The organism is Streptomyces carminius, from assembly GCF_002794255.1.
Lineage (GTDB): Bacteria > Actinomycetota > Actinomycetes > Streptomycetales > Streptomycetaceae > Streptomyces > Streptomyces carminius.
The window spans coordinates 1-112,694 of sequence record NZ_PGGW01000039.1 but is presented as its reverse complement, the minus strand read 5'-3'; the positions used below and the strand labels follow the sequence as shown (position 1 = coordinate 112,694).

General features: G+C 74.3%; 106 protein-coding genes (1 of these 106 running past the window's edge). 65 read left to right on the top strand and 41 right to left on the bottom strand.

Going from position 1 to position 112,694, the window contains the following annotated elements:
• Positions 1–226, top strand: the final stretch of a protein-coding gene (locus CUT44_RS11000; RefSeq protein WP_408646731.1) for a flavin-containing monooxygenase. Its footprint begins 923 nt before the window's first position; only the last 226 of its 1,149 coding nucleotides appear in the window; the start codon falls outside the window, past its left edge; it ends in the stop codon at positions 224–226.
• Positions 227–255: 29 nt separating this feature from the next.
• On the opposite strand, the gene CUT44_RS10995 is transcribed toward CUT44_RS11000, so the two are convergent.
• Positions 256–780: an ATP-binding protein gene (locus tag CUT44_RS10995; protein ID WP_199185671.1), complete on the bottom strand. Its 525-nt coding sequence runs from the start codon at positions 778–780 to the stop codon at positions 256–258.
• Positions 781–1,007: 227 nt separating this feature from the next.
• Here CUT44_RS10995 and CUT44_RS10990 point away from each other — a divergent pair, with 227 nt between their 5' ends.
• Positions 1,008–1,532 carry a hypothetical protein gene (locus tag CUT44_RS10990; RefSeq protein WP_199185670.1) on the top strand — a complete coding sequence of 175 codons (525 nt, stop codon included), beginning with the start codon at positions 1,008–1,010 and terminating at the stop codon, positions 1,530–1,532.
• A gap of 37 nt (positions 1,533–1,569) precedes the next feature.
• Here CUT44_RS10990 and CUT44_RS10985 read toward each other — a convergent pair whose 3' ends face one another.
• Positions 1,570–1,944, bottom strand: coding sequence for an STAS domain-containing protein (locus CUT44_RS10985; RefSeq protein WP_100201749.1), 375 nt, complete (start codon positions 1,942–1,944; stop codon positions 1,570–1,572).
• A gap of 350 nt (positions 1,945–2,294) precedes the next feature.
• Here CUT44_RS10985 and CUT44_RS10980 point away from each other — a divergent pair, with 350 nt between their 5' ends.
• Together CUT44_RS10980 and CUT44_RS10975 are read left to right on the top strand one after the other, a co-directional pair.
• Positions 2,295–2,870: an RNA polymerase sigma factor gene (locus CUT44_RS10980; RefSeq protein ID WP_100201748.1), complete on the top strand. Its 576-nt coding sequence runs from the start codon at positions 2,295–2,297 to the stop codon at positions 2,868–2,870.
• Positions 2,867–4,105 (top strand): zf-HC2 domain-containing protein, encoded by a 1,239-nt coding sequence (locus tag CUT44_RS10975; protein WP_100201747.1) that lies wholly within the window; start codon positions 2,867–2,869, stop codon positions 4,103–4,105. The genes CUT44_RS10980 and CUT44_RS10975 overlap by 4 nt, the downstream gene beginning before the upstream one ends.
• 146 nt (positions 4,106–4,251) lie before the next feature.
• Here CUT44_RS10975 and purU read toward each other — a convergent pair whose 3' ends face one another.
• The gene (gene purU, locus CUT44_RS10970) at positions 4,252–5,154 is read right to left on the bottom strand and encodes a formyltetrahydrofolate deformylase (RefSeq protein ID WP_100201746.1); all 903 of its coding nucleotides are present in this window, start codon (positions 5,152–5,154) and stop codon (positions 4,252–4,254) included.
• Positions 5,155–5,184: 30 nt separating this feature from the next.
• Positions 5,185–5,631: an SCO4402 family protein gene (locus tag CUT44_RS10965; RefSeq protein WP_233221353.1), complete on the bottom strand. Its 447-nt coding sequence runs from the start codon at positions 5,629–5,631 to the stop codon at positions 5,185–5,187.
• 229 nt (positions 5,632–5,860) lie between these two features.
• On the opposite strand from CUT44_RS10965, the gene CUT44_RS10960 reads away from it, so the two are divergent.
• The gene (locus tag CUT44_RS10960) at positions 5,861–7,096 is read left to right on the top strand and encodes an ABC transporter substrate-binding protein (protein ID WP_233221338.1); all 1,236 of its coding nucleotides are present in this window, start codon (positions 5,861–5,863) and stop codon (positions 7,094–7,096) included.
• 9 nt (positions 7,097–7,105) lie between these two features.
• On the opposite strand, the gene CUT44_RS10955 is transcribed toward CUT44_RS10960, so the two are convergent.
• Both CUT44_RS10955 and CUT44_RS10950 read right to left on the bottom strand, forming a co-directional pair.
• Entirely contained in the window at positions 7,106–8,434 is a 1,329-nt protein-coding gene (locus CUT44_RS10955) for a hypothetical protein (RefSeq protein WP_100201743.1), read from the bottom strand.
• 417 nt (positions 8,435–8,851) lie between these two features.
• The gene (locus CUT44_RS10950; protein WP_100201742.1) at positions 8,852–10,237 is read right to left on the bottom strand and encodes a transcriptional regulator; all 1,386 of its coding nucleotides are present in this window, start codon (positions 10,235–10,237) and stop codon (positions 8,852–8,854) included.
• Positions 10,238–10,528: 291 nt separating this feature from the next.
• On the opposite strand from CUT44_RS10950, the gene CUT44_RS10945 reads away from it, so the two are divergent.
• Positions 10,529–11,263, top strand: coding sequence for a bifunctional DNA primase/polymerase (locus CUT44_RS10945; RefSeq protein ID WP_100201741.1), 735 nt, complete (start codon positions 10,529–10,531; stop codon positions 11,261–11,263).
• A 142-nt stretch (positions 11,264–11,405) separates the two neighbouring features.
• Here CUT44_RS10945 and CUT44_RS10940 read toward each other — a convergent pair whose 3' ends face one another.
• Both CUT44_RS10940 and CUT44_RS10935 read right to left on the bottom strand, forming a co-directional pair.
• Positions 11,406–12,275 (bottom strand): alpha/beta fold hydrolase, encoded by an 870-nt coding sequence (locus tag CUT44_RS10940; RefSeq protein ID WP_100201740.1) that lies wholly within the window; start codon positions 12,273–12,275, stop codon positions 11,406–11,408.
• A 570-nt stretch (positions 12,276–12,845) separates the two neighbouring features.
• Positions 12,846–13,541 carry a metal-dependent transcriptional regulator gene (locus tag CUT44_RS10935; RefSeq protein ID WP_100201739.1) on the bottom strand — a complete coding sequence of 232 codons (696 nt, stop codon included), beginning with the start codon at positions 13,539–13,541 and terminating at the stop codon, positions 12,846–12,848.
• A 227-nt stretch (positions 13,542–13,768) separates the two neighbouring features.
• On the opposite strand from CUT44_RS10935, the gene CUT44_RS10930 reads away from it, so the two are divergent.
• A complete protein-coding gene (locus tag CUT44_RS10930) occupies positions 13,769–14,524 on the top strand; it encodes an SIS domain-containing protein (protein ID WP_100201738.1) in 756 nt (251 codons plus the stop codon).
• A gap of 36 nt (positions 14,525–14,560) precedes the next feature.
• On the opposite strand, the gene CUT44_RS10925 is transcribed toward CUT44_RS10930, so the two are convergent.
• Positions 14,561–16,129 carry a PAS domain-containing protein gene (locus tag CUT44_RS10925; RefSeq protein WP_100201737.1) on the bottom strand — a complete coding sequence of 523 codons (1,569 nt, stop codon included), beginning with the start codon at positions 16,127–16,129 and terminating at the stop codon, positions 14,561–14,563.
• Between the two features lie 517 nt (positions 16,130–16,646).
• Complete coding sequence (pdxH, locus tag CUT44_RS10920; protein ID WP_100201895.1) at positions 16,647–17,273, bottom strand: pyridoxamine 5'-phosphate oxidase; 627 nt, start codon at positions 17,271–17,273, stop codon at positions 16,647–16,649.
• 433 nt (positions 17,274–17,706) lie between these two features.
• Between pdxH and CUT44_RS10915 the strand changes: the two genes are divergently transcribed.
• A complete protein-coding gene (locus CUT44_RS10915; RefSeq protein WP_100201736.1) occupies positions 17,707–18,807 on the top strand; it encodes a citrate synthase 2 in 1,101 nt (366 codons plus the stop codon).
• Positions 18,808–18,922: 115 nt separating this feature from the next.
• On the opposite strand, the gene CUT44_RS10910 is transcribed toward CUT44_RS10915, so the two are convergent.
• The 3 genes from CUT44_RS10910 to CUT44_RS10900 all read right to left on the bottom strand — a co-directional run bounded on the left by CUT44_RS10910 (position 18,923) and on the right by CUT44_RS10900 (position 24,200).
• The gene (locus tag CUT44_RS10910) at positions 18,923–20,083 is read right to left on the bottom strand and encodes a phospholipase D-like domain-containing protein (RefSeq protein WP_100201735.1); all 1,161 of its coding nucleotides are present in this window, start codon (positions 20,081–20,083) and stop codon (positions 18,923–18,925) included.
• A gap of 45 nt (positions 20,084–20,128) precedes the next feature.
• Complete coding sequence (locus CUT44_RS10905; protein WP_158239590.1) at positions 20,129–20,872, bottom strand: S1 family peptidase; 744 nt, start codon at positions 20,870–20,872, stop codon at positions 20,129–20,131.
• 310 nt (positions 20,873–21,182) lie between these two features.
• A complete protein-coding gene (locus tag CUT44_RS10900; protein ID WP_100201733.1) occupies positions 21,183–24,200 on the bottom strand; it encodes an FAD-binding and (Fe-S)-binding domain-containing protein in 3,018 nt (1,005 codons plus the stop codon).
• Positions 24,201–24,327: 127 nt separating this feature from the next.
• On the opposite strand from CUT44_RS10900, the gene serC reads away from it, so the two are divergent.
• Positions 24,328–25,446 (top strand): phosphoserine transaminase, encoded by a 1,119-nt coding sequence (serC, locus tag CUT44_RS10895; protein ID WP_100201732.1) that lies wholly within the window; start codon positions 24,328–24,330, stop codon positions 25,444–25,446.
• A 169-nt stretch (positions 25,447–25,615) separates the two neighbouring features.
• Here serC and CUT44_RS10890 read toward each other — a convergent pair whose 3' ends face one another.
• Complete coding sequence (locus tag CUT44_RS10890) at positions 25,616–26,887, bottom strand: ImmA/IrrE family metallo-endopeptidase (protein WP_146252196.1); 1,272 nt, start codon at positions 26,885–26,887, stop codon at positions 25,616–25,618.
• 698 nt (positions 26,888–27,585) lie between these two features.
• Here CUT44_RS10890 and CUT44_RS10880 point away from each other — a divergent pair.
• Positions 27,586–27,972, top strand: coding sequence for a PNPOx family protein (locus tag CUT44_RS10880; RefSeq protein ID WP_100201730.1), 387 nt, complete (start codon positions 27,586–27,588; stop codon positions 27,970–27,972).
• A gap of 61 nt (positions 27,973–28,033) precedes the next feature.
• Here CUT44_RS10880 and CUT44_RS10875 read toward each other — a convergent pair whose 3' ends face one another.
• The 3 genes from CUT44_RS10875 to CUT44_RS10865 form a co-directional block, all read right to left on the bottom strand.
• Positions 28,034–29,053 (bottom strand): SDR family oxidoreductase, encoded by a 1,020-nt coding sequence (locus tag CUT44_RS10875; RefSeq protein WP_100201729.1) that lies wholly within the window; start codon positions 29,051–29,053, stop codon positions 28,034–28,036.
• Positions 29,054–29,217: 164 nt separating this feature from the next.
• Positions 29,218–30,081 carry an ABC transporter permease gene (locus tag CUT44_RS10870; protein ID WP_100201728.1) on the bottom strand — a complete coding sequence of 288 codons (864 nt, stop codon included), beginning with the start codon at positions 30,079–30,081 and terminating at the stop codon, positions 29,218–29,220.
• A complete protein-coding gene (locus CUT44_RS10865; protein ID WP_100201727.1) occupies positions 30,078–31,130 on the bottom strand; it encodes an ATP-binding cassette domain-containing protein in 1,053 nt (350 codons plus the stop codon). Before CUT44_RS10865 ends, CUT44_RS10870 begins: the two co-directional genes overlap by 4 nt.
• A gap of 108 nt (positions 31,131–31,238) precedes the next feature.
• Here CUT44_RS10865 and CUT44_RS10860 point away from each other — a divergent pair, with 108 nt between their 5' ends.
• Positions 31,239–32,102 (top strand): TetR/AcrR family transcriptional regulator, encoded by an 864-nt coding sequence (locus tag CUT44_RS10860; protein ID WP_100201726.1) that lies wholly within the window; start codon positions 31,239–31,241, stop codon positions 32,100–32,102.
• A 126-nt stretch (positions 32,103–32,228) separates the two neighbouring features.
• Here CUT44_RS10860 and CUT44_RS10855 read toward each other — a convergent pair whose 3' ends face one another.
• From CUT44_RS10855 to CUT44_RS10845, 3 genes are all read right to left on the bottom strand, one after another.
• Positions 32,229–33,266: a hypothetical protein gene (locus tag CUT44_RS10855; protein ID WP_100201725.1), complete on the bottom strand. Its 1,038-nt coding sequence runs from the start codon at positions 33,264–33,266 to the stop codon at positions 32,229–32,231.
• A gap of 66 nt (positions 33,267–33,332) precedes the next feature.
• Positions 33,333–34,097, bottom strand: coding sequence for an ABC transporter permease (locus CUT44_RS10850; RefSeq protein ID WP_100201724.1), 765 nt, complete (start codon positions 34,095–34,097; stop codon positions 33,333–33,335).
• Positions 34,094–35,047, bottom strand: a complete 954-nt coding sequence (locus tag CUT44_RS10845) for an ABC transporter ATP-binding protein (protein WP_100201723.1) — start codon at positions 35,045–35,047, stop codon at positions 34,094–34,096. The genes CUT44_RS10850 and CUT44_RS10845 overlap by 4 nt, the downstream gene beginning before the upstream one ends.
• A gap of 421 nt (positions 35,048–35,468) precedes the next feature.
• Here CUT44_RS10845 and CUT44_RS10840 point away from each other — a divergent pair, with 421 nt between their 5' ends.
• The 14 genes from CUT44_RS10840 (at position 35,469) to CUT44_RS10785 (ending at position 46,483) form a co-directional block, all read left to right on the top strand.
• Positions 35,469–35,936 carry an RNA polymerase sigma factor gene (locus CUT44_RS10840; RefSeq protein WP_158239589.1) on the top strand — a complete coding sequence of 156 codons (468 nt, stop codon included), beginning with the start codon at positions 35,469–35,471 and terminating at the stop codon, positions 35,934–35,936.
• A 430-nt stretch (positions 35,937–36,366) separates the two neighbouring features.
• Positions 36,367–36,567 carry a hypothetical protein gene (locus tag CUT44_RS10835; protein WP_100201721.1) on the top strand — a complete coding sequence of 67 codons (201 nt, stop codon included), beginning with the start codon at positions 36,367–36,369 and terminating at the stop codon, positions 36,565–36,567.
• Between the two features lie 172 nt (positions 36,568–36,739).
• On the top strand, positions 36,740–36,922 hold the full coding sequence (locus tag CUT44_RS10830; RefSeq protein ID WP_100201720.1) for a hypothetical protein: 183 nt from the start codon (positions 36,740–36,742) through the stop codon (positions 36,920–36,922).
• A 161-nt stretch (positions 36,923–37,083) separates the two neighbouring features.
• On the top strand, positions 37,084–37,920 hold the full coding sequence (locus CUT44_RS10825) for a hypothetical protein (protein WP_100201719.1): 837 nt from the start codon (positions 37,084–37,086) through the stop codon (positions 37,918–37,920).
• Positions 37,917–38,990: an alpha/beta fold hydrolase gene (locus CUT44_RS10820; protein WP_100201718.1), complete on the top strand. Its 1,074-nt coding sequence runs from the start codon at positions 37,917–37,919 to the stop codon at positions 38,988–38,990. The genes CUT44_RS10825 and CUT44_RS10820 overlap by 4 nt, the downstream gene beginning before the upstream one ends.
• Positions 38,987–39,529, top strand: a complete 543-nt coding sequence (locus tag CUT44_RS10815) for a hypothetical protein (protein ID WP_146252195.1) — start codon at positions 38,987–38,989, stop codon at positions 39,527–39,529. The genes CUT44_RS10820 and CUT44_RS10815 overlap by 4 nt, the downstream gene beginning before the upstream one ends.
• The gene (locus tag CUT44_RS10810; RefSeq protein ID WP_100201716.1) at positions 39,526–40,317 is read left to right on the top strand and encodes a class I SAM-dependent methyltransferase; all 792 of its coding nucleotides are present in this window, start codon (positions 39,526–39,528) and stop codon (positions 40,315–40,317) included. Before CUT44_RS10815 ends, CUT44_RS10810 begins: the two co-directional genes overlap by 4 nt.
• 29 nt (positions 40,318–40,346) lie before the next feature.
• Positions 40,347–40,523, top strand: coding sequence for a hypothetical protein (locus tag CUT44_RS33045; protein ID WP_158239588.1), 177 nt, complete (start codon positions 40,347–40,349; stop codon positions 40,521–40,523).
• Between the two features lie 64 nt (positions 40,524–40,587).
• Entirely contained in the window at positions 40,588–42,402 is a 1,815-nt protein-coding gene (locus CUT44_RS10805) for an ABC transporter ATP-binding protein (protein ID WP_100201715.1), read from the top strand.
• Positions 42,399–43,916: a phytoene desaturase family protein gene (locus tag CUT44_RS10800; RefSeq protein WP_100201714.1), complete on the top strand. Its 1,518-nt coding sequence runs from the start codon at positions 42,399–42,401 to the stop codon at positions 43,914–43,916. The genes CUT44_RS10805 and CUT44_RS10800 overlap by 4 nt, the downstream gene beginning before the upstream one ends.
• Entirely contained in the window at positions 43,916–44,365 is a 450-nt protein-coding gene (locus CUT44_RS10795) for a hypothetical protein (protein ID WP_100201713.1), read from the top strand. Before CUT44_RS10800 ends, CUT44_RS10795 begins: the two co-directional genes overlap by 1 nt.
• Before the next feature lie 69 nt (positions 44,366–44,434).
• Positions 44,435–44,602: a hypothetical protein gene (locus CUT44_RS33040; protein ID WP_158239587.1), complete on the top strand. Its 168-nt coding sequence runs from the start codon at positions 44,435–44,437 to the stop codon at positions 44,600–44,602.
• Between the two features lie 107 nt (positions 44,603–44,709).
• Entirely contained in the window at positions 44,710–45,411 is a 702-nt protein-coding gene (locus CUT44_RS10790) for a GDSL-type esterase/lipase family protein (protein ID WP_100201894.1), read from the top strand.
• Positions 45,412–45,496: 85 nt separating this feature from the next.
• Positions 45,497–46,483: an aldo/keto reductase gene (locus tag CUT44_RS10785; RefSeq protein WP_100201712.1), complete on the top strand. Its 987-nt coding sequence runs from the start codon at positions 45,497–45,499 to the stop codon at positions 46,481–46,483.
• A gap of 346 nt (positions 46,484–46,829) precedes the next feature.
• Here the strand turns inward: CUT44_RS10785 and thpR are convergent, their stop codons facing one another.
• The 4 genes from thpR to CUT44_RS10765 form a co-directional block, all read right to left on the bottom strand.
• A complete protein-coding gene (gene thpR, locus CUT44_RS10780) occupies positions 46,830–47,396 on the bottom strand; it encodes an RNA 2',3'-cyclic phosphodiesterase (RefSeq protein ID WP_100201711.1) in 567 nt (188 codons plus the stop codon).
• Positions 47,393–48,922: an MFS transporter gene (locus tag CUT44_RS10775; protein WP_100201710.1), complete on the bottom strand. Its 1,530-nt coding sequence runs from the start codon at positions 48,920–48,922 to the stop codon at positions 47,393–47,395. The genes thpR and CUT44_RS10775 overlap by 4 nt, the downstream gene beginning before the upstream one ends.
• 45 nt (positions 48,923–48,967) lie before the next feature.
• Positions 48,968–49,405, bottom strand: coding sequence for a MarR family winged helix-turn-helix transcriptional regulator (locus CUT44_RS10770; protein ID WP_100201893.1), 438 nt, complete (start codon positions 49,403–49,405; stop codon positions 48,968–48,970).
• Between the two features lie 287 nt (positions 49,406–49,692).
• Positions 49,693–51,174, bottom strand: coding sequence for an NCS2 family permease (locus CUT44_RS10765; RefSeq protein WP_100201709.1), 1,482 nt, complete (start codon positions 51,172–51,174; stop codon positions 49,693–49,695).
• Positions 51,175–51,478: 304 nt separating this feature from the next.
• On the opposite strand from CUT44_RS10765, the gene CUT44_RS10760 reads away from it, so the two are divergent.
• The 8 genes from CUT44_RS10760 to CUT44_RS10725 all read left to right on the top strand — a co-directional run bounded on the left by CUT44_RS10760 (position 51,479) and on the right by CUT44_RS10725 (position 61,217).
• Positions 51,479–51,802, top strand: coding sequence for a DUF2530 domain-containing protein (locus tag CUT44_RS10760; RefSeq protein WP_233221337.1), 324 nt, complete (start codon positions 51,479–51,481; stop codon positions 51,800–51,802).
• A 157-nt stretch (positions 51,803–51,959) separates the two neighbouring features.
• Positions 51,960–52,298, top strand: a complete 339-nt coding sequence (locus CUT44_RS10755; RefSeq protein ID WP_100201708.1) for a hypothetical protein — start codon at positions 51,960–51,962, stop codon at positions 52,296–52,298.
• A 37-nt stretch (positions 52,299–52,335) separates the two neighbouring features.
• Positions 52,336–52,944, top strand: coding sequence for a hypothetical protein (locus CUT44_RS10750; protein ID WP_100201707.1), 609 nt, complete (start codon positions 52,336–52,338; stop codon positions 52,942–52,944).
• A gap of 144 nt (positions 52,945–53,088) precedes the next feature.
• Positions 53,089–55,590, top strand: coding sequence for an HAD-IC family P-type ATPase (locus CUT44_RS10745; RefSeq protein ID WP_100201706.1), 2,502 nt, complete (start codon positions 53,089–53,091; stop codon positions 55,588–55,590).
• An 82-nt stretch (positions 55,591–55,672) separates the two neighbouring features.
• The gene (locus CUT44_RS10740; RefSeq protein WP_100201705.1) at positions 55,673–56,212 is read left to right on the top strand and encodes an NUDIX domain-containing protein; all 540 of its coding nucleotides are present in this window, start codon (positions 55,673–55,675) and stop codon (positions 56,210–56,212) included.
• A gap of 376 nt (positions 56,213–56,588) precedes the next feature.
• Positions 56,589–57,146: an HXXEE domain-containing protein gene (locus tag CUT44_RS10735; RefSeq protein ID WP_100201704.1), complete on the top strand. Its 558-nt coding sequence runs from the start codon at positions 56,589–56,591 to the stop codon at positions 57,144–57,146.
• Positions 57,147–57,653: 507 nt separating this feature from the next.
• Entirely contained in the window at positions 57,654–59,297 is a 1,644-nt protein-coding gene (locus tag CUT44_RS10730) for a pyranose oxidase (protein ID WP_100201703.1), read from the top strand.
• 39 nt (positions 59,298–59,336) lie between these two features.
• Positions 59,337–61,217, top strand: a complete 1,881-nt coding sequence (locus CUT44_RS10725) for a glycoside hydrolase family 15 protein (protein ID WP_100201702.1) — start codon at positions 59,337–59,339, stop codon at positions 61,215–61,217.
• Between the two features lie 335 nt (positions 61,218–61,552).
• On the opposite strand, the gene CUT44_RS10720 is transcribed toward CUT44_RS10725, so the two are convergent.
• Positions 61,553–64,750, bottom strand: coding sequence for a sacsin N-terminal ATP-binding-like domain-containing protein (locus CUT44_RS10720; protein WP_199185669.1), 3,198 nt, complete (start codon positions 64,748–64,750; stop codon positions 61,553–61,555).
• A gap of 410 nt (positions 64,751–65,160) precedes the next feature.
• On the opposite strand from CUT44_RS10720, the gene CUT44_RS10715 reads away from it, so the two are divergent.
• Positions 65,161–65,601, top strand: coding sequence for a type II toxin-antitoxin system HicB family antitoxin (locus CUT44_RS10715; protein ID WP_146252194.1), 441 nt, complete (start codon positions 65,161–65,163; stop codon positions 65,599–65,601).
• A 31-nt stretch (positions 65,602–65,632) separates the two neighbouring features.
• Here the strand turns inward: CUT44_RS10715 and CUT44_RS10710 are convergent, their stop codons facing one another.
• Complete coding sequence (locus tag CUT44_RS10710) at positions 65,633–66,250, bottom strand: sugar O-acetyltransferase (RefSeq protein ID WP_199185668.1); 618 nt, start codon at positions 66,248–66,250, stop codon at positions 65,633–65,635.
• Positions 66,251–66,879: 629 nt separating this feature from the next.
• Here CUT44_RS10710 and CUT44_RS10705 point away from each other — a divergent pair.
• The gene (locus CUT44_RS10705) at positions 66,880–67,752 is read left to right on the top strand and encodes an endo alpha-1,4 polygalactosaminidase (RefSeq protein WP_233221336.1); all 873 of its coding nucleotides are present in this window, start codon (positions 66,880–66,882) and stop codon (positions 67,750–67,752) included.
• A 129-nt stretch (positions 67,753–67,881) separates the two neighbouring features.
• Here the strand turns inward: CUT44_RS10705 and CUT44_RS10700 are convergent, their stop codons facing one another.
• The 3 genes from CUT44_RS10700 to CUT44_RS10690 all read right to left on the bottom strand — a co-directional run bounded on the left by CUT44_RS10700 (position 67,882) and on the right by CUT44_RS10690 (position 68,940).
• Entirely contained in the window at positions 67,882–68,130 is a 249-nt protein-coding gene (locus tag CUT44_RS10700) for a hypothetical protein (protein ID WP_100201700.1), read from the bottom strand.
• Positions 68,131–68,148: 18 nt separating this feature from the next.
• The gene (locus CUT44_RS10695; protein WP_100201699.1) at positions 68,149–68,436 is read right to left on the bottom strand and encodes a hypothetical protein; all 288 of its coding nucleotides are present in this window, start codon (positions 68,434–68,436) and stop codon (positions 68,149–68,151) included.
• Positions 68,437–68,589: 153 nt separating this feature from the next.
• Complete coding sequence (locus CUT44_RS10690; protein ID WP_100201698.1) at positions 68,590–68,940, bottom strand: hypothetical protein; 351 nt, start codon at positions 68,938–68,940, stop codon at positions 68,590–68,592.
• Between the two features lie 166 nt (positions 68,941–69,106).
• On the opposite strand from CUT44_RS10690, the gene CUT44_RS10685 reads away from it, so the two are divergent.
• Positions 69,107–70,291, top strand: a complete 1,185-nt coding sequence (locus CUT44_RS10685) for an acyl-CoA dehydrogenase family protein (RefSeq protein WP_100201697.1) — start codon at positions 69,107–69,109, stop codon at positions 70,289–70,291.
• Between the two features lie 33 nt (positions 70,292–70,324).
• On the opposite strand, the gene CUT44_RS10680 is transcribed toward CUT44_RS10685, so the two are convergent.
• From CUT44_RS10680 to CUT44_RS10670, 3 genes are all read right to left on the bottom strand, one after another.
• Entirely contained in the window at positions 70,325–70,570 is a 246-nt protein-coding gene (locus tag CUT44_RS10680; RefSeq protein WP_100201696.1) for a type II toxin-antitoxin system RelE family toxin, read from the bottom strand.
• Entirely contained in the window at positions 70,567–70,827 is a 261-nt protein-coding gene (locus tag CUT44_RS10675; RefSeq protein WP_100201888.1) for a type II toxin-antitoxin system Phd/YefM family antitoxin, read from the bottom strand. Before CUT44_RS10675 ends, CUT44_RS10680 begins: the two co-directional genes overlap by 4 nt.
• Positions 70,828–70,976: 149 nt before the next feature.
• A complete protein-coding gene (locus CUT44_RS10670; RefSeq protein ID WP_100201695.1) occupies positions 70,977–71,840 on the bottom strand; it encodes an SDR family oxidoreductase in 864 nt (287 codons plus the stop codon).
• 178 nt (positions 71,841–72,018) lie between these two features.
• On the opposite strand from CUT44_RS10670, the gene CUT44_RS10665 reads away from it, so the two are divergent.
• The 5 genes from CUT44_RS10665 to CUT44_RS10645 all read left to right on the top strand — a co-directional run bounded on the left by CUT44_RS10665 (position 72,019) and on the right by CUT44_RS10645 (position 75,614).
• Positions 72,019–72,951: a helix-turn-helix transcriptional regulator gene (locus tag CUT44_RS10665; RefSeq protein ID WP_100201694.1), complete on the top strand. Its 933-nt coding sequence runs from the start codon at positions 72,019–72,021 to the stop codon at positions 72,949–72,951.
• Positions 72,952–73,108: 157 nt separating this feature from the next.
• On the top strand, positions 73,109–74,413 hold the full coding sequence (locus CUT44_RS10660) for a VanZ family protein (RefSeq protein WP_100201693.1): 1,305 nt from the start codon (positions 73,109–73,111) through the stop codon (positions 74,411–74,413).
• Positions 74,410–74,853 carry a DUF5753 domain-containing protein gene (locus CUT44_RS10655; RefSeq protein ID WP_100201692.1) on the top strand — a complete coding sequence of 148 codons (444 nt, stop codon included), beginning with the start codon at positions 74,410–74,412 and terminating at the stop codon, positions 74,851–74,853. The genes CUT44_RS10660 and CUT44_RS10655 overlap by 4 nt, the downstream gene beginning before the upstream one ends.
• A gap of 7 nt (positions 74,854–74,860) precedes the next feature.
• Positions 74,861–75,085 (top strand): DUF397 domain-containing protein, encoded by a 225-nt coding sequence (locus CUT44_RS10650; protein ID WP_100201691.1) that lies wholly within the window; start codon positions 74,861–74,863, stop codon positions 75,083–75,085.
• A gap of 175 nt (positions 75,086–75,260) precedes the next feature.
• Entirely contained in the window at positions 75,261–75,614 is a 354-nt protein-coding gene (locus tag CUT44_RS10645; protein ID WP_100201690.1) for a hypothetical protein, read from the top strand.
• 105 nt (positions 75,615–75,719) lie between these two features.
• Here CUT44_RS10645 and CUT44_RS10640 read toward each other — a convergent pair whose 3' ends face one another.
• Complete coding sequence (locus tag CUT44_RS10640; RefSeq protein ID WP_100201689.1) at positions 75,720–76,643, bottom strand: DUF3027 domain-containing protein; 924 nt, start codon at positions 76,641–76,643, stop codon at positions 75,720–75,722.
• 245 nt (positions 76,644–76,888) lie between these two features.
• Between CUT44_RS10640 and CUT44_RS10635 the strand changes: the two genes are divergently transcribed.
• The 4 genes from CUT44_RS10635 (at position 76,889) to CUT44_RS10620 (ending at position 80,571) form a co-directional block, all read left to right on the top strand.
• Positions 76,889–78,382 (top strand): MFS transporter, encoded by a 1,494-nt coding sequence (locus tag CUT44_RS10635; protein ID WP_408646730.1) that lies wholly within the window; start codon positions 76,889–76,891, stop codon positions 78,380–78,382.
• A gap of 27 nt (positions 78,383–78,409) precedes the next feature.
• Positions 78,410–78,910 carry a DUF2771 domain-containing protein gene (locus CUT44_RS10630; RefSeq protein ID WP_100201687.1) on the top strand — a complete coding sequence of 167 codons (501 nt, stop codon included), beginning with the start codon at positions 78,410–78,412 and terminating at the stop codon, positions 78,908–78,910.
• Positions 78,911–78,941: 31 nt separating this feature from the next.
• The gene (locus CUT44_RS10625) at positions 78,942–79,652 is read left to right on the top strand and encodes a futalosine hydrolase (RefSeq protein ID WP_100201686.1); all 711 of its coding nucleotides are present in this window, start codon (positions 78,942–78,944) and stop codon (positions 79,650–79,652) included.
• Between the two features lie 76 nt (positions 79,653–79,728).
• The gene (locus CUT44_RS10620; protein ID WP_100201887.1) at positions 79,729–80,571 is read left to right on the top strand and encodes a 1,4-dihydroxy-6-naphthoate synthase; all 843 of its coding nucleotides are present in this window, start codon (positions 79,729–79,731) and stop codon (positions 80,569–80,571) included.
• A gap of 51 nt (positions 80,572–80,622) precedes the next feature.
• Here CUT44_RS10620 and CUT44_RS34490 read toward each other — a convergent pair whose 3' ends face one another.
• On the bottom strand, positions 80,623–81,006 hold the full coding sequence (locus CUT44_RS34490; RefSeq protein ID WP_100201685.1) for a cold-shock protein: 384 nt from the start codon (positions 81,004–81,006) through the stop codon (positions 80,623–80,625).
• Positions 81,007–81,201: 195 nt separating this feature from the next.
• Here CUT44_RS34490 and CUT44_RS10610 point away from each other — a divergent pair, with 195 nt between their 5' ends.
• On the top strand, positions 81,202–81,444 hold the full coding sequence (locus tag CUT44_RS10610) for a hypothetical protein (protein ID WP_100201684.1): 243 nt from the start codon (positions 81,202–81,204) through the stop codon (positions 81,442–81,444).
• A 28-nt stretch (positions 81,445–81,472) separates the two neighbouring features.
• On the opposite strand, the gene CUT44_RS10605 is transcribed toward CUT44_RS10610, so the two are convergent.
• Positions 81,473–82,105 carry an HAD family hydrolase gene (locus CUT44_RS10605; RefSeq protein WP_100201683.1) on the bottom strand — a complete coding sequence of 211 codons (633 nt, stop codon included), beginning with the start codon at positions 82,103–82,105 and terminating at the stop codon, positions 81,473–81,475.
• Between the two features lie 144 nt (positions 82,106–82,249).
• Here CUT44_RS10605 and CUT44_RS10600 point away from each other — a divergent pair, with 144 nt between their 5' ends.
• The 5 genes from CUT44_RS10600 (at position 82,250) to CUT44_RS10580 (ending at position 89,875) form a co-directional block, all read left to right on the top strand.
• Positions 82,250–83,320 carry a FecCD family ABC transporter permease gene (locus CUT44_RS10600; RefSeq protein WP_100201682.1) on the top strand — a complete coding sequence of 357 codons (1,071 nt, stop codon included), beginning with the start codon at positions 82,250–82,252 and terminating at the stop codon, positions 83,318–83,320.
• Positions 83,317–84,429, top strand: a complete 1,113-nt coding sequence (locus CUT44_RS10595) for a FecCD family ABC transporter permease (protein WP_100201681.1) — start codon at positions 83,317–83,319, stop codon at positions 84,427–84,429. Before CUT44_RS10600 ends, CUT44_RS10595 begins: the two co-directional genes overlap by 4 nt.
• Positions 84,426–85,337, top strand: coding sequence for an ABC transporter ATP-binding protein (locus tag CUT44_RS10590; RefSeq protein WP_100201680.1), 912 nt, complete (start codon positions 84,426–84,428; stop codon positions 85,335–85,337). Before CUT44_RS10595 ends, CUT44_RS10590 begins: the two co-directional genes overlap by 4 nt.
• Entirely contained in the window at positions 85,334–86,323 is a 990-nt protein-coding gene (locus CUT44_RS10585; protein WP_100201679.1) for an ABC transporter substrate-binding protein, read from the top strand. Before CUT44_RS10590 ends, CUT44_RS10585 begins: the two co-directional genes overlap by 4 nt.
• Positions 86,324–86,971: 648 nt before the next feature.
• The gene (locus CUT44_RS10580; RefSeq protein ID WP_100201678.1) at positions 86,972–89,875 is read left to right on the top strand and encodes an ABC transporter substrate-binding protein; all 2,904 of its coding nucleotides are present in this window, start codon (positions 86,972–86,974) and stop codon (positions 89,873–89,875) included.
• A gap of 22 nt (positions 89,876–89,897) precedes the next feature.
• Here CUT44_RS10580 and CUT44_RS10575 read toward each other — a convergent pair whose 3' ends face one another.
• Positions 89,898–91,067: a hypothetical protein gene (locus tag CUT44_RS10575; RefSeq protein WP_100201677.1), complete on the bottom strand. Its 1,170-nt coding sequence runs from the start codon at positions 91,065–91,067 to the stop codon at positions 89,898–89,900.
• A 107-nt stretch (positions 91,068–91,174) separates the two neighbouring features.
• On the opposite strand from CUT44_RS10575, the gene CUT44_RS10570 reads away from it, so the two are divergent.
• From CUT44_RS10570 to pip, 3 genes are all read left to right on the top strand, one after another.
• Positions 91,175–93,664 (top strand): helicase-associated domain-containing protein, encoded by a 2,490-nt coding sequence (locus tag CUT44_RS10570; protein ID WP_100201676.1) that lies wholly within the window; start codon positions 91,175–91,177, stop codon positions 93,662–93,664.
• A 151-nt stretch (positions 93,665–93,815) separates the two neighbouring features.
• A complete protein-coding gene (locus CUT44_RS10565) occupies positions 93,816–95,480 on the top strand; it encodes a DNA repair helicase XPB (protein ID WP_100201675.1) in 1,665 nt (554 codons plus the stop codon).
• A gap of 41 nt (positions 95,481–95,521) precedes the next feature.
• Positions 95,522–96,508 (top strand): prolyl aminopeptidase, encoded by a 987-nt coding sequence (gene pip, locus CUT44_RS10560; protein ID WP_100201674.1) that lies wholly within the window; start codon positions 95,522–95,524, stop codon positions 96,506–96,508.
• 257 nt (positions 96,509–96,765) lie between these two features.
• On the opposite strand, the gene CUT44_RS34860 is transcribed toward pip, so the two are convergent.
• Positions 96,766–97,134 carry a hypothetical protein gene (locus tag CUT44_RS34860; protein ID WP_408646729.1) on the bottom strand — a complete coding sequence of 123 codons (369 nt, stop codon included), beginning with the start codon at positions 97,132–97,134 and terminating at the stop codon, positions 96,766–96,768.
• 409 nt (positions 97,135–97,543) lie between these two features.
• Between CUT44_RS34860 and CUT44_RS10550 the strand changes: the two genes are divergently transcribed.
• The 6 genes from CUT44_RS10550 (at position 97,544) to CUT44_RS33035 (ending at position 104,831) form a co-directional block, all read left to right on the top strand.
• Complete coding sequence (locus CUT44_RS10550; protein WP_233221335.1) at positions 97,544–99,628, top strand: HelD family protein; 2,085 nt, start codon at positions 97,544–97,546, stop codon at positions 99,626–99,628.
• Between the two features lie 105 nt (positions 99,629–99,733).
• On the top strand, positions 99,734–100,282 hold the full coding sequence (locus CUT44_RS10545; protein WP_100201673.1) for a GNAT family N-acetyltransferase: 549 nt from the start codon (positions 99,734–99,736) through the stop codon (positions 100,280–100,282).
• Positions 100,283–100,582: 300 nt separating this feature from the next.
• Positions 100,583–101,050, top strand: a complete 468-nt coding sequence (locus CUT44_RS10540) for a hypothetical protein (RefSeq protein ID WP_100201672.1) — start codon at positions 100,583–100,585, stop codon at positions 101,048–101,050.
• A 49-nt stretch (positions 101,051–101,099) separates the two neighbouring features.
• Positions 101,100–101,585, top strand: a complete 486-nt coding sequence (locus CUT44_RS10535) for a GNAT family N-acetyltransferase (RefSeq protein WP_100201671.1) — start codon at positions 101,100–101,102, stop codon at positions 101,583–101,585.
• A 329-nt stretch (positions 101,586–101,914) separates the two neighbouring features.
• Positions 101,915–104,113: a HEAT repeat domain-containing protein gene (locus CUT44_RS10530; RefSeq protein WP_100201670.1), complete on the top strand. Its 2,199-nt coding sequence runs from the start codon at positions 101,915–101,917 to the stop codon at positions 104,111–104,113.
• Positions 104,114–104,213: 100 nt separating this feature from the next.
• Positions 104,214–104,831 carry a calcium-binding protein gene (locus CUT44_RS33035; protein WP_158239586.1) on the top strand — a complete coding sequence of 206 codons (618 nt, stop codon included), beginning with the start codon at positions 104,214–104,216 and terminating at the stop codon, positions 104,829–104,831.
• A gap of 6 nt (positions 104,832–104,837) precedes the next feature.
• On the opposite strand, the gene CUT44_RS10515 is transcribed toward CUT44_RS33035, so the two are convergent.
• Positions 104,838–105,542 (bottom strand): copper homeostasis protein CutC, encoded by a 705-nt coding sequence (locus CUT44_RS10515; protein WP_100201668.1) that lies wholly within the window; start codon positions 105,540–105,542, stop codon positions 104,838–104,840.
• A 71-nt stretch (positions 105,543–105,613) separates the two neighbouring features.
• Here CUT44_RS10515 and CUT44_RS10510 point away from each other — a divergent pair, with 71 nt between their 5' ends.
• Positions 105,614–106,333 (top strand): HD domain-containing protein, encoded by a 720-nt coding sequence (locus tag CUT44_RS10510; RefSeq protein WP_233221334.1) that lies wholly within the window; start codon positions 105,614–105,616, stop codon positions 106,331–106,333.
• A gap of 214 nt (positions 106,334–106,547) precedes the next feature.
• Here CUT44_RS10510 and CUT44_RS10505 read toward each other — a convergent pair whose 3' ends face one another.
• Positions 106,548–107,444 (bottom strand): NAD(P)-dependent oxidoreductase, encoded by an 897-nt coding sequence (locus tag CUT44_RS10505; RefSeq protein ID WP_100201667.1) that lies wholly within the window; start codon positions 107,442–107,444, stop codon positions 106,548–106,550.
• A gap of 149 nt (positions 107,445–107,593) precedes the next feature.
• Here CUT44_RS10505 and CUT44_RS10500 point away from each other — a divergent pair, with 149 nt between their 5' ends.
• The 4 genes from CUT44_RS10500 (at position 107,594) to CUT44_RS10485 (ending at position 111,770) form a co-directional block, all read left to right on the top strand.
• A complete protein-coding gene (locus CUT44_RS10500) occupies positions 107,594–108,184 on the top strand; it encodes a TetR/AcrR family transcriptional regulator (protein ID WP_100201666.1) in 591 nt (196 codons plus the stop codon).
• A 93-nt stretch (positions 108,185–108,277) separates the two neighbouring features.
• Positions 108,278–109,534 carry a Cmx/CmrA family chloramphenicol efflux MFS transporter gene (locus tag CUT44_RS10495; RefSeq protein WP_233221333.1) on the top strand — a complete coding sequence of 419 codons (1,257 nt, stop codon included), beginning with the start codon at positions 108,278–108,280 and terminating at the stop codon, positions 109,532–109,534.
• A gap of 107 nt (positions 109,535–109,641) precedes the next feature.
• Positions 109,642–110,442, top strand: coding sequence for an alpha/beta fold hydrolase (locus CUT44_RS10490; RefSeq protein ID WP_100201665.1), 801 nt, complete (start codon positions 109,642–109,644; stop codon positions 110,440–110,442).
• On the top strand, positions 110,442–111,770 hold the full coding sequence (locus CUT44_RS10485; protein WP_100201664.1) for a SpoIIE family protein phosphatase: 1,329 nt from the start codon (positions 110,442–110,444) through the stop codon (positions 111,768–111,770). Before CUT44_RS10490 ends, CUT44_RS10485 begins: the two co-directional genes overlap by 1 nt.
• A 268-nt stretch (positions 111,771–112,038) precedes the next feature.
• On the opposite strand, the gene CUT44_RS10480 is transcribed toward CUT44_RS10485, so the two are convergent.
• The gene (locus CUT44_RS10480; RefSeq protein WP_100201663.1) at positions 112,039–112,326 is read right to left on the bottom strand and encodes a hypothetical protein; all 288 of its coding nucleotides are present in this window, start codon (positions 112,324–112,326) and stop codon (positions 112,039–112,041) included.
• A gap of 8 nt (positions 112,327–112,334) precedes the next feature.
• On the bottom strand, positions 112,335–112,694 hold a 360-nt coding region (locus CUT44_RS10475), incomplete at its 5' end, for an ATP-binding protein (protein WP_233221332.1).

Below are 112,694 nucleotides of genomic sequence, written 5' to 3'. Positions count from 1 at the left end.
CGTCATAGCCGCCACCGGCTACCGCCGCGGACTGGAGGAGCTGGTCGGCCACCTCGGGGTGCTGGACGAGCGCGGCCGGCCCCGCGCCCGGGGCCACCGCACCCTGCCCACCGCCGCGGGCCTGTACTTCACCGGCTACACCAATCCCATCAGCGGCATGCTCCGCGAACTGGGCATCGAGGCGCGGAAGACGGCCCGGGCCGTCGCCCGCACGACGAGCGACTGACGTCCGCCCGGCCGGGACGTGACCGGGCGTCAGCCGCCGGGCGTCCGGACACCCGGCCGGCTCCGCGTCCTCGCCAGAACCGTTTCACCGGGCACGGCCCCCGCCGCCGGGGAACTGCCGCCGCCCGCGGGGTCCGTACCCGCCGCGGCGGCGTCCCGGTCCAGCTCGCACCAGATGCGCTTGCCGCTCTCCTCCGGCCGCCAGCCCCAGCGGTCGGCGAGCGCGCCGACCAGTTCCAGGCCGCGGCCGCCGGTGTCGTCGTCCTCGGCCCGGCGCCGCAGCGGCGGGCAGGCGCAGGTGTCGGCGACCTCGATCCGCACGGTGCCCCGGCCCGCGGCGAGGCGGTCGGAGAGCAGCACGCGGAGCCGGGCGGGGCGGCCGGTGTGGACCACGGCGTTGGTGACCAGTTCGGAGACCAGCAGGACCAGCGTCTCCACCAGGGGCTCGTCCGCCGCGAGCCCCGACCGGGCCAGCCGCGACCGGGCCCAGCCGCGGGCTCTGCCCACCTCCTTGGGATCGGTTCCGACCTCCAGCTGCATCTGACGCATCCGCACCCTTCACCATCCCTGACCGGGAGCACCTGGCCGCGTGGCCGTACGGGCACACGACCGCTGTCCTTTCCCCCGGTGCGGCACAGCCTGCTGGACCCGGGGTCCCGACAACAAGCGCTTCAGGCATATTCCGGCGCAAAGGAGTAGGCGTATCGCATACTGTGCGATGCCCGGACCCGGGACTCGAACACCCGCCCCCACAGGGCGACTTCTGTGATCGACTGGGAGCCATGGAAGCGGTAGCCGCACTCATCGCCGTTCTCGGCACCCTGCTGGGTTCCGGGATCACCTACGTCTTCCAGCGCCGCACCACCGCCTACGGTGAGGAACTGGCCCGCCGGGAACGGCTGCGGCAGGAACGGATCGACGCGTACTGCATGTACGCAGGGGCGCTGCACAACTACCGGCGCATGCTGGTGCACCGGTGGTTCGCGGAGCACGAACGGCCCGGCGAGGAGGACATGCCGGCCCTGCTGCGGGACGTCTACCGGCTGCGCTCGGAGGCGCACGAGGCGCTGTTCCGGATGCGGCTGCTCACCCGCGACCCGGCGCTGGAGGAGGTCGCGCGGTCCGCGCTGGAGTCGGTGACCGGGCTGCACGGCAGGGGACTGGACCGCGCGGGACTGGACGCCCGGCGGACGTCCTCGAAACGGGCCGTCGAGGACTTCGTCACCACGGCGGCCCAGTACCTGGACGAGCCGCGGGACACGGCCGGCGCCCGCCCGCGGTCCCTCGGCCGGCAGGCGGCACGCTGACGCGCCCCCGGCGCCCCGGGTCCGGAGCCGTGCGCCGTCAGGCGCTCAGCGGGTCGGCGGCGTCGTCCGTGGCCGCGTCGAGGTCCGGGTAGCAGTCGAACAGCCGCCGGACACCGAGCGCGGCGAGGACGCGGTTGACGTGCGAGCCGTCCACCGCCCCCCGGGCCGGGAGGATCAGCCGCAGCCGGCCCGCGCACGAGCGCATCAGCCGGCGCGAGGCGATGAGGACGCCGACACCGCTGGAGTCGCAGAACAGCACCCGGGACAGGTCGAGCACCAGGTCCCGGCGGCCGTCGGCCACGGCGTCGTGCACGTGCTGGCGGATCAGCGCGGCGGTGACGAGGTCCAGTTCACCCGACACCAGCAGGACGGCCCACTCTCCCCGGTCCTCCTCGACCACCTTCAACGACACCTGTCCGAAGTCCCTTCGTCTCGTCCGCCGGCGTCCGCCGGAACGGCCCCGCTCCCCCGCTCCCCCTCCTCCGCACCGGCCGTCCCCTCCGGGCCACCCGGAGTCACCGCGGACCACGACCCTATGCCGCCCGAGGTCTCCGCCTCCCACCACTTCCGGTCACACCCCCATAACGCACCACCGGATCCGGGCAGGACCGAACCGGTCCTTCACCGAGGGTCGCCGCGATGTGACGAGTCCTCGACCACACATGGTCATAATCGGTCACTTCGGGCCGGACATTGCCCAAAGACGGGCATGTTGTCAGTTCCTGCCACTACATTCGGGGTGAGCAGAGGCCGGGGGTGGGAATGACCGCGCAGGCGCCGAACGGCACACAGCCCCGCTGGGACCACGGGTTGCGGGGACGGCTGGCGCGGGGCGAGGAGTCCGCCCTGGCCGAGCTGTACGACCGGTACGCACCACTGGTGCACGCCCTGGCCCACCGGTTCCTGGCCGACGAGGAGGACGCGGGCCACGTCATGACCGAGGTCTTCGCCGAGCTGTGGCAGACCCCGGGGGCGTACGGGCCCGGGCGGGGCCCGCTCCGGCCGTGGCTCCGGGAGCTCACCCACCGGCACGCCGTGCGGCTGCTGCGCGAGCGCGCCCGCGCGGACGTCCGCGAGGAGTTCCGCGCACGGACCGAGGAGCGGCTCCGCGCCGCCGAGGCGGCCGCCCGCGCGGACCGCGTGGTCACCACCCTGCCCGCCGGGCTGCGCGCGGTGCTGGAGCTGGCGTACGTCCGGCACCGGGACTACCGCGAGGCCGCCGCCGAGCTGGGCATGAGCGAGGAGGAGGCGCGCCGGCGGCTGCGGCTCGGGCTGCGGCTGCTGTCCGCGGCCGTACCGTCCACCACCGCGGGGCCCGGGGCCGGGAGCGCCTCATGAGCCGTTCCGCGGACGGGACGCCCGGTGGAGACGGCCCCGAGGAGCCGGACCGGAACGGACCCCGCATACCGGCACCGCGCCCGCCCGCCGACGACCTGCCGGCCCCGGACGGCGGCACCCCGGACGGCGGCCGGCGGGACGGCCGGGGCGACCACGACCACCCCACCCTCAGATCACTGCTCGGCGCGTGGGCGCTGGCGGTCTGCTCCCCCGGGGAGACCGCCGCCGTCGAGGCGCATCTGCCCGACTGCCCGCCCTGCGCCGGCGAGGCGCGGCGGCTCCGGGACGCCGTGGGCCTGATACGGCGCGAGGACCCGCTGGACCCCGGCCCGGGGCTGCGCTCCGGGACGCTGGAGGAGTGCCTGCGCCGCCGTCCGGCGGCCGTTCCCCTGCCGCGGTGGGCGGCCCCGTACGACGCGGAGACCGCCCGGCTGGACGCGCTGCTGCGCGACATGGGCGACACCGAGTGGGCCACCCCGGTACGGCTGCGCTGGGCGGGCGGCGAGCGCGTCCTGACCCTGTGCGGGGTGCTCGCCCACCTCGGCTGCGCGGACGGCCTGGTGGCCGTCCGGCTCGGACTGGCGGACCCGCTCGGCCCCGGCGCCCCGCACACCGTGGCGGACCGCACGGAGGCGGCGATCGAGCACTGCCGGCGGCACGAGGCGCCGTTCGTACGGGACAGGTGGCGCACCCAGACCCGGAGCATCGTGCGCACGGCGGCCCGGGAGGCGGCGGCCGTGGCCGACCTGCCGGTGGACTTCACCGAGTTCCGGCGGCCGGTGCGCGACGCGCTGGTCGGCCGGGCGTTCGCGTGCTGGATCCACGCCGACGACATCGCGGCGGCGGTCGACTACCCCTACGAGCCGCCCGCGTCCGGGCATCTGGCCGGCATGGTCGAGCTGGCCGTACGGCGCGTCCCCGGAGCCCTCGCGGACCGCCGCCGCGCCGGACTGGCCGCCCCGGCCCGCTCCCTGACGGCGGCGGGCGCCCCGGGCCGCACCCTCCTCCTGGAGATCGAGGGCCGCGGCGGCGGCGAGTGGTACCTGCCGCTGGACTCCCCGGCCGCCCTCGCCACCCCGGAGCGGACGGTCGCCCGGCTGGTGCTGGAGGACGTGGAGTTCTGCCGGCTGGCGGCGGGCCACGTGTCACCCCGGGACGCGGCGGCGGGCCAGGAGGGCGACCGCGAGGCGACCGGCGACACCCTGCGGGCCGTGGCCTCCCTCTCCCGCCTGTAGGGGCTCATCTCCACCCGCCCGCCCCGGCCGTGCCCCTGCCCCCACCGCGCGACCGCAGGCGTCCGGGGCCGCCCGCCCGCGTCCGCCGGACGCGCGGACGGACGCGCCTCGGACGCGGTGCGGCCCCCGTGCGAGCGACGGTGCCGTCAGGCGAAGACCACCGTGCGGCGGCCGTTGAGCAGGACGCGGTGCTCGCTGTGCCACTTCACCGCGCGGGCCAGCGCCTGGCACTCCACGTCGCGGCCGACCGCCACGAGCTGCTCGGGCGTGACCTCGTGCCCCACCCGCTCCACCTCCTGCTCGATGATCGGGCCCTCGTCCAGCTCGGTGGTGACGTAGTGGGCCGTGGCGCCGATCAGCTTCACACCGCGGGCATGTGCCTGGTGGTAGGGCCGGGCGCCCTTGAAGCTGGGCAGGAAGGAGTGGTGGATGTTGATGATGCGGCCCGACAGCTCCTTGCACAGGTCGTCGGAGAGGACCTGCATGTAGCGGGCCAGCACCACCAGTTCCACGCCCTCGTCCCGGACGAGCTCCAGCAGCCGCGCCTCCGCCTCCGGCTTGGTGTCCTTCGTCACCGGGATGTGGTGGAAGGGGACGCCGTAGGAACCGACCAGCTCCTCGAAGTCCGTGTGGTTGGAGACCACGGCCGCGATCTCGACGGGCAGCGCGCCGATACGGGTGCGGAACAGCAGGTCGTTCAGACAGTGGCCGAATTTGCTGACCATCAGGACCACGCGCATCCGCTCGCCCATGCGGTGGATCCGCCAGTCCATCCGGAAGGAGTCGCCCACCGCCGCGAAGCTCGCCCGCAGCTTCTCCAGGGTCACCGGGGCGCCGGCGCTGAAGTGCACCCGCATGAAGAACAGCCCGGTGTCGTGGTCACCGAACTGCTGGCTGTCCTCGATGTTGCAGCCGGTCATGAAGAGATAACTGGAGACGGCATGCACGATGCCCTGCTTGTCCGGGCACGACAGCGTCAGGACGTACTGTTCGCGCTCCCCGGGCCGGTCGGACTGCGGGGCTGCGGGGGCGGGCTGCGGCTGGCTCATGGGCCAAGACTGGCACATCCCGCGGACCGCTCAGGCGGCCTTCAGCATGACCGACAGCACATCCAGCGAACAGGGCGGCCCGTCCGGATCCTCGCCGTCGTTCCCGGACAGCAGGACATGGGCGTCGCGGGCCGCGCGGACGGCCTCCGGCCAGCCGTGGTGGGCCAGGTACGCCGACACCGGGGCGTCCGCCCCGACCTGGTGCATGATCCGCAGGACGCGCAGCACCGCGACGTCGACGAGCGCGGCCTCCTGGGCGTCCCGGAAGATCGTGCCGATGTACTTGTCCGCGGACCAGTTGTCCAGCCAGGTGTCCTCGACCAGGCGGTAGACGGCGTCCGTGACGTCGCCGTATCCCGGGCGGCCCGGCAGCCAGCACTCCTGCTGGAAGGCGGGGTCGGAGAGCATGTGCAGCGCCGAGCGCACATTGGTGCGCCAGCGCCACCACGGCATGTCTTTGCACGGCATGCCGTCCATGGTGCTGGAACGACCGCCGTGGCGGGAAGACCTCTCCGACTGGTGCACGGTCAACGATCGTACGTCCCACCCCGGCGGTGATCACCCGGACCCCCGGTGTTCACCTTCCGGTCACTTGGCGTTGCCTGCTCATCACTCACACGTTACAGCCGGGGCGGGAGGGTGTCGGACCATGACCGCATGGCGCCGCAAACATTCCGCAAGGACTCCGACCACCCTTGCCGCCACCATGGGAGTCTGCGCGTCGCTCCTCACCGGCTGTGGTGTGCTGCCCGGTGACGCGAGGGCCGACGAGGGGGACGAGGGCACCGTCACCGTGATGACATGGGCCCCGCAGAACACGCAGGCAACCAATATGCCGGGGATGCCCGGCATGGCGGAGGCATATGCACGCTGGGTCGACGCGACCGGGGGGATCAACGGAAGGAAACTCCGGGTTCTCACCTGCAACGACGAGAACACCGCCGAGGGCGTCGGCCGCTGCGCCGACCGGGCCCGCGCCGAGGACGCGGTGGCGGTGGTCGGCTCCTACAGTCAGCACGGCAGTACGTTCATGACGGCCCTGGAGTCGGCGGGCATCCCCTACATCGGCGGATACGGCCTCACGGACGAGGAGTTCACCAGCCCGTTCTCGTATCCCGTCAACGGCGGCCAGGCCACCCTGATCGCCGGGAACGGCCACCAGCTCGCCGACCGGTGCGAGCGGGTCTCCCTCGTCCGCCTCGACACCGTCGCCGGCGACCAGCTGCCCCGGCTGCTGAACGCCGGGCTGGCCGTGGGCGGCCGCGGCCCGGCCACCGACATCCGCGCGCCGGAGGACGCCTCCGACTACACCCCGCAGGCCCGGCAGGCGCTGGCCGGCGTGACCCCGAAGGACGACGGGAACCCCGACAGCGCCTGTGTCACGGCCGTGCTCGGCGGCCGTACGGACACCTTCTTCGACTCCTTCCGGCGGCTGAGCGAGGACGGCGGGCCGGTGCGGATCGCCTCGGTGGTCGGCAGCGTGCAGCAGTCGCTGGTGGACGCCACGGGCGGGCCGGACAGCCAGTGGGAGGGCGCGTACGCCACCGGCTGGTACCCGGTGGCCACCGACCCGCGCTGGGGCACGATGCGGGACGTCATCCGCGAGCACGCCTTCGGCGACAACCGGATCGACCCGGCCGACCCGGGCGTGCAGACCACCTGGATCGCGTACACGGTGCTGCGGGCCGCCCTGGAACACGCGGACGGCCCGGTCACCGCGCGGTCCGTGCAGCGCGCCCTGGAGGACATGCCGCCGGTGGAGACCGAGGGGCTGACACCGGAGCTGAGCTGGGGCTACGACGACCTGCTGGCCGTCCGCGACCATCCCCGGCTGGTCAACTCGATGGTGACCTTCCAGCAGGTGAAGGACGGCAGGCTGGTCCCGGTCAGCGAGGGGTTCGCCGACATGCGGGAGACCCTGGAAGCCGCACCGGTCGGCTGACCCGCCCGGTCACAACTCGCTGAACTGACGCTCGGGCAGCCCGTACTTCCGGGCGGTCGGATTCCACAGTCCGGCCGCCTCCTTCTTGGCGGCGGTCGCCTCGCCGCTGGCCCGGTTGCCCTGGGCGGTCCGGCCGGTGCCGCGGGCCTTGCCCTTGCGGCAGCCCTTCTTGCCCGCGACCTGGTCGGCCCACGCCGCGTAGTGGTCGTCCGCCTCGGCCGACGCCCGCCACGCCTCGGTGAGCGCGTCGGCCAGCGCCCGGTGGTCGGGCAGTCCGTCGATCTCGAGTTCGTCCAGCCTGGTCACCAGGCCGTTGCGCTGGCGGGCGGCGTCGCGCAGATCCGCGGCGGCCTGCTTCAGCTTCTCGCACTTGCGGATGTTCTCGACCGACCGGATGACCGCGCTGCGGCTGGCGCCGCTGTCCGCGAGCAGTTCGTCCAGCGCCTCCGCCTGCGCCTTGGCCGGATCGGCGGTGGGGGACGCCGGCGCCGACTCCGCCCCCTTGGCGGGGGCCGAGGCCTTCGTCTGCGGCCGTGCCTCGGCGGGATCGTCGTCACCGCCGCCCAGCGCCGCCCCGGCGGCCAGGCCGGCCGCCACCAGCCCCGCGACGACGAGTCCGACGAGCGCGGCACGCGGCAGCCCGCGCCGCCCGCCACCGGGAACGGCGTTCCCGAGGGGGTCGTGACCACCGCCGTACCCACCGGACCGGCCGCCCGCCCCACCGTACGGCGGGGCCGCGGCCGGGGAGACGGGCGGCAGCACCTGGGTGGCGTCGGCCGACCGGTCCCCCGGCTGCGGACCGGACCGGAACAGGCCGTCGAAGTCCGCGGGGGTGGGCCGGTCCCCGGGAACACGCGGAGCCCCGGCGGGCCGCTGCGGCGCCGCGCCGGCGGGGGCGCCACCAGGCGCCCGAAGCCTGCGGAGCACCGTGGTGCTCTCCACGTCCCGCTCGGCGTCCCGCCCGACGGCCCGGATGCGCCGGGTGTCGTCGGCCCCGCCGCTCCCCCCGGCCGGGTGCGCGGGCCGGGCAGGCCCCGCCACCGGGTCCCCGGCGGGAAACGGCGGCAGGACCTGAGTCTCGTCGGCGGGCCCGGGCACGGCACCCACGGCCGGAGGAACCTCCGGAGGCGGAGGCGGCTGCTGCTGGAATCCCGGCTGCGGTGGCTGCCCGGTCTGCGCCTGCGGTCCCCACGGCCGGTCCCAGGGCTGCCCCGCCGACGGACCCGGCTGCCGGCCCTCCTGGGGCTCGTCGCGGCCGGGGAACCACGGCTCACCGCCGTTCGACGGCAGGACAACACCCTCACGCGGCTCGTCGTCCTGTCGGCTGTGCCTCGTCACCGGGACTCCTCGTTCGCCTGACTGCCACAATCGTCGGCTCACGCTACCGGTTGGCACACACTCTCGACCACGCACCCGGAAGGGCCGTGCATTCTCCCCGCTCCCGGCCGCGGCGAAACCCCGGCCGCCCCGCGTGTGCGGGTGAACGGGTGCGGGGCCGCAGCCACGACGGCGGTGCACCCGGCGACGGCGGGGAGGGGACGGGGAGGGGCGGGTGCTCCGGACACTCAAGTACGATTTGCGGCCAATGAGAGGGCGACAGAACGTGTCACGGTCACGGCCGTAAATCGTACCGTCCGGAGTACCCGCCCCGGACCGGCCCCGACCCCCGCACCCACCCCGCCCGCACACCCGGCACCGCACCCGCACCCGCACCCGCACCCGCACCCACCGCACCCGGCAAGCACCCACCCCCCGCTACGCCGCCACCCGCAACTGCTCGCCGAACTCCCTGACCACGGGCTCCTCCCGATACGGTTCGAGCCGTCCCCGGAAGTCGTCCAGGTACTCCGAACCCCGGTCCGAGCGCAGGTCGTTCAGCAGCTCGGCCGCCTGCGCGGCCGTGTGGCAGGCGTGCTCCAGCTCACGCTGCTGCAGCCGCGCCGTGGCGAGCAGCAGCAGATCGATGGCGCGCCGCCGCGCCCGCCGCTCCGGAAGGCCCTCCAGAGCCTCCTCGGCACGGCGCTGGGTGGGGGTGGGCTGGTTCAGGTCCCGGTGGCAGTGGGCGAGTTCGTCGGCCAGGTAGGCCGCGTCGAAGTGGGCGATCCACTCCGGGTCGTCGCCCGCGTCCGTCGCCGCCCGGGCCCGGTCGAACGCCGCCAGGGCCCGCCCGGCGGCGAGCTGGCAGGCGCGGGCATCGCCCAGCAGCGCGTGGCCGCGCGCCTCCGCCGCGTGGAACATCGCCTGCACCCGGGGGGTCACCCGCCCCCGGGTGCCCTCCTGGGCGGCGCGGGCGAGCTGGGCTATCTCCCGCGGGGTGCCGAGCGTGGCGGCGAGGTGGCTCATGCCCGCGGCCAGCACGTAGCCCCCGTACGCCCGGTCGTCCGCGGCCTGGGCCAGCCGGAGCGCCTGGATGTAGTACCGCTGCGCCAGACCGGGCTGGCCGGTGTCCACGGCGGTGTAGCCGGCCAGCTCGGTGAGCCGGGCGACCGCGCCGAACAGCTCGCGCCCCACCGCCTCGGCGTAGGAGCCCGTCAGCAGCCCGGAGACCACGCTGTTGAGGTAGTGGACCACCACCGGCCGCACATGGCCGCTGCCGTAGCGGTGGTCCAGCTCCGCCAGGGCCGCCGTGGTGTCCCGTACGGCCGCCACGTCCGAGGCGCCCACCCGCGGTCCGGAGGACCGCGCCACCTGCGGGTCCGGGCCGGTGATGAGCCAGTCCCGGCTGGGCTCGACCAGCGCCGAGAACGCCGCCGGCTGGGCGGTGAGCAGATCGCGGCGCCCCACGTCGCTGCGCCACAGCTCGCACGCCTGCTCCACCGCGCCGGACACGGTGGCGGCGAACTGGAGGCCGACCCCGGCCGCCATGTGCCGGCCACCGCCCATGCCGATCTCCTCGGCCGTGACGGTCCGGCCGAGCTTGCGGCCGAGTGCCTCGGCGATGACGGCCGGGGCCCGGCCGCGCGGCTGCTGGCCGCGCAGCCAGCGGGCCACCGAGGTCTTGTCGTAGCGCAGGTCGAGCCCCTGCTCGGCGCCGCACATGTTGACGCGGCGGGCCAGTCCGGCGTTGGAGCAGCCCGCCTCCTGGATGAGTGCCTGCAGCCGCTCGTTCGGCTGCCGTGCGACCAACGGCCTCGCGGCCATACGGTCCCCCTCCTCGGTGTGGCCGGCCGTGCCGGGCGCCGGGCGGCGCCCGGCACGGCCGGGATTCCTGGACGACCGGACGGCCGGGGGCACCCCCGCACGCCCCTGCCGGCCCGGTCGGGCGCATATGCCAAGATTTCCGGCAGTGCGCCGCACAGGGAACTACCCACCCGAAGCCGCCGGTTCATACACGCGCCCCCACAAGTGCACCCATGCGCCCTTCGTGCCGGAACGATGCTCCTCCATGAATCCATGACCAAGCCGTAACCCTTGGTCATTACAGAAGTTGTGATGATCGTGGAAGAGGAGGCCATGGACATCACGACACCGACACTGATGACGACACCGGCGCCGGCGCCGCCCGTCGGCACCGGCCCGGCGGCCGGGGCGGCCGCAAAGAGCGAAGTCACCGACCTGACCGAGTACGCGGCGCGCTACGCGGGAGAACGGCACTGGGACGTGTTCCCGGGCACCTGGCTGGAGATCGACAAGGGCGTGCCCCGTTGCTCCTGCGGAGCGGCGAACTGCGACGCGCCCGGCGCACACCCCGTGCGCCCCGGCTGGGCGGCAGAGGCGGCCGGCAGCGCGACGGCGGCACGCCGTATGTGGGCGGAACGGCCGCAGGCTTCCGTACTGCTGCCGACCGGGCGCACCTTCGACGCCGTCGAGGTGTCCGAGACCGCCGGCTGTCTGGCGCTGGCCCGGATGGAGCGTCAGGGGCTGCGGCCCGGCCCGGTCATCGGCGCACCGGGCGGGCGGATGACGTTCCTCGTGCTGCCGGGGGCCGCTGCCAGGATCCCGGACCTGGTGCGGAGGCTGGGCCTGCCGCCGGGCGCCGTCGGACTGACCGCGCTGGGCGAGGGCTCCTGGGTGGCCGCTCCGCCGACCCGGCTGGGCACTCGCGGCCCGGTGCTGTGGGTGCGGGAGCCCACGGACGCCAACCGCCTGCTTCCCGACGCCGGGGAGATCGTCCCCGCACTGGCGTACGCCTGCGGCCGGGACCTCACCGCGGCACCCCGGCGCTGATCCCCGCCCTCCGGCACACCGTCCTCCGGACGACCGACAACCGGTCCCCGGACGACCCGGGACCGAACCCCACCCAACCACCGGCCACCGGACCACCGGAGAAACGTCGCTCCCGGCCCGGGCGCCCCCGCTCCCGGGGCGCTCAGGCCGGGAGCGCCTCCCGCAGGAAGGGCTCGATGACCTCCTGCCACCGCTCCGGCTGGTCGTAGTGGACCAGATGCCCCGCCTCGTCCACCTCCGCGTAGGCACCCCGGGGCAGGACGCGCACCATCTCCTGCGCCTCGGCCCGGCCCAGCTCACCGTCGAGGCCGCGGACCACCAGGGCCGGGCACTCCACCTGCGTCAGCTCCTCCCAGTGCGCGTCATGGACCCAGGTCTCACGGATCATCAGCATCTGACGGCGCGAGAACACCGGCCGCCAGCCGTCCATCCGCTCGGCCATCACCTCGGCGAAGAACTCGCCGCGCGCCGGGTTGGGCCGCTCCAGGGCCGGGTCCTCCTCACCGAACCACCTGCGGACGTCCGCCAGCGTGGCGAACGGCACCGGCCAGGTCGCGAACCACTGCTCCCACTCGCGCTGGGAGCGGGTGCCCAGTGCCGAGGCCCGCATGTCGCAGATCACCAGGGCGCGGACGAGGTCGGGGCGCTTGGCGGCCAGCTGCCAGGCGGTGAGGGCGCCCATGGCATGACCGATCACCGCCACGGGGGCGAGGCCGAGCTGCTCGATCGCGGCCTCGGCGTCGGCGACGTAGGTGTCGCGGTCGAACGGTCCGTCGGTGGGCTTGTCGCTGCGGCCGTGGCCGCGCTGGTCCAGCCCGACGGCACGGTAACGCCCGGAGAGCCGGCGGGCGGTGGCCGCCCAGTGCGAGGCACGGCCCATCAGGCCGTGCAGCAACAGCACGCCCGGCGCCTGCCCCTCGGCTCCCGCCTGCCCACCCTTGGGCGGGTCGGCGAACTCCCAGGCCGCGAGCCGCAGACCACCCGCTCCCGTGACGTTGATACGTCGAACCATGCGTCCTGGCACCCCCATTCCTCCTGTCCGCTCCGTCCGCTTGCCGCTGCCACGCTATCGAACTTCTATTCGAACAAGCCCATCTGACGTGCAACACCCCTCTTTTGAGTGACGATCAGCGAGTGTCGTCCGGCCGGAGCGAGGGGAGACAGCTACCGGGAGGCGGGCCACTCGGGGACAACGGCCCGCGGGGAGCGGCCCCGGGAGTTCGGGGCTCGGGGTCGCACCAGGGGGAAGCGGGCGGGGGGACCACGGGGAGGCGGGGTCCCGGCGGACGGCAGCGCCGGGACCCTGACGGTCCGACAGTCCCATGGACGGCTCCCCTTCCGCCTCGGCGTTCAAGTGCGGCGTTCCGCTTCGATGTTCACCTCTGTCCGACGCGTCCCGGCCTCAGGTGCGCGCGACCCCGAAAGACTGCCATGCCACCGCGCCCACCGCTCGCGTTCCGGCCAACTCCGGCCACCCCGGCGGCCCCGGCGGCCTCCACCGCTCCGTCAGGTGCCCGCCGGATCCCCACCGGGTCCCCGCGACCGCGGGCGGGACGTCCGGGCGGGCGGGCAGCCGGCCCGCTCAGCGCCTGGCGACGAACACGTGCGCGGCCACGTCGGGGGTCAGCTCGGCGGCCTCCCCGCTGCTGCCGACCTGCACACCGCCCCCCGCGCCGGCCGTCACGCTGACCACCGCGCCCGGCTGCACACCGGCCCTGCGCAGCGTGTACATGAGCTGGGCGTCCGTCTGGATGGGCTCGCCGATCCGGCGCACGACGACCGTCTTGCCGTCGGAGCCCGCGTCCAGCTCCGACAGGCTCACCATGTCGTCGCTCAGGAACGGCGCCGCCTCGGACGTCTCGCCCAGCTCCGCCAGCCCCGGGATCGGGTTGCCGTACGGCGACTCCGTGGGGTGCCGCAGCAGTTCGAGCACCCGGCGCTCGACCGCCTCGCTCATCACGTGCTCCCAGCGGCACGCCTCCGCGTGCACCTGCTCCCACTCCAGCCCGATCACGTCGACGAGCAGGCACTCGGCCAGCCGGTGCTTGCGCATCACCCGGGTGGCCAGTCGCCGGCCCTCCTCGGTCAGCTCCAGATGCCGGTCGCCGGCCACCGTGAGCAGCCCGTCACGCTGCATGCGCGCCACCGTCTGGCTGACCGTCGGGCCGCTCTGGTCGAGCCGCTCGGCGATACGGGCACGCATGGGCACCACACCCTCCTCCTCCAGCTCGAGGATGGTGCGGAGATACATCTCCGTGGTGTCGATGAGTCCGGACATGCATGCCCCTCGTCGGTTCGTGCGGTGCTCCGGCCTCAATTCTGACGCATGAGGACGGCAACCGTGCCCGGCCGGGCGGACCCCGTCGGCGGCCGCATTGACAGCGCAGTGGTCCAGACCTCACCGTGAGCCGGTGCGCCCGGACCGGCGACGGCGCGCGGACCGTGCCCGGCCGGCCGCCGGAGAGCACCCGGAGAGCACCCGGAGAGAGCGGAGAGAGACCGAGGATGAGCGAGGACACCCTGGCCGAGCGGTTCTTCGACGCGGCCGTCGGCCTGCTGGAGCGGGTGCGGGCGGAGGAGGCCGGCACCATCGCGGCGGCCGGGAGGCTGATCGCCGACGCCTTCAGCGCCGGCGGCCGGATCTTCGCCTTCGGCGCGGGGCACTCCTCGCTGCCCGCCCAGGACGTGGTCTACCGGGCCGGCGGCCTGGCCGTGCTGAACCTGCTGCCCGTGCCCGGCGCCACCGGCGTCGACGTGGTGCCCGCCACCCTGGGCAGCGCGCTGGAGCGGGTGGCGGGGCTGGCGTCCGCCGTGCTGGACACCGGGCCGGTGCGGGCCGGTGACGTCCTGGTGGTGATCTCCCTGTCCGGCCGCAACACCCTGCCCGTGGAGATGGCCTCCCATGCCCGGGAGCTCGGTCTGCGGGTGATCGGGGTCACCTCGGTCGCGTACGCGGCGACCACCGCACCGCGCAACGCCTCGGGCACGTTCCTGAAGGACCACTGCGACGTCGTCGTGGACAGCAAGATCGCGGTGGGGGACGCGGAGCTGACCGCGGACGGGATCGACGCGCCCTTCGCCCCGGCCTCGACGGTGGTCACGAGCGCGATCATGCAGGCGGTCACCGCCTCGGCGGCGGGCGAGCTGGCCGCCCGCGGCACCGTGCCGCCCCTGCTGCGCTCGGGGAACGTGGACGGCGGCCACGAGTGGAACGACCGGGTGATGACCGAGTACGCGGACCGCATCCTCTACCGCCGCTGACCGGCCCGGCCGCCCGGGCCGCGGGACCCGGCCGGCTCAGGCCAGGGCGCGGGCCAGGTCGACCGCGGCGGCGACGCGGTCCGCGACGCTCTCCGCGTAGGCGGCGTCCGAACGGTCGAAGCCGCGCCGGCTCGCCCCCCGCAGGAACGTGAGCACCCCCAGCGAGCGGCCGCGGCTGCGCAGCACCACGCACAGGCCGTGCACCGTGCCCTCCGGCCACCTGCGGGCCCGCGCCCAGCCCTCCGCCGCCGGACCGCCCGCACTCGCGCGGACCGGGCCGCAGCGCTCGTACGCCTGGAACGCCGGGTGGCCCTCCGGATAGCGGACCGGGACGCCCGTCGCCGCCGAGCCGAGGGCCGGCGCCTCGGCGGTGCGGACCAGCCGGACCGCCGAGGCGCCGTCGGCACCGCCCGGTCCTCCCGGCCCGTCCGGCCCGCCCGCCACCAGGTCGAGCAGGGCGTGGTCGGCGAAGCCCGCCAGGGCGAAGTCCAGATGGACCGTCGCCGACTCCATCGGGTCCTCGCACTCGGCCGCCGCCCGGGCCGCCCGGTGGAGCTGGTTGCCCCGGAAGCGGAACCGGGCCGCGTCCTGCTCGGCCCGCCTGGCCTCGGTGACGTCCTGGAAGAACCACGCCACCCCCAGCGGCACCGGCGTCTCCTCCGCCATCGGCGACACCAGCCGCAGGAAGCCGCTGCGCCAGCAGCGGCGCAGGTCCCGGCCCGGGTCGCCACCGGAATCGCGGCCCGCCCGGTCCGTCCGGCCCCCCTTGTCCCCCCTGGTCTCCCTGCCGGCATCGTCCGTCTTGTTCGCCTTGCCCGCCTTGCCGGGTTCCGCGCGCAGTGTCACCCACAGCTCCGCCGGTCCGGGCTGCGGGCCCTCCGCCAGCACCTGCTGCAGCGCGCTCTCCAGCTCCTCCACGCCCTGGTCCACCAGCTCGCCCAGCGGCCGGCCGAGCAGCGCCGTGCGGCCGACCCGCAGCGCGCGGGCGGCATGGACGTTGGCGATGGCCGGCCGCAGATCGGCGTCGACCAGGACCACGCCCCAGCCGGCGTCCTCGAACAGCGCCTCGCTCAGGGCGATCGACCGCTCCAGGCCGATCTGGGTGTGCACCTCGCTGAACGCGCAGTACACCCCGGCCGGCCGCCCGTCCGGACCGCGCACCCCGGAGGACTGCATGCGCACCAGCACCCGCCCGCCGTCCTTGCGCAGCAGCGCGACCTCGTGGACCTGGCGGCCGGGCGCCTTCATCGCGCCGAGCAGCCGCGCCCGGACGTCCTCGGCGTCGGCCGCGCGGACCGCCCAGCCGGTCAGCCACCGGCGGCCGACGGCCTCCTCCTGGGTCCAGCCCAGGATGCGCTCGGCCTCGCGGTTCCAGTGGGTCACGGCGCCGTCCGCGTCGAACGCGAACAGCGCCGCGTCCATGCCCTCCAGCAGCGCGGCGAGGAGCTGCTCGTCCCCGCAGTCGGCGAGCCGCGGCGGGACGGGCCCGGCGGCGGTGCCGATCTCTCTCCCGTCACCGGCGCCGTGTTCGGAGTGGGTCTCGGACTGAGCGGTCACCTGGCACCCCCGGCTGGACGCTGCGCGCAACTGCACTCCCCCGATCATTCAACTCGAACGTGACCGGGCGCACACGGAGTTCCGGAAAATCGTTGTTCCCCCGAAATTCGCTTGCCCGTCCCGGGGCGCGGCGCATAACGTGCGAGGTACACGAGAAGGGAGGTGGTTCGGACTAATGAGTGAATACCGGACGCGTGAGGTGACTGCGGCCTAGGGGCCGACGTCACAGCGTGATGCCGGCCACCGCCGGCCAATCCCGAGCAGTCACCCGACCCGCGGGCTGTCGGTACGTCCGACCGACCCCCTTCGCGTCTCACGCGACCGGGGCCAGGCCCGCGGGTCGCCTGCGTCTCCGGCCCCCGGCCTACGGGACCGGCAACTCCGCGCGCGGACCCGCGCACCACCGGGACGGAAGCGGCGGGCGATCCCGCAGAGCCCCACGGTCCCGCCCTCCCCGAGGGCACGGACCAGGACCGCCGGGGCCCCGGACCCGCACCCCGGACCGGGCAGCCCGCCCCGGTACCAGCGGCCCGGAACACACCACCGCGCCCCGGCAGGGCTCCCCTCAGGGACAGAGCCGCTCGACCGTCCAGGACGACGGGCCCGTCCTGACGTAGCGCAGCCGGTCGTGGAGACGGTTGAGACGGCCCTGCCAGAACTCCACCGTCTCCGGCCGCACCCGGTAGCCGCCCCAGCGCGGCGGCACGGGGACACCCTCGGTCTCGGGATAGCGGGCCGCCAGGTCCGCGTAGGTGCGGTCCAGCTCCTCGCGCGAGGCCACCGCCGCGGACTGCTCGCTGGCCCACGCGCCGAGCTGCGAGCCGTGCGGGCGGGTGCGGAAGTAGGCCGCCGTCTCGTCCCGGCCGGTGCGCCCGGCCGTACCGCTGATGATCACCTGGCGGGCGACGGCGTGCCAGGGGAAGAGCAGCGAGACGTACGGGTTCGCCTCGATGTCGCGCCCCTTGCGGGAGCCGTAGTTGGTGTAGAAGACGAAGCCGCGCCGGTCGAACTGCTTGAGCAGCACCGTGCGGGAGCTGGGCCGCCCCCGCCCGTCCGCCGTCGACAGCACCATCGCGTTCGGCTCGTGCAGACCGCCGGTCACCGCGTCCTCGAACCAGCGCAGGAACTGCTCGTACGGGTCGGCGGCGAGATCGGCCTCCCCCAGGCCCTCCGCCCGGTACTGGGCCCGCATCTCGGCGGGGTCGAGATGCGGGCGGTGGGCGAGGGCCGCACGGGCTGCGTCGTCGGTTTCGGGCACATGTTCATCTTGCCGCACGACCGCCGCTCACCCGGGATCGCGGTGGGCCAGTCTGCCCTTTCCCCACTTTCCCCACACCTGCTGTCGGCGGAATGCGGAGTGTGCCGCATCTCACCCTTCCCCGCATCTGCTGAAACCGACAGAATCGCTGGCTGGACGACTGTGGCCATCGCACACCGCGGGCTATCGTGTCCGACCAGTCGCTGCCGGTGACCACCGGCAGCGGGGCATGACCCGGGTACCGGCCCGGACCGCCGGTCTCCCCCCGGGCGGCGGGACCGCTCCGGTGCACCCGCCGAGAGCCGACCAGGCCCTTACGGGCACCCGCCGTCGCCCTCCCGCCGAACCACATACGAGGAGCCGCCTCATGTCCGACTTCGTACCCGGCCTCGAAGGTGTCGTCGCGTTCGAGACGGAGATCGCCGAACCCGACAAGGAGGGCGGCGCGCTCCGCTATCGGGGCGTGGACATCGAGGACCTGGTGGGCCATGTCTCCTTCGAGAACGTGTGGGGCCTGCTGGTGGACGGCGGCTTCACCCCCGGCCTGCCCCCGGCCGAGCCCTTCCCCATCCCGGTGCACTCCGGTGACATCCGGGTGGACGTGCAGTCCGCGCTGGCGATGCTGGCGCCCGTGTGGGGCCTGAAACCGCTGCTGGACATCGACGAGAAGCAGGCCCGCGAGGACCTGGCGCGGGCCGCCGTGATGGCGCTGTCCTACGTCGCCCAGTCGGCGCGCGGCCAGGGCCTGCCGATGGTCCCGCAGCAGGAGATCGACAAGGCCGAGACCGTCGTGGAGCGCTTCATGCGCCGCTGGCGGGGCGAGCCCGACCCCAAGCACGTCGCGGCCGTGGACGCCTACTGGACGTCGGCCGCCGAGCACGGCATGAACGCCTCCACCTTCACCGCCCGGGTCATCGCCTCCACCGGGGCGGATGTGGCGGCGTCGTTGTCGGGCGCGGTCGGCGCGATGTCCGGCCCGCTGCACGGCGGCGCGCCCTCCCGGGTGCTGGGCATGATCGAGGAGATCGAGCGGACCGGGGACGCCGGGGCGTACGTCAGGCAGGCCCTGGACCGGGGCGAGCGCCTGATGGGCTTCGGCCACCGCGTCTACCGCGCCGAGGACCCGCGGGCGAGGGTGCTGCGCCGTACCGCCAGGGAGCTGGGCGCGCCGCGCTTCGAGATCGCCGAGGCGCTGGAGAAGGCGGCGCTGGAGGAGCTGCACAACCGGCGTCCGGACCGGGTGCTGGCCACCAACGTGGAGTTCTGGGCGGCCATCGTGCTGGACTTCGCCGAGGTCCCGGCGCACATGTTCACCTCGATGTTCACCTGCGCCCGCACCGCCGGCTGGTCGGCGCACATCCTGGAGCAGAAGCGCACCGGGCGGCTGGTGCGGCCCTCCGCGCACTACATCGGTCCCGGGCCGCGCAGCCCGCGCGAGATCGAGGGCTACACCGAGATCGCCCGCTGACCGGCGGACCCATGCGGCGGCCGGCGGGCCCCGGCGGAATGTTCCGCCGGGGCCCGCCGCTCTCCCGGATGTCACGCCCGCGCCGGTACCGAGGGCTTCGGACCGCGTCCCGGCGTCAGCCGACGGCCGTGGCGACGGCCCGCATGTCGAGGAAGTTCCGCTTGTAGGCGTCGTGCGGTGCCGCGCCCTCCAACCGGAGCAGGGCCTCGTCGTTCTCCCGGAGCGAGGAGTGGTCCAGGTTGTGCGAACCGGTGAAGGTCCACTTGGTGTCCGGATGGCCCGCGTAGTTGCCCTCGATGGTCAGGTACTTCGAGTGCACCAGGTGGCCGTCCGTGGTGTTGAGCCGGTACAGCTTCAGCCGGCGGTGTCCCTGCATGATCCCGACGTCGTTGCTCTCGGCGTACACCACCTCCACCCAGCAGTCCTGGTCCGCCAGCGTCCGGAGCTTGCGCGCCACCGCGTCCCGGTGCAGGGCGAAGGCGCTGACCCGTACCACCGTCCGGTGCGTGTCCGTGCCCACCGAGGTGTTGCCCGTGCAGGTCACGTTGTCCAGCACGTCGACCACGAGGTCACCGGTGGCCTGCGGGAAGAAGTAGTACTTCGCCGTGCCCACCTTGCCCTGACGGAAGTAGTCGCCGTCCTTCCGCATGGCGGCCAGGTCGTTGAAGTACGACACGTAGGCCGAGTAGAGGTCGGTGTTGCCGACGACGGTGTAGGCGTTGTTCCAGTACTTCTCCACGTTGAGGGAGGTCTGGTTCGCGGAGGTCTGGATCACCACGTCCTCCGCCTCGCCCGCACTTCCGATCCGGGAGAAGGTGAAGAACTTGTTGTGGTTGATCGGGTTCACGTCCGCGGGGGCGTCGGCGATGCAGGCCCGGCCCGCGGTGCACACCCGCACCCACGAGCCGCCCGAGGTGTCCCCGCCGAGTGCGCTCCGCACGCTCCGTGCGGCGGGCCGGTCCGCGTACGTGGAGTCCAGCACGACCCTGACCTGGATGCCCCGGTCGTGCGCCGCGATCAGCGCGTCCGCGTAGTCCTGGTCGGTCAGCGCGTACAGGGCGGCGCGGACGGTCCGCCCGCTCTGCGTGGCGTTGAGCGCGCCGATGATGTGGTCCTTGACGGCGTTCTTCCGGGCCGTGGTGCCCCGGGGATCGTTGAAGACCGCTCCGGTGGTGACGGGCGCGGCGGCCTCCCCGGCCGGTCCCGCGATCGCGGGACCGGCCGGGGCCAGCAGGGCGCCGAGCAGCAGTGCCGCCGTGACGGCGCGTCCGGTCATGGTGGGTCGTCCTCCCTTGGGTCCGGTGGGCTGTCCGCGGAAGGGTCAGAAGTCCCTCATGACGTTCTGGATCCAGGTGAGGCTGGTGGGCGTGCTCGCGAAGAGGAATTCACCGTTGGCGGGACAGCCGATGGTCGCCGCGGAGACGACTCCCACCTGGTAGCGCTTCCCGTCCACGAGCTTGAACAGCGGGCCGCCCGAGTCTCCCCGGCAGAAGCGCCCGTTGATCGCCGAGGCGCGGATGGCCCGGCCGCCGTGCCAGTCGTCGTCATGGATGCTCTCGACCCGCATCGTCGCCCGCTTCAGCAGGGTGCTGGGAGCGCAGTCCGCACAGGTCCGGCCCCAGCCGAACACGTAGGTGGTGGCGCCGACCTTGGGGTTGGCGGTGGCGAGGCGTACCGGTTCGGCGTTCGCGGAGCGGTTGAGCTTGAGCATCGCGATGTCGTGGTTGGTCCTGACCTTCGAGTCGGATATCGCCACGACACCCCCGCCACTGGTGCGGTTCCGGCTCTTGACCCGGACCGTGAGCTGGGAGTCCGGAATCCTGTCGCCGCCTTCGTACAGGCAGTGCCTGGCGGTCAGCACCCACCGGTTGTCGACGATCGACCCGGAACACCGGAAGGATCCGTTGTGGTGGAGGGCCGCCATGCCCCGGGAGGAGTCGGCGGTCTCGCCCCCGATGATGCCCTCGGGGCCGCCCTTGCCCACCGCTCCGGTCTTCCCGGCCCCGGGGGCCGGGGCGGAGTCCGCGGCGGCCGGGCCGGCGGCCCCGATCCCCAGGGAAATCACGGAGACAAAAGCGAGAACGATTTTTCCGATTCTCTTCGAGCGCACTACTTCCCACCCCATCGAAATCAGATTTCCCGGGACACTATCTTCGGGCACCTGCCCTCACAATCGCTTTCGCGCCACATCGAACAACCAGAGGGGAGGTCCACAAAGACGGATAAAAGCCGCGAGAAACCGACATGCCGTCCCCGTGGCAACAAGCCTGCGAACAGGCGCTTCGCACCTTCTTCGGGTGCACTCCGGAGATTTTCCCGCTATCCGGCACCCTGTCCCGACAGGGATTTTCCGGAGCGCTCCACTCCGGAAAAAGTCAGGAACTTCCGGTTCCGCGCGACGGCCGACCGGTCCGGAAGAGAGAACGGACAACATTCGGCGGCAGCCGGAAACGGCCCGCCCGGGAATCACCCCCGGCTTTCCCATTCCCGTTCCCTTCCGCCAGCGCCTCGGCCAGCACCTCGGCCAGGTGGCGGGCGCGGTATCCGCCGAGCTGGGCGAGCTGGGTGCGGCAGGAGTAGCCGTCGGCCAGCAGTACGGTGTCCGGGGCGGCGGCGCGTACGGCGGGCAGCAGCTTCTCCTCGGCACAGGCGGCGGAGACCTCGTAGTGCCCCTTCTCGAAGCCGAAGTTGCCCGCCAGCCCGCAGCAGCCGTCGCTCAGCTCCCCGGTCAGTCCGGCCCTCTCGCGCAGCCGCCGCTCGGCGGCGTCGCCCAGGACGGCGTGCTGGTGGCAGTGGGTCTGGCCGGCCACCGGGCGGTCCACACGCGGCGGGCTCCAGTCGGGGGCGTACTCCTCCAGTGCCTGCGCGAAGGTGCGGACGGCGGCGGCCAGCCGCTTCGCGCGCGGGTCGTCCGGCAGCAGCTCGGGCGCGTCGGTGCGCAGCGCCGCCGCGCACGGCGGCTCCAGGACCACCACCGGCAGTCCGGCGTCCAGCACCGGCTCCAGCCGGTCCAGGGTGCGGCGCAGCACCCGGCGGGCGCCGTCGAGCTGCCCGGTGGAGATCCACGTCAGGCCGCAGCAGACCCGCCCCGCGCCCGGCGGCGGTACGGCCGCCAGTCCCGCGTCCGCCAGCACCCGGACGGCCGCGGTGCCCGCCTCCGGCGAGAGGTGGTTGGTGAAGGTGTCCGGCCACAGCACGACCCGCCGCCCGCCGCCCGGGGGGTTCCTGCGCAGCTCCCGGCGCCAGCGGCGCAGGAACGGGGCGCGCGGCAGCGGCGGGATGTCCCGCTCCGGCGCGATGCCGCCCAGCCGTTTGGCCACCGCCGCCAGCGGGGTGCGGGCCAGCAGGTTCAGCAGCGGGGCGGTGCGGGTGGCGGAGGCGGCCCGCAGCCACAGCGGCAGCAGGCCCATCGAGTAGTGCGCCATCGGGCGGCGGCGGCCCGCGTAGTGGTGGTGCAGGAACTCCGCCTTGTAGGTGGCCATGTCCACCTCCACCGGGCAGTCCCGGCGGCAGCCCTTGCAGGACAGGCACAGATCCAGCGCGTCGAGGACCTCCGCCGAGCGCCAGCCGTCGGTGATCACCTCGCCCGCCAGCATCTCGTGCAGCAGCCGCGCCCGGCCCCGGGTGGAGTGCTTCTCCTCCCCCGTCGCCCGGTAGGACGGGCACATCACGCCCGGGCTCCCGGCCGGGTTGCGGCACTTGGCGACGCCGACACAGCGCCGTACCGCCGCGGGGAAGTCCCCGCCGTCACCGGGGTAGCCGTAGACGACCGGGAGGGGCTCTCGCGGCAGCGGCGCGAAGCGCAGGTTCTCGTCCAGGCGGTGCGGGCGCACCAGCATGCCGGGGTTGAGGCCGCCGGCGGGGTCCCACAGGTCCTTGAAGCGGGCGAAGAGCGCCATCAGCTCCGGCCCGTACATCGCCGGCAGCAGCTCGGCGCGCGCCTGGCCGTCGCCGTGCTCGCCCGACAGCGAGCCGCCGTGCGCGGCCACCAGCGCGGCCAGCTCGGTGGAGAAGCGGCGGAAGCGGGCGATGCCCGCCTCGTGGACCAGGTCGAAGTCGATGCGGACGTGGATGCAGCCGTCCCCGAAGTGCCCGTACGGCAGCCCGCGCAGTCCGTGCTCGGCCAGCAGGGCGCGGAAGTCCCGCAGATAGGCGCCCAGCCGCTCGGGCGGCACCGCGCAGTCCTCCCAGCCGGGCCACGCCTCGCTGCCGTCCGGCATGCGGGTGGCGGTGCCGGAGGCGTCCTCGCGGACCCGCCACAGGGCGCGCTGCCCGGCCGGGTCGGTGACGAGGGCGTGGTCGACGGCGGTGGCGGCGTCGCCGGTCGCGGCCCGGCACAGCCGTTCGGCCGCCGCCCGCGCCCCGGCCTCGTCCGCGCCGCCGACCTCCGCGAACAGCCAGGCGCCGCCCCGGGGCAGGAGGGCCCGTTGGGCCTCGGGCACCAGGTCGCTCGCCATGCCCTCCACGGTCAGCGGGCCGTACGGGAGCAGGGTGACGGCCGCCTCGGCGGCGGCGGACTCGTCCGGGTAGCCCAGCACCGCCAGCACTCGCGCGCCGGGCCGCTCGACCAGCTTCACGGTGGCGGAGGTGAGCACCCCCAGGGTGCCCTCACTGCCGGTGAAGGCCCGCGCCCAGTCACGGCCGTGCTCGGGCAGCAGCGCGTCCAGCGCGTAGCCGGAGATACGGCGCGGCAGCTCGGGGAAGCCGGTGCGCAGCAGGGCGAGTTCGCCGTCCACCAGCGCCCGCGCCCCGGCGCGCAACCGCTCGGGCACGCCGTCGCCGCCGGGGGCGAGGCAGGCCCGTTCGCCGCCGTAGGTCAGCACGTCCAGGGCCTCGACGTTGTCGGCGGTGGTGCCCCAGGCCACCGAGTGGGAGCCGCAGGAGTTGTTGCCGATCATCCCGCCGAGCGTGCAGCGGCTGTGGGTGGAGGGGTCGGGGCCGAACGTCAGGCCGTGGGCGCCGGCCGCCCGGCACAGGTCGTCCAGGACCACGCCCGGCTGGACGACGGCCGTACGGGTGGCGGGGTCGACCGACTCGACCGCGGTCATGTGGCGGGTGAAGTCCAGTACCACCCCCGTGCCCGTGGCCTGCCCGGCGATGGAGGTGCCCCCGCCGCGCGGCACCACCGGCAGCCCGTGCTCCCGGCACACCGCCAGGGCGGCGGCCACGTCCTCGGCGTCGCGCGGCGCCACGACGGCGACCGGGACGCGCCGGTAGTTGGAGGCGTCCATCGTCACCAGCGCGCGGCTCGCGGCGTCGTCGGCCACCCCGCCCCGTACCGCGGCGCGCAGCGCCCGTACCGCCGAGCGCGTCCGGTCCCACTCGGCGGCCCGCTCGGCCGTCGTCAGCGCCGCCCGTGCCTGCGTCTGTGCGTCCCGTGCCGTGTCACCCATGGCACCAGCCTGCCCCCGCCCCCGCCTCTCGTACCGCCACCCGTGCCGCCGGGCATGTTTCCGGGAGGTGTCTCGCGGGATGGACGGCGCACGGGGAACGCGACGGGGAAGGACTACCCTTCGCACCGTGGCCGATCTCCAGATTCCCGCAGACATCAAGCCCGCCGACGGACGCTTCGGTTCGGGCCCGTCCAAGGTGCGTCCGGAGGCGCTGAGCGCCCTGGCCGCCACCGGCACCTCCCTGATGGGCACCTCGCACCGCCAGGCCCCGGTCAAGAACCTGGTGGGGCGGGTGCGCGAGGGCGTGCGGCAGCTCTTCGGGCTCCCGGAGGGCTACGAGGTGATCCTGGGCAACGGCGGCTCCACCGCCTTCTGGGACATCGCGACCCACGGTCTGATCGAGTCGAAGTCCCAGCACCTGTCCTTCGGCGAGTTCTCCTCGAAGTTCGCCAAGGCCGCCAGGCTGGCGCCGTGGCTGGCCGAGCCGACCGTCGTCTCCGCCGACCCCGGCTCGCACCCGCAGCCCGAGGCCGAGGCGGGCGTGGACGTGTACGCCTTCACCCACAACGAGACCTCCACCGGTGTCGCCATGCCGATCAACCGGGTGCCCGGCGCGGACGAGGGTGCGCTGGTCCTGGTGGACGCCACCTCGGGCGCGGCCGGCCTGCCGGTGGACATCAGCCAGAGCGACGTCTACTACTTCGCTCCGCAGAAGTCGTTCGCCGCGGACGGCGGGCTGTGGATCGGCGTGTTCTCCCCGGCCGCCCTGGAGCGGGCCGAGCGGATCGCCGCGGGCGACCGGCACATCCCGGCGTTCTTCGACCTGCCGACCGCGATCGACAACTCCCGCAAGAACCAGACGTACAACACCCCGGCGCTGGCCACCCTCTTCCTGCTGGCCGACCAGCTCGAGTGGATCAACGGGCAGGGCGGGCTGGACTGGGCGGTGTCCCGCACCGCCGACTCCTCCTCGCGGCTGTACGGCTGGGCGGACAAGTCCTCCTTCGCCACTCCCTTCGTGGCCGACCCGGCCAAGCGCTCCCAGGTCGTCGGCACGATCGACTTCGCCGAGGGCGTGGACGCGGCGGCGATCGCGAAGGTGCTGCGCGCCAACGGCGTCGTGGACACCGAGCCGTACCGCAAGCTGGGCCGCAACCAGCTCCGGGTGGCGATGTTCCCGGCCGTCGACCCGGCGGACGTCGAGGCCCTGACGGCCTGCGTGGACTACGTCGCCGAGCGCCTCTGAGCGCTCCGGCGCGGACACACCGGTGGCCCGGCCGTACGTCGTGTACGGCCGGGCCACCGGTGTGTCGTCCCGCGTCGTCCGGGGGCGGACGCCTCAGGTCCTGCCTGTCGCGGTCCTGCCTGTCGCGGAGCACCGGCCCGGGATACCCGCCCGCCCGCCCGCCCGTCCGTCACCCGGCGGACATGAGCTGGTTCTCGATCTGGTGCTTGATCAGGACCGATGACACCTGGAAATGCTCCGCCACTTCGTCGATGTCGTCCAGAGACGCTGCCCAGGGATCCTTTTTCAGAAGCTCCGCGATACCCGATGCCGGTGCGAGGAGTTCGGCCGCGAAAGCTCTTTCGGTCTTCTGCCTGTCAGTGTAGGAGTTCGTCACCAGGAAGCGGTTCTCCGGTTCGGCGACGGAGTGCCAGAGAGCTCGGCCGAGGAGGAAGTTCCGAGTCCTCGCATTTCCCTGGGGAGCTCCGACAATCAGCTTCCCTCCCTGCCCGGAATTCTTGCCGAACGCCTGGATCCGGTCTTCCGGGGAAGGGATTTCGGAGACCTCGAAGTAATCTCCGGGAGAAAACCTCTGCAAGGGTCCCAGGCTCGCGGCGCCCCTGGCCGCACGCGCCTGCGCCCAACCGGATTCCCAGGGCTTGAACGGACTGACCGAAGCACGTCGGGCGGTGAGGGCGGAGCGGATGCTCCGAACGTCCGCGAGCGGTTCGGAAGCCGACACGTCGACGGCCCGCATGCAGCGGGAGATCCAGTCCAGAGATTCCGGAGTACGGGAGATGTCCACCGCGTCCATGAAGTCACCGAGAAGAGCTTCCGGAACCTCTTCGGCAACCCTCAGGATCTCCGACTCGTGTTTGGCGGCCTCCGAATAGGGGTCCAGGCCCAGGCGGGCGGCAGCCCGGCAGTACTGCTCCTCCTCCGGGTCCGCACCGGTGATCGACTCCCATTCGTTCTGCAGCGCCGTCCCGCGTACGCCACACTCTTCCAGTCTGACGATCACCGAGTCGACGAAGCGCGCCAGTTCCGTCCGCAGGTCCTGTGAGTCGACGGAGCAGTCCCCAGCCCCGATGTAACGGATCTTCCACCGGGCGACCGGTGAGGAGTACGGCCGCCAGGAGATGTTCGTATGGGCGCCGGCGGAGTAGATCACCAGGTCCGGCCACGCGAACCCGTCACCGATGCTCCTGAAGTTGTTCCTCTTGTATCCCGGGTCAACCAGGCGGAGCCTGTCGAAGTTGGCCACGGCGTCCGGCCGGGAGAGTCTGGAGTTGTGAAGCAGGATCCACCAGTTGAAGGAGATCCACTCGGCGAGCGGGTACAGGGGGACAAAGACGGAGCGACGAGAACTCCCGGAGTCCAGGTCCTCGATCCTGGTAACCGTTTCGCCGCCCGCGGAGATCTCCAGGCGAGCCCAGGTGACACGGTGCTCGTCAAGCTTCATACCGGAAGCGGACTCCCACTCCCAGGACATGGAAAACTTTGCGCCAGTCCCCACCAGAGCCCTTCCGGGTATTCGTTGGGCGTCAGCGGGTACCCCTTGCAATACCCTTGCCCCCTGTTCACAAGGCGCGCTTCGTAGAAGATTTTATCACGCCGCAACCAGACATACCGAGGAAAATCGCCCTCGAAACATCCGGCGATCCCCGACTTGATTCCTTCTTTGAGCCATTCTGTGATCTCGTCCGCGTCCCTGAGGTTGGGATCGCACTTCGACGCATCGGCTCTGAGCCTCGGCGGCCCCGCGAAAGAAGGGTACGACTTGTGTTCCGGGCTCCCCACGTACCGAACACGCTCCGCCAGATCTTCCAGCACGACATGGGGATCGGGACTGACAATGGCCCGCCGCAGTGGCCTGCGACGATTCGTGGCACGCATGCCGCACAGTATGCCGCTGGTCAGTATGCTCAGGTGACGATTCAGAGAGTTCCTTGCCCCGTAAGAGTGCTTTTGAATTCATCGGCACATTCCCCCCGCGCACGCCCCTTGATGGAAGCGGCTGACCGAATCCGTGCCGGAGGCCGTGAGCCGGGAGGACGGGCGGCGCGCGTTCGGGCTGCTGGAGATGGCCGTACGCGCGCCCTGGCGGCGCCACCCGGCGCGCCCGTTTCCCGTACCGCCGCCCGTGGTACCCGGCGGCGCATGACCACTCCCAGCACCGGACTGCGACTGTTCGCCGACGAGCCGCGCGTCTGGCTGGCCACCTACGAGGCGGAGGGCTCCCCGGCGGGGACGGCCACCGCGCTGGCCGTGGACGGGGACCGGGCGTACGTACGGGTGCCCGCCCGGTCGGGGACGGCCGGGCGGCTGCGCCGCCGCCCGGAGGCGGAGATCTCCCCCGCCACCCTCGGCGGCACCCCGGCGGGCGCCCCGCTGAAGGTGGACGTGCGGCGGCTGCGGGGCCGGGAGGCCCGGCACGCCGCCGCCGTCCTGGCCAGGCGGCACCCGCTGCGCGGGGTGCTGGTGCCGCTGGGGCACCGGTTGTCCCGCGGGTCGGCGCTGTACGAGCTGCGGGAGGTGGGCCGGTAGGCCCGGCCGGCGGGGCGACAGGGCCTGCCGGGGCCGGGCGGGTCCGGCGGGTGACGGCCGGTCAGCGGCGGGCGGCGCGTACGGCCACCGCGCCCGCGGCGGCGGCCGCGGTGCCCGCCGCGGTCAGCAGACCGCGGTGCCGGACGGCCCACAGTTGGGGGCTGCGGTCGGCGGACCGGTCGTCGAAGGAGCCGTGGGTGCCGAAGTCCCGGCCCTCCGGACCGTCGGCGGGCTCCCAGAGGTTGACCGGCCGGTGCGGGTCGCGGGGCTCGTCGGTCTGCTGGGAGTCGTAGCCGGTGCGGGCCAGGTAGCGGTCGAGCAGGCCGGGGAAGAGCCGGTTGGCGACCAGGGTGGCCACCGTGGGCCCGCCCAGCCAGTACTCGCGCCGCCGCGGGTGGTCGGCGGCGTGCAGCACCGCCCGGGCGGCCGGCTCGGGCTGGTAGATCGGCGGGACCGGCTGGGCGCGGCGCGGCAGCCGGGAGAGCAGCCAGTCGAACTGCGGGGTGTTGACCGCGGGGAGCTGCACCATGGTGATCCGCACGTTGCTGCGGTCGTGCAGCAGTTCGCAGCGCAGGGACTCGGTGAAGCCCTGGATGGCGTGCTTGGCCCCGCAGTACGCCGCCTGCAGCGGGATGCCCCGGTAGGCCAGGGCCGAGCCGACCTGCACGATCGTGCCCCGGTCGCGCGGCAGCATGCGGTCCAGGGCCGCCCTGGTGCCGTTGACGTACCCCAGGTAGGTGACGTCGGTGGTCCGCTCGAACTCCTCCGGGCCGGTCTCGGTGAACGGGGCGAACACCGAGGAGAAGGCATTGTTCACCCATACGTCGACCGGCCCGAGCTCCTCCTCGGCGCGGGTGGCCGCGGCGTCCACGGCCGCGTGGTCGGCGACGTCCACCGGGACCGGCAGGGCGGTGCCGCCCGCCTCGCGCACCTCCCCGGCCGCGGCCTCCAGCCCCTTCTCGCCCCGGGCCAGCAGCGCCACCTTCGCGCCCCGGGCGCCGAAGGCCCGGGCCACCGCCCGGCCGACTCCGGCGCTCGCTCCGGTGACCACCACCACCTGCTGGTTCCGGCTGTCCGGCATCGACGGCTCCTTCCGTGTGTCTCGGGCGAGGGAACGGCGAGGGAACGGGGTGTCCCGCCCGTGGTACCCGGCAGACGGGGTGTCACACGGGTCGGTGCGGCCGGTGACGCGGCGGGCCGGGCTCGCCCCGCCCGCCGCGTCACCGGCGCCCGTGGACGGCACGCCTAACGCGTCAGGCGCCGGAAGCGGCGGATCGCCAGGGGCAGGAAGACCGCCGTGAGGGCCGACGGCCAGACCACCGCCATCAGCAGGGCGTGCTCCTCGATCCAGCTCCCGCCAGTGGGCGCCGGGGCGCCGAACAGGTCGCGTACGGCGTTCGCGGTGGAGGAGACCGGGTTCCACATCGCGACGGCGCCCAGCCAGTCGGGCATCAGCGACGGCGGGGTGAAGACGCTGGAGACCATCCCGAAGGGGAAGGCGAGGGCGAACAGGTTCCCCGCCGCCTCCTGGTTGGGGACGAGCAGCCCGAGGAGCACCCCGACCCAGATCAGCGCGAAGCGCAGCAGGAGCAGCAGCCCGAAGGCCGTGAGGGTGGCGAGCGCCCCGCCGTCCGAACGCCAGCCGACCACCAGCGCGATCAGGGCGAGGACCAGCAGGTCCAGCCCGGCGTGCAGCACGTCGGAGACACCGCGGCCGGTGACCACCGCCGAGGGGGCCATCGGCATGGAGCGGAAGCGGTCGGTGATGCCGCGCTCCTTGTCGACGGTGACGGCCATGGCGGTGTTCATGAAGCCGAAGGCCATGGTCATGGTGAACATGCCGGGCAGCGCGTACGTCTTGTAGTCCGCCGTGCCCACCTCCATCGCGCTGCCGAAGACATAGACGAACAGCAGCACCGACACGATCGGGAAGCCGAGCTGCCAGGCGACGATGGAGGGCTGCCGGGCGAGGTGCAGCAGGTCGCGGCGGACGATCGTCCAGCAGTCGGCCAGCGCCCAGTACAGGCGGCGTTCCGGTCCGGCCGGGACGGCGGGAGGCGGGGCGGTGAGGGATGGGGTGGGGCGAGTCGGGGTGGCGGGGTCGCTCATGCCGTCCGGGTCTCCTTCCGGGTGCCGGCAGCGGTGCTGCCGGTGCTGCCGGCGGCGCTGTGGGCGGGGCGCCCGGTGAGGTGCAGGAAGACGTCGTCGAGGGTGGGGCGGCGCAGCCCGAGGTCCTCGGCGTCGAGCCCCTCGTCGCGCAGGGCGCGGGCCACCTCGGTGAGCGCGGCCACCCGGTCCGTCACCGGCGCGTGCACCCGCCGGCGCGCGGTGTCGCGTTCCACCGCGCCGCCGGACGCCACCCGGGCGACGATCCGTTCGGCGGCGGCCAGCTCGGCCCGGTCGCGCACCACGACCTCGATCCGGTCCCCGCCGACGGCCCGCTTGAGGCCCTCCGGGGTGTCCTCGACGACGTCCCGTCCCCGGTCGACCACGGTGATCCGGTCCGAGAGCCGGTCGGCCTCGTCCAGGTAGTGCGTGGTCAGCAGCACCGTGGTGCCGGTCGCCGCCAGTGAGCGCACCGCCTCCCAGACCTCGCTGCGGCCGCGCGGGTCCAGTCCGGTGGTGGGCTCGTCGAGGAAGAGCACCCGGGGGGCGAGGATCATGGAGGCGGCCAGGTCGAAGCGGCGCCGCATGCCGCCGCTGTATCCCCTGAGCGGCCGGTCCGCGGCCTCCGCCAGCCCGAAGTGCTCCAGCAGTTCCCCGGCCCGCAGCCGGGCGCGCCGGGCACCCAGGTGGAACAGCCGGCCGAACATCTCCAGGTTCTGGCGGCCGGTGAGTATCTCGTCGACCGCCGTGTCCTGTCCGGCCAGCCCGATCGCGCGGCGCACCCGGGCGGGGGCGCGCGCCACGTCGTGCCCGGCCACCACCGCGCGGCCGCCGTCCGCGCGGGCGAGGGTGGCCAGGATGCGTACGGCGGTGGTCTTGCCCGCGCCGTTCGGACCGAGCAGACCGTGCACGGTGCCGCGGCGGACGGCGAGGCCGAAGCCGTCCAGGGCGCGCTTGTCGCCGTACCGCCTGGTCAGCCCGTCCGCCAGCACGGCGTGTTCCGACGGGTCCGGCGGTCCGGAGCGCCCGGTGCTGTCCCGGGATGCCGGCATGGCGCCTCCTTCTCCTTGGGTACGGCGTACTCGATTGCGCGTACAACGTACCCGACAACGCGTACGGCGTACTCGGTTTTTTCGGCCTCCCCTAGGATGGGTGGCACGATGACGAGCGGACACAGCGGCGAGCAGAACGAGAGCGACAGCGGCTACCTCAGGCGCAGCCTGGAACTCATGTGGGGCCGGGACGGGCGCCCCGCGCGCGGTCCGAAACCGGGGCTGACCCTGGAACGCATCGTCACCGCGGGCATCGAGGTCGCCGACGCCGGGGGGATCGACGCGCTCTCCATGCGCCGCGTCGCCGCCGAGCTGGGCGTCGGCACGATGTCGCTCTACCGCTACGTCCCCGGCAAGGCCGAGCTGCTGGAGCTGATGATCGACCAGGTCTACGGCCTGACCACCGGCACCGACGGCCCCCGGGACGGCGGCTGGCGCGCGGTGCTGGAGTACGTGGCCCGCGGCACCTGGGAGATGCACCTGGCCCACCCCTGGCTGCTCCAGGTCAACGTGGCCCGGCCGGTGCTCGGGCCGAACGCGGTGGCCGGCCTGGACTACGCCCTGGCCGCCCTCGCCGGTCTGGACCTCACCGACCGCGAGCGGCTGGGGTTCATCACCGCCCTCGACGGCTATGTCACCGGCTGCGCCCGCACCCGTGTCAACGCCGCCCAGGCCGCACGGCACACCGGCATCAGCGACGAGGAGTTCTGGTCCGCCCAGGCGCCCATCCTGGAGAAGGCGATGTACAGCGGCGCGTACCCGCATGTCGCCGCCCTGGCGGAGGACACCTTCGCGGTCCCCGGTGAACGGCTCTTCGCGTTCGGGCTGGCGCGGCTGCTGGACGGGCTGGAGGAGTTCCTCGCCGCGCGCACCGCCGGGCGCGCCGACCGGGAACTGGAGGACGACGGGGCGGGGGACGGGCCCGGGGCCGCCCCCCGCGGGGAGTGCGTCCCCGGGGAGACGGACGGCTGAGCGCACCGCCCCGCCGCAACTCCCGCAGAACTCGGACGCGTTGGCAGGCCGCGGCAGCAGGACAGCCGTGCGCCGCCGGCTGTCCTGCTGCCGGGACCGGCGAGTCCGGCGGGCGGCCGGGGCCCGTCAGGCCCGGCGCCGGACCAGCAGCCGGCGCAGGACGAGGAAGACGGCGGCGCCCGCGGCGAGGGTCAGGCCCGTCCGTACGGTGTTCCCGCCGCCCCCGTCCTCGCCGGACGCCGTGTCCCCGCCGGACGCCGTGCTCCCGTCCCCGTCCCCGCCGGAGGAGGTGTCCCGCTCCTTGTCGCCGGACTTCTCCTGCCGGGCTTTCTCGGGCAGCTGGTCGTCCGTCAGCTCCATCGGCCGCACCTCGCTGCGCCCGCCCTCGGTGCCGAAGAGCAGGGTCCGGCCGTCCGGGGCGAAGGTCACCGACTCGCCCTGCCGCTGCACCGGCACGCTCAGCCGCCCCAGCTCGCGCGGCTTCCCGTCCTCCCAGGCGTACATCCGCCCGCCGAAGTAGCCGCGCACCGCCAGCCGGGTGCCGTCCGGGGAGAAGGCGGCGTCGGTGGCCCACAGGTCGATGGCGGCGGTCCGGGTGAAGGTGTTGGCGCCGGAGGCCGAGAGCTTCTCGGGACCGGCGTAGAGCCCGCCGCCGTCCTCGTTCTTGCTGACGATGTACACCCGCCCGGTGCCGGGGTGGACGGCCAGCGACTCGGCGTCGCGCGGGCCGTCGGCGTAGCGCACGGTGAAGCGGGTGGTCTCCACCTCGGTGTCGGCCAGTTCCTTCGGCTCGGCGAAGCGGTAGATCCACACCTCGGGCCAGGTGCCGCCGAGGTTGTCGCCGATGTCGCCCACGTAGACGCTGCCGTCCGGGCCGACCGAGACGGCCTCGACGTCCCGCGGATCGACGCCGGTCAGGGTGACCGTGGCGACGGTGCGGCCGGTGGCGCCGTCCACCGCGTAGACGTACGGGCCGTCGTCGCTGTCGTTGTGCGTCCAGTACACCCCGGGGTGGGCGCGGCTGGCGGCCAGTCCGCTGGACTCCGTGATCCGTTCGTCCTCGATGGTGAAGCCGTCCGCGGCCGGGCCCTCGGCCCCCGCCGAACAGGCCGTCCCCAGCACGATCCCCACCGCCGCGCCCAGGGCGCACACAAGCCTCCGCATGGCTCCAAGACTGCCATCCCCGGCGGGACCGGCCCGCCCGCCCCGCCCCACCGGGGCCGGGCCGGTTCAGACGCGGGGCTCCCAGCGGAACCGCCGGACGGCGATCCAGGCGAACAGGACCGTCCAGCCGGCCGCCAGCGCGCACCGGCCCAGCGCGCCGGCGGCGCCCAGCTCGGCCGTCCAGCCCGAGCGGACCAGATCGACCGTCGAGGACAGCGGCGCGTACAGCAGCACGTCGCCGAGGACGTCCGGCAGCACCTCGCGGGGGATGTAGACCCCGGAGACCATCGGCAGGACGAAGACCGCCGGGAGCGTGGCGACCATCACCGACTCCACGGAGCGGCACAGCGCCGCCGTGGCGGCCGCCATCGCGGTCATCAGCGCGACGCCGGTGAGCAGTCCGGCCAGGGCGGACAGCGGCTGGCGCGGGGCCGCGTCGAACATCACCGACAGCACCGCGGCCACCACGGCGATCTGCGCCACGGTGATGGCGACGTACATGGACGCGCCGCCGGCCAGGATCACCGGATCGGACACCTCTCCGGTGCGCAGCCGCTTGAGGACGAGTTCCTCCCGGCGGGCCACGTACAGGCCGGTGACGGAGGAGTAGAGGGAGAAGATGAGCAGGATGCCGGCCGAGGTGGCCACCATCAGCGGGCCCGGGTTGAGGCCGTACCGGTCGAGGTCGAGCTGCTCCTGCACGGAGCGCATCGCCACCAGGATCATCAGCGGGACGAACACCACGAAGAAGTAGTTGGCCCTGATCCGGTTGAACAGCTTCCACTCGATGTGGAACAGGGTCCTCATGTGCTGTGCGGCCAGGCCGTTCACTCGTCCTCCTCCCCCGCCCCGGGGGCCTCGTCGCGTCCGGCGATCCTGATGAACGCCTCCTCCAGGGACGCGGGCCGGGCGGTGAACCGCTCCAGCACCACGTCGTGTTCCTCCGCCCAGGTCAGCAGCCGGGTGGCGTCCTTCTGGAGCTGCCCGGTGGTGACCGTCACCCGGCCGCCGTGCTGCTCCACCGCCGTGCCGGCCACGGGCAGGTCGCGCGCCGTCCACCGGCCGTCCAGGGTGAACGAGAGCGTCGAGGGGTGGTCGGCGACGATCCGGGCGACGGTGCCGGCCGCGGCGATCCTGCCCCGGTGCATGATCGCCAGGTGGTCGGCGAGGGACTCGGCCTCCTCCAGGTAGTGCGTGGTGAGCAGGATCGTCGAGCCCTGCTCCCGCAGCCGCCCGATCAGCTCCCAGGTGGCGCGCCGACCCTCGGCGTCCATGCCGGCGGTGGGCTCGTCCAGGAACAGCAGGTCGGGCCGGGAGAGGGTGGCGACCGCCAGGTCCAGGCGCCGCTTCTCCCCGCCGGAGAGGTTCTGCACCATCACGTCGTGGCGGTGGGCGAGCCCGGCGAGCTCCAGCGCCTGGTCGACGGGGCGGGCCCGGGAGGTGAGTTCGGCCCACATCCGCACGCTCTCCCGGACCGTCAGGTGGGAGATGAAGCCGCCCTCCTGGAGCATCGTGCCGGTGCGGGGGCGGATGCGGGGGCGGTCGGTCACCGGGTCCAGGTCTCCGAAGACCCGGATGCTTCCGCGGTGCGGGACGGCGAGCCCCTCCAGCAGTTCGACGGTGGAGGTCTTGCCCGCGCCGTTGGTGCCCAGGAGCGCGAACAGCTCTCCGGGGCGGACGGTGAAGCTGACCCCGCGCACGGCGTCGAAGGTCTTCTTCCCGCTGCCGTAACGGCGCCAGACGTCCTGGGCGTGAATGTGGCTGCTTTCCACTGCTGCCATGGGTCCTTCCTCGGACTGGAACGGCCGGAGGCAATTCCGGCGCGGGCCGGTTCGACGGTTCCATACGCCCGGTCAATCCTTCCCCGAAACACTCTCCATTTCAACACCGCGACAACCTGTCGGGTTTTCCCTACCGGTCTTGTGGGGGATTCGGGAAAGCGACTCACCGGGGCGCGGTACGGCAATGGGGACAACCCTCCGGAGGGTACGGACGGTAACCCTCAAATCTTCCTCAGATGATGAACCCGACCGGTTGGGATCCAGTCCGCTGTGCCTACAGTGACCGGGCCGCTCGCGCTTGACCGGCGCGCGACAAGCGGCACCAATGCAGCCGTTCGCAGCCGTTCTTTCCGAAGGGTCGCCATCGGGGGGTACTTCCATGCCGAACCATGCCCATGCCCGCGCTCGGGGCGAAAGAGACATGGAGGCACTGATCCATGATCTCCTGCCGCTGCTGCGCCGCCAGGCTTCCCGCATTCTCGGCCAGGACGCCGAGGACGCCGTGCAGACGGCGTGTCTCAAACTGCTGAGGACCTCCGAGTCCTGGCTCTCCCATCCCAACCCGGTCGCCTACGCGGTCCGCACGGTCACCACCGCCGCCTACGACATGTCACGGCGCCAGCGGAGGGACACACCCGTGGACGAGGTCCCCGACCACGCCCACCCCGGCGACGCGCTGGCCCAGCGGGAGGCCCGCTGGGAGGTCCGCCGGCTGCTGTCCGCCGTACCGCGCAAGCAGGCCGCCGCGATATTCCTCGTCGACGTACAGGACTACACCATCGACAGGGCCGCCGCGGTGCTCGGGGTCCACCGCGGGACGGTCTCCCGGGCCCGGACGCACGGCCTGCGCACCATGCGGGAGATGGTCGGGCCGGTCGGAACCGGATGAAGATTTTCCCGCCGTCCGGTCATACACCGACGGGGTCCCCGGAGTTGTCAGTACAGGAGAGCGACGGAGGATCCCGGAGCCGGAACGGTGCACAGTCCGGCTGCCGCGGCCGGGTCCACGCCTTCGCCGCTCCCCGTGCCGGATCCGCACCGGAAACACAAGGGGGCTTTACCGGTACCGGCCGTCCCGCCGGCCATCGGCCGACAGCCCCGGAAAACACCGGACAGCACAGGAATCGGTGAGGCGCCGACCGCCACAAGCGCGCCGGCCCGCCGATGAGAAAAGGTTTCCCCACCGCCGGGGAAACCCGCCCGGGATTCCCCTTTCCGGAATTCCGGGGACAGTGAGACTTCCCACCGTCCACCCATGGAGAACGGGTGGTGGGATGCCCCTGCCCGAATTCACTTCCCTGAAAGGAGAAACGGAGACAGTGCTGACGCAGAAGGTGAACGCCAACACGTCCCTGACGGGTGCGCTGGAGCCCGGCACCCCCCTCGGCGGCGCGGCCCCCGTCATGGCCACCCCGGCCCTGATCGCGACCCCCGCGATCGCCAAGGCCGCCGGCGCGGTGGTCGGCGCCGGTGCCGTGACCGGTGCCGCCTACGCGGCGTACCGGGCCGTCATCAACTGATCCGCGCCAGGCCGGCGCCCAGGACCCCGGCACCGGATCCCGCGCGCCCGGGACCTCGCCGGCCGACTCTCCGGAGACGGAGATCTCCGGTGACCCCCGGCCCCGGCAGACACCTCAACTGCCTGCCGGAACCGGGCACTGTCCGATGTGTCAGAACAGTGGAGAAAACATCATGTCTGTGCTCGTTGAGAAGGTCAACTCCGGTGCCGGCCGCCGCACCGAGGACCCCGTCGCCCCGGTGATGGCCACCCCGGCCGCGTTCGTGGCCGGTGTCGTGGCGGGCGCCAAGGCCGCCGGCGCGCTCGTCGCCGCCGCCGGTGTGGGCGCCGCCGTGGGTGCGGCCGTCAAGAAGTAACGCGCCCGGCAGCAACCGGATGAGCGGGGAGCCCCGGCACGGCTCCGGGGCTCCCCGTCTCCCCTCCGCCCGTCTCCGCCCGTCTCCCCTCCGCCCGTCTCTTCCCCGCCAGCCCGATCCGCGCCACCACCACCCGTGGGACGCCCGCCCAGGAGCAGATCATGCTGTCACGTCTCCGCAAGGCCGTAGACACGGCGTGCGCCAGACCGCTCTCCACCGCCGAGCGGCTCTCCGCCGCCACCCACCTGCTGTCCAGCCTCGAGTACATGGTCCGCAAGGCCGACCGGGAGCCGGGCGGCCTGAACGACTGGACCCACACCAGGGCCCAGGTCCCGGCCAAGACCAAGGTGATGGGCAAGGTCAGGGACTTCGTCGCCCGGGAGGCGGTCACCCAGACCATCCACGGCACCCGCGCCGTGGCCGCCGCGGTGCTCATCTCCCCGGTGCGCAACAACACCGTGCGGATGGCCGCCAACGCCTACCTGTCCGCCAGCCAGGTCCTGATCTACCCCCGGCATCTGTTCGGCACCGACGGCTCCGACCAGGTGTCGTTCCTGGTGCAGACCGCCGCCGCGCTGGGCCGCGCCGGCGGCACCGACGCCAGCCGCCGGGCGGCGGTGCAGTTCATCGGCGCCCAGACCGCCCTGTCCTACGGGGCCTCCGGCTGGGCCAAGCTCCCCGGTGACGCCTGGCGCTCCGGCGACGCCCTGGTGAAGATCATGCGCACCCAGACCTACGGCGACGAGTGGTTCTTCAAGCAGCTCAGCCGGTACCCGGCCGCCTCCCGCGCGCTCTGCCACGCCGTGCTCGCCCTGGAGTGCGGCTTCCCGCTGCTGCTGCTGGGGCGGGGAAAGTACATCGACGCCGGGCTGGCCGCGATGGGCTCCTTCCACCTGGCCAACGCCCGCTTCATGGGCCTGTCCCGCTTCGTGTGGGCGTTCGTCTCCACCTACCCGTCCGTGCGGGCGCTGGCCAGGGGCACCGGGGAGGCGGCGTGAACGAGCCGACCTTCCCCCGGCTGACCGTCGCCGGCCTGGCGGCCTGTCTGGCGGCCGGACTCGTCCACCAGAAGTACGCCACCCTCCGGACGCTCGCCGGCCACGCCGGCTTCGAGCGGCGCAGGCTCCGCTGCGGCAGCGGGAACATCGTCACCCACCACGTGCGGCGCGGCGCGGCGGACGGCCCGGTCCTGGTGTGCGAGGCGGGCCTGATGAACACCTCCTCGGCCTGGCTGCTGATCGCCGACCACCTCGATCCCTCCGTCTCGGTGGTGCTGTACGACCGGGCCGGGTACCGCGGATCGCTGCGGCGCTGCCCGGAGGACTACTCCTTCCACGAATCCGTCTGCGACCTGGCGGAGGTCGTCGCCGACACCGTCGGCGAGGACGTGCCCTGCGTACTGGCCGGGCACTCCCTGGGCGGCTACCTCGCCCACCGCGCGGCCGCCGCCCTGCCCGGCCGGGTGCACGGGCTGGTCCTGGTCGACCCCACCCACCCCCGGGAACTGCTCCACTCCCGCAAGCAGCGCGAGGGCTCGCGCGGGGTGAACCTGACGATGAAGCTCGGCCCGCTGGCGGCGATGCTCGGCTCCGGTCTGCTGATGGACAAGAAGGGCCTGTTCGCCTACGCCGAGGGCAGCCCCCACTACCGCAAGCTCCGGCTGGAGAGCTCCGTCCCCGGCGTGTGGCGCACCGCGCTGCGCGAGTGGAACTACTCCTACGCGTTCATGCTCGACGGCGGCCGGCCCCTGGACCGGCTGGACGTCCCCGTCTCGGTGGTGGCCGCCGAGTCCACCATGCAGGGCACCCCCGAGCACAACGACCTGTACGAGGAGTACCTCGCCTCCGGCACCGGCGGCCGGATCTCCACCGTCCCCGGCTCCAGCCATCTGTCGGTGCTCGGCAGCCCCGACCACGCGCCCCTGACGGCGAAGCTGATCCAGGAGGTCCTCCAGGAGGCCGTACGCCGCGCCGCCGTGCGGGCCGCGTCCGACGGGCCCGGCGCGTCCGACGAGCCGGCCGAGCCCACTGAGTCCACTGAGTCCGCCGCGCGGAAGGAGGCGGCGTGATGGTGCGCACGGCGCTGAGCCGGTCGGTCCCCGCCGTCCTCGCCGGGTGGTTCGTGGCGACGGTGCTCAGCCAGTACCCCGACCGCAGCTACGACAAGCTGCGCAACATGGACAGGACGGGCGCCGGCATCCTCATCCCCAACTGGCGGTTCTTCGCACCCACTCCGGCGATGGACGACCAGCACTTCCTGTACCGGCTGGCCAGCGAGGACCGCACGGAGCACACCGAGTGGCGCGAGGTGTACCCCGTCACCCCGCGCAGGCTGGTCCACGCCGTCTGGTTCCCCGGCCGGCGGATCGAGAAGGCCATCTTCGACGTGGCCTCCACCCTGGTGCACAACACCGCCGCGATGACCCCGCTGCACAAGGAGGCCAAGGAGGCCGCCTACCGGCTGGTCAACGACTTCGTCCGCAGGCGCATCACCCCCGAGCCCGGCTACCCGCTCTTCCAGGTGATGCTCGTGCGCTACTCCGGCTACGACCACAGCGAGGACCCCAAGTACGACCTGGTCCTGGACTACGAGAAGGTGACCCCTTGAGCCAGCACACCGTCCCGACGGCGGCCCCGACGACGGATCAGGCTGCGGACCCGACGGCGGGCCAGGCGGCGGATCAGGCGGCGCAGTACGGCGCGGCCGTCGCCTCCGTGTACGACTCCATGATCGCCTCCGCCATGCCCACCGGCGCGGACGTGGAACGCCTGCGCCCGTACGTCACCGGAACGCGCGTGCTGGAGGTCGGCGTGGGCACCGGCCGGGTCGCCGTCCCCGTCGCCGGACTGGCCGCCGAACTGGTCGGCGTGGACAACTCCGGGCCGATGCTGGAGCGGTTCCGCGCCAAGGGCGTGCCCGCCAACGTGACGCTGGTGCGGGCCGACTTCCGCCGCCCCCTGCCGCTCACCGGCCGCTTCGGCGCCGCGTACGCCACCATGGGCTCGCTGGCCTGCGTCGAGTCGTGCGAGGAGCTCACCGCGGCCCTCGCCCACGTCCGGGAGGTGCTGGAGCCCGGCGCCACCCTGTCCATGGAGTACTACGCCACCGCCGCCTACCGGCCGCTGGCCCAGGCCGGCCCGGTGACGATGCCCACCCCGAACGGCACCGGCACCGCCACCTTCACCACCACCCTCGACGACGCGGACCTGCTCACCATGGCGACCCGGGTCGAGGAGGAGGACCGGCCGCCGGTGGAGTTCGCCGAGCGGATCCTCCTCGTCGGGCGCGAGGAGGTGACCGGCTGCCTGCGGCGGGCCGGCTTCGAGGTCGAGCGGGTGATCCCCGCCGAGGGGCCCGCGCCCTACGACTGGTACGTCGCACGCGCCGCGGCGTGACCACGCAACCGCACGGAAAGGGACCGACAGTGCCGACCGCACACCGCGTGGCGTGCTTCACCACCGCGCTCGCCATCGCCACACCGCTCACCCTGGTGATGTTCAAGGACGGTCCCCTCACCCGGGAGACCTGGGCGAAGGGACTCGGCTCCGCCGCGAGCCTCGCCCTGCTCGCCGCGGTCCTCTTCGGCGAGGACGGTCCCTGACCCCCTCCCCCGCCCACCGGGTTTCCCGCCCCACCGCCGACCGCCCCGTCCGGGAGGACTCCCGATGAACATATCCGCCATCGTCCGCCGTCACCGGCTGCTGCTGGCCGTCGGCACGCTCCTCGGCCTGGCGGGCACCGCCGCCACCCTGCTGCAGCCCCTGCTGATCGGCGACCTGATCGAGGCCGTCGCGCTGGACGAGCCGGTGACCCGGCCGATCGTGCTGATCGCCGCGCTGTTCGCCGCCGACGCGCTGCTGGCCGCCACGCACTTCTATCTGATCGGCCGCGCCGGGGAGAACATCGTCCTCGACATGCGCACCACCCTGACCGGCCGTCTCCTCCACTCCCGGATCCGGGCGTTCAACCGGCTCGAGCACGGTGACGTGTTCACCCGCACCGTCGCGGACACCGCCATCGCCCGGATCGCGCTGTCCTCCTCCGTGGCGCAGATGATCACCGCCGGGTTCACCACCGTCGGCTGCATCGCCGTCATGGCGTGGCTCGACTGGCGGATGCTGCTGGTCACCGTCGGCTGCCTGGGCACCGCCTCGGCCGTCGCGCTGGCCCTGGCCCGCGCGGTCCGCCGGGCGGCGGTGACCAACCGGGAGGACACCAGCGCCTACGGCTCCGGGCTGCTGCGGGTGCTGGGCGCGCTGACCACCGTGAAGGCCTCCCGCGCCGAGGCCCGGGAGGCCGAGCGGCTGCGGGAGCTCGCCGACGCCGCGCGGGGCAGCGGCGTCCGGGTGACCCGGCTGTCGGCGATGCTGATGCCGGCCATGAACGTCGGCACCCAGGTGTCGCTGGCCGTGGTGATCGCCTGGGGCATGGCCCGCACCGCCACCGGGAGCCTCTCCCTGGAGGACCTCACCGCGTTCATCATGTACCTGTTCTACCTGGTCTCCCCGCTGGTGATGCTGTTCATGGCGCTCGGGGAGTTCCAGCAGGGCCGGGCGGCCATCGACCGGGTCCGGGAACTGGCCGCCGTCGAGCAGGAGGACACCGGCGGAAGCGTCCCCGACCGCCCCGCCGGAAGCGCCGCGGCGGTCGAGTTCGACGACGTCACCTTCGGCTACCCCGGCACCTCCGCCCCCGCGGTGGCCGGGGTGTCCTTCTCACTGCCCGCCACCGGGGTGACCGCGATCGTCGGCCCGTCCGGCGCCGGGAAGACCACCCTGTTCCAGCTCATCGAGCGCTTCCAGGACCCCGACCGGGGCACCGTCCGCGTCCTGGGCACCGACGTCGCCGCCCTGCCGCTGGACGAGCTGCGGGCCCGGGTCGCCCTGGTCGAGCAGGAGGCGCCGCTGATGCGCGGCACCGTGCGGGAGAACCTCACCTACGCCCGTCCCGACGCCACCGCCGGGGAGATCCGGGAGGCCGTCGAGGCGGCCCACTTCGCCGAGGTCGTCGACGCCCTGCCGGGCGGTCTGGACACCGAACTCGGCGAGAACGGCATCGGGCTGTCCGGCGGGCAGCGACAGCGGCTGGCCATCGCCCGCGCCCTGCTGGCCCGGCCCGACGTGCTCCTGCTGGACGAGGCCACCTCCAACCTCGACTCCGACTCCGAGACGGCACTGCGCGCCGCCATCACCACCGTGGGCACCCGCTGCCAGGTCCTCACCATCGCGCACCGCATCTCCACCGTGGTGGACGCCGACCGCATCCTCGTCCTGGAGGACGGACGGCTGCGCGCCGCCGGCACGCACGCCGGCCTGATGGCCTCCGACGACACCTACCGCCGGCTCGCCGGACAGCAGCTCGCCCCCACGGGCGCGGAACCGAAGGCGGAACCGCGGCCGAAGGCGGGGACAGGGGCGACGGGGACGGGAGCGGAGACGGACGCCGGGCGGCGGCTCACGCCGGCGGAGGCCGCACGGTGACCGATGCCGCGATCGTGGGCACCGGGCCCAACGGGCTGGCCGCCGCGGTGACCCTGGCCCGGGCCGGTCTGCGGGTGGCGCTGTTCGAGAAGGCGGACACCGCCGGCGGCGGGCTGCGCACCGCGCCGCTGTTCGACCGCGACGTGCCGCACGACCTGTGCTCGGCCGTCCACCCGATGGCCGCCGCCTCCCGGTTCTTCCGCCGCTTCGACCTGCCCGCCCGGGGGGTGCGGCTGCTCCAGCCCACCGTCCCCTACGCCCACCCCCTGCCCGGCGGGCGGGCCGCCGCCGCCTGGCGCGGCCTCGCCCGTACCGCCGAGCACCTGGGCACCGACGGCCCCCGCTGGCGGAAACTGATGGAACCGCTGACCGACCGCAGCGAGGGCGTGGTGGACCTGCTGCTGTCCGGCCAGCGCACCGTGCCCCGGGACCCGCTCGCAGCACTGCGGCTCGCGCTGCGGGTCCCGGCCCAGACCACCGCCCGGAGCCGGTTCGCCACCGAGGCGGCCGAGGCGCTGCTGACCGGGGTGGCCGCCCACGCGGTCGGCCGGCTGCCCTCCCTGCCCGCGGCGGCGATCGCGCTGCTGCTGGGCCACCTCGCCCACAGCACCGGCTGGCCACTGCCGGAAGGCGGCAGCGGCCGCATCGCCGAGGCGATGATCGCCGACATCACCGCGCACGGCGGCACCCTCCACACCGGCCACCACGTCCGCGACCTGGCCGAACTCGGCGACATCCCGCTGGTCCTGCTGGACGTCGGCCCCCGCGAGTTCCTCGCCCTGGCCGGCCACCGGCTGCCCACCCGCTACCGCCGCGCCCTGCAGCGCTACCGCTACGGCCCCGGCGCCGCCAAGGCCGACTTCCTGGTCTCCGCGCCGATCCCCTGGCGGAACCCGCTGGTGGGCCGGGCCGGCACCGTCCACCTGGGCGGCACCCGGGCCGACATCCTGCGGCAGGAGAACGCCACCGCCGCCGGAAGGCCCGTACCGGACCCCTTCGTCCTGGTCGTCGACCCCGCCGTCACCGACCCCTCCCGCGCCGCGGGCGGCCGGCGGCCGGTGTGGGCCTACGCCCACGTCCCCAACGGCGACCGGCGCGACCCGGTGGAGCTGATCCGCCGCCGCATCGAGCAGTACGCGCCCGGCTTCACCGACACGATCGTCGCCGCCCGCGGCATCCCCGCCGCCGACTACGAGACCTACAACCCCAACTACACCGGCGGCGACATCGGGGCCGGCGCCCTGACCCTGCGCCAGTCCATCGCCCGCCCCGCCGCCCGCTGGAACCCGTACCGCACCCCGCTGCCCGGGGTGTACCTGTGCTCGGCCGCCACCCCGCCCGGACCGTCCGTGCACGGCATGTGCGGCCATCTCGCCGCCCTGTCCGCGCTCCGCCGCCACCACGGGCTGCGGCACTCCCCCGACCTGTCACCGGGAAGCGGCCGGGCGGGGGCCGGCGGGCGGACCGGCGGGCGGCAGACCGGGAAGAAGAGGAAAGAGGAGGAGACCATCTGATGCGCAGACCTGTCCGTGCCGCCCTCGCGGCGGCCACCGGCGCCCTGCTGGCCACCGCCGCGGCGCCCGCGAACGCCGCGGAGACCACGGCCGCGGGACCGGCCGCCGTGGAGTGGTCGGCCCGGCACGGCACGGCCACGGCGACGGGGGAACGCTGGATCGAGTCGAGCGGGACCATCTTCACCCGCACCCTGGTACTCGAAGGCGAGTTGATCAACACCGGCAGCGAATGCTACTCCGTATGGATCCGGTTCACGTTCGACCTCGCCCCGATGCCGGCCCACAAGTACGCGGAGATCTGCGGCCCCGGCACCACCGGGGTCGAGGTGCGGCAGTCGCCCCACATGCCCACCACCACGGCCTCACTCGCCGTGTGCCGGGGGACCGCGAACGCGGCGGACTGCGGCACCTGGCAGAACATCACCTGGTGGCCCGTCAGCCGGGGCTGACCGGGGCCGGCCGGACCGGGCCGGGAAGAAGAGAAGAAGCACCGGAAGACGAGAGAGAGGAGAGCCGGTATGAGCGGTGTGAACGGTGTCGACCGGAACGAGCTGGACGAGACCATCGCCAAGGCGTTCAAGGAGGTCAGGACCGCGATCGACACCCACAGCGAGAAGAGCGTGCAGATGTACAGCAACGCCCTGCGGGCGCTGGTGGAACTGCGCCGGGAGGTCGGGGCCGAGTGACCCGGGCGGGGGCCGCCGGCGCTCCGGCGGCCCCCGCGCCCCCGTCCCGGCCCTCCGTGACAGGCATCACACCGCGGGTCACACCCGCCTTCCGGCAGGATGTGCCGATGCGCGTTCTGTTCGTCGGCGACTCCATGACCATCGGCGGCGCCGGTGAGCACACCTGGCGCCACCGCATGTGGCGCCACCTGGAGCGGACGTACGGCCGGCTCGGCGAGGCGTACGAGATCGTCGGCCCGCGCGACACGCTGTACGACGCGGCGGCCGGCACGCCCGTCTCCCACGACTACGCCGATCCCCGCTTCCCCGCGTCCGCCCGCCGCCATCTGGCGGGCTGGGGCGAGGGCTGGCTGCACATGGCACCACTGATCGGCGACGTGGTGCGCGAGCACCGCGCCGACACCCTGCTGGTCTCCCTGGGCCTGATCGACCTCGGTTTCTACACCGGCGCCGACGGCACCCTGGAGAACGTCCACCGCTTCCTGGCCGCGGCCCGCCGGGCCGAGCCGCGGCTGCGGGCGGTGCTGCTGCCGGTGATCCCCAACGTACGGGCCCGGCACGACGCCTTCTTCGCCGCCGAGTGCGAGCGCTTCAACGAGCTGCTGGCCAAGGCGGCGGCCGAGCTGTCCACGCCCGCCTCCCCCCTGCTGCCGGCCCCGCCGCCCGACTGGGACCTGGACCGCGACACCCACGACGGCACCCACCCCACCGCGTCCGGCGAGCACCGTCTCGCCGCCGCCTTCGCCGCCGTCCTGCACCGGGCCTGGGGCGTCGGCGGCCCGTACGCCGCGCCGGACGACGGCGTGTGAGGCCACCGGGCAACCGGGCGAAGCCCGGGCACCGCCACCGGGCGCCTCTTGCGTCGAGCGCACTCGAACACGTTGGCTGTAGGACATGAAGTACACGCAGCTCGGACGCACCGGTCTCCAGGTCAGCCGACTGGTCCTCGGCACGATGAACTTCGGTCCGCAGACCGAGGAGGCCGAGAGCCACACCATCATGGACGCCGCACTCGACGCGGAAATCAACTTCTTCGACACCGCCAACGTCTACGGCTGGGGCGAGAACAAGGGCCGCACCGAGGAGATCATCGGCAACTGGTTCGCCAAGGGCGGCGGCCGCCGGGACAAGGTGGTGCTCGCCACCAAGGTGTACGGCAACATGGCCGCCACCGACGACGCCGTCTGGCCCAACCACCACAAGCTGTCGGCGCTGAACATCCGCCGGGCCGTCGAGGCCAGCCTGCGGCGGCTGAAGACCGACCACATCGACCTGTACCAGTTCCACCACGTGGACCGGAACACCCCCTGGGAAGAGATCTGGCAGGCCATGGACGTGCTGGTGCAGCAGGGCAAGGTGCTGTACGTCGGCTCGTCCAACTTCGCCGGCTGGCACATCGCGCAGGCCAACGAGACCGCCGCCCGCACGGGCCGGCTCGGGCTGGTCAGCGAGCAGTGCAAGTACAACCTGATCGAGCGCCGCGCCGAGATGGAGGTCATCCCGGCCGCGCGGGGCTACGGCCTGGGGGTCATCCCCTGGTCCCCGCTGAACTCGGGCCTGCTGGGCGGGGTGCTCCGCAAGGAGCGCGAGAACCCCGGCCGCCGCTCCTCGGAGGCGCTGGCGAACAACCCCGGCCTGCGCGATCAGGTCCAGGCGTACGAGGACCTGCTCGGCGAGCACGGTCTGGAGCCCGGCGAGGTCGCCCTGGCCTGGCTGCTCGCCCAGCCGGGTGTCACCGGTCCGATCATCGGGCCGCGCACCGCCGACCAGCTCGGCTCCGCGCTGCGCGCGGTGGAGCTGGAGCTCGGCGAGGAGCTGCTGTCCGCGCTGGACGAGGTCTTCCCGGGGCCGGGCCCGGCTCCGGAGGCGTTCGCCTGGTGACGGACCCAGGGCCGCGGGGCGTGTGACGGACGGCGGCCGTACGGGAACCCGTACGGCCGCCGCGCCGCCCGGGTCTGCCGCCGTCGGGCGGCCGGGTGGCTTCCCAGCGGCCGGACGGCACCGCTCCGGGCCACGGGTCCGGCAGGAGGCGGCGGTCATGCGGGCCCGGGCCGCGGCGGAGGCGACGGGGCGCTCCCCGGGCGGCGCGGCCGGTTGCCCGCCGCCAGGCCGTCCCGGTCAGCCGAGTACGGCCGCCAGGATCACCACGGCGAGCAGCAGCGCCAGTGCGCCGCTCACGATGCGGCTGCGGGTCTTCGGGTCCACGCCCCCACCGTAGCCCGCCCGGTCAGCCGTCCAGCGGCCAGGCCCGGAGCGTCTCGTAGCGGGGCTGCTCCCCGGGCACCCCGGAGCCGGGCAGGCGGCTGCGCACCAGGGTCAGCTCGTGCGTCCGCCAGTCGCGGCCGGTGAAGCCGGCCAGGACCGCCGCGTACGGGCGCAGGTCCACCCGGGCGGTACGGCCGGCCCGGGCGAGGGTCAGGTGCGGCTTGTAGGGGCGCTCCTCCACCGGTACCCCGGCCCGGCGGGCCCCGGCCGCGACGGAGGCCGCCAGCCGGGTCAGGGCGGTGCGGTCGCCCTCCACCCCGGTCCACAGGACCCGGTCGCCGAACCGCCCGCCGCCGGACAGCCGCAGCCCGTGGGCGGGATGGCGGCGCGCGGCGCGGCCCAGGCGTTCGGTCAGCTCCGGCAGGAGGTCCTCGTCCACCTCGCCCAGGAAGGCGAGGGTGAGGTGCCGGCCCTCGGGCCGGGTCCAGCGCAGCCGGCCGGCGCCGGGCAGCGCCGTCAGCCGGTCCACCTCCGCCCCCAGTTCCGCCAGGGCGGCCGGGGGCGGCAGGACGGCCGTGAACAGTCTCATACCGGCATTTTCCCGCGGCGCTCCCGCCCCCGCTCCGGCGCGCGGACGGCGGCCGGGACGTTCCCCGTACCGGCCGGGGCGTTCTCCTTGCCGGCGGGGGACGGACCGGGGGCGGCCGTCCCGCCCGCTATGTCCCCCGGCTCCCCTTTCCCCTCCGGCGCCGCTCCTCCGCCGGGCCTGCCCGGCCCCGCCACCACCGGCACGAACACCATCCGGCGGCGGCCGTGCCGCAGCTCGATCCGGGGACGCAGCCCGCTGATCCGGGCCAGCACCAGGCCGGAGGCGACGGCGGCCAGCGCGGAGACCAGGCCGCCGGACAGCAGGCCGATCCGCGCCCCGTAGGCGTCGGTGACCCAGCCCACGACCGGTGCGCCGATCGGGGTGCCGCCCAGGAACACCATCATGTACAGGCTCATCACCCGGCCGCGCATGGCCGGATCGGAGGCGAGCTGGATGCTGGAGTTCGCGGTGACGATGAAGGTCATGCTGACCACGCCGAGCGGCACCATCAGGGCGGCGAAGAGCCAGAACGACGGGGAGAGCGCCACCGTCACCTCCAGCACGCCGAACAGCAGCGCGGCACCGACCATGATCCGCATCCGGCTCGTGCCGCGGCGGGCGGCGAGCAGCGCGCCGGTCACCGAGCCGACCGCCATCAGGGTGTTGAGCATGCCGTAGGTCCCCGCGCCCTCCTCGAAGACCTTGTCGGTGAAGGCGGAGAGCCAGATCGGGAAGTTGAAGCCGAAGGTCCCGACGAAGCCCACGAGCGTGATCGGCCAGATCAGCTCCGGCCGGCTCCTGACGTAGCGCAGGCCCTCCCGCAACTGTCCCTTGGTGCGCGGGGCGCGCTCGATGACGTGCAGCTCGGCGGAGCGCATCAGCAGCAGTCCGGCGATCGGCGCGAGGAAGGACAGCCCGTTGAGCAGGAACGCCCAGCCGCTGCCCACCGCCGTGATCAGCACACCGGCGACGGCCGGGCCGATCAGCCGGGCGGACTGGAAGTTGGCGCTGTTGAGCGAGACTGCGTTGGGGAGCTGCTCGGGGCCGACCATCTCGGACACGAAGGTCTGCCGGGCGGGGTTGTCGACGACGGTCGCCAGGCCCAGGACGAGGGCCAGCGCGTAGACGTGCCAGACCTGGACCTGGCCGCTGAGGGTCAGCGCGGCGAGCGCGAGCCCGGTCAGGCCCATCGCCGTCTGGGTGATCAGCAGCAGCCGGCGCTTGGCGTAGCGGTCGGCGATGACCCCGCCGTACAGGCCGAGGAGCAGCATGGGGAGGAACTGCAGCGCGGTGGTGATGCCGACGGCCGTGGCCGAACCGGTGATGCTGAGCACCAGCCAGTCCTGCGCGATCCGCTGCATCCAGGTGCCGGTGTTGGAGACGAGCTGCCCCATCGCGAACAACCGGTAGTTGCGGATGCGCAGCGAGCTGAACATCGAGGGCCTGGCGGGCTCCTCGGCGGTGGTGCGGGTCTTGCTGTTCTCGTCAGGCGCGGGTGCGGAGTGTGCTCCGGTTCCCGGACTCAAGTCGGTTTCGCCTCCTCGTGTGCGACTCCTTCTGCTTCTGCCGCGCTACAGCTGCGCGAGCTTGTCCAGGACGGGTGCCGCCGCGCGCAGCAGCGCCCACTCGTCCTCGTCCAGACCGTCGGCGAGCCCGGCCAGCCAAGCGTTCCGCTTCTGGCGGCTGGCGGCCAGCACTTCCTCGGCCAGCTCGGTCTGGGTGACCACCTTCTGCCGGCGGTCGTCCCGGTGCGGCTCCAGCCGGACCAGGCCCTTGGCCTCCAGCATCGCCACGATGCGGGTCATCGACGGCGGCTGGACGTGTTCCCTGCGCGCCAGCTCGCCCGGAGTGGCCGAGCCGCAGCGGGCGAGGGTGCCGAGCACCGACATCTCGGTCGGGCTCAGCGACTCGTCCACGCGCTGGTGCCTGATGCGGCGGGCGAGGCGCATGGTGGCGGCACGCAGGGCGTTGACGGCCTCGGCGTCCTCGCCCCTGGACAGATCCGGCATGTTCATTAGCCTAACTCATTACTTCGCCTAATGACTGGCTCGGGGAAGGTTTGAGCAGGTGGCTTCCGTCACCGGCGCGGATTCGCGCGGAACGCGCGGTGTCCTGCCGGACGCGCCTTCCCCGCGAGCGCGCCCCCATGCGGCCGGCGGACGGTGGGGCACCCGCCTGTGGACGGGCCGCGCAACGGAGCAGGGGTGCCCGGACCGCGCGGTCCGGGCACCCCTGTCCCCATCAGCTGCCCCCGTCGACTGCCCCCGTCGCCCGCCCCGCTCGCGCCGCGGAGCGGTCAGCCGATCCCCAGCAACTGCTCGACCGGGTCGAGCAGGAAGTAGACCAGGAAGCAGGCACCGACGGCGTTCAGCAGCCACGGGATCCCGCGGAAGCGCCCGGTCGCGGTGCGCAGCAGGATGTAGGAGAGCACCCCGATGCCGATGCCGTTGGTGATGCTGTAGGTGAAGGGCATCGAGATCAGCGTCAGGAACGCCGGAACGGCGACGGTGTGGTCGCTCCAGTCGATGTCCCGCACGTTCGACGCCATGATCATGAAGCCGACGACGACCAGCGCCGGGGTGGCGGCGTGCGAGGGCACCACGGTGGCCAGCGGGGTGAAGACCAGGGCCAGCAGGAACAGGGTGCCGGTGGCGATGTTGGCCAGTCCGGTGCGGGCGCCCTCGCCGACGCCGGCGGTGGACTCCACGAAGCAGGTGTTGGCCGAGCAGGACCCGAGGCCGCCGCCCGCGACGGCGACGCCGTCCACCATCAGGATGCGGCCCATGCGGGGCACCCGGCCCTGCTCGTCGGTCAGCCGCGCCTCGTGGCCGACACCGATGATCGTGCCCATCGCGTCGAAGAAACCGGACAGCAGCACGGTGAAGACGAACAGCGAGCCGGTCAGCACGCCGACCTCCGCGAAGCCGCCGAAGAGGCTGACCTCGCCCAGCAGCCCGAAGTCGGGGGTGCTGACGATCTTCTCGGGCAGGTTCGGCACGGCCAGGCCCCAGGCCGAGTCGGGGATCTCGGCGATGGTGTTGATCACCACGGCCACCACGGTCATCGTCACGATGCTGATCAGGATCGCGCCCCTGACCCCCCGGGTGATCAGCACGAACGTCAGTGCCAGACCGAGCACGAAGACGAGCACCGGCCAGCCCGTGAGCTGACCGCCCTGGCCGAGGCCGAGCGGAACGGTGGTGTGCGCGGCGTCCGGGTTGCGGGTGACGAAGCCGGAGTCCACCAGGCCGATGAGGGTGATGAACAGGCCGATGCCGATGGCGATGGCCCGCCGCAGCCCGCCGGGGATGACGTTCATGATGCGTTCCCGCAGCCCGGAGGCGACCAGGACCATCAGCACCAGGCCCGCCAGGACGACCATGCCCATCGCGTCGGGCCAGCTCATCTGGGGCGCGAGCTGGAGGGATACCACGGCGTTGATGCCCAGGCCGGCGGCCAGGGCGATGGGGACGTTGCCGATGACCCCCATCAGGACGGTGGTGAGTCCGGCGATCAGCGCGGTGGCGGTGACGAGCTGGGCGTTGTCGAGCTGCTGGCCGAACTTGTCGGTGCCCGCGCCGAGGATGATCGGGTTCAGCACGATGATGTAGGCCATCGCGAAGAAGGTGGCGAGTCCGCCACGCAGCTCGCGGCCCACGGTCGAGCCTCGCTCGGAGAGTTTGAAGAACCGGTCGAGGCCGCTGTCGGGCGGCGGGGTTCCGGAGTCCTTGCCGGGGGCGGCCGGGTTTTCCGGAGCGGCGGGGGCCGGAGCGGGCATGCGTGACCTTCGGTGAGCGGTACGGAGATCGTTCCTGGGCGTTCCGGCGGAGGGGGCGGCCCGCCCCAGGTGCCTTCAGTATGAACGCGCCATGACCGGCAAAGGACATCTGCGCGCGTAGACATTCCGCTCCCCTCCCGTGACCCTCCCCACACGCTCCGCCCCTCCCGCCGGCCCCCGTCCAACCACCGGTTGGGCCGTCCGGCCCACCCCGGGCGGCACCACCGCACCACGTGGTTACGCTGGTCCCAGCCGCCGCGGGACACGGCGGACCACGGGGTGACCAGGACCGAAGGGGCCGACGATGGGCTTGAGCAGGTGGACTGACGGGAAGCGGGAGGCGCCCGAGCCACTGGAGGGCAACATCGTCGCCGTCGTCGTGGGCGGCACGGTCATCTGGTTCACGATGTTCCTGGTCCAGCTCCCCTTCTACGGCTGGTTCGCCGACCACGACCGCACCTGGTGGCTGTGGACCTGCCTGGCGGGCGGCGTCCTGGGCCTGTACGGCATCTGGTTCGTCCGCCGCCGCGAGGCGGCGATCCGGCGCGCCCGGCGCACGGCGGACGACCCGGGCGGCACCGGGGACGCCCCGGACCCCGGCGCCGGCGGACAACCGGGCACGACGTAACCGATCACGTTCCCACACCGTGCTCCTCGGCTCAACCCCGGCCCGCGCGCCGACCGCCCGCCCGGGCACCCACCGCGACCGCACGGACACCGCAGCCGCCGTACGTTCGGGGCGCTGATCCGGCCGACCACCGGACGGTTCCCGACAAGGAGCAGATATGCGCGTGCGCCGTATGGCCGCCCTCGCGACCGTGACGACCGGCCTCCTGGCCGCCCTGGCCGTCCCGGCCTCGGCCATCGAGATCCCCCTGCCCGGCCGCGGCAGCGGGATGACCCTCTGCAACGAGCGTGCCCAGAGCATCACCGGGGAGTTCCCGCGGCGGGGCGGCTGGAGCACGACCCTGATCCGGCCCGGCACCTGCTGGAGCAACCCCATCGCCGGCGGACAGGCCGACGAGCAGGTCGTGGTCTACGCCCACTACGACGGCGGCCACAAGCTCGCCGTGGACCACTTCTTCTACGACAGCCGCACCTGGCACACCCGCGTCGTCCGCTGACCCGGCGCTGCCCGGTCCCGCACCGCCGCGTACGGCGGTGCGGGACCGCCGGGGCAGAGAACCCTTCCCCATCCTCCCCGCGGAAAGTCCCCGCCCCGCCCCCCACCCCGCCCACCGGGGCACCGCCACGGACCGGCACCGACCCTCCGGGCGGGCCGGAGGGAGGAACGGCCCCTACACCAGCGCGTGCGGAGCCTTCAGCTCCGGATCGTCCCGCCCCCTTCAGCCACACCCCCGCGCCGTCACCTGGCACGGTTACCGTCCGGGACATCCCGATCCGGCCGATCACCGGACGGTTCCCGAAAGGAGTCCCGTACTCACGAAGGTCAAGCGCCGCGCCGCGGCCCTCGCCGCCCTGACCACCGCGTCCACCGTCCTCCTCGCCGGTCTGGCGACCCCGGCGAACGCCGCCGGCGGCGGACTGAACCTCTGCAACGAGAGCGCCCACCCCATCAGCGCGGAGTTCCCGCTGCGGAGCTTCGGCACCTTCCCGGTCAGCCCGGGCACCTGCCACAAAACGAGCCTGAGCAACGGACGGCCCAACGAGCAGGTCGTGATCTACGTCCACCACAGCGGCGGCCACAAGCTCGCCGTGGAGCACTTCTTCTACGACAGCCGCGTCTGGACCGGTCGCGTCATCCGCTGACCCGGCGCACCGGGCTCCCGCCGCCCCGCACGGCGGCGGGAGCCCGGAAGGGCACGTCCGTCACCCCCGATTCCCCCCGGATGTCTCCCCCCGTCGTCCCGGCCCCCGCGCGCCGGACCGCCTTCACCTCGTACTGTCTGCGTCATGACGGAACGGGTCGACACCACACGCGGCGCCACGGCACCGCCCGACGGCACGGCGCTCGCCGTGCCGCACCCCCGCCCCGGAGGCGGTACCGCGCCCGGCACCACGGACACCGGTCCGGCCCCGGATCCGGCCGCCCCCGGCCTGACCACCGCCCAGGTCGCCGAGCGCGTCGCCCGCGGCGAGGTCAACGACGTCCCGGTGCGGTCCTCCCGCTCCACCGCCGACATCGTCCGGGCCAACGTCTTCACCCGCTTCAACGCCATCATCGGCGTCCTGTTCGCGATCATCCTGGTCGTCGGCCCCATCCAGGACGGCCTGTTCGGCTTCGTCATCCTCGCCAACACCCTCATCGGCATCATCCAGGAGCTGCGCGCCAAGCGGACCCTGGACAGCCTGGCCGTCATCGGCGAGGCCAGGCCCACCGTCCGCCGCGACGGGACCGCGACCGAGATCCGCACCAACGAGATCGTCCTGGGCGACGTGGTGGAGCTCGGCCCCGGCGAGAAGGTCGTCGTGGACGGCACCGTCGTCGAGTCCGACGGGCTGGAGATCGACGAGTCGCTGCTCACCGGCGAGGCCGACCCGGTGCACAAGCGGCCCGGCGACACCGTGATGTCCGGCAGCTTCGTCGTCGCCGGCGGCGGCGCCTTCACCACCACCCGGGTCGGCCGCGAGGCGTACGCCGCCCAGCTCGCCGAGGAGGCGTCCCGCTTCACGCTCGTCCACTCCGAGCTGCGCAGCGGCATCAGCCAGATCCTCAAGTACATCACCTGGATGATCGTCCCGGCCGCGGCCGGCCTGGTGCTCAGCCAGATGTTCGTCGAGGACCAGAGCGCCGACGAGGCGATCCGCCGCATGGTCGGCGGCATCGTGCCGATGGTCCCCGAGGGCCTGGTCCTGCTGACCTCCATCGCCTTCGCCATCGGCGTCATCCGGCTCGGCAGGCAGCAGTGCCTGGTGCAGGAGCTGCCCGCCATCGAGGGCCTGGCCCGCGTCGACACCGTCTGCCTGGACAAGACCGGCACCCTCACCGAGGGCGGCATGGACGTGGCCGAGGTGCGCCCGCTGAACGGCACCGCCCCGGCGTACGTACGGCAGGTCCTCGCCGCCTTCGGCGGCAGCGACCCGCGCCCCAACGCCAGCCTCACGGCGATCGTCGACGCCCACCCCGCCGAACTCGCCGCGGACTGGCGCTGCGGCGGCGCCCTGCCGTTCTCCTCCGCCCGCAAGTACAGCGGCGCCCGCCTCACCGAACCGGACGGCACCGGGCACACCTGGCTGCTGGGCGCCCCGGACGTCCTCCTCGACTCAGCCGACCCCGGGCAGGCCGCCACCCTCGCCGAGACCGACCGGCTCAACGAGGAGGGACTGCGGGTGCTGCTGCTGGCCCGCACCTCCCGCCCGCTGGACGCCCCCGAACTCGCCGCCGACCCGACCACCGCCACCGAGCCGGCCGCCCTGGTCGTCCTGGAGCAGCGGCTGCGCCCCGAGGCCCCGGCCACGCTGCGCTACTTCGCCGACCAGGACATCTCGGCGAAGGTGATATCCGGCGACAACGCCGTCTCCGTCGGCGCCGTCGCCGCCAAGCTCGGCCTGCCCGGCGCGAAGTCCACCGTCGACGCCCGCACCCTCCCCGCCGACCGCGAGGAACTGGCGACGGCCCTGGAAGAGGGCGCGGTCTTCGGCCGTGTCACCCCGCAGCAGAAGCGCGACATGGTCGGCGCCCTCCAGTCCCGCGGCCACACCGTCGCCATGACCGGCGACGGCGTCAACGACGTCCTGGCCCTGAAGGACGCCGACATCGGCGTCTCCATGGGCTCGGGCTCGGAGGCCACCAAGGCCGTCGCACAGATCGTGCTGCTGAACAACTCCTTCGCCACCCTGCCCTCGGTCGTCGCCGAGGGCCGCCGCGTCATCGGCAACATCGAGCGCGTCGCCAACCTCTTCCTCACCAAGACCGTCTACTCGGTACTGCTGGCGCTGCTGGTCATCTGCTCCCAGGTGCCCTACCCGTTCCTGCCCCGCCATCTGACCCTGCTGGGCGGCCTGACCATCGGCATCCCCGCCTTCTTCCTGGCCCTGGCCCCCAACAAGGAGCGCGCCCGCCCGCACTTCGTGCGCCGGGTGATGCGGTACGCGGTCCCCTCCGGCGTCATCGCCGCGACGGCCACCTTCTCCGTCTACCTGCTGGCCCGCTCCCACTACACCGGCCCCGACGCGCTGGCCGCCGAGACCAGCGCGGCGACGCTGACGCTGTTCCTGGTCGCGCTGTGGGTGCTGGCGATCGTCGCCCGCCCCTACACCTGGTGGCGGATCGGTCTGGTGCTCACCATGGCGTCGGCGTTCGCGGTCGTCCAGGTGACCCCGTTCCTCCAGGAGTTCTTCGCGCTGCGCCTGGTGGGCACGGTGCTCCCGTGGACGGCGGTCGCCGTCGCGGCGGCCTCCGCGGTGCTCCTGGAGCTGGCCTGGCGCTGGGTGGGCCGCCGCTTCCCGGACTGACGCCCAGCAGACGTACGGCGCGCGACGGGGCGCCCGGAAGCGGGGCGTGCACACCCGGCGGCCGACGGGATAGAACCGTTCCATGACCGCCGCGAGTGAGAAGTACGCCGGAATCCCGTTCCCCATGGCCCAGGCCGACTATCTGGCGACCCTGCCCAAGGCCACCGTCTACGCCTGTCTGTACATCACCGACACCCGCGGCCGGCCGGTCCAGCTCCGCTCGGTCTTCCGGAACCGGCCGTGGCAGCTCCCGGGCGGCAACCTGGACCCGGGCGAGGACCCGCACCAGGCGGCCGTCCGCGAGACGTACGAGGAGACCGGGCTGCGCCTGGCAGGCCCCCGCCCCCTCCTGCTGGCGCACTACGTGCGCGCCGACCCGGCCACCGCGCCGCTGGCCAAGATCGGCTTCTGCTTCGACGGCGGCACCCTGGACGAGGGACAACTGGCGGCGATCCGCCTCGACCCGGCCGAGCACGACCGCTGGGCGGCGGAGGACTGGCCCGTCTGGGAGCGCCTGATGGGCCCGGAGGGCTACCGGCGGCTGACGGCCCTGGAGGAGGCCCGCCGCACCGGCCGCGCGGGGCTGCTGGTCAGCGAGCCGATCCCCGTGGAGGGTGCCTGACGGCACGGGGTTCGCGGGGTGCGGGTGGGGTGGGTGCTGGGGTCGGGGCCGGTCCGGGGCGACCATTCCGGACGGTACGATTTACGGCCGTTGCCGTGTCACGTGTCGTGGCCCGCTCATTGGCCGCAAATCGCTCCCCTGGCCTCCGGCATGGGGGACCCCAGAGTGTCCGGAACGGCCGCCCCTCCCCGTCCCCTCCCCGCCGTCGCCGGGTGCACCCCGTCGCGCCTGAGGTCCTCCACACCCGCCCGTGCACACACCCACCCTCCGGCCGCCCCGCCCCGTCGCCCATCCGCGCGGGGCTGCTGAGCGAGCCGATCCCCACCACATCTGAACGGGGACCCGGCACACCCGGCCCGGTGCCAGACTGCCGTCCATGAGCCGACGACAAACAGACGAGCCGGTCGGTGCCGGAGCCACCCTGGGCCTGCCGGCCGCGTGGGCGGTGCACGACGCCGAGGAGTTGCTCGCCGTACCGCACTGGGTCCGCACCCGGGTGCCCGGACTCCGGGAGTGCTTCCCGCAGGTGCCGGACGCCGTGTGGCGACGGCTGGAGTCGGTGGACGGACGGGAGTTCGCCCTGGCGGTCGCCGGTATGGGAGTGCTGGTCGCCGCCGCTGCCGCCGACGGGCGCCGCACCGGCGGGCGCTCCCGCTTCTACCAGGCGGCCCTGGACGGGTTCGGACTGCACGGCCTGGCACATCTGGCGCAGGCGGCGGCCGTGCGCGGGTACACCCCCGGCTCGGCGACCTCGCCACTGGTGGTCGTCCCGTTCTGGCTGTGGGCCCGCACCCGGCTGCGGCGCGCGGGCGTACTGCGTCCCCTCCGCACCCGGGACGCCGTGCTCGGCCTGGGCGCGGCCGGGGCCGCCCTCGCCGGAACACCCGCCGTGGCGCGCCGCCTGAGCCGGCCCACCGCCGGACGGCGCCCCTGACCCCGGGCACGGACGTGCAATCGGGTGCCATGGCCCTTCCCTGCATGCGCGGGCGGGCGCGGGAACCGCAGGCGCGACGGCGGTGCACCCGGTGACGGCGGGGAGGGGACGGGGAGGGGCGGCCGTTCCGGACACTCAAGTACGATTTGCGGCCAATGAGCGGGCGACAGCGCGTGGCACGTCAACGGCCGTAAATCGTACCGTCCGGAATGGCCGCCCCGGACCGGCCCCGACCCCACCACCCACCCAACCCGCACCCCGCGAACCCCGTGCACACCCGCACACGTCTCGACGTGCGACCGCCGTCCGGGCGATGCAGACTGAGAACCGGGCACCCCTTTCGAGAGGTTCCGCCCCTTTGACCCTCCATCGCGCGCGGCACCGCCGCCGGTGCCCCGAACCCCCCACACGCGCGCCGCGCACCCGGGACGCGCCGTCCCCGACCGCGCCCCGGCCGTCCCCGGCCGCATCCCGGTCGTGCGCCCTTCTCCGGGAAGGAAATCCCAGATGCCATCCAAGACCCTCCGGGCGGACACGTTCGTCGTCGGCTCGGGCCCCGTGGGCTGCGCGTTCGCCCGGACGCTGGTCCAGGCCGGACAGCACGTGGTCATGATCGACGCGGGCCCGCTGATGTCGCCCCGGCCCGGCGCCCATCTGAAGAACAGCTACCAGTACCAGCGCAACGTGGACCTGTTCACCTCGGTGATCCAGGGCCATCTGCACCTGCTGTCGGTCCCCCCGAACGACCGCCCCGAGGTGACGCTCGACCCGTCCGCGTACCGCTTCGACCGGTCCCGCTTCAAGGGCTTCGTGACCGACGGGCAGAACCCCGAGCAGGACCCGCAGCGGAACCTCGACGCGGAGGCCGTCACCTACGGCGTCGGCGGCATGGCCACCCACTGGACCTGCGCCACCCCGCGCCACCACCCGGTGCTGGAGCGCAGCGACCTGCTCACCGCCGTGGAGTGGAACGAGCTGTACCAGGAGGCCGAGAAACTGCTGAACACGCGGACGGACGCCTACGACATGTCGGTCCGGCACCGCGTGGTCCACGAGGCGCTCAGCGAGGAGTTCACCGAGCTGCGCGACCCCTACCAGGTGCGCAACCTGCCGCTCGCGGTGGAGCGGCGCACCGACGATCCCTCCATGGTCCACTGGAGCGGGGCCGACACCGTGCTGGGCCCGCTCGCGATCATGAACCTGGAGGAGGACTGCAGCCTGCTGGTCCGGGACGAGGCGTCCGGCGGCTCCCTCACCCTCTACCCCGAGCACCTGTGCCGCCGCCTGGCCCTCACCCCGGACGGGGAGCGCGTCGAGTACGCGGAGGTCGTCGATCTGACCCGGTCGGCGCCGATCCGGGTGGAGGCCGGGAACTTCGTGGTCGCCGGCGGTGCCGTCCTCACCCCCCAGTTGCTGTCCGCCTCCCGCGTGGACCGGCCCGCCCTGGGCCGCTACCTGCACGAGCAGCCGGTCTCGTTCTGCCAGATCGTGTTCCACCAGGCCCTGGTCGACTCGATCACCGCCGACGAGCGCTTCACCGACCGGGTGAACGAGCACCACAAGCGCAACCCGGAGGACCCGGTGCCGATCCCCGAGGACGACCCGGAGCCCAACGTGTGGATCCCGGTCGGCGAGCAGCGGCCCTGGCACTGCCAGATCCACCGCGACGCCTTCCACTACGGCGGTGTCCCGCCCAACGTGGACTCCCGGCTCATCGTCGACCTGCGCTGGTTCGGGATGATCGAGCCGCGTGCCGAGAACCGCATGACGTTCTCCGGGTGCTGCCACGACACCTTCGGGATGCCGCAGGTGACGTTCGACTTCACCCTGACCCCCGAGGACCGCGCCACCCAGCACCGGATGATGCGGGACATGCTCCGCGCCGCGAGCGTGCTCGGCGGCTTCCTGCCCGGCTCCGAGCCCCGCTTCGTCGCGCCCGGCCTGCCGCTGCACATCACCGGGACGACCCGGATGGGCACGGACTCCCAGACCAGCGTCGTGGACACCGACTCCCGGGTGTGGGGTGTGGACAACCTCTACCTGGGCGGCAACAACGTCATCCCGGGCAGCAACGCCAGCAACCCCACGCTGACCAGCGTCGCGCTGGCCGTGAAGTCCGCCCGGCGCATCCTTTCCCCCGCCCCGGCCTGAGCTCCGCCCCGAGAAGGGGCGTAAAGAGGCGAGACCTCCATGGTGAACACCCCCATCGATGAATACGCGCTGCTGTCCGACCGCCATTCGGCGGCGCTGGTCAGCCGCTCCGGCATGGTCGACTGGCTGTGCTTCCCCCGGTTCGACAGCCCGTCCGTCCTCGCCGCCCTGCTGGACGACCAGGCCGGCACCTGGTGCCTGCGTCCCACCCACGAAGGTCCGGTCAGCCGCCACTACCTCGACGACACCCTGGTGCTGTGCACGGAGTTCTCCACCCCCACCGGCACCGTGGCCGTCACCGACGCCCTGTCCACCGGGCGGTGCGACAACCCCCACCGGCTGGGCTCGGGCTCCCCGCACCTGCTGGTCCGGTCGGTCACCTGCACCGAGGGCACCGCCGAGGTGACGACCGACTTCCGGCCCCGCCCCGAGTACGGCCGGGTCGTCCCGCTGCTGAGCGAGTGCGACGGCGGCATGATCGCCCGCGGCGGGCCCGCCGTACTGGCGCTGTCCAGCCCCGTCCCGCTGGTCCTGGACGAGCACGCCGACGCCGCCCACGGCACCGCGCACCTGCGGGCGGGCGAGACGCTCCACTTCGGTCTGCACTGGGGCCCGATGACCGGGCCCGCGCCGCGCGTGTGGAGCCAGGAGGAACTGGCCGAGCAGCTCGGGTGCACCGTCGACGCCTGGCGGTACTGGTCCCGGGAACACCAGGACTACCGGGGCGAGTGGGAGAAGGAGATCAACCTCAGCGGCCGGGTCCTGCAGGGCCTGGGCTACCAGCCCTCCGGGGCCATCGTCGCCGCGCCGACCACCTCGCTGCCCGAGGAGGTGGGCGGGGAGCGCAACTGGGACTACCGCTACGCCTGGGTGCGGGACGCCGCCTTCACCATGGACGCCCTGTGGGTGGCCGGCTGCCCCGACGAGGCCGAGGAGTTCCTGAGGTTCATGACCGACGCGGCGGCCACCGGCTGGACCCGTTCCCATCTGCAGATCATGTACGGCATCGGCGGTGAGCACGATCTGACGGAGCGGCGGCTGGACCATCTGGAGGGCTGGCGCGGCAGCCGCCCCGTCCGGGTCGGCAACGGCGCCTGGGACCAGCCGCAGACGGACGTCTACGGCGAGTTCCTGGACACCGCCTACCGCTACGCCCACGAGTTCGACGACGCCGGGCCCGAGCTGCGGGACTTCGCCGTCAGTCTGGCCGACGCCGCCGCCGAGCTGTGGGACGTCCCCGACCACGGCCTGTGGGAGATGCGGGGCGAGCCCCGGCACTTCCTGTACTCCAAGCTGATGTGCTGGGTGGCCCTGGACCGGGCGCTGAAACTCAGCGACCGGCTGGGCCCGGCCGCGCGCATCGACACCTGGCGGCAGGTCCGCGAGGAGATCCGCGCCGCGATCCTCACCCGGGGCTGGAGCGAGGAGGCGGGCGCCTACACGCAGGCGTTCGGCTATCCGGAGCTGGACGCCTCGAACCTCCAGCTGGCGATCACCGGCTTCCTGCCCGCCGACGACCCGCGCATGCTGGCGACGATCGACGCGATCGGCGAACGGCTCACCGACGAGCGCGGCATGGTCTACCGCTACCACACCACCAGCGGGGTGGACGGGCTCTCCGGCGACGAGGGCACCTTCCTGCTGTGCACGTTCTGGCTGGCCCAGGCGCAGGCGCTGGCCGGGCGCACCGGACAGGCCCGCGAGACCTTCGCGCGGGCCGCCTCGCACGCCAACGACCTGGGCCTGCTGGCGGAGGAGGCCGATCCGCACACCGGGCGCATGCTGGGCAACTTCCCGCAGGCGTTCAGCCACATCGGGCTGGTCAACGCCGCCTGGACGATCACCCGGGCCGAACAGGGCGTACGCGACGCGGACCCGTCCCTCAGCCCGGTCCCGGACCACCGGCACGTCCCGGCCTGAGAACCGCGGCAAGCACAGCCGTGGCGCACCCCGCAACAGCGAGGAGGGGACGGGACGCACCCGGCGACAGCGGAAACGCGACGTGGCGCACCCGGCGACGGGCGGAAACGCGACGTGGTGCACCCGGCGACGGCGGGAGGGGACGGGGAGGGGCGGCCGTTCCGGACACTCAAGTGCGATTTGCGGCCAATGAGTGGTTCACGACACGTGACACGGCAACGGCCGTAAATCGTACCGTCCGGAATGGTCGCCCCGGACCGGCCCCGACCCCACCGCACCCGCACCCGCACCCGCACCCACGCGGGCACAGCCCGCCCCCCACGGGCGGAACACCGTCAGTCGAACCAGCGGTCCCGGGCCAGTTCCGCCGCCCGGGACGGGTCCTCCAGCAGCGCCGCCGCCTCGAAACGGCGCGGCCACTGCCCCGCCGCCCAGGCCAGCCCGGCGGCGACGCCCTCGACGGTGGCGGCGTGCAGGGTGCCGTCGGGGGTGAGCCGCCAGTCCAGTTCCACCCCGTCCACCACCAGTTCCTCGTGCTCGACGTAGGTCGCGGGGGCGCCGGGCAGCAGGACGCGCACCTCCCCGGGCACCTCGCGCTCAGCGCCCTCCCCGGTCACCGGGGCGGGGACGGCCTCGCTCAGCCGCCGTACGTCCAGCACCGCCGCCAGCCGGGCCGCGCGGTCCGGGGGCGCCGGCAGCAGCGGGCGGGAGGCGGCCAGCGGCAGCAGGTCGGGGGCGTCGGCGACCAGCGCGGTATCGGCGTCCACCACCCGCACCTCGCCGTCCACGACGGCCCGCAGCTCGTCGGGGAGCGTGACCTCCTCCGGGTCCAGTTCCGCCAGCAGCCCGTACAGGCCGTGGAGCTGGGCGGCGCCGACGGGCAGCTCCGGGTCGGCGAGGCGGCCCAGCAACTCGGCCGCGCCGCCGGGCTCGTCCAGCAGGGCGGCGGCGGAGGTGCGGATGCCCAGGGCGCGCAGCACCTGCTCGTCCAGGTCGGCGGTGGACGCCGAGGCCTCCTCGTACAGCCCGGCCAGCAGCGGGTCGCCGTGCGCGGCGCGCAGCCCGGCCGGGCGGCGGCCGTCCAGGACGGGGTGGCCGCGCAGCCACCAGGCGGTGTACGGGCGGACGGTCTCCACCGTGCCGTCCGGCAGCAGGACGCGCACCGGGGTGGTGAGCGCGTCGCGCAGCGGGGGCCTGGACAGCATGGCCAGGGCCTGCGGCCAGCGGTCGTCGTCCACCAGGTCCAGGTCGCGGACGGCGAGCAGTTCGGAGACGACGGGCGGCACCGGAGTGTCGGGCAGGCCGTCGAGGACGTCCTCGCACCACACGTCCACCGCGTCCAGCACGCCGGCGTCGTCGGGCTCGGGGAAGTCGGTGTCGCGGGGGTCCAGCTCGTCCGGGTCGAGGACCACGTCGGTGGCGCGGACCAGGGCGAAGCCGGCGAGCACCCCGGCCGCCGCGAGCGTCTCCTCGCCCCACTTGTCCGCCAGTTCGGCCTCGCAGGCGGGCAGCTCGTCCTCCCGGATGACGCTCTCGAAGTCGCTGCCGGGGAAGACCAGTTCGGCGGCCGGGGTGAGTTCGCCGTCCTCGTCGGGGAGGGCGAGGGCGCCGAGCCAGGGCTCGTCGCCGGGGGCGAGGCGGGCGTCGCGGACGAGGGCGAGGACGGTGTCGGCCAGCTCCTCGGGGTCCAGCGGGCCCCCGCCGCCCGGCGCACCGTCCTCGTCGTACCCGTCGTACCAGGCCTCCTCGGCGTCCAGCGAGGCGGCGACCGCCCCCCGCACCTGCGGGGTGGTGAGCACCGCGCGGGGTGTGGCGGGGGTGGCGCCCAGCTTCTCCAGCAGTGGGTGGGCGGCGTCGGGGTGCGCGACCTTCAGGCCGAGCCGGGTGAGGGACTCGGGCGCCGCCGCGCCGCCCGCGCCACCGCCGTCCCCGTCCCCGCCGGGCAGCGGCAGCAGCACCTGGCGCGGCCCGACGGCGGTACGTCCGTCGGCGAGTGGCACGGGCAGACCGGTCAGCCGGTCGGGGTCCACCCCGGCGAGGGAGTCGTACAGCCGCCGCCACCAGGACGGGGGCCGCTCGACCCCGGCGAGCCGGTCGATCAGCTCGCCCAGCGGCACCCGGGGCACCTGGAGGACGCGCAGCTCGGCGCGGCGCTCCAGACCGGCGGGCAGCAGGGCGGGGAACAGTTCGGCGAGAACGGCGACGGTCCCGGCCCCGGCGCCCTCGGCGAGCTCCGCGTCGGCGGGGCGCAGCGCGTAGGGCTCGCCGTTCTCGTCCTTCGCGGCGCTCGCCAGGAACGGCACCCGCGGCAGCCGCGCCAGGACCAGCCGGCGCAGCTCGGTGTCCAGCTCGGCCCGGCCCAGCGGACCGGGCACCAGGTCGACGGTGCCGTTCGTCACCGGCGCCCAGTCGCGCAGCAGCGCGGCGTAGGTGTCGGCGGCGCGCTGGAGCAGGAAACCGGTCAGCGGGCCCGGCGCGATGTGGCGGCGGGACGGCTCCAGCGGGAAGGACGCGATCAGCAGGGCGGGCAGGCCCAGCGGCTCGTCGGTGGGGGTGGGGGCGTGGACGACGGGCGCGGTGCGGCTGGGCAGCGGCGCGCCGTCCGCGTCGACGGGCACCGCCCAGGTGACCGACCACACCGGCCGTTCCCGCTCCTCCAGGGGCCGGTCGGCGAGCAGGGCGGCGTCGGCCCGCCCGGCGTCGGAGGCCACCCGCCAGCGGGTGACCGCGCCCCGGCCCTCGTCGGCGCCGCCGTCCTCGATCACGACGTACGCGCCGTCGGTGCGGCGGGTCAGCGTGCGGGTGCCGCCGTCGGTCTCGACGACCACCTCGGCCAGGCCGGGGAGGGTGAGCAGCAGCGCGTCGTCCACGGCGAGGAGCAGCCGGGCAGCCAGCTCGCGGGCGGCGGCGTCGCGCAGCGGCAGCACGACGGCCGTGTCGTAGCCGTCCGGGGCGAGGCCCCGGGCGGGCAGCGGCAGCCGCAGCAGCGGGACGTGGCCCTCGCGGCGGCGCAGCTCGTCGGCGAGCCCGGGGCTGCCCTGGGCCGCCTCGGCGGCCAGCTCGCGGGCCTCGGCCAGCGACCAGCGGGCGCCGCCGGTGCGGCCGACGATCGCGGGCTCGTCGCTGACGGCCAGCACGGCGGCGAAGCCGACACCGAACCGCCCGACGAGCCGCGCCGGGTCCGCCGCCGCCTCGTCCCGTTTGGCGGAGGCGCGCAGCGTGGACAGCGACTCCGCCCCGGCCGCGTCCAGCGGCGCCCCGTTGTTGGCGGCCACCAGCACCCCGTCGCGCAGGGTCAGCCGCAGCCGGCCGGGCACGCGCGCGCGGGCCGCGGCGTCGGCGGCGTTCTGCGCCAGCTCGATCACCAGCCGGTCGCGGTAGCCGCCGAGCGCGAGGTCCTCCTCGGCGTTGGCGTCCTCCCGGAAGCGCGCGGGGGACGCCGCCCAGGCGTCGAGTACGCCGCGGCGCAGCCGGGCGGTGTCGAAGGGGTCCGCCGCGTCGTCCGCGCCCTGCACCAGCACCGTGCCGCTCACTGTTCGTCTCCTCCACCAGCCGACGCGTCCGTGTGTCCGTTCCGGCCGCCGTACCCCGGCCGCCCTGCCCGTACGCGGCGACGGTACTGCGTCCGGGGCCACCGGCGCGCGCGGGGCCGGGGGCGGGGGCGTTCACTCGACCGAGCGAATATGTCAATCTTCGCCAGACTTGACGTGTCTGGCTAAACCGGACACGCCCCCGTGAAGTACAGGAGCCTGGGCAGAAAGATCAGGAAAGCAGCCAGGGCGAAAGACGTTCCTTTTGAGATGCATCGACGGAGGGGCAGTCACCAGTACTGGGTTTGCGGCTCGGCCCCGGTCGTCGTCCCGAAGCACGGCGAAGTCGACGAGATCACCGCGGAACATGTCCGCAAGGGGCTCGAAGAGGAACTCGGGAAAGGCTGGTGGCGATGGGTGCCCACCGCGTGGTCGCACGGCGCAGTGGTGGTCGGTGGGCTCTTGAAGTCCCCGGTCTGCCGGGCGTCTTCAGTCAGGTGAAGCGGCTGGACAAGGCCGAAGGCGCGGCCCGTGAGGCCATCGCCGTCATGCTGGACACCGCGCCGGAGGAAGTCGAGGTCGTCGTCGAACCCGAGCTTCCGGACGAGGTCCGGCAGGCGCTGAAGCAGGCGGAGCGGGCCAGGCGGGCCGCCCGGGCGGCGGCGGAAGCCGAACGGAAGGCGATGCGCCGTGCCGCCGAGGTACTGACACGCGACCTGAGCCAGCGGGACGCCGGCCGTGTCCTGGGAATGTCGTTCCAGCGGGTGTCGCAACTGCTCGGCCCGGCCTCCGCCACCCACGGCGGCCGGCGGACCCGCCGTGCGCGGTCGACGGAGGCACGAGCCCGGAGCTGACTCGTGCCCCCTTGAAGACACGATCCTGCCTTCAGGGCTCGATGCGCCTGATGGGCCGGCACGGATTGCCCACGGCGACGACGCCGGAGGGAATGTCCTTCGTGACGACCGAGCCGGCACCGACGATGCTGTGGTCGCCGATCGTCACCCCGGGGGTGAGGGTGACCGATCCACCGAGCCACACGTTGTCACCGATCACGACGGGTTCGGGGAGCTCCCACCCCTCGAGCCGACGGGCGATGTCCTGTGCGTGGTTGGGCGTGTAGATGCCGCAGCGCGGTCCGATGAGGCAGTCCGCGCCGATCGTGACCTGTCCGCCGCCGATGACGAGGAAGTCCGCGTTGATGAACGTCCGGTCGCCGATGACGAGGCGCATCCCGTAGTCGATGCTGATGGGCGGTACGAAGTCGATGCCTTCGCCTGCTCCGGGGACGAGCTCGTGGAACAGCCGCCGGGCTTCGGCGGGGTCGTCGTAGAAGACACGGTTGATCTTCGCGCACGTCGCGTGCGCGTCCCACGAGAGTTCCTGGAGCGCCGGGGACTTGCGGTAGCGGATCCAGTCGCCGGCGATCAGACGCCGTAGGTCTTCATCGGCCGCGAGGAGGGCCTGCATCCTCTCGTCAGCACGTCCGAGTTCACCCTGGGTCATGCCGCCTCCCCTATTTGTCAATGCACTTAACATATTGGGGTGGCCACCTGCCGGTGTCAAGCCTTGGCCGGCCTGGTCGCCCCCGGCGTGACCTGCATGGACATGGCGGCGGATACCGGCCTCCCCGGGGCCGGCGGACGGCGGCGGCGAGGAAGCCGGAGACTTCCGGCACGGTCGGCGCGCGGCCGCGCACGCGGGAAACGGACCCCTCACCGGGCGGGTGCCGCACGGGCAGGACACGCTGCCCCCGCGTACCCCGGGACGGTGGCGCCTGCTGCCCGAACCCCGCAAGCGGAGCACCGCGAGCGGCCCGGCCGGCCCCGGGGGCCGCCGCACCGGCCCGGCGTTTCCCCTGGCGGCCGGGCGACGCCCGGCCGCCCGGCCCCGCCTACACCACGACCGGCCGGAACGCCGAGGGGCTGGGCCGTGCGCGTACCGGGGACGTCGCGGGCGCAGCGCGCCGTCCTTGACTCCGCGTGGCCCGGCACGTTGAATTCCGGCCAGTTCCGACAGCCACAGGCCGTCGTACCGATGACGCGCCCAGCCGGTGAGGACCGTGCGGCTCCCGCGACCACGCGCCGGGGTCGGCGATCCGGGCGGGCCGCGTCCCGACCCTCCTGGAGTCCCCTGTGCACGCGAAGCCGGCCCGTACCGCACGCAAGTCCGCCGTGGCCGTGGCCGCCGGGGCCGTGCTGGCCGTGCTCGGGGTCGCGGTGGCCCAGGCCGGCGGCACCGGGGGGACGGACGAACCGGAGCGGAGCCCCGCCGCGCAGCAGCCGCGCGAGCTGCGGCTGCCGCCCGCCGGAGCCGGCTTCGACTACCAGATCGGCGGGGGCTACGAGCTGCCCGAGGGCGTCGAGGTGATCAGCCGCGACCGCGAGGACGACCCCGCTCCCGACGCCTACAACATCTGCTACGTCAACGCCTTCCAGGTGCAGCCCGGTGAACAGGACGACTGGGACGCCGACCTGATCCTGCGGGACGGCAACGGCGACCCCGTCATCGACGGGGGGTGGGACGAGCCGCTGCTGGACATCAGCACGGCCGACAAGCGCGCGCGGGTGGCCGAGAAGGTCGGCGACTGGTTCGACGGCTGCGCCGCGGACGGCTTCGACGCCGTCGAGCCGGACAACTACGACAGCTTCCTCCGCTCCGCGGGCCTGACCACCCAGGAGCACGCCCTGGAGCTCATGAAGCTGCTGGCCGGCCGGGCGCACGCCGCCGGTCTCGCCATCGCCCAGAAGAACACCCTGGAGCTGGCGCCGCACCGCGAGGAGATCGGCCTGGACTTCGCGGTCGTCGAGGAGTGCGGGCAGTGGGAGGAGTGCGGCGACTTCACCGAGTGGTTCGGGGACCGGGTCTACGTGATCGAGTACGAGGCCGCCGGGATGGCGTGGGCGTGCGACAACTTCGGTGACACGCTCGGCATCGTCCAGCGGGACGAGTACGCGGTGCCCGCCGACCACCCGGACCACTTCCGGGCGGTCTGCCCCCGCCCGTAGCGCCCCGGTCCTCCGCACCCCCCACGGAACAGGACGGAGGGCCGGCAAGGGCCACCGCGCGGTCTCCACCCCCGAGGACCGCGCGGTGGTCTCTTCTCGTCGGCCGGGCCGTTCCGGGCCCGCGCGCGGTCAGCCGATGAGGTCGATATGGCGGATGTAGACCCGCCGGATCGGCGGGGCGTCCATGATGAGCAGCGCGACGGCAGTGTGCCGAAGGACCAGGACACGGCGGTACGGCTCGTCGTCGCTGTGGGGCTCCGTGGACTCGTACGGGTCTTCGCAGACGCCGAGCACGGCGCGATCGAGTTCCTGCCGCGCGTCGTCGGGAAGAGAATCCCAGACCGCTTCTACGGCAGCGTCGTAACGGAGCTTGTACACCCGGTAAAGGGTGCCAGGTCAGGCGGCACCCTGTGAGCGGATCCGGTCAGCTGCACGCTGGATGCGTCCTGTGCCATCAATCCACTCGCCGGGAGGCTCCTCGCCCCGCGCCTCGCAGGCAACGATTTCGTCGGCGTCCCGGAAGGCGTCCCGCATGTTCTTGGCGATCCGCTCCCACTTGGCGAAAACGTGGAGAAGCTGATGGGCAGGGGCCTTGTTGATCTCGGTCAGGAAGCGCTGGGCCAGGGCAGGGGCGCCGAGGGCGTCACGGATGCTTTCGATGGTCCACTGCTCACTGCTGCTCATAGCACCGACCTCAAGATCGCTCACCCTGGGCGCTGTCCACGTCTGAGCCTAGCGGAAGGCCTACACCGGGCGCTCGAAGCACACAATCCGAGCTTCCCCGCCCGCTCGTCCACCGGCGAATGTTCATGACGCCCGCCCGGGTCCGCCCCCGGGTCACCGCCGTACGGGCGCTCCCGCGCCGTCCGCCCCCGGGCGGCCGGTGATCTTCCGCAGCAGTTCCAGGAACCTCTCGCCCACCCGCGGCTCGGGTTCCGGCGCCCGCCGGAAGTGGACGGCGCAGGAGACGGCGGCGGAGGCGAGCCGGGAGTCCTCGCCCGGTCCGAGGCCGGGGACGAGGGGCCGCAGGCTCCGGACGATCGCCTCGTCCAGGGGGAGCGACCCGGCCGCGTCCAGGGCCCGGGAGGCGAACTCGCGTTCGGCGGGGGCCGGGTCCCAGTGGCCGAGGTCGAGGTCGTCGCGCAGGTGACGCAACAGGTCCAGCAGGTGCTCCGCACGGTCGTCCACGGCCCGGACCGTACCGGGACCGGGACCGGGACCGCCCGGACAGCCCGGAACCGGCCACCGTACGCCCCGGGCACGGGGGTACCCGCGCCCGGGGCGGCGGGCGTACCGTACCCGCCGGTAAGGTCGGCACGACCGGCCCGTACGTCCCGTCCGGAAGGTGCGCCAGATGAGTAGCAGCCCCAAGACCGATCCGCTGGACCTGGTGGGCGTCGACGAGTTGCTCACCCCGGAGGAGAAGGACGTCCGGGCGAGTGTCCGCCGGGTGTGCGAGGCGTCCGTCGACCCGTATGTCGCCGAGTGGTTCGAGAAGGGCGAGCTGCCCGCCGTCCGCGAACTGACCCGGGAGTTCGGCCGCCTCGGCCTGCTGGGCATGCACCTGACCGGCTACGGCTGCGCGGGGCTGGGCCCGGTCGCGTACGGGCTGGCCTGCCTGGAGCTGGAGGCGTCCGACTCGGGCATCCGCTCCCTGGTCTCCGTGCAGGGCTCGCTGGCGATGTACGCCATCTGGCGGTACGGCAGCGAGGAGCAGAAGGAGCAGTGGCTGCCGCGCATGGCCGCCGGGGAGGCCATCGGCTGCTTCGGCCTGACCGAGCCCGACCACGGCTCCGACCCGGCCGGCATGCGCACCCGCGCCCGCCGCGACGGGGACGACTGGGTGCTCGACGGCCGCAAGATGTGGATCACCAACGGCTCGGTGGCCGAGGTCGCCGTCGTCTGGGCGCGGACCGACGAGGGCGTGCGCGGCTTCGTCGTCCCCACCGGCACCCCCGGCTTCTCCGCCCCGCCGATCCGGCACAAGCTGTCGCTGCGGGCCTCGGTCACCAGCGAGCTCGTCCTGGACGGGGTACGGCTGCCCGCCGACGCCGTCCTGCCCGAGGCGCGCGGGCTGCGCGGCCCGCTGTCCTGTCTGAACGAGGCCCGCTACGGCATCGTCTGGGGCGCCCTGGGCGCGGCGCGCAGCTCGCTGGCGGTGGCCCTGGAGTACGCCGGGCGGCGCGAGCAGTTCGGCCGACCGATCGCGGGCTTCCAGCTCACCCAGGAGAAGCTGGCGAACATGGCGGTGGAGCTGACCAACGGCACCCTGCTGGCCCTGCACCTGGGCCGCCGCAGAGAGGCGGTGGGGTCGCTGCGGCCGGAGCAGGTCAGCGTCGGCAAGCTCAACAACGTGAACAAGGCCCTGGAGATCTGCCGCACCGCCCGCACGATCCTGGGCGCCAACGGGATCTCCCTGGAGTACCCGGTGATCCGGCACATGACGAACCTGGAGTCGGTGCTGACCTACGAGGGCACCCCGGAGATGCACACCCTGGTCATCGGCCAGGCGATGACGGGCCTGCCCGCCTTCCGCTGAGGCCGCGTCCCGAGGGGAACGCCACGGTGGCACTCAGCGCAGGCGCCCGAGGTGGATCACGCCGACACGGACCTGCTGATCGCTGATTCCGTACAGCACCCGGTAGGCGCCGACATGGATCCGCAGCATGTCCGTGCTGCCGAAAGCACCCCGGGGCCTGGGATCGTCGGCGAGAAGATCGATCGCGGTGAACACCTGCCGCACTCCCTGCGGGTCGTCCTTGGCGAACCGCTCCGCCTGCGCGAGTGCCTCCGGTTCCCAGACGACCTCGTACCTCACGCCTCGTCCCCGCCGAAGACACGGCGGTACGCCTCGTCGTGCGGGACACCGGCGTCCTCCCCCCGGGCCTGGCGCGCGCGGTAGGCGGCCAGGGCACGCAGCTCCTGGAGTTCCAGGGCGTCGGCGGGGCTGACCAGTATCGCGACGGTCTGCCCGTGGTCGGTGATGGCGACCGGCTCCCGGGTGGCGCTGACGTTGCGCGCGATGGCGCCGAGCCGGGCACGGGCTTCCACGATCGAGTAAGCGATCTCCGTCATGCACACCAGCTTACGGAAGTGCGCACATGTGCGCAGCCTCCCGCCGCCGCGCTTCCTCGTCCCCGGCCGTCCCGGGGTGGCCGGGGACGGCCGGGGTGCCGTGCCGCGAACCCGGCCGGCCCATCCTCCCGCGCCCGTGAGCGAGCCGCTCAGGCGACGGTGGGGAAGTCCGTGGCGGGCGCGGTGTCCGCGGTGGCGTCGAGGTTCGCCCGGAGGGCCTCGACCTTGGCGGTCGCGTAGGCGTGGGAGTCGGAGCCGAGCAGCTGGCGCAGCGGTCCCGCACCGGCCACGACCCGGTCGATGACGGCCGCGGCGCCCCTGGCCGGGTCGCCGGGCTGGCTGCCCTGGAGCTTGAGGTGGCTGTCCACCATCTCGCGGATGGCCGGGTAGTGCTCGGTGGTGCCGGCGGGCAGGGCGAGCGAGTCCCGGGTGAGGAAGTCGGTGCGGAAGTAGCCGGGTTCGACGAGGGTCACACCGATCCCGAAGTCGGCCACCTCGGCCGCCAGCGCCTCGCTGAGCCCTTCCAGCGCGAACTTGCCCGCGCAGTACAGCGCCCAGCCCGGAACAGCGGTCAGGCCCAGGACCGAGGACACGTTCACGATGTGGCCGCCGCGCTGCTCGCGCAGGACGGGCAGCGCGGCCCGCAGCACGTTCCACACGCCGACGACCTGGACGTCGAGCATGTCGCGGACCTCGCGGTCGCCGGTCTCCTCCACCGCGGCCAGGAACCCGTAGCCCGCGTTGTTCACCACCACGTCCAGGCAGCCGAAGCGCCCGGTGGTCTCCCGCACGGCGGCGCTCACCTGTGCCTCGTCGCGCAGGTCGACGGTGAGCGGGAGGAGGCCGGAGGTGTCGGTGCCGTCACCGAGCGCCGCGAGCAGCCGCTCGGAGGACCGCGTCGTCGCCGCGACCTTGTCACCGCGCTCCAGCAACTGCCTCACCAGGTGCAGTCCCAGACCGCGGGAGGTGCCGGTCACGAACCAGATCGCGGGTCGGTCGGTCGGAAAAGTCATGATCGTCCTTTGCCGGTACGGGGCGGCCCCGGGCGGTCCCCGGGGCCGGCATGCATCCAGCGTGGGCCGCCGCACCCCGCCGTGGACGCGCATATCGCGCCCTGCGCGACCGGGGACGGGGCAACCTGGGACGCGCAGGGCCAGTCGGGAACGCCCGGCGTCGGCGACACTGGTGTGTGTGGCCGAGACCAACCGCGAACTGGCCGACTTCCTGAGACGGGCCCGCGCCCAGGTGGACCCCTCGCGCGCCGGGCTCCCCCCGGACGGCCGGGTACGCCGCGTCCCGGGCCTGCGCCGTGAGGAGGTCGCCTTCCTGGCCGGGGTGTCGGCCGACTACTACACCCGCCTCGAACAGGGCAGGCGCATCACGCCCTCCCCCGCCGTCGTCGAATCCCTCGGCCGCGCCCTGGGCCTGGACGACGCGGGCCGCGCACACCTGCGGGACCTCTTCGGCGTGGCCCCGGGCGCGCCGGCCCGGCGCCCCCGCGGCGTCCAGCGCGTCCGCCCCGGCCTGTACCAGCTCCTGGACGCCCTCGACGGCGAGCCCGTCCTCGTCCTGGGGCGCCGCACCGACGTCCTCGCCGCCAACCGGATGGCCCGGGCGCTGTTCACCGACTTCGAACGGCTGCCCCCGCGGCACCGCAACTACGCGCGCTGGATGTTCCTCGACGAGGACGCCCGCTCCCTGTTCGCCGACTGGGAGGACCAGGCGCGGGCCGCGGTGGAGAGTCTGCGGTTCGAGTCCGGCCGCGACCCCGGCGACCGGGCCACGCTCGCCCTCGTCGAGGAACTGCGGGAGCACAGCCGCGAGTTCGACCGGTGGTGGGAGCAGCACCGCGTCCACCAGCGCACCCACGGCTCCAAGCGCCTCCGCCACCCCCTCGTCGGCGACCTCACCGTCGAGTACGAGACCCTCGTCCCGCCCGGGGACCCCGACACCACCGTGTTCGTCTACACCGCGGAGGCGGGATCACCCTCGAAGCGGGCCCTGGACCTCCTCGCGAGCTGGATCCTCACCGACTCCGGCACCGGCACCGGCACCGACTCCGGCACCGACTCCGGCACCGAACCGGAACAGCGCCGCCGGTCCGGTCCCGCCCGGGAGCGGTGACCGCGCCGTCCCCGGCTCACCCACGTCACCTGCGAGGGCATCCCGGGCGCCACCGCCGCCCAGCACCCCGGGGAGCGCCCGGCCGCCCGCAGGGCTTCCGCCGCACCGCGCCGACCAGCTATACACCACGTGTATACATGCTGTGTATAGTCGTCGTGTGGCCCAGACCTACCTCCTGCCCATCAAGACGGCAGCCGCCCTCTTCCCGCTGCTGGCCCTGCTGACGCTGCTGCCGATGGCCGTCACCGTCTACCGCCGGCACGGGGTGCTGTCCTCCGGCCGGGCGCTGTCCCTCTTCGGCTTCCTGTACTACGGCTTCACCGCCCTGTGCATGACGCTCGTGCCGCTGCCCGTGCGCACCCCCGACATGTGCACGAGGTTCGCCGAGATCGCCCGCCCGGAGTGGCGGCCGGGCCACACCCTGGGGGACGTGTGGAAGGAGGCCGACCAGAAGGTGTCGCTGGGCGCGCTCGTGCTGCACAATCCGGCCGTCGCGGGCGCGGTGTTCAACGTGCTCCTGCTGCTGCCGCTCGGCGTCTTCGTCCGCTGCCACGTCCGCCGCGGACTGGTGGCGGCCACCGCGGCGGGGCTGGGCACGTCGCTGTTCTTCGAGCTGACGCAGGGAACCGGCATCTGGGGCCTCTACCCGTGCCCCTACCGGCTCCTCGACATCGACGACCTGCTGTTCAACACGGCGGGAGCCGCCCTGGGCTGGCTCGTGGCCGGTCCGGTGGCGCGGGTGCTGCCGCCGCTGGAACGGCTCGACGAGCGGGTGCGCCTGCGGCGGGCGGTCCCGTTCGGGCGCCGGCTCACCGCCCTGACGGTGGACCTCGCCGGTCTCGCGGCCGCCTCCGCCGTCACGGGCGCGGTCCTCCTGCTGCGGGGAGAGGCGACGGCGGCGCTGCTCAGCCCGCCGGCGCTGTTCGTCCTCTGGTTCGTGGTGCTGCCGGCCGCGACCTCGGCGACGCCGGGGAAGCGGCTGCTGCGGCTGAGGCTGACGGGCCCGGACGGCACCGGGCGGCCGGCGCCCTGGCGGCTCCTCCTGCGGGCGCTGCTCCTCGGGGTGGTCGTCTCTCCCCTGGTAATCGTGCTGACGGGCGTGCTGGCGACGGTCGTCCTGCTGTTCCCGCAAGGGGTCTCGACCGTGCCGGACGCGGACCCGTCCGGGCTCCTGCGCCTCGCGTACTCCCTCCCCTACGGCACGCTGCTCCTGATGGCGGGGTTCGCCCTCCCCTTCTGGTTCTGGTACGGGACGAGGACCCTGCTGCACCCCCGCCAGTCGGCGCCGCACGAGACCCTGAGCGGAGTGCGCAACACGGCGCTCCCGCCCACCTCGGCCCGCTCCGCCGAGTCCGCCGAGGGCGCTCCGGCCGCCGAGACCGCCGCCGACGCCGCGGTCCCCGGACCGGCCGGGCCGGGGACCGGTGACGGTCACCGGACGGCCGAGCTCTCCCGGGCGTGAGGGCGCCCGCACCTCCGGCCCGCATCCCGGGCCGGTCCACCCGGCCGTGCAGCCAGCGCAGGCTTGCCGCCGGGAACGATCCGCTGGAGCTGTGGGAGATCATCGACGAGACCGCCCTGCTGCGGCCGGTCGGCGGCGCCGACGTCATGCGCGAGCAGCTCGAAGCGCTGGCCAACGCGGCGCGGCGCCCCAACATCACGCTCCAGGTCTACCCCTTGGCCAAGGGTGCCCATCCCGGGATGCGCGGCTCGTTCTCCCTGCTGGAATTCGGCCCTTCCGACCCACGCGTCAGCTACGTGGACAGCCCGGCCGGGAACAACTTCCTGGAGCGGGACCGGCAGGTACGGAGCCTCGCGAAGAGGTTCGGGCACCTGACGGCCGGCGCTCTGGACCCCGCCGAATCGGCGGCACTGCTCAACGCACTCGCCTCGAAGGAGTAACGAACCGATGGAGTCGAACCCGCCCATAGCCGGCCGCACGTCCCTGACGTGGGTCAAGTCCAGCGCCAGCAGTGCCGAAGGCGCGTGCGTGGAGGTCACGGCGGCCCCGCCGGGCCGGACGGCCGTACGGGACAGCAAGCACCCCGAACGCACACCGCTCCTGTTCCCCTCCGCCCAGTGGGCGGCGTTCCTGGACGGCCTCCACGGCGGGAGGTTCGAACGCCTGCCGTGAGCGGCGCGAGAGCCAGTCTCGGACCAGCAGAGGCACCAGGCGTAACCGGACGGGGACACCGGAGGAATTCCGTGGCCGGGGTCCGAAACCCGGTGGCCGCAGTGCCGGGGCCGCCGGTACCGTCGGGCCCCCGGCGGCCGTACCGGCGGCCCGCCCCGTCCGGGGAGCGATACCCGTGACCAGCAGACAGGCGACGACGACCCTGTGGCGCCCCACCGGTCCCGGGGAACTGGAGCTGGTGCGGGAGCTGGACTGGCGTGCCTGGCCGCCCCGGCTCCCCGAGCAGCCGATCTTCTATCCGGTGCTCAACGAGGACTACGCCGTCAGGATCGCGCGGGACTGGAACGTCAAGCACGACGGCGCCGGCTTCGTCACGCGGTTCGAGGTCGAGTCCGCTTTCCTGCGCCGGTACCCGGTCCGGCAGGCGGGCGGGCGCACGATCCTCGAACTGTGGGTGCCGGCCGAGGAGCTCGACGAGTTCAACGCCCACATCGTCGGCAGGATCCGGGTGGTGCACGAGTTCCGCTGAACCGTGAGGCCCGGTGATGGGGCAGGCCGGACGTGGCGGGTACGGGGACGGCGCGGGCCGTACGCTCCGGCCGCCACCGACGGCGGCGGCCGGGTGCGGCGGGCGCTACGCCTCCGGACCGCCGGAGGCGCCGTCGCCGGAGGCGTCTCCGGCGCTGTCCGCGCCGCCGCCTCCGCCCAGGTCCAGCTCGTCCACCCGGTTCTCGTCCAGCACCGGCGGGACCGGGTGGGGCGGCTTGGGCATCACGGCGGCCTCCGAGTGGGCGCCGCAGCCGTAGGCCAGGGAGACCACCCGGCCGTCCGCCGGGGAGAACTCGTTGGCGCACACCCCGAACGCCTGCTTCAGCGAGCCCGCCAGCGGCACGAGGAAGCCGCAGCTCGTGCAGGAGGCGGGGGCCGCCTGGGCCATCGGGGTCCCGGGGCCGTGCGCCTCCTCCCAGCGGTCGGCGGCGGTGCGCAGGCCGTCGCGCGACAGGACCCGGGGGCGGCCCATGCCGATCTCCTCGGCGACCGCGGCGACGCTGCCGCGCGCCGGGACGCCGGGGAACTCCCCGGGCTCGTTGGTGGAGAGGTCGGCGTCCTCGGCCGCCGCCAGACCCGCGCTGCCGTCCCACGCCTCCTCGGAGAGGACGGAGTTCGGCGGCGGGATGTCCTCGCCGGAGTACCCGGGCTCCAGCCGCGGGTCGTCCGACTCGGTGGGCAGCAGGTCGCCGGGGCCGAGGTCGCCGGGGCGCAGCCGTTCGCTCCAGGGCACCCATTCGGGTGCGAGCAGCGCGTCGGGGCCGGGCAGCAGGACGGTCTCGTCCAGCGTCACCGACTTCGCCCGCGAGGCCCGGGCGACCGTGACGGCCCAGCGCCAGCCCCGGTAGCCGATCTCCTGGCACTCGAAGAAGTGCGTGACAACACGATCCCCCTCGGCGACGACACCCAGATGGTCGCCGATCTTGCCGGGGAAGGCGGCGTCCTCGGCCGCCTCCCGAGCCAGGTCGAGCGCCTCGGCGCACAGACGGTCAGGGGTACGGCCTCGCATCGCAGCACTCACGGAAATCGATTCTCTCCTACGCCGTCTCGCGCGCGCGCCTCCTCGGTATGCCCAGGTCGAGCGGGTGCGGACGGAGCGGACCGGAGGGCCGCTGCGACGTCCGGACCGATGCGGTTCCGCCGGGCACAGCGCACTGTCCCTCCACGCTACCCCACCCGGGTCCGGCCCCAACCGTCGCACCTTCAACCAGTCGGCGTCGGGTCGCCGGGCTCCGGGTGGGGCACACTGACGGTGTGGCAGCGTTCAGGACGTCCCGGCACGGCGAGGGACGGTTTCGTCGGACGGCGCGGGCGATCGCCCGCGCCGTACGCACGCCTCCCCTGGCGCTCGCCCGGCGGGTCCGCCGGGCGACCCACGCGCAGGGCGCGGGGGAGTCCGGGCTGGGCAAGCTCATCGAGCTGCACGCGGTGAACTCCGCGGGCGACATGATGATCACCGTCGCCCTGGCCTCCACGATCTTCTTCTCCGTCCCCACGGGTGAGGCGCGCGGGCGTGTCGCCCTCTACCTCGTCGTCACCCTGGCCCCCTTCGCGCTGCTGGCGCCGATCATCGGTCCGCTGCTGGACCGCATCCCGCACGGCCGGCGCGCCGCGATGGCCGGGGCGATGCTGGGGCGCGCGCTGCTGGCGCTGAGCATGGCGGGGGCGGTGGCCACCGGTTCCCTGGAGCTGTATCCGGCGGCGCTGGGGGTGCTGGTCGCCTCCAAGGCGTACGGGGTGGTCAGATCGGCGGTGGTGCCCAGGCTGCTGCCGCAGCGGATCTCGCTGGTCAAGGCGAACTCGCGGGTGACGCTCGCCGGGCTGCTGGCCACCGGCGCGGCGGCGCCGATCGGGGCCGGGCTGCACCAGCTCGGGCCGTCCTGGCCGCTGTACGGGGCGTTCACCGTCTTCGTCATCGGGACGTTCCTGGCCTTCTCCCTCCCGCACCGGGTGGACTCCGCCAAGGGCGAGCGGAAGGCGCTGCTGACCGCCTACGAGGCGGCGCACAGCGGCGGGGAAGCGGGTGTGCCCGACGGTCCGGGCAGCGGTACGGACACCGGTGCCGGGGACGCCCCCGGAAAGGGCGCCGGCGGCACGGGCGGCAAGGGCAACGGTGCCGGCACCGGGAACGGGAACGGGAAGGCCCGGCGGCCGGGGCTGCGGACGGTCGGCACCCCCGTCCTCAACGCGCTGGTCGCCAACTCCACGCTGCGCGCCCTGTCCGGCTTCCTCACCTTCTTCCTCGCCTTCATGCTGCGCGAGCACCCGCTGAGCGGGCTGGACCCCATGGTCTCGCTCGGCGTCGTCGCCGTCGCCGCGGGCGGCGGCAACGCGCTGGGCACGGCGCTGGGCGCCTGGCTGCGGGACCGCGGGCCGGAGGCGATCATCGCCGGGGTGCTGGCGCTGGCGCTGACCGCGACGGTCGTGGCGGCGGTGCTGTACGGCACGGTCACCGTGCCGGTGGTGGCGGCCACCGCCGGGCTGGCGCAGGCGCTGGGCAAGCTCTCCCTGGACGCACTGATCCAGCGGGACGTGCCGGAGGTGGTGCGGACCTCGGCCTTCGCCCGCTCCGAGACGCTGATGCAGATGTCGTGGGTGGTCGGCGGCGCCGTCGGGATCGTGCTGCCGCTGATCGGCTCGGTCGGCATGGGGGTGGCCGGGGTGATCGTCGCCACGGGCGCCCTGGCGACCGTTCGGCCGCTGCTGTCCGCCGCCCGGCACGGCACGCCCCACCCGCGCACCGCCTGAACCCGGCCGCCGGGTAGCCTGCCTGCTATGACCCACACGATCTTCCGGGGCCGGGGCGGCCGGACCCTCCGCACTGCCGTCGCCGTCGGTGCGGCCACCTTCGGGCTCGTCGCCCTCTCCGCCTGCGGCGAGAAGCCGACCCCGCGGGCGACCGTGACCGTCGGTTCCGACAGCGTGTCCACGGAAGCGGCCTGCTACGAGGACGGCGAGCCGATCGGCCAGGACCGGCTGGAGAGCTGCGTCGGGGACGAGACGGACACGTCCATCACGGTCGGCCAGGGCGACATGCTGCGCATCGGAGTGGACCCCGAGATCGCCGAGACCGGCTGGGTGGTGTTCCTCGACGAGCAGCCCGTCGTGCAGAACCCGATCAGCAAGACCTACCGCAGCTTCTCCAGCGACGGCCTGTTCGCCCAGGGCGGCGGCAGCGCCGAGGAGGCGAAGTCGGTACGGCTGACCATCGCCGAGACCAACGGCGAGAAGTTCTACGGCACGTGGAACTTCAAACTCGAGCGCGAGACCGACTGATCCCCTGATCCCCCGTCCGGACCCCGTGCCCGTGCGCACCCTGGTCGTCACCGCCGTCCCCGCCGAGCGCGACGCGGTGGCCGCCGTGTGCGCGGCGGCCGGCATCGACGTGCTCGCCGCGGGCGTCGGCCCCGCCGCCGCGGCGGCCGGTACGGCGCTGGCGCTGGCCCGGGCGGAACGCGGGACGCGGGAGGCGCGGGGGTCGCGGGGAGCACGGAAGGCGCCGTACGGGCTGGTGGTCTCGGCGGGGATCGGCGGCGGCTTCGTCCCGCTGGCCCCGGTCGGCACCCCGGTCGTCGCCTCCGAGATCGTCGCCGCGGATCTGGGCGCCGAGACGCCCGACGGGTCCGAGCCCTTCACCTCGGTGGCCGAGCTGGGCTTCGGCACCGCCGTGCACCGGCCGCCGCCGGAGCTGGCGCGGGCCGTGGCGGAGGCGGCCGGCGCGGCGTACGGCCCGGTGCTGACCGTCTCCACGGCCACCGGCACCGCCGGGCGTGCCGCGCTGCTGGCGCGGCGCCATCCGGGTGCGGTGGCCGAGGCGATGGAGGGCTTCGGGGTGGCCCAGGCGGCGGCGCTGTGCGGGGCGGCCGTGCTGGAGGTCCGGACGGTCTCCAATCCGGTGGGGCCGCGCGACCGCGCCGCGTGGCGGATCCCGGCGGCGCTGGAGGCGCTGGCGGAGGCGTTCGGCAGAATCGTTCCCGTACTCGACGGCTGGAGTGAGCGTGTCCCGGAAGCCCGCTGAGCGGCCCAGTGAGAGGCCCAGTGAGAAGCCCGCCGAGCAGGAGTCCCGCCGGACGGCGGCGGGCGCGGACCGGCCGCTGCGCGCCGCGTACTCCCCCTGTCCCAACGACACCTTCGTCTTCCACGCCTGGGCGCACGGTCTGGTGCCGGACGCGCCGCCGCTGGACGTGAGGTTCGCGGACATCGACATCACCAACGGTCTGGCCGAGCGCGGCGAGCTGGATCTGCTGAAGGTCTCCTACGCCGTCCTGCCCTGGGTGCTGGACGAGTACGCGCTGCTGCCCTGCGGGGGCGCGCTCGGGCGCGGCTGCGGGCCGCTGGTGCTCACCCGGGAGCCGGGGACGGACGGTGCCGCCCTGCGCGGGGCGACGGTCGCGGTGCCGGGTGAGCGTTCGACGGCGTATCTGCTGTTCCGGCTCTGGGCGGCCGAGAGGGTGCCCGGCGGGGTCGGGCGGATCACCGTGCTGCCGTTCCACGAGATCATGCCCGCGGTGCGCGACGGGAAGGTGGACGCCGGGCTGGTCATCCACGAGGCGCGTTTCACCTACCCGGACTACGGGCTGCACCGCCTGGCCGACCTGGGCGAGCACTGGGAGGCCGCCACCGGGCTGCCGATCCCGCTGGGCGCGGTCGTCGCCCGGCGCTCGCTGGGCGCGCCGGTGCTGCGCTCGCTCGCCGCGGCGGCGCGCGCCTCGGTGCGGGCGGCCTGGGCCGACCCGGCCGCCTCCCGGGAGTACGTCATGGCGCACGCCCAGGAGATGGACCCGGCGGTCGCCGAGCGGCACATCGGGCTGTACGTGAACGAGTTCACCGCCGACCTCGGCGCGGACGGCTACGCCGCGGTGCGCGGGCTGCTGGGGCGCGCCGCGGCCGAGGGGCTCGTACCGCCCCTCGGCCGCGAAGCGCTGGATCCCGCCTGACCGCCGCGGCGGGTGCGGCGGGCGGGCACGGCGAGCCGTACCCGCCCGCCGTCAGACGTCGAGCTGGTCGGCCACGACGCGGAGCATTCCGGCGATCTTGTGACCGTGCTGACGGTCGGGGTAGCGGCCCCGCTCCAGTTGCTGGGCGACGCCGTCGAGCAGCGTGGTGAGGTCCTGCACGATCGACGCCAGCTCGTCCGGCTTGCGCCGCTGGGCCGCCGCCACCGAGGGGGCCGGATCCAGCAGCGTCAGGGAGAGCGCCTGGTCACCGCGCTGACCCGCGACGACGCCGAACTCGACGCGCTGCCCGGGCCGGAGGGTGGCGACCCCGTCCGGGAGCACCGACGAATGCACGAAGACGTCACCGCCGTCGTCGCGGGAGAGGAAGCCGAAACCCTTCTCACTGTTGAACCACTTGACCTTGCCGGTAGGCACGTCTGTCCTCGTCCTCGTACTCGCCGGGTGGTCCGGCTACGAATTCTCGAAAAAACACGGCTCTGAATAACACTTCAGCGGGCCGAATGACCCGCCGACAACAAGATTAGTGATCTGGGACCGGGTGACAAGGCGGCCTCGGAGGGCTCCCCCCGCCGTGTCACACTCCGTCTGCCACGGAACTACCCTGTCCTGGTGACCAGTGAAACGTCCCACCCGGGAGATCTGCTTGTCCGCGTCGGCGCCGTCGTCTTCCTCGTCGGCGCGGTGGCGACGGTCGCGACCGTCATGCCCCTCCTTCTCGGCTCCGATCCGCTGCCCACGGCCGCGTACCTCGTCAGCATGCTGATGGGCGTCGGCTTCGCCGTCGCCGGGGCCGGGGTGCTGCGCTCGATCGCGGCGCAGCGCCGCCAGGCCCGTTCGGCGGGCGAGGGGTAGGCACAGGGCGGCCGGCCGCCGGACGGGCTCAGCCCGCCACCGCGCCGCCGGCCGCGTACGAGGCCAGCCAGGCGGGGAACTCCGTCAGGTCGCCCAGCACCACGTCCGCCCCCGCCGCCCGCAGCTCCGCCGCGCCGCACGGCCCCGTCGGCACGGCCACCGACAGCGCCCCGGCCGCCCGCGCCCCGCGCACGTCGCCCAGGTGGTCGCCGACGTAGACCTCGGCCCCGTACTCCACCAGCGCCTTCGCCTTGCCCTCCGCCCACTGCCGGCCGGCCACGGCGTCCGGCACGATGCCCAGGTGCTCCAGGTGGAGCCTGGCGCTGGGCCCGTGCTTGGCGGTGACCACCACCGCCCGGCCGCCCGTGCGCCGCACCGCGTCCACCGCCTCGCGGGCACCGGGCAGGGCACGGGTGGGCTCGATGGCGTGGTGCGCGTACAGCTCGCGGTAGCGCGCGGCGACCGAGTCGAGCGCCCCCGGCGGGAACCAGTGCGCCAGCTCGGTCTCCAGCGGCGGCCCGAGACGGCTGACGGCGAGGTCGGCGTCGATGTACGCGCCGGTCTCGGCGGCGAGGGCCAGGTAGGTCGCCCGGATGCCGGGGCGGGAGTCGATCAGCGTCATGTCCAGGTCGAAGCCGACCGTCACCGCGCGAGAGGTCATGTCCTCATTGTGCCGTCCTGCGGGCGCGGCCCCGTGACTTTATAGTTAGGTCCACCTAACCGAACTTAGGTTAACCTTACCGGGGGTCGGCCCCACCGCAGTCCGGTCGGCCCCTTCCGTACGTGCGAGGTACCTGAGGTCCACATGCCAGTCGCTCCACCGCTCGCCGGGCGCGCCGGTCCCGCGTACCCGGACCGGCCGGCGGACCGCCCGCGCCGCGCACGGACGGTCCACCGGCTGGCCTGGGTGTCGGCCGCGGTGGCCGCCGTCGCGGTGGCCGCCGTGCTGAGTCTGGCGGTCGGCAGCCGCACCCTGGCCCCCTCGACGGTGTACGAGGCGCTGCTCCACGGCGGCGACGGACCGGCCGCCCAGGTGGTGCGGACCATGCGCGCGCCGCGCACCGCGCTGGCGCTGCTGGTCGGCGCCGCGCTGGGAATGGCCGGCTGTGTGATGCAGGGCCTGACCCGCAACCCGATCGCCGAGCCCGGCATCCTCGGCGTCAGCCAGGGCGCCGCGCTGGGCGTGGTGCTGGCCATCGCCTACGCCGGGGTGCACACGCTCAGCGGCTACGTCTGGTTCGCCTTCGCCGGCGCGGGCGCCGCGGGGGTGGCCGTCTACCTGATCGCGGCCCGCGGCCGGGACGGGGCGACCCCGGTGAAGCTGGCGCTGGCCGGGGCCGCCATCAACGCCCTGCTGTACTCGGTGGTCGCCGGGGTGCTCACCACCCGGGCCGCCGCCCTGGACGAGTTCCGCTTCTGGCAGGTCGGCTCGGTCGCCGGGCGCGACGCGGAGGTGCTCGGCCAGGTCTGGCCGTTCCTGGCGCTGGGCACGGTGCTGGTGCTGGCCGTCGCCCGCGGTCTGGACGCCCTCGCGCTGGGCGAGGACATGGCCCGGGGCCTGGGCCAGAACGTGGCGGCCGTACGGATCACCGGCGGCCTCGGCGCCACCGTCCTCACCGGGGCCGGGGTCGCCGCCGCCGGGCCCATCGCCTTCGTCGGCCTGGCCGTCCCGCACCTCGCCCGCGCCCTGGTGGGCACCGACCACCGCTGGCTGCTGCCCCTGTCGGCGCTGCTGGGCCCGGTGGTGCTGCTGGTCGCGGACGTGATCGGCCGGATCGTGGTGCCGCCGGGCGAGGTCCCGGCCGGGGTGATGACGGCGCTGATCGGCGCGCCGTTCCTGATCGTCCTGGTGCGCCGGAAGACGGTGGGCTCATGACCGGCACCACGCTCGCCCGGGACAGGGACAGGGACGAGCGGCGCGAACGGAACGGACGGGCCGGGCAGGCCGTACGCCCCACCGGATACGCCCTGGCCCGCCGGGGCCGCGCCTCGTTCCTCCTCCACCGCCGCACCCTGGCCGTCACCGCCGCCCTCGCCGCCGCGCTGGCCGCCGCGGCCGTCGCCGCGCTCTCCTTCGGGGAGACCGCCACGGCGCCCGCCGAGGTGGTGAAGGTGCTGCTCGGGCAGCCGTCGCCGGAGGAGCTGGTGGTGGGGACGCTGCGGCTGCCCCGCATGGTCGTCGGACTGCTGGTCGGCGCCGCGCTGGCGGTTGCGGGCGGGCTCATCCAGACCGTCGCCCGCAACCCGCTGGCCAGCCCGGAGATCATCGGTGTCACCCAGGGCGCCGCCGCCGTGACCGTCGCCGCGATGACCTTCGGCCTCACCTCGCACGAGACCCTCCCCTACCTCTCCGTCGCCGGCGGCCTGGCCGCCGCGACGCTCGTCTACCTCTTCGCCTGGCGGCGCGGCATCCAGGCGGCCCGCTTCGTCCTCATCGGCCTCGGCTTCGCCATCGCGCTGCGCTCCCTCACCCAGCTGTTCATGACCAAGGGCGACTTCCTCGTCGCCCAGCAGGCCCAGATATGGATGACCGGCTCCCTCAACGGCCGCGGCTGGGAGCAGGCCGGACCGCTGGGCTGGGCGCTGCTGGTCATGCTGCCCGCCGTCGTGTGGTGCGCCCGCGCCCAGCGCGACGTGGCGCTGGACGACGACACCGCCACCGCCCTGGGGGTGCGGCTGGGCCGCGCCCGGCTGGGACTGACCGTCACCGGGGTGGTGCTCGCCTCGGTGGCCACCGGAGCCGCCGGACCGGTGGACTTCGTGGCCCTGCTCTCCCCGCAGATCGCCCGCCGGATGACCCGCACCGCGCACATCCCGCTGGTCGCCACCGCGCTGACCGGCGCGTTCATCGTCACCCTCGGCGATCTGCTGGCCCGCCGGATGTTCGCCCCCGTGGAGCTGCCCGTCGGGGTGCTGACCGCCGCGATCGGGGCGCCGTACCTCATCTGGCTGATCATCCGTAGCCGCACCGGAGGAAAGGCATGACGATCCCCGCCGGACCCGGCAGCCCGAACGGCGCCGGACCCGACAGCCCCGACGGCACCACCGGCCCCGTGAGCCGGCTGGCGGCCCGCGGGCTGACCCTCGCCTACGAGGACCGCACCGTCGTCGAGGACCTCGACCTCGACATCCCCGACGGGCGGGTCACCGTCATCGTCGGCCCCAACGCCTGCGGCAAGTCCACCACCCTGCGGGCGCTGGGCAGGCTGCTCAAGCCGCGCCGCGGCACGGTGCTGCTGGACGGGCGGGAGCTGGCCGACGTCCCCACCCGGCGGATCGCCCGGTCCCTGGGACTGCTGCCGCAGGCTCCGGTGGCGCCCGAGGCGATCACCGTCGCCGATCTGGTGGCCCGGGGCCGCCAGCCGCACCAGCGCTGGTGGCAGCAGTGGTCCGAGAGCGACGAGCTGGCCGTCACCGAGGCCATGGCCCGCACCAAGGTGACCGAGCTGTCCGCCCGCCCCGTGGACGAGCTCTCCGGCGGGCAGCGGCAGCGGGTGTGGATCGCGATGGCGCTCGCCCAGGACACCGACCTGCTGCTGCTCGACGAGCCGACCACGTACCTGGACATCGCGCACCAGGTGGAGGTACTCGACCTGGTGCGGCGGCTCAACCGGGAGCGGGGCCGCACGGTCGTGATGGTCCTGCACGACCTCAACCAGGCCGCCCGCTACGCCGACCACCTGGTCGCCATGCGCGAGGGCCGGATCACCGCCCAGGGACCGCCCCGCGAGGTCGTCACCGCCGAGCTGGTCCGCGAGGTCTTCGGCCTCGACTCCGTAGTCGTTCCCGATCCGGTGACGGGCAGCCCGCTCGTCGTCCCGGGAGCCCCGTGGCACTCCTCCCCCACGGACGCCACTCCCGTCCCCGTCAGCATCCGAAAGGCAACGTCATGACCATCGCTCGCCGCCGTACGCTCGCCACCACCGCCGTGGTGCTGGCCGCCGCACTCGGGCTCTCCGCCTGCGGCGGCTCCGACTCCGGCTCGGACTCCGACAAGAGCTCCGGGGACTCCGGGAAGACGGACACCCGGGTGGTGAAGACGGCCAACGGCGACGTCGAGGTGCCCGTGAACCCCGAGCGCGTGGTCGTGCTCGACACCGCCGAGCTGGACTCCGCCGTCACCCTGGGCGTCAAACCGGTCGGCTCCACCCGCTCCGACGTGGCCTCCGGCTTCCTGAAGTACCTGCCGGAGGACAAGGTCGCCGGCATCGAGAACGTCGGCAACATCATGGCGCCCAACCTGGAGAAGATCGCCGCGCTCAAGCCCGACCTGATCCTGGGCAGCAACATCCGCGACAAGGACCGCTACGACGAGCTGTCCGAGATCGCCCCGACGGTCTTCACCGAGACCACCGGCGCGCCCTGGAAGGAGAACTTCCTGGTCCACGCCGACGCCCTGAACAAGACGGCCGAGGCGGAGAAGGTCGTCACGGCGTACGCGGAGCACACCTCCGAGGTCAACCAGGCCCTCGGCGGCCCCGAGGCGGCCAAGGACCTCACGGTGAGCGTGATCCGCTTCGTGGAGGGCGCGGACACCCGCATCTACGGCAAGGAGAACTACATCGGCACCCTCCTCGCCGACATCGGCGTGAGCCGCCCGGCCATCGCCGACAAGGCCCCCGACGGCTTCTCGCTCGACGTCAGCCCGGAGAAGGTCGACCAGGGCGACGCGGACGTCGTCTTCTACACCTCCTACGGCGACCCGGCGAAGTCCGGCGAGGAGAAGGCCGTCGGCGGCGCGCTGTGGAAGAGCATGGAGGCCGTGAAGAACGGCCGCGCCTACCGGGTGGACGACGAGACCTGGATCCAGGGCATCGGCTACACGGCCGCCGAGCAGATCCTGGACGAGATGCAGAAGCTGATCACCGCCCAGGGCTGACGCGGCCGGTCCGGCCGCGGGCCGGGCACAGCACGACACAGCACGACACGGCACGACACGGCACAGCACACGGGGAGCCCCCGCCGCCGGCGGGGGCTCCCCGTGCTCCCCGGCCACCGGGGCCGGGGCGGCAGCGCCTCCGACGGCCGGACGGCCGAAGGGACCCGGCCGGACGGTCGCCGGACCTGTGCGGGCGGCCCGGGCGACGCCCGGGCGCGGGGGTTCCGGCCTCCCCCGCGCAGGGGACTCGTACGGCACGGCGCCCGGCCCCGGAGAGCGAGGCCCGCCCTGAGCGGCCCACGGCGCCGCGGACCCCGGCACCACCCGGCCGGACGGCCGGAAACCCGCCGCGCGTCCCGGTACGCGTAGCCGCCCGGCACCGGGGAAGACGGACCGGTGCCGGGGAGACGGTCCCTCCCCACGCGGCTCCGGCCGTCCGCCGCCCACGGCCCGGCGGACGGCCGGACCCGGCAGCCCGGCAGCCCGGCAGCCCGGCACGTAACCGCCTAGTTCGGGCCAAGTTCGTCGCTCTCGGTACACGTCACCCCCGAAAGTCGTTATTCTCGCGGTCCGCCTGAAGGACCAGGGGGGGTTGTGTCAGGCTTCTCACGGAATCTTCCGCCCGGTTGCCGGGAGGACCACCAGGGCATGTCGACCGATGCCGGGATCGGCGTCCAGCAGTTGCTGGAGACGCTGGTGCAGGACTTCCGGGCCGGCGATCCGCCCATGCCCGTCATCGTGCTCCACGCCGAGGACGGCGAGCACGACGACCAGGTGACCCGGATCGTCGACGAGTTGCAGAGCGGGCAGCGGCACCACCGCACCCGCTACGCGACGATCCCCCTGGAACAGCCCCCGGAGGACCACCCTCCGGGGGATCCCGCGGAGCAGGCCGCACGCCTGCTGTACAGCCTGGGGAGGCCGGGCAAGTGGGGGGACGGACCGGCCGACTACCGCCCGTACGCCTTCCCCCGGCTGAACCTGGTGCGCGCCATCCAGGAGGCCACCGACGACCCCGAGATGGCGGAGCAATGGCCGACCGCGCCCGCCGGTACCCCGAGGGGGGAGACACAGCGGGAGGCGGCCCAGGCCCAGTTGCTGCGCATCCTGGCCCGGCAGCGCTGGCGCCCCAGGAAGCCCCCGGCGTGGCGCACCCGGCTGCTGTTCGCCGATGTCCAGCAGTTCCTCCCGATGGGACTGCTGGCCGCGCTGACCGCCCTGCTCACCCGTCCGGAGTGGTACGTCGTCGTGGCGGCCGGCCTCGGGCTGACGGCCCTGCTGACCGGCCTCAACCACGTACCCGGGCGGGCCCCGCTCTTCCTGTGGCTGCGCCGGGAGAGCAAGTGGTTCCTGACCACCACCTTCCTCCAGATCGCCGCGCGCCGGCAGCCGGCCAGTGTGCGGCTGCTGCGCCCGGTGCGCTCCTGGCGGGCCATCGCGACCCGCGCCTACGACGTGGCGGAGGCACTGCGGGAGGGGGGCTCGTTCCAGCTGCAACTGTGCGTACTGGCCCTGTTCGAGGATCTGCGCGACAACCACCGCCGGGTCGGCTGGGACCTGCGGGGGCTCAAGCGGACACGCCCGCCCATGCTGTTCCTGAGCCGGATCAGCGAGGGGAACGGCGGGGTGGAGCTGATCAGGGCGGTCAGCGACATCCGCAGCAGGCGCAGCGAACTGGATCCGCTGCTGATCGTGGCGGACGTGTCCGCGGCCGACGCGGCGCTGCTGGAGCGCGGCATGGTGGACGAGCCGGCGGACGCGCCGTACGCTCCACCGCAGTTCCAGCAGCGGCTGCGGTACTGGTACGACGCGTGGGCGGGGAACCTGCGGGCGGGCCAGTCGCCGAGCCTGGTCCGCGCGCTGCCCTGGGTGCTGCGGATCCCGCTGCCCGCCGACCAGTTGAGGGAACTGCCCGAGCGCGAGTGGCGGTGCGCCAGGGCCAGGTCCCGGCCGTCCGCCGCCCGGGTGCTGTGGTCCCTGCACTCGCTGGGCATCGTGTCGGCCCTGGTCCTCACCGCGGGCGTGTTGCGGGCGGTCGAACTGCACGAGGACCACTGCTCGGCCGGACTGCTGACCGCGAACCGCCACACCGAGATGCGCTCCGGGGAGTGCGTCGGCATCGCCACCGGGGACGTCCGGTTCGGCAAGGAGACGGACGAGCCCACCTCCGCCGTTCCCTGGACCATCCGCGAACTGGAGGAGGACATCGCCGCGGCGAACAGGGACGCGATGTCGGACGACTACGTCACGGTGGTGTACGCGGGGCCGCTGAGCTCCGGCAAGGACGAGAAACTCTTACCGGTCAAGGGCGCCCAGGAACTCGCGGGTGTCCACCTCGCCCAGCGGGTCATCAACGAGAAGGGCACCAACAACGGCGTGAAGCTGCGCGTCCTGGTCGCCAACGGCGGTGCGGACCTGAAGAGGCAGCAGGACATGGCCAGGTCCATCGTCGAGTACGCCGAGAAGGACCCGTCCCTGGTCGGGGTCGTCGGCCTCGGACGCAACCTGAAGGACAGCCACGACACCGTCAGGCTGCTGTACAACGCGGACCTGCCCGTCGTGTCCGGCACCAACTCCTCCACCCGGCTGGCCGAGGAGTTCACCAACTGGTTCAGTCTCGCCGCCACCGACAAGTGGCAGACCGAGCAGCTCGGCCTGGTCGTCGAGCAGCTGATCGGCCCGGAGAAGGGTCCCGCACGCCAGGACGCCCTCGTGCTGGCCCGCGACACCGAGAAAACCGGTGACGCGTACACCGAGGAGCAGGCGAAGCACGGACGGAACATGCTTGCCGACACGTTGGACAGGCCCCTCGGGGAGATTCCCCGACGGCACTACAAGGTCGACAGCGGAGGGCCGGACCTGCACGCGCACGCCGAGGAGATCTGCCGGGGCGGCACCAGGTACTCCGTGATCTACTTCGCCGGCCGCGTGGAGGACCTCGAATCGCTTGTCCACCAGCTCGACGTGAAGAACTGCAAGCACGAGATGGCGATCCTCACGGGTGACGACCTGTCGAAGATGAGACAGGTCGGGCTCCCCTCGAACATCACGATCTACCACGCGGCGCTGGCCGAACTGGACAGAGCGGCCGAGGGCACCTCCTTCTACGGCGACACCCTGGAGTACTTCGGCGAACTGTCCTACTTCGAGGGCAAGCCGCAGAAGGAGAGGCGGAGGAAGGCACGGCCCGACAGCGATGTCTTCGCCAACGGGCAGTTCGCCCTGGCGCACGACGCCACCCGGGCCCTGTACTCGGCCGCCACCGGCGACGACGAACCGGGAAACAGCCGCGCGGCGACCTGGGTGCACCTCAGAAAGGTCAGTCTCGGGGCCATGGCCACCGGAACCATCGACTTCACCGAGGCTCCCCTGGGGAAGAACCGCGAAGGACAGAGCATCGTGCTCAAGAAGGTCACGCGCGCGAACCAGCAAGGCGACTTCAGAATCACCGTCCTGTGCAGTCTGAAAGCCGGTGAGCGGGAGGACGGGAACGACAAGGACGGCGAACTCAGGAAGCTCACCAGGGAGGACTGCCCCATCGACCGCGGGTGATCCCCGCCGGGCGCGGGAGCCGTCAGCCCCTCCGCCGCCCCGAGCGCCACAGCAGGAACAGCGCGCTGGCCACCGCCGCCGCGCGCAGCGCGCCCGGCCAGGCGTCGCCGACCGCCGCGCCCAGCGCGTCCTGGGCGAGCGGCTCGCCCCAGCGCTCCTCCGTACGGCCCCACAGCCACACCAGTACGGCGCCCGCGACGGTGCCGGGCACGCCCAGCACCGCGATCCGGACCTCCAGGCGCCCGAGCCGGGGCGACAGATAGGCCACCACCCAGCCCATGAGCAGCGGGACCAGCGAGCCCATGACCGCGCCCGCCACCAGCAGGGCGGCGGCCAGCAGTTCCACGGCACCCACCCTGGGCAGGCCGAGCCCCCGGGCGCCGGGTGCACCGGCCGCGCCACCGGCGGCCCCACCGTCCGCCGTCCGCGCCGCACGGTGCCGCCACAGCCGGGCGGCCAGCCGCCGGGCGGCGGACCCCGCGGGGGCGGCCGACGGGACGGGCGGGGGTCCGGCGATCCCGGCGGTCGTTCCCGCGGCGCCCGCCGCGCCGGTGCCGGGTACGGCCTTCCTCCCGGCCCTCTCCCGTTCCTCGCGTTCCTCCTCAGGGTCCGGCGGCGGCTTGAGCATCTCCGGCAGTTCGATGCCGCCGTCGAAGCCCTCCACCCGTACCCGGCCGCCCGCGGCGTACCGGGCCACGGGCCCCCCGGGCAGCGGGTCGGACTCGCCGTCCACCGCGCCCGTCCCACCGCCGCCGGCAGGAGACGGCGCACCGGCCGGCGGCGGGACCGGCCGGGCCCGCTCGGGCGGGGCCGGCTTCGGCGCGGTCCCGGCCTGTCCGGTCCACCAGACCGCCCCGCCCCGGGGCGCCGCCCGGGGCGGCGGCCCGTCCGGGAGTACCGGCTCGTCCCGGGGCCGCGGCTCCGTCCGCTCCGTCCGGCCGGTTCCCCGGGGCAGCGGCACGGACGCCCCCGCCCCGGCGATCACGTCCTCCGGTCTGCCGATCCGGTCCAGGATCCGGCGCACCCCGGCCGTGGTGTGCGCGCCGCCCGCCTCGGTCCGGCGCCGTTCGATGTCGGCCCGCACCCGGTTCACCAGGCGGGCCCGTTCGGCGGCCGTCATGCTCGTGCCGTGCGCCAGATCCCCGATCCGGCTCAGATAGTCGAATACGAGCTGCTCGCTCTCGATCCCCACCGAACACCCCAGCGGCCGCTAGCCCTTGGCTCCCGTACGCCCACGACCGTACCGCGCGCCGCGCGGAACGGGGCCGCCCGGCGCGGGAGGCCGGTAACGTAACAAGGATGACGAACGAGCCCGAAGCGAGCCGCCGGGCGGCACCCCGCACGCTCGCCGACGAGCTGCGCTCCCGTCCCGACGAGGCGCTCGCCGAGCTGCTGCGCGCCCGGCCGGACCTGCTCTCCCCCGTCCCCGGCGACCTCACCCAGCTCGCCACCCGCGCGGGCACCCGCGCCTCCGTGGTACGGGCACTGGAGCGGCTGGACCGCTTCGCCCTGCAGACCGCCGAGGCCCTGGCCGTCGCACCCGACCCCTGCCCGTACGGGACGCTGGCCGCGCTGCTGCCCGGCGGCGGGGACGAACTGCCGCGCGCGCTGGACCTGCTGCGCGCGCGGGCCCTGGTGTGGGGCGGCGACGACCGGCTGCGGCTGGTGCGCACCGCCCGCGAGCTGCTCACCCCCACCGCCGAGCGGCCCTCCCCCACCGGCCTGGGCCCCTCGCTGGCCGAGGCCGCCACGGGCATGTCGCCCGGCCGCCTCCAGGAGCTCCTCACCGCCGCCGGACTGCCCGCCACCCACGACCCGGTGAGCGCGCTGGCCGCCCTGGCCGCCCTGTTCACCGACCGGGAGCGGATGGCCGCGCTGCTGGCCGGGGCGCCCGGGGAGGCCCGGGCGATGCTCGCCAGGCTGACCTGGGGGCCGCCCTACGGCGAGGTGTCCGGGCAGCCCTCGCCCCCGGCCCGGTGGCTGCTGGACCGGGGGCTGCTGCTGCCCGCCGCGCCGCGGACGGTCGTACTGCCCCGCGAGGTCGCCCTGCACCTGCGCGACGGCCGCGCGCACCGCCGGCTGGAGCCGCTGCCGCCCGCCCTGGAACCGGGCCGTACCCACGCGCGGGCCTCGGTGGACGCCGCCGCGGCGGGCCAGGCGCTGGCCGCGCTCACCGTCGTCGAGGGGCTGCTGACGCTGTGGGGCACGGCGGCCGGGGCGCCGCCCGTGCTGCGCGCGGGCGGCCTGGGCGTACGGGACCTCAAGCGCACCGCCGTCACCCTCGACCTGCCCGAGCCGGTCACCGCCTTCTGGATCGAACTGTCCTACGCCGCCGGACTGCTGGCCTCCGACGGTGAGCCCGACGAGCGGTACGCACCCACCCCCGCCGCCGACGAATGGCTGGAGCAGCCGCCCGGGCGGCGCTGGGCGAGGCTGGCGGGCGCCTGGCTGGCGGGCACCCGGCCGGCCGGGCTGGTCGGTGAGCGCGACGCCCGGGGACGCCCGCTGAACGCACTCGGCCCCGGGCTGGACCGGGGCCCCGCCCCCGGGCTGCGCCGCCGGGTCCTGGAGCTGCTGGCCGGGTGCGCACCGGACCCCGCGGCCGGCGGGACCGGCGCGACGGACGAGGTCACCGCTCCGGCGCCCGACGCGGTCGCGGCCCGGGTGGAGTGGGAGTGCCCGCTGCGCGGCGGCAGGGAGCTGCGCGGCCGGATCGTGCGGTGGACGCTGTCGGAGGCGGAGCTGCTGGGCGTCACCGGACGCGGCGCCCTGGCCTCGTACGCGCACCCGCTGCTGGACGGCGCCGACGGCAGCCGCGCCGCCGCGGCGGGAGGAGCGCCGGAGGAGGCCGCCGCCCGGCTGGCCCCCCTGCTGCCCGAGCCGCTGGACCACATCCTGCTCCAGGCCGACCTGACGGCCGTGGCGCCCGGCCCGCTCCAGCGCCCCCTGGCCGGGACGCTGAACGTGCTCGCCGACGTGGAGTCCAAGGGCGGCGCGACGGTCTACCGCTTCACCCCCCAGTCGGTGCGCCGCGCCCTGGACGCGGGCCGGAGCGCCGCCGAACTGCACTCCTTCCTGGCCGCCCACTCCCGCACCCCCGTCCCGCAGCCGCTGGCGTACCTGATCGACGACGTGGCACGGCGGCACGGGCGGCTGCGGGTGGGCGCGGCCGGGTCGTACGTGCGCTGCGACGACGACGCGCTGCTGGCGGAGCTCGCCGCCGACCGCCGCGCCGCCGCCCTGGGACTGCGGCTGCTGGCGCCGACGGTGCTGGCCGCCCGGGTGGACCCGGGCACGCTGCTGGAGCGGCTGCGCGAGATGGGGTACGCCCCGGCCGCCGAGTCCGCCGAGGGCGATGTGGTGATCCACCGGGCCGACACCCTGCGCACCCCGCCGCGCACCGCTCCCGAGCCGGTGCCGGACGGCCCGCCGCGTCCGGACGGCCCGCTGCTGGCCGCCGCCGTGCGCGCCGTCCGGGCGGGCGACCGGGCGGCCACCGTCCCGCACCGGCCGCGGTCCCGCCCCGCCGGCGCCGACTCCACCGGCGACAACCGCCCGCCGCGCACCGCCGCGGCCGAGACCCTGGCGATCATGCGGGCGGCGGTCCGTACGGGTGCGGCGGTGTGGATCGGCTACGTCAACGCCGACGGGGCTGCCAGCCGGCGCGTCATCGAGCCGGTCCGGGTGGAGGGCGGCTTCGTCACGGCGTACGACCACACCGCCGAGGAGGTCCGCACCTATCCGCTGCACCGCGTCACGGGCGCGGCGGAGCTGGCGGACGAGAACTGAGGCCGGAACCGGGAACGGGACCGGGACCGGCGGCGCCGTACCGCGCGCCGGCCCGCCCGCCGTCCCGATGCGGCACACTGGACGGTCGGCCCGTGCGCCCGCCGCGTACCGCACGCGCGCCGAAGGCGCCGAGCCAGGAGGGACCCGTACCGTGACCGGACCGCTCATCGTCCAGAGCGACAAAACGCTCCTGCTGGAGGTCGACCACGAGCAGGCCGACGCCTGCCGCCGCGCCATCGCGCCCTTCGCCGAGCTGGAGCGGGCCCCGGAGCACATCCACACCTACCGGCTCACCCCGCTGGGCCTGTGGAACGCGCGCGCCGCCGGGCACGACGCCGAGCAGGTCGTCGACGCGCTGGTCACCCACTCCCGCTACCCGGTGCCGCACGCGCTGCTGGTGGACGTGGCCGAGACGATGGACCGCTACGGGCGGCTGCGGCTGCTGCGGCACCCCGTCCACGGGCTCGTGCTGGAGACGACCGACCGGCCGGTGCTGGAGGAGATCCTGCGCACCAAGCGGATCCAGCCGCTGGTCGGCACCCGCATCGATCCCGACACCGTCGCCGTGCACCCCTCCGAGCGCGGCCAGATCAAGCAGGCCCTGCTCAAGCTGGGCTGGCCCGCCGAGGACCTGGCCGGCTACGTCGACGGCGAGGCGCACCCGATCGAGCTGGAGGAGGACGGCTGGGCGCTGCGCCCGTACCAGAAGCAGGCCGTGGAGAACTTCTGGCACGGCGGCTCCGGCGTCGTCGTGCTGCCCTGCGGCGCGGGCAAGACGCTGGTGGGCGCCGGGGCGATGGCGACCGCGAAGTCGACCACGCTGATCCTGGTCACCAACACCGTCTCGGCCCGCCAGTGGAAGAGCGAGCTGATGCGGCGCACCTCGCTGACGGAGGCCGAGATCGGCGAGTACAGCGGCGCGAAGAAGGAGATCCGCCCGGTCACCATCGCCACCTACCAGGTGCTGACCACCAGGCGGAAGGGCGTGTACCCGCACCTGGAGCTGTTCGACTCCCGCGACTGGGGCCTGATCGTCTACGACGAGGTGCACCTGCTGCCCGCGCCGGTGTTCAAGTTCACCGCCGACCTCCAGGCCCGCCGCCGCCTCGGCCTGACGGCGACCCTGGTGCGGGAGGACGGCCGCGAGTCCGACGTCTTCTCCCTCATCGGCCCCAAGCGCTTCGACGCACCCTGGAAGGAGATCGAGGCGCAGGGCTACATCGCCCCGGCCGACTGCGTGGAGGTCCGCGTGGACCTCACCGAGTCCGAGCGGCTGGCGTACGCGACGGCCGAGTCGGACGAGAAGTACCGCTTCTGCTCCACCACCGCCTCCAAGCAGCGCGTCACCGAGGCGCTGGTGCGCCGCCACGCCGGGCAGCAGACCCTGGTCATCGGCCAGTACATCGACCAGCTCGACGAGCTGGGCGAGCATCTGGACGCACCGGTGATCAAGGGCGACACCGGCAACGCGCGGCGCGAGAAGCTCTTCGACGCGTTCCGCTCGGGCGAGCTGTCGGTGCTGGTGGTCTCCAAGGTCGCCAACTTCTCCATCGACCTGCCGGAGGCCACCGTCGCCATCCAGGTCTCGGGCACCTTCGGCTCCCGGCAGGAGGAGGCCCAGCGGCTGGGCCGGGTGCTGCGCCCGAAGGCGGACGGCCACGAGGCCCGCTTCTACTCGGTCGTCGCCCGCGACACCGTGGACCAGGACTTCGCCGCCCACCGCCAGCGCTTCCTGGCCGAGCAGGGCTACGCCTACCGCATCGTGGACGCATCGGAGCTGCTGGCGGGTGAGCTGGACGCGGACGGACCGGCCTGAGCGCCGCCCGGACCGCCGGAAGGAACGGGAGGAGTCCGCACATGCGTGAGCCGTATCCGCCGGGCGAGCCGTACGAGCACGGGATGCTCGACGTCGGCGACGGGAACCTCGTGTACTGGGAGGTCCGCGGCAACCCGCGGGGCAGGCCCGCCGTCGTCGTCCACGGCGGGCCGGGCTCCGGCTGCGGGCCCGGCGCGCACCGCGCGTTCGACCCCCGGCGGTACCGGATCGTGCTGTTCGACCAGCGCGGCTGCGGCCGCAGCCGCCCGCACGCGAGCGACCCGGCCACCTCCCTGCGGCACAACACCACCTGGCACCTGGTCGCCGACCTGGAGCGGCTGCGCGAGCACCTGGGCATCGAGAACTGGCTGCTGTACGGCGGCTCCTGGGGCTCGACGCTGCTCCTGGCCTACGCCGAGCGGCATCCGGAGCGGGTCTCGGCCATCGTGATCGCCGGGGTCACCACCACCCGGCGCACGGAGATCGACTGGCTCTACCGGGGCGTCGCCCGGTTCTTCCCCGAGCAGTGGGAGCGCTTCCTCGACGCGGCTCCCGGCGCGCGGGAGGCCGCGCGCGGCGGCGACATCACCGAACTGACCGGGGCGTACGCGCGGCTGCTGGAGCACCCCGACGCCGCGGTGCGGGAGCGGGCCTCAGCCGAGTGGTGCGCCTGGGAGGACGCGGTGGTCTCCGGGGAACCCGCCACCCCGGAGAGCGGCCCCGGCCCGTACGGCGGACGGCCGTCGGCCGACCGGCTGGCGATGGTGCGGATCTGCGCGCACTACTTCTCCCACGCCGCCTGGCTGGAGGAGGGCGCGCTGCTGCGCGACGCGGGACGGCTGGCGGGCATCCCGGGCGTCCTGATCCACGGCCGGCTCGATCTGAGCAGTCCCCTGGAGACCGCCTGGGAGCTGTCCCGCGCCTGGCCGGACGCGGAGCCGACCGTCGTCGGCGGCGAGGGCCACTTCGGCGGCGCCGCCACCCGCACGCTCGTCCTGGACGCCCTGGACCGCTTCGCGGCCCGGTGACGTTGTCCGCGAGACCACCTGATCCTCCGCACACACCGAACACGCGGCCCGGCCCTCCCCCGAACGACCCGGCGGCGCCCTGATCGCCACCACGGCGCCACAGACCTGGAAGGACCGGCCGGTCCGCGTCCTCGACCTCGGTCCCTGACGGCCCTCCCCTTTTCCGCTTTTCCGCGGTGGATCACGCACCGCGGAAGCGGGAAAGCCGGAGACGGCGGGTTCCGGCTGCCGGCACGGAACGGACGGGCAGGCGCGGGTCAGTGGTGGTCGGCGGGCTCGGGGGCTCTCTTCGCGCGCGGCCCGCCGCCGTCCGTGTCGTCGGCGGCGTCGGTGTCGGTGTCGTCGGCGGTGTCGTCGGTGTCGTCGGTGTCGTCGGCGTCGTCGGCGTCGTCGGCGTCGTCGGCGTCGGCGTCGCGCGCCTCGGCGTAGTCGCCCAGGACCGCCACGTCGAAGGCGGCACTGGCGAACACGGAGATCGCCCGCACGGCGTCGCCCAGGAGGTGCCGGTGATGACGGTGGCCGCCGTCGCCGCCGCGGGCCTCGAGTTCGCCGAGCGCGGTGGCGCCCCGGGCCCGGCCACCGGCCGGGCCACCGGAGGCCTGGGGAGGGATGGGTGCGGTACTCATGACTCCGTTCACGACTCCCATGGTGCCTTTTGCCCGGTTGGTACACCTCCATCCTAGGTCTGAACACGGCTTTCGTCCGTATGCAACCCGAGAGCGATCACCCCCTACGGGAGAGTGAAAACCGAGTCGCCCGCCAGGATGAGCGGGGCTACAATCACGCGTCTGCCGCCTCCCGCGCACGGTGACGCGCGCCCGCGGCCCTTCGGGGCTCCGGGGCCGCCGTGCCGCCGGGGAGGAGCCGGCCGGTCGGCACCGGCCGGCGGACCGCACCCCCCGCAGTACGCGCACCGCACCGGTGCGCCGCCGGGCCCGCGGTCCCTCCCGTTCCCGCAGACCACCGCACCCGGGGTACGGCGGGCCGCCGCGGCCCGCCGTACCGCCGCCACGCGTTCCCGCCGGAGGCCGTACCGTGTCCACACACGCCCCTGACCAGTCCGTTCCCGATACCGACACCGATACCGGCTCCGGCCCGCTGGAGCGCGAGCGCGCCCACCTCGCCGCCTCCCGGGCCGCGCTGCGCGCCATGCGCCGGGACGCCGAGTCGCTCGACATCTCCGACGTCACCACGAACTGGGTGAACGCCCAGGTGCTCCAGGGGCAGATCGAGGCCCGTATCAAGGCCCTGGCCGATCTCTCCGGCACCCCGCTGTTCTTCGGCCGCCTCGACCGCCTCCCCGACCCGGAACCGGCCCGCTACTACATCGGCCGCCGCCATGTCCACGACGCCGACGGCGACCCCATGGTCATCGACTGGCGCGCTCCCGTCTCCCAGCCCTTCTACCGCGCCTCCCGGCGCGACCCGCAGGGCGTCGAGCTGCGCCGCCGCTTCGGCTACACCGGTGGCGAACTGACCGCCTACGAGGACGAGCACCTCACCGACCCGGTCGGCCCGGCCGAGCCGGAGCGGACCGGCGAGCTGCTCCGGCGCGAGATCGAGCGCCCCCGCACCGGCCCGATGCGCGACATCGTGGCGACGATCCAGCCGGAGCAGGACGAGATCGTCCGCACCGGCGTCGAGGGCACGGTGTGCGTCCAGGGGGCACCGGGCACCGGGAAGACGGCCGTCGGCCTGCACCGGGTCGCGTACCTGCTCTACGCGCACCGCGAGCGGCTGGCCCGCACCGGCACGCTGGTCATCGGCCCGAACCGGTCCTTCCTGCGCTACATCGAGCAGGTGCTGCCCGCACTCGGCGAGCTGGCGGTGGCGCAGACGACCGTCGACGACCTGGTCGCCGCCGCCACCGGGATCGAGGTCCGCGGCACCGACGGGACGGCGGCCGCCCGGATCAAGGGCGACGCGAGGATGGCCGAGGTGCTGCGCCGTGCGGTGCGCTCGGGCGTGACGGTGCCCACCGAGCCGTGCGTCGTCGTGCGCGGCTCGCGCCGCTGGCGGATCCCGGCCCACGAACTGGCGGAGCTCGTCCGCGAGTTGCTGGACCGCGGCATCCGTTACGGCGCCGCCCGCGAGGCCCTGCCGCGGCGCGTCGCGCACGCCGTGCTGGTGCGGATGGAGCGGGCGGGCGAGGCCCCGGACGACCGGGTGCAGGACGCGGTGGCCCGTAACCCGGCGGTGAAGGCCCTGGTCAGGGCGGTGTGGCCGGAGGTGGACCCGGCCAGGCTGGTGCTGCGGCTGCTCTCCGACGCCGACTTCCTCGCCGAGTGCTCGGCGGGGATCCTCACCGACGAGGAGCGCGAGACGATCCGCCTGCCGAGGCCGCCGCGCGGGGTGCGGTCGGCGAAGTGGTCGGCGGCCGACGCCGTGCTGGTCGACGAGGCCGCCGACCTGGTGCGGCGTACGCCCTCGCTGGGCCATGTGGTGCTGGACGAGGCGCAGGACCTGTCCCCGATGCAGTACCGGGCGGTGGGCCGCCGCTGCTCGACGGGCTCGGCGACGGTGCTGGGCGACCTGGCCCAGGGCACCACCCCGTGGGCGACGGCCGCCTGGGCCGAGGCCCTGTCCCACCTGGGCAAGCCGGACGCGGCGGTGGAGGAGCTCACCCGGGGCTTCCGCGTCCCGCGCGAGGTCATCGCGTACGCCTCCCGGCTGCTGCCGCACATCGCCCCGGGACTGTCCGAGGCGACCTCGGTCCGCGACGCGCCCGGCTCCCTGCGGGTGCGGGCGGTGGGGGCGGCGGAGCTGGACGGCGCGGTGGTGGCCGCCTGCCGCGAGGCGCTGGAACGGGAGGGCTCGGTCGGTCTGATCGCCGCCGACGCCCGGGTCCCCGCCCTGGCGGCGGCGCTGGACGCGGCGGGGCAGGCGCATGTGTCCCCGGGCGCGGAGACGGACGACGGCGCCCGTCTCACCCTGGTCCCGGCGACGCTGGCCAAGGGCCTGGAGTACGACCACGTCGTCCTGGACGAGCCCGCCGCCGTGGTGGCCGGCGAGCCCGACGAGCGCACCGGTCTGCGCCGCCTGTACGTGGCCCTCACCCGCGCCGTCTCCGGCCTCGCCGTCGTCCACGCCGCGCCGCTGCCCCGGCCGCTGAGCCGCTGACCGGGCCTCCGGCCGGGCGGCGGCCGGGCGGCGGCCGGGCGGCGGTGCGGGCGCCGCACCGGTAACCGGTCGCTTCCCCGTCCCGTGCCGCGCTACGTTGACCGGATGCCCGAACTGCACACCGAACGCCTGCTGCTCCGCGCCTGGCGGGACTCCGATCTGGAACCCTGGGTGGCGCTGAACGCCGACCCGGAGGTCGGCGCGTACTTCCCGGCCCCCCTCACCCGGGAGGGGAGCCGGGAGGCCATGGACCGCTACCGGGCCGCGATCGAGGAGCGGGGCTGGGGGTGGTGGGCGCTGGAGGTGCGCGCCACCGGGGAGTTCGTCGGATGCGCCGGGGTGGACCCGCTGGACGGGCGGCGGCCGCCCCACAGGGGAGTGCAGACCGGCTGGCGGCTGGCCCGCTCCGCCTGGGGCCGCGGCTACGCCACCGAGGCCGCCCGGGCCGCCGTGGAGTTCGGCTTCGGCGAACTCGGCCTGCCCGAGATCGTCGCGGTGGCCGTCGCCGGCAACCACCGCTCCCTGGCGGTGATGCGCCGGCTGGGCATGGTCCACGACCCCGCCGGCGACTTCGACGACCCGGACGTCCCCGACGGACCGCTGCGCCGGAACGTGGTGTACCGCCTCCCGGCCGAGGAGTGGCGGGCCGGCTGACGGGCCGCCGGGCGCGGCGGGGCCGGACGGTGTCCGCCCCGGCACTCCCGCCGTCGGCGAGGAGACCGGCGGCGCCGTCCGCACGGCCGGGCCGGGGCCGCCCCGGCGCCGACACTCCGGGCCGCCACCCAACGGAACGCGCGGCGGCGGACGCCCTGCGGCTGCCCGGCGACGGGACAGGCGGACTCCGCTCCGATCCCGTGACGCTCCGGCACCCGGTCCGGCCGGGGAACCTCCCGGCCGGACCGGGCGTGTTACCGCATGACCGGGAAAGACCACCGTTCCGGCGAAGGAGGAACGATGACCAGTGCGGCCGCGACGGCGACCGGACGTCCGCGCGAGGTGGAGCTGGCCTTCTGGCTCTCGGTCGCGGTGATCACCGCCGAGACCGTCCTGTGGGTGCTGGAGATGTTCCTCCTCGCACCCACCGGCTTCGACTCCATGCGGCAGGAGTCGGGGCACGGCGGTGCGGTCCGGCAGGCCCTCGTGTCCGGCGCGTTCATGGCCGCGCTCGGCGCACTGTGGCTGTTCCTGGCCCTGCGGATGCGCGCGGGCCGCGACTGGGCGCGGATCGTGCTCGCCGTCCTCTCCGTTCTCGGCGGGTGCCTCATCCTCGTCGACATGGCCGTGGACGGCGTCGGCTGGTCGGCCGTGGCGGACGACACCAGCGGCCTGTCCTTGAGGCTGCTGGGCGCCGCCGTGGTGGTGCTGATGTTCCTGCCCGCCTCCCGCGCGTACTTCTCGGCGGCACCACGGGCCGGGGAGTGACCGGGGAACAGGGCGGCGGGCCGCCCGGCGCGTACGTACCCTGTGGCAAATGGAGATCCGTACCGCCACCGACGAGGACTGGCCGCACATCCACCGGTTCTACTCGGCGGTCATGGCCGAGGGCCGGACGTACGCCTTCCCCGAGGGGCAGAGCATGGGGGAGGCGCGGCCGTGGTGGATGGAGCGGCCACCGGGGCGCACCGTGGTCGCCGTCGAGGACGGCGTGATCACCGGCTCGGCGAAGATGGGCCCGAACCGCCCCGGACGCGGCTCCCACATCGGCACCGCCTCGTTCCTGGTCGATCCGGCCCACCGGGGCAGGGGCGTGGGACGGGCGCTCGGCGAGCACGTCATCGGCTGGTGCCGCGCGGCGGGCTTCCACGCGATCCAGTTCAACGCGGTGGTGGAGACCAACACCCCGGCGGTGCGCCTGTGGGGGTCGCTGGGCTTCGAGGTCGTCGGCACGGTGCCGGAGGCCTTCGACCACCCCGAGCACGGGCTGGTCGGCCTGCACGTGATGTACCGCCGGCTCTGAGCGCCGCCGTCCCCGTCAGGAGACCCGGTAGGGGTCGGTGTACGGCTCGGCGGACTGGTGGACTGGCGGACGGCGTCCTGCGCGGGAGCCGTGCGGGGGCCGGGGCCGTGAGGTTCCGGCGGAACTGTCCGGACCACCGCGGCCGGACCCGCAGCACATGCCGCAGCCGCTCGGTCTCCGCCGGCACCCGCAGATCGTCCGCATCCGGGGCGGGGGTCCCGTACAACACGAGAGCGATGACGCCATGGCCGGACCGTCATGTCGAAGTGTCCGCGGCGGTTCCCGCACGCGGTGCGGACGCCGTCCGACGGGCCTGCCATCATCCGGGCATGGACGTCGCACAGGTTCTCGACGCTTCGGACGCCCACCCGTGGGCCTCGGCGGAGCACGCCTACGGCAGCGCGGAGGACGTACCCGGGCTGCTGCGGGCGCTGGCCGGCCAGGACGAGGAGGCCGCGGCGGAGGCACTGGGCGAGCTGTACGGCTGCCTCCTCCACCAGGACACCGTGTACGCCGCCACCGCCGAGGCCGTGCCGTACCTGGCGCGGCTGGCGGCGGCCGGGTGCCGGACGGCCGAGCTGCTGGGGCTGCTCGGCGGCATCGCGGAGAGCGGGGACGAGCACGGGGTCGCGCGGGGCACCTGCCGGGCAGCCGTCGCCGCGCAGGCGCCGCTGCTGCTGCCGCTGCTGTCGGACGCCGACCCCGGGGTGCGGTCGGCCGCCGCCTGGGCGGCCGGGCACACCGCGGCCCCGCGCGAGGTGCTTCCGGCGCTGCGCGGGCGGTGGGCGGCGGAGCCGGAGGCGGCCGTACGGGCGGAGCTGCTGGACGCGCTGGTGCGGCTCGACCCGGCGGGCGGCGCCGAGGCGGCGGCGACGGCGGCCCTCGACCCGGCGCAGCCGCCGCGGGTGCGCGTCGTGGCCGTGCTGGCCTGCCTGGACGCCGGGCTGCCGTGGACGGCAGGCCACCACGAGGCGCTGCTCTCCCTCCTCCCGGCCGGCGAGCTGGTCGCCGGGCGGTTCGACACCGAGCGCGCGGAGCCGTTGCGGTACGCCGTCGAGGCGCTGCTGGAGCGGGACACCGCCGACGGGCGCGAGGCGGCGTTCGCCCTGCTGGAGGCGGCGCTCCGCGCGCCCCGGCCCGGGGCGCGGACGGAGGCGCTGTGGGCCGCCCGCGCCGCCTGCCTGCTCTCCCGGAGCGCCCCGGCGCGGCTGGTGCCCGTACTGCCGCCGCCGCTGCCGGACGAGCCGTCCCCGGCCCGGGACGTGCTGTCCGTACTGGAACTCCTTCCGCACCACGCGGCGCCCGCCGCCCCGGCACTGGCCGCGCTCGCCGCGGGGGAAGCCGAGGGGGAAGGGGCCGGGGACGGCGATCTCGCCGACCGGGCGCTCGCCGTCCTCGTCGTCGCCGATCCGGAGCGGGCCGCCCCGCTGCTCGCCCGCGACCTGGCCGGACGGCCGCGCGCGCTGGACGCCGCCGCCGGTTTCCGCGCCCCGGCCGACGCGCCGCCGTTCCCGTTCACGCCGGAGTTGCTGGACGCCGTACGGGCCCGGCTGGCCGCGCCGGACTCCGCCCTGAACCGCAACGAACCCCTCCACCTGGCGCGGCTGCTGACCGGCTGGGGCGAGCGCGCCGCCGCCGCGCTCCCGGAGCTGCGGGCCGCGCTGCCCCGGCTCCCGCGGGCCGTGCCCGGGGCGCTGGCGGCGGTGTGCCCGGAGCGCAAGCGGGAGAAGGTGGCCGGTGAGCTGCGCGACGCGGTGGCGATGGGCCCGGCGGAGGGCCGGCTGGCGGCGGCCCGCGCGCTGTACGGCATGACCGGTGAGACGGGCCCGCTGCTGGACGCCCTCGCCGCCGAACTGGCGGACGGCGGCCACACGATGTGCGAGGCGGCGCGCACGGCGGGCGAACTGGGACCGGACGCGGCCGAGTTGGCGCCCGCGCTGCACGCGGCGCTCGGCGGACCGGCGGCCCCGGGGCAGGGCCGTACCGCCCCGCGGCTGGAAGCCGACGCCGAGGTGGCCGTCGCGCTGTGGCGGATCACCGGCGAGGCCGGTGAGGCGGTACGGGTGCTGGACGGGGTCCTCGCACAGGCGGCGGCGGAGCCGTGGTTCCGGTGGACCGGGGTGCGGGCGGCACGGGCGGCGGCGCTGCTCGGGCCCGCCGGGCGCCCGCTGCGGCCCCGGCTGGAGCGGCTCCTGGCGGACCCGGAGCGCGGGCAGGCCCCGGCCGCGGCGCTCGCGCTGCTGGCGTGCGCGCCGGACGAGGCGGACCGTACCGCCCTGGCCGACGCCGTGCTGGCCGCCGCCGAGGAGGGCGCCGATCCGGAGACCGCGCTGGAGGCCCTGGCCGCCCTGGCCGGTGACGGCACCTGGATGCCCGCCGGGGAGCAGGCGCGCAGGCCGGCCGCCCTGGCCGAACGCGACCGGCGGGTGCGGGGATGGGGCGTGGAGCACGAGATCGTCCGGGCGGACGAGCGTTTCCGGGAGCGGGCCCGGGCGGTCGCGGCCACCGTGGCCGGCCTCGCCCCGTAGTCCCTTCCGGCGGGCGGATGTCCGGAAGGGGACGGTTTCCCCGTGGCCGGCGCGGGCACTGGCCGGAGCGACCCGCAAGCGTCCGGTGAGGAGGACCCCCGTGAAGGCGTTACGCAGAACCGCCGGTGCCGCCACCGTACTGGCCACCGCAGCCGCCCTGGCCCTGACCGCGCCCGCCGCCCACGCCACGACCGCGGCCACCGCGACGACCGCGACCACGGCAGCCGAGGCCGTCACCTGCCAGGACCCGGACACCGGGGAGGAACTCCCCGCCGACCGGGTGGGCACCGACGGGGACGACCACCTCACGATCCAGAACGGCGTGGTCGTCACGCTCGCCGGCGACGACACCGTGACCGTCATGCACGGCAGCCTGGCCTTTCCGGTCGCCTGCCTGGGGCCGGGCGACGACTGGTTCGGCAATGTCTTCCCCGACACCTCCGGGATCCTGACGGCGTTCTACACCGCCCACGGCGAGGACGGCGACGACACCCTCCTCGGCAACCGGGACCACGACGACCTGCTGGGCGGCCCCGGCCACGACACCATCGACGGCCGAGGCGGGGCCGACGACCTGCGAGGCGGCCCGGGCGACGACACCATCGACGGCGGCCCCGGTGACGACACCATCATCGGCGGCGAGGGCGACGACACCGTGGACGGCGGCCCCGGCATCGACCGCTGCGAGGGCGAGACCGTGATCAACTGCGAGCGCTGAGCCCGCTCAGCCGTCCAGCAGCGCGCGCCAGGCGCGTACCGCGTCCGCCGAGACCGGGGTGTCCCAGCCGCCGGTGCGGGCGGCGCCGCCGATGTGGAAGGCACGCACGCCCGCGGCGCGCAGCGCGGGGACGTGGTCCGCCGTCAGCCCGCCGCCGGCCATCAGCAGCGGGCGGTGACCGGGGTCCCCGGCCGCCGCCCGGGCCGCCTCGGCGCACAGCGTCTCCAGGCCCGCGGCCACGCCGTCCGCCGAGCCCGCGGTGAGACAGGCGTCCAGACCGGGCAGTCCGTCGAGCCGCTTGCGCAGGCCGTCACGGTCGGTGGCGTGGTCGAGGGCGCGGTGGAAGGTCCAGCGGCCGCCGGGGACGGCGGCGAGAAGGGCCGTGATCGCGGCCAGGTCCGGGGCGCCGGTGTCGTCGAGGAAACCGAGCACGAACTCCTCGGCGCCCTCGGCCCGCAGGGCGCGGGCCCGTTCGCACAGGGCGTCCAGCGCCGCGGGGCCGCCCGCGGCGAAGCCGTCCGTGTCCCGCAGCATGACCCGCACCGGGATGCGGACGGCGGCGCGGACGGCGGCGAAGGTCTCGCGGGCCGGGGTGAGTCCGTCGCGGGTCATGTCGGCGACCAGTTCGAGGCGGTCCGCCCCGCCGTCCTGCGCGGCGGACGCGTCCCGGGCGTCGAGGGCGATGACTTCGAGCAGGGGTCTGGCGAGCATTGGTCTAGACATATACCGGAGCCTGCCACATCGCCGGACACGGCGGGAGTACGCGTCCCACAATTGCCGTCATGGCCACGCCACAGAACCACCGCCCGGACCGCCATCCGGACCACGACGAGCTGCGCGAACGCTGGGCCGGCACCCTGCTGACCGTCCGCCGCCCGGACATCTCCCCCGACGAGGTGCCCTCCCCGTACGCCTACGCCGAGGACCTCCTCGCCCGCTGGGCCGAGCCCCACCGCCGCTACCACACCACCGGCCACCTGATCGCCGTCCTGGACCGGATCGAGCTGCTCGCCCCGCACTGCGACGGCCCCGGGGAGCTCGCCACCGCCACGCTGGCGGCCTGGTTCCACGACGCGGTCTACCGCCCGGACCGCTCCGCCAACGAGGAGCGCAGCGCCCGGCTCGCCGAGCGCGCCCTGGCCGAGGCGGGCGTACCGGCCGGGCGCGCCGCCGAGGTGGCCCGGCTGGTCCGCCTCACCGTCGGCCACGACCCGGCGCCCGGCGACCGGGCCGGCGAGGTGCTGTGCGACGCCGACCTGGCGGTCCTGGCCTCGGGCCCGCGGGAGTACGCGGCCTACGCCGCCGCCGTGCGCGAGGAGTACGCCTTCGTCCCCGACGACGCCTTCCGCGCCGGCCGCGCCGACGTGCTGCGGCACCTGCTGGCCCTGCCCGCCCTGTTCCGCACCCGCCACGGCCGGGACACCTGGGAGCGCACCGCGCGCCGCAACCTGACCACCGAGCTGGAGCTGCTGACCTCGGGCGCTGCGGACGCGGCGGAGTGAGCGGGCGCGGGGCGCGGCGCCGGACACCCCACGCGCCCCGCACACCGGGGGCGGCGCCCACCCGCGCCTCGCGCCGTGTTCGCGCGGCCACGCAGCACTCACGCCCCCGCCTCCCGCCTCCCCGCGGAACCGCACGGGGAACGAGCCCCGCCGCTCCAGCGGCCCGGGGCCGAACGCCCAACGGCCCGGCACCCGGACCCGGCGGCCCGCCGGCTCAGCGGTCCGGCCGGCAGCCGGTCCGGGCCTCGATCGCCCGCAGCACGGCCGCCATGTCCTCCCCGCCGTACCCCAGCTCCGCCGTCTCGGCGAAGAGGGTGTGGCAGACGTCCAGCAGCGGTGAGGCCACCCGGGCCGTCCGGGCCGCCTCGGCGATCAGCCGGTTGTTCTTGAGCACGTCCGCGATCGCGGCCTGGACGGAGAAGTCGCGCGCCAGCAGCTTGGGCGCCTTCATCCGGGAGACGGCGCTGGCCATCGGCCCGGCGTCGAGCACGTCCAGGAACAGCTCACGGTCCAGGCCGTGCCGGTCGGCGAAGTGGAAGGCCTCGGCGAGGCCGGTGACCGTGGTGATCAGGAACAGGTTCACCGCGAGCTTCGTCAGCAGCGCACCCGGGACCGGACCGCACTCGAACACCCGCCCGCACATCGGCGCGAGCAGCGGGCGTACGGCCGCCACCGCCCCGTCCTCCCCGGCCAGCATCGCCACCAGCCGCCCCTCCTCGGCGGGCACTCGGGAGCCGGAGACGGGCGCCTCGACGTAGTCGCCGCCCGCCGCGCGCACCTCGGCCGCCAGGGCGCGCGAGTACTCGGGGGAGGTCGTCCCCATGTGGACGACCGTGCGCCCGGCGACGCGCGCCGCGAAGCCCGGGGTGCCGCGGGCCAGCACGGCGTCCACAGCGTCGCCGTCGGCCAGCATCAGGAAGACGGTACGGGCCCGGGCGAAGACCTCGGCCGGGCCCGCCGCGACCTCCGCCCCGGCGGCGCGCAGCGGCTCGCTCCGGGCGGCGGTGCGGTTCCAGACGGTCAGCCGCTCCCCCGCCGCCCGCGCCGCCCCCGCCAGGTTGAGTGCCATGGGCTGTCCCATGACACCGAGCCCGATGAATCCCGCGCCCATTCCGCACCCCCGCTTCCCACGACTATGACGGCCGTCATAGTAGCGGTGTCCCGACGCCGCCACAGCCTGTCCGGGCGGCGTCTATAAGCTGACCGAAGCCCTGAGGCGGCAGCCGCCCGCCCGGTTCACCGATCGTCCGGAGGTCCGCCATGACGGGTACCGAGCGGGGGCCGCGCGAGCGGATGGTCTTCAGCGCGGCCCAGCTCATCCGGCGCGGCGGAGTCGCCGCGGCGGGCATGCGCGAGGTCGCCGCGCACGCGGAAGCGCCCCGCGGCTCGCTCCAGCACTACTTCCCCGGGGGCAAGGAACAACTGGTCAACGAGGCCGTGACCTGGGCGGGCCGCTACGCCGCGAAGCGCGTCGACCGGTTCCTCACCGAGCTCGACACGCCCTCCCCCGGCGCCCTGTTCGCCGCGATGGCCCGCCAGTGGACCGACGAGCTGGAGCGGACCGGATCGCTGCCCGGCTGCCCGGTCGCCGCCGCGACGGCGGACCACGCGGACACCACCGACTCCACCCGCGAGGCGGCCGCCGCCGCCTTCGCCGCCTGGACCGCCCCGCTGGCCCGGGCGCTGACGGAGCTGGGCGTACCGCGGGAGCGCGCCGAACCCCTGGCCACCGTGATGATCAGCGCCCTGGAGGGCGCCATCGTGATCGCCCGCGCCGAACGGGACCCCCGCGCCCTGACCACCGTCGTCCGCGAGCTCACCCCCCTGCTGGACGGCGCGGCCGCACGGTGACCCGCCGGCCCCACCACCCCCCGGAAAATGCGATGAACCCAACAGTCACCACAACCCGGAATGCCGCCCTCACCTGCGGTGTTGTCGGCTGACATGCCCAGACCCACCAAGCGCACGGCCCCCCGCATGCCGCTCGCCGTCTACGTCCTCGGCCTGTCCGTCTTCGCCCTCGGCACCTCGGAGTTCATGATCGCCGGGCTGCTCCAGCCGATGGCCCGCGACCTGGACGTGTCCATCCCGCAGGCCGGGCTGCTGGTGTCCGCCTTCGCCATCGGCATGGTGGTCGGGGCGCCGGTGCTGGCCGGGGCCACCCTGCGGCTGCCCCGCCGCACCACTCTCGTCGCGCTGCTGACCGTCTTCGGGCTCGGGCAGGTGGCCGGGGCACTGGCGCCGACGTACGAGGTGCTGTTCGTCTCCCGGGTGATCAGCGCGCTGGCCTGCGCCGGGTTCTGGGCCGTGGGCGCGGCGGTGGCCGTGTCGCTGGCGCCCGAGGGCGCCAAGGCGCGGGCGATGTCCGTGATGATCGGCGGGCTGAGCGTCGCCAACGTGCTGGGCGTACCCGCCGGGGCGTTCCTGGGGCAGCAGGCGGGCTGGCGGTCCGCGTTCTGGGCGGTGGCCGCCCTCTCCGCGATCGGGGTGGCCGGGGTGCTGACCCTCGTCCCCCGCTCCGGGCCGCCCACCGGCGCCGACCGGCCCGTGCTCCGCCGGGAGCTGCGGATCTACCGGCAGGGCCAGGTGTGGCTGACGGTGGTCCTCATCGCGCTCAACGCCGCCGCCACCTTCTGCCTCTTCTCCTACCTCTCTCCCCTCCTCACCGACACCGCGGGCCTGGACGAGAGCTGGGTGCCGACCGTGCTGGCACTGTTCGGGGTCGGCGCGCTGCTCGGCACCGCCATCGGCGGCCGGGTCGCCGATGGCCGCCTGTTCGGCACGATGTACACCGGCATCGCCGCCACCACCGCGGCCCTGGCCCTGCTGGCGCTCACCGCCCACATCCCGGCGGCGGCCGTCGCCCTCGCGGTGGCGCTCGGCGTGACGGCCTTCTTCACCGCCCCCGCGCTCAACGCCCGGATGTTCGAGGCCGCGGGCGCCGCCCCCACCCTGGCGGGCGCCACGAACACCTCGGCGTTCAACATCGGCAACACCATCGGACCCTGGGTGGGCGGCCTGGTCATCGGCGCGGGCCTGGGGTACAAGGGCGTCGCCTGGGCCGCCGCGCTGCTGTCCGCCGCGGCCGTCGGCACGACCTTCGCCGCCTCCCGGCAGTACCGTCGTACGGCCGCCTCCCGCAAGGCGGCCGGCCCGCCGCCCGAGGGCGCGCCCGCGCGGGCCGCCGGACCGGCGGCCTGACGGATGGTAGGCCCGGCGGATCCCGGGAACACGGCCCCTCCGGGAGGAGCCACCCCTCACCCGCCGACCACGGTCGGCGACCTCCGGCGCCGGAAGGACACACCCTGATGGACGTGCGCACCAGGAACAACGTCACCGTCACCGGCCGGGCCGACGGGCCGGTGCTGGTGCTGGCCCACGGCTTCGGCTGCGACCAGAACCTGTGGCGCCTGGTGGCGCCCGCCCTGGCCGAGGAGTTCACTGTGGTGCTGTTCGACTACGTCGGCTCCGGCCGCTCCGACCCGGCCGCCTGGAACCCCGAGCGCTACTCCTCGCTGGACGGGTACGCCGAGGACGTCCTGGAGATCCTCCACGAGCTGGACCTGCCCCCGGTGGTGTTCGTCGGGCACTCGGTCAGCTCCATGGCCGGGGTGCTGGCGGCGATACGCGAACCGGAGCGCTTCGCGAAACTGGTGCTGCTCACCCCCTCCCCCAGCTACCTCGACGACGGCGACTACCGGGGCGGCTTCAGCCGCGAGGACATCGACGAGCTGCTGGAGTCGCTGGACAGCAACTACCTGGGCTGGTCGGCGGCGATGGCACCGGTGATCATGGGCAACCCGGACCGGCCCGAACTGGGCGAGGAGCTGACCAACAGCTTCTGCCGCACCGATCCGGAGATGGCCCGGGTCTTCGCCCACACCACCTTCCTCTCCGACAACCGCGCGGACCTGTCGAAGGTGAGCGTGCCGACGCGGGCGATCCAGTGCGCGTCGGACGCGATCGCCCCGCCCGAGGTGGGCGAGTTCGTCCGGGACAGCATCCCCGGCTGCGAACTGGTCACCCTGGACGCCATCGGGCACTGCCCGCAGCTGAGCTCCCCCGAGGCCACCACCGAGGCGATCGCCTCCTTCGCCCGGACCCGGTGATGGGCGCCGCGGGACCCCGGCCCGGCCCCGGGAGAGACGGCGGCGGAAGCGGGAACTCCGACGACGCCGCCTTCTCCGCCCTCCTGGAGGACAGCGTGGAGGACCTGTACGAGAACGCACCGTGCGGCTACCTGTCCACCCTCATGGACGGGAAGATCGCCAGAATCAACGGCACCCTGCTGAACTGGCTGGGCCGCACCCGCGAGGAACTGGTCGGCCGCCGCACCTTCGCCGACCTGCTCACCGTCGGCGGACGGCTCTACCACGAGACCCACTTCGCCCCGCTGCTGCGCATGCAGGGCCACCTCGGCGGCATCGCCCTGGAGATGCGCACCGCCTCCGGCGAGCGGCTGCCGGTGCTGATCACCTCCACCGTCAAGACCTCCTCCGAGGGCCGCCCCCTGCTGATCCGCACCACCGTCTTCGACGCCCGCGACCGCCGCGCCTACGAGCAGGAGCTGCTGCGCGCCCGCCGGGCGGCCGAGGCCGAACGCGAGCACGCCGTACAGCTCGCCCGCACCCTCCAGCGCAGCCTGCTGCCCCCGGTACTGCCCGAGGTGCCGGGCACCGAGGTCGCCGCGCACTACCACACCGCCTCGGCGGACCAGGTCGGCGGCGACTTCTACGACCTGTTCCCGCTGGCCGACGGCCGGTGGGGGTTCTTCCTGGGCGACGTTTCCGGCAAGGGCGCCGAGGCGGCGATCGTGACCTCCCTGACCCGCTACACCCTGCGCGCCGCCGCCGTCCACGACCCCGACCCGGCCAGGGTGCTGACCGCCCTCAACACCCTCCTGCTCCACCAGAACGACTCCAGCCACGACCCGCGCCACTGCACCGTCGTCCACGGGGTGCTCACCCCCGGCGAGCACGGCTGCTCCCTCACCCTGGCCTCCGGCGGCCACCCGCCGGCCCTGCTGCTGCGCGCCGACGGCACCGCCGACTACCTGTACACCCCCGGCGGGCAGCTCGTCGGTGTGCTGCCTCAGGCACGCTTCACCACCGCCGAGACCCGGCTGCGCCCCGGCGACACCCTGCTCCTCTACACCGACGGGCTGACCGAGGCCCGCACCGACGAGGACCGCACCTCCCAGGACTACCACCGCCGCGGGGGGCGCTACGGCGAGGAGGCCCTGCTCGACTTCGCCGGGAAGCTGGCCCCGGCGGGGGCGTCCGCCGCCGTCGCGGCGGTCACCCGGCTGCTGGACGGTTTCGGCGAGGGCCTGGACGACGACACGGCTCTGCTGGCCCTGGGCGTCCCCACCTCCGGTGACGCGCCCCACGGCGCCCGCCGCCGCCGCGGCGCGGGGCGGCCCGTCCGGACGGGGTGAGCGGTGCCCGGGGCGGGCACGGGGGTGCGGGCCCGGGCTGCGCCCGGGTGCGGGTGGGGTGCGTGCTGGGGTCGGGGCCGGTCCGGGGCGACCATTCCGGACGGTACGATTTACGGCCGCTGACGTGCCACGTTTCCTCGCCCGCTCATTGGCCGCAAATCGCGCCCCTGGCCTTCGGCATGGGGGACCCCAGAGTGTCCGGAACGGCCGCCCCTCCCCGTCCCCTCCCGCCGTCCCCGGCTGCCTGAAGTGCGCCGCTGCCCGAACCTCACATGCCTCCCGTGACCTGCGGCACCGGCCGCAGCGACAACTCCCACAGACACCCGGCGCTCGTGTGGCTGTAGACCACCGCCCGGCCCGCACACAGCAGCCGCCGCGTGGAGCCGGTGCCCGCCTCGTGCGCCCAGGTGAGGAACCGCGCGGCGGCCTCCGGCCCCAGACTCGCCGCGATCCGCACCGCCCGCTCCCCCACCCGCGGCGAGAAGCAGCCCCCCAGATGGCACACGCCCGGCCCAGGCACCCCGCAGTAGGCGACGACCTCCGCCCGATACGCCACCGGTCCACTCACCCCTCCCCCACCGGGCCGGACAGCAGCACGGTGAACCACACCCACTTACCACCCGGCACACACGTGCAGCCCAGCCCGCCGGCCACCTCCCGCAGCAACCACAACCCCCACCCCCGCTCCGCATCCCACTCCGGCACCCTCACCTCCGGCACCCGCGCACAGCGGTCGAAGACCCGCACCAACGCCGTGCCCCGCCCCTGGCGCACCTCCAGCCGACACCGCCGGTCCGCCACATGCCGGCACACGTTCGCCAGCAACTCCGAAACCCCCAGCCGCGCCACCTCCACCGCCGACCGGCCCCCACCCATGGCCCGCACCACCACCGCGACCTCCCGCCACCACACCTCGATCTCCCA

Bases quoted from the DNA above. Each gene is read 5' to 3' on its own strand.
- CUT44_RS10870 (WP_100201728.1), bottom strand. From the start codon at position 30,081: ATGAGCGACCCCGCCACCCCGACTCGCCCCACCCCATCCCTCACCGCC.
- CUT44_RS10935 (WP_100201739.1), bottom strand. From the start codon at position 13,541: ATGTCCGGACTCATCGACACCACGGAGATGTATCTCCGCACCATCCTC.
- CUT44_RS34860 (WP_408646729.1), bottom strand. From the start codon at position 97,134: ATGAGTACCGCACCCATCCCTCCCCAGGCCTCCGGTGGCCCGGCCGGT.
- CUT44_RS10950 (WP_100201742.1), bottom strand. From the start codon at position 10,237: ATGGCCGCGAGGCCGTTGGTCGCACGGCAGCCGAACGAGCGGCTGCAG.
- CUT44_RS10530 (WP_100201670.1), top strand. From the start codon at position 101,915: ATGGACGTCGCACAGGTTCTCGACGCTTCGGACGCCCACCCGTGGGCC.
- CUT44_RS10540 (WP_100201672.1), top strand. From the start codon at position 100,583: ATGACCAGTGCGGCCGCGACGGCGACCGGACGTCCGCGCGAGGTGGAG.
- CUT44_RS33040 (WP_158239587.1), top strand. From the start codon at position 44,435: ATGAGCGGTGTGAACGGTGTCGACCGGAACGAGCTGGACGAGACCATC.
- CUT44_RS10845 (WP_100201723.1), bottom strand. From the start codon at position 35,047: ATGGCAGCAGTGGAAAGCAGCCACATTCACGCCCAGGACGTCTGGCGC.
- CUT44_RS10490 (WP_100201665.1), top strand. From the start codon at position 109,642: ATGGACGTGCGCACCAGGAACAACGTCACCGTCACCGGCCGGGCCGAC.
- CUT44_RS10675 (WP_100201888.1), bottom strand. From the start codon at position 70,827: ATGACGGAGATCGCTTACTCGATCGTGGAAGCCCGTGCCCGGCTCGGC.
- CUT44_RS10875 (WP_100201729.1), bottom strand. From the start codon at position 29,053: ATGCCGGACAGCCGGAACCAGCAGGTGGTGGTGGTCACCGGAGCGAGC.
- CUT44_RS10910 (WP_100201735.1), bottom strand. From the start codon at position 20,083: ATGACCGGACGCGCCGTCACGGCGGCACTGCTGCTCGGCGCCCTGCTG.
- CUT44_RS10685 (WP_100201697.1), top strand. From the start codon at position 69,107: ATGAGTAGCAGCCCCAAGACCGATCCGCTGGACCTGGTGGGCGTCGAC.
- CUT44_RS10495 (WP_233221333.1), top strand. From the start codon at position 108,278: ATGCCCAGACCCACCAAGCGCACGGCCCCCCGCATGCCGCTCGCCGTC.
- CUT44_RS10505 (WP_100201667.1), bottom strand. From the start codon at position 107,444: ATGGGCGCGGGATTCATCGGGCTCGGTGTCATGGGACAGCCCATGGCA.
- CUT44_RS10965 (WP_233221353.1), bottom strand. From the start codon at position 5,631: ATGGACGGCATGCCGTGCAAAGACATGCCGTGGTGGCGCTGGCGCACC.
- CUT44_RS10900 (WP_100201733.1), bottom strand. From the start codon at position 24,200: ATGGGTGACACGGCACGGGACGCACAGACGCAGGCACGGGCGGCGCTG.
- CUT44_RS10515 (WP_100201668.1), bottom strand. From the start codon at position 105,542: ATGCTCGCCAGACCCCTGCTCGAAGTCATCGCCCTCGACGCCCGGGAC.
- CUT44_RS10605 (WP_100201683.1), bottom strand. From the start codon at position 82,105: ATGACCTCTCGCGCGGTGACGGTCGGCTTCGACCTGGACATGACGCTG.
- CUT44_RS10940 (WP_100201740.1), bottom strand. From the start codon at position 12,275: ATGGTTCGACGTATCAACGTCACGGGAGCGGGTGGTCTGCGGCTCGCG.
- CUT44_RS10600 (WP_100201682.1), top strand. From the start codon at position 82,250: ATGCCAGTCGCTCCACCGCTCGCCGGGCGCGCCGGTCCCGCGTACCCG.
- CUT44_RS10580 (WP_100201678.1), top strand. From the start codon at position 86,972: ATGTCGACCGATGCCGGGATCGGCGTCCAGCAGTTGCTGGAGACGCTG.
- CUT44_RS10960 (WP_233221338.1), top strand. From the start codon at position 5,861: ATGGGAGTCTGCGCGTCGCTCCTCACCGGCTGTGGTGTGCTGCCCGGT.
- CUT44_RS10760 (WP_233221337.1), top strand. From the start codon at position 51,479: ATGGGCTTGAGCAGGTGGACTGACGGGAAGCGGGAGGCGCCCGAGCCA.
- CUT44_RS10840 (WP_158239589.1), top strand. From the start codon at position 35,469: ATGGAGGCACTGATCCATGATCTCCTGCCGCTGCTGCGCCGCCAGGCT.
- CUT44_RS10825 (WP_100201719.1), top strand. From the start codon at position 37,084: ATGCTGTCACGTCTCCGCAAGGCCGTAGACACGGCGTGCGCCAGACCG.
- CUT44_RS10990 (WP_199185670.1), top strand. From the start codon at position 1,008: ATGGAAGCGGTAGCCGCACTCATCGCCGTTCTCGGCACCCTGCTGGGT.
- CUT44_RS10730 (WP_100201703.1), top strand. From the start codon at position 57,654: ATGCCATCCAAGACCCTCCGGGCGGACACGTTCGTCGTCGGCTCGGGC.
- CUT44_RS10915 (WP_100201736.1), top strand. From the start codon at position 17,707: ATGTCCGACTTCGTACCCGGCCTCGAAGGTGTCGTCGCGTTCGAGACG.
- thpR (WP_100201711.1), bottom strand. From the start codon at position 47,396: ATGAGACTGTTCACGGCCGTCCTGCCGCCCCCGGCCGCCCTGGCGGAA.
- CUT44_RS10735 (WP_100201704.1), top strand. From the start codon at position 56,589: ATGAGCCGACGACAAACAGACGAGCCGGTCGGTGCCGGAGCCACCCTG.
- CUT44_RS10860 (WP_100201726.1), top strand. From the start codon at position 31,239: ATGACGAGCGGACACAGCGGCGAGCAGAACGAGAGCGACAGCGGCTAC.
- CUT44_RS10740 (WP_100201705.1), top strand. From the start codon at position 55,673: ATGACCGCCGCGAGTGAGAAGTACGCCGGAATCCCGTTCCCCATGGCC.
- CUT44_RS10590 (WP_100201680.1), top strand. From the start codon at position 84,426: ATGACGATCCCCGCCGGACCCGGCAGCCCGAACGGCGCCGGACCCGAC.
- CUT44_RS10830 (WP_100201720.1), top strand. From the start codon at position 36,740: ATGTCTGTGCTCGTTGAGAAGGTCAACTCCGGTGCCGGCCGCCGCACC.
- CUT44_RS10725 (WP_100201702.1), top strand. From the start codon at position 59,337: ATGGTGAACACCCCCATCGATGAATACGCGCTGCTGTCCGACCGCCAT.
- CUT44_RS10745 (WP_100201706.1), top strand. From the start codon at position 53,089: ATGACGGAACGGGTCGACACCACACGCGGCGCCACGGCACCGCCCGAC.
- CUT44_RS10795 (WP_100201713.1), top strand. From the start codon at position 43,916: ATGCGCAGACCTGTCCGTGCCGCCCTCGCGGCGGCCACCGGCGCCCTG.
- CUT44_RS10510 (WP_233221334.1), top strand. From the start codon at position 105,614: ATGGCCACGCCACAGAACCACCGCCCGGACCGCCATCCGGACCACGAC.
- CUT44_RS10770 (WP_100201893.1), bottom strand. From the start codon at position 49,405: ATGCCGGATCTGTCCAGGGGCGAGGACGCCGAGGCCGTCAACGCCCTG.
- CUT44_RS10670 (WP_100201695.1), bottom strand. From the start codon at position 71,840: ATGACTTTTCCGACCGACCGACCCGCGATCTGGTTCGTGACCGGCACC.
- CUT44_RS10755 (WP_100201708.1), top strand. From the start codon at position 51,960: ATGCGCGTGCGCCGTATGGCCGCCCTCGCGACCGTGACGACCGGCCTC.
- CUT44_RS10630 (WP_100201687.1), top strand. From the start codon at position 78,410: ATGACCCACACGATCTTCCGGGGCCGGGGCGGCCGGACCCTCCGCACT.
- CUT44_RS10790 (WP_100201894.1), top strand. From the start codon at position 44,710: ATGCGCGTTCTGTTCGTCGGCGACTCCATGACCATCGGCGGCGCCGGT.
- CUT44_RS10975 (WP_100201747.1), top strand. From the start codon at position 2,867: ATGAGCCGTTCCGCGGACGGGACGCCCGGTGGAGACGGCCCCGAGGAG.
- CUT44_RS10880 (WP_100201730.1), top strand. From the start codon at position 27,586: ATGACCACTCCCAGCACCGGACTGCGACTGTTCGCCGACGAGCCGCGC.
- CUT44_RS10585 (WP_100201679.1), top strand. From the start codon at position 85,334: ATGACCATCGCTCGCCGCCGTACGCTCGCCACCACCGCCGTGGTGCTG.
- CUT44_RS10930 (WP_100201738.1), top strand. From the start codon at position 13,769: ATGAGCGAGGACACCCTGGCCGAGCGGTTCTTCGACGCGGCCGTCGGC.
- CUT44_RS10640 (WP_100201689.1), bottom strand. From the start codon at position 76,643: ATGCGAGGCCGTACCCCTGACCGTCTGTGCGCCGAGGCGCTCGACCTG.
- CUT44_RS10945 (WP_100201741.1), top strand. From the start codon at position 10,529: ATGATCGTGGAAGAGGAGGCCATGGACATCACGACACCGACACTGATG.
- pdxH (WP_100201895.1), bottom strand. From the start codon at position 17,273: ATGCGGGCCCAGTACCGGGCGGAGGGCCTGGGGGAGGCCGATCTCGCC.
- CUT44_RS10805 (WP_100201715.1), top strand. From the start codon at position 40,588: ATGAACATATCCGCCATCGTCCGCCGTCACCGGCTGCTGCTGGCCGTC.
- CUT44_RS10765 (WP_100201709.1), bottom strand. From the start codon at position 51,174: ATGCCCGCTCCGGCCCCCGCCGCTCCGGAAAACCCGGCCGCCCCCGGC.
- CUT44_RS10485 (WP_100201664.1), top strand. From the start codon at position 110,442: ATGGGCGCCGCGGGACCCCGGCCCGGCCCCGGGAGAGACGGCGGCGGA.
- CUT44_RS10785 (WP_100201712.1), top strand. From the start codon at position 45,497: ATGAAGTACACGCAGCTCGGACGCACCGGTCTCCAGGTCAGCCGACTG.
- CUT44_RS10535 (WP_100201671.1), top strand. From the start codon at position 101,100: ATGGAGATCCGTACCGCCACCGACGAGGACTGGCCGCACATCCACCGG.
- CUT44_RS10855 (WP_100201725.1), bottom strand. From the start codon at position 33,266: ATGCGGAGGCTTGTGTGCGCCCTGGGCGCGGCGGTGGGGATCGTGCTG.
- CUT44_RS10710 (WP_199185668.1), bottom strand. From the start codon at position 66,250: ATGACCCAGGGTGAACTCGGACGTGCTGACGAGAGGATGCAGGCCCTC.
- CUT44_RS10865 (WP_100201727.1), bottom strand. From the start codon at position 31,130: ATGCCGGCATCCCGGGACAGCACCGGGCGCTCCGGACCGCCGGACCCG.
- CUT44_RS10500 (WP_100201666.1), top strand. From the start codon at position 107,594: ATGACGGGTACCGAGCGGGGGCCGCGCGAGCGGATGGTCTTCAGCGCG.
- CUT44_RS10595 (WP_100201681.1), top strand. From the start codon at position 83,317: ATGACCGGCACCACGCTCGCCCGGGACAGGGACAGGGACGAGCGGCGC.
- CUT44_RS10570 (WP_100201676.1), top strand. From the start codon at position 91,175: ATGACGAACGAGCCCGAAGCGAGCCGCCGGGCGGCACCCCGCACGCTC.
- CUT44_RS10695 (WP_100201699.1), bottom strand. From the start codon at position 68,436: ATGAGCAGCAGTGAGCAGTGGACCATCGAAAGCATCCGTGACGCCCTC.
- purU (WP_100201746.1), bottom strand. From the start codon at position 5,154: ATGAGCCAGCCGCAGCCCGCCCCCGCAGCCCCGCAGTCCGACCGGCCC.
- CUT44_RS10545 (WP_100201673.1), top strand. From the start codon at position 99,734: ATGCCCGAACTGCACACCGAACGCCTGCTGCTCCGCGCCTGGCGGGAC.
- CUT44_RS10650 (WP_100201691.1), top strand. From the start codon at position 74,861: ATGGAGTCGAACCCGCCCATAGCCGGCCGCACGTCCCTGACGTGGGTC.
- pip (WP_100201674.1), top strand. From the start codon at position 95,522: ATGCGTGAGCCGTATCCGCCGGGCGAGCCGTACGAGCACGGGATGCTC.
- CUT44_RS10925 (WP_100201737.1), bottom strand. From the start codon at position 16,129: ATGATCGGGGGAGTGCAGTTGCGCGCAGCGTCCAGCCGGGGGTGCCAG.
- CUT44_RS10715 (WP_146252194.1), top strand. From the start codon at position 65,161: ATGGGTGCCCACCGCGTGGTCGCACGGCGCAGTGGTGGTCGGTGGGCT.
- CUT44_RS10890 (WP_146252196.1), bottom strand. From the start codon at position 26,887: ATGAAGCTTGACGAGCACCGTGTCACCTGGGCTCGCCTGGAGATCTCC.
- CUT44_RS10980 (WP_100201748.1), top strand. From the start codon at position 2,295: ATGACCGCGCAGGCGCCGAACGGCACACAGCCCCGCTGGGACCACGGG.